We start from the raw sequence: 115,343 nt of genomic DNA, 5'->3' as shown, positions 1-115,343 counted from the left end.
CCACCATGTTTTGAAATTGGATAAACTCTGGGTCTTGTTTCCAACGGTAAATGGTTCTTGGTGAGACTCCAACTTCTTCTGCTATCTGGGCAATTGTTTTCTTCTCAATGTCGTTTGTTGCGAGTATTTGAGCGACACGTCTCTGAGTTTCCGTCAGCGAAGTTTTGACAAACCATTGTGACACAACAAATTCCTCCTTTCCGATTTTCTTCTATAATATAGGGAAAATTCAATGTGACACGACAAGGACAAAAGCCGGTCAAAAAACTAGGAGAAAAAGGTCAACTTTCCATGAACTTTTTCCTAACTTTTCGGAGCCTACACAGGAGTTTAAATTTGTAATGAAACATTATTGGCTCATAGCGAAAATACAAATATTTCACGACTGGCCTCACAAAAAAGTGAACCACAAAACAAAAGACCGTCGGAATGATCAGACCGAGGAGCAAAAGACTCATTTACTCACTCTCCTAGCAAGTTTACGAAGTTCGTAACGAGTAACGTCGTCAATGTCCGAATAAATATCAATTCCAGTCCAACCTTCAACAAGTTTTCCGTCAATGTAGAGGCTCTCGTTTCTTCCGTCAAGCGACACAAAAATAAGAGCTGGAACTTCGTCAAACTCCAAAATAAATTTATTTTTCATTATCGTCTCACCACTAAACAATTCACTTTGTCGTCGAGCTGCGAGAACTCAAATTTCACTGGTGCTTTCATTTGTTTTAAAACGGTAACAGCAAAGTCGACTTCAGCGTCTTCCGTGGTAAAGAACGGAACTACAATTTTAGGCTCAAATGAACCAAAAGCAGCCTCAAAGACATTCATTTGTCGGAACGTTGCTTTCCGTCCAAGTTTAGCCTCAAACACTAAACGACGAGACTCCTTCAAAGTGTCTTGCTTTTTCTTCTCAAGTCCAAGCTCAATTCTAATCTCCTTGACAACCTCTTTGATTTCCTCGTTGACGTAATGTCCAGAACCTTGAACTTGACTCAATACATTCAAGTAGTCTAAAAGTTCTTTCACTCGTTCATTCATCATTATTACTCGTCCTCCTCAATTTCTTTAATTGCGTTCTTCAAGTCGTTCTCATATTGGTGAACCTTTGCCGTTAAAAAAGCATTTTCCTTTATAAGAACTCCAATTCGTTCAATGAGATTGTCAATAATAACGTTAGCGTCCATTCGTTCTTCCTCCTCTTAATCTTTTAGAACAAGTCACACAAAGTGACTTATTCACTATATAGTTCGGTGTAAATATACTTGTCACAACCAATGTCAATATAAATAAAAAAGACCTTCAACGTTGAAATGTTGAAAGTCTGATCAATGACTATATATTTATATTTTCTTTAGTAACATATATTTCTTTAGTAAGTGTCAACTTGACACCATTGATTTGGTTTTATGGTATCAAATTGACACCATTGATATGACATTTAAAATTATTAGTGTCAAATCGACTCTACCATTTTAGTTATTGACGTAGGAAATCAAACGTAATTTGTCGAATAATAATAACAACAAAAGTTAATCATTTTAGGAGGATAAAATGGACGAACAACGATTTTTAAAAACAATGATAGAAACAGTAAAACATGACGATTATGACAATAAAGATAAGCTACTTGGTATTTTGAGAAATTCAATAATTACATTTAAGAAAACAAGTAATTTCACTCGCAAGTCATGGCAATCTTGGGAGTATATAGACTTAAGAGTACCAGTGCCTATGTTAAAAGTTGCAAGGGAGTTACAAAGTCAGTTTGAAAAGTTGGCAGCTGAAATATACATAGAAACAGACGAATATGACTTCGCGGGTTTAAATATAAAACCAAAACCAGTTGAGCTTGAAAATGAAGATAATGTCGAACATGACGTTGTTTTTGATGAAATTAAAGATACGATAATCCAAGGTATTCGTAATGCAAAATATACGATATGGATTGCTGTCGCTTGGTTTACAGATAAAGAAATATTTAATGAGTTAGTCTTAAGAAAAGAAGAGGGTGTGAATGTACGTATCATTACTTCTGATGAAGATTCCAATAGATATTTAATTGGAAATTTGAAAAGTAATTTTGACGTTGTTCAGGTGTCACGAATAGGTAAAAATATGTTTCATGATAAATTCTGTATAATTGACTTGGAATATGTAATGCATGGCTCATATAACTGGAGTGCAAATGCAAGAAGCAATGATGAAACCTGGGCAACTGCACTTGACCGAGATTTTGTAAAAAAATTTGCAGACGAATTTATGAGGTTATATGTAGAAAACAAAAGTTTTTTATAAATCAAAGTAATATACTAAGGAAAAGAACCTATTTCTAGGTTCTTTCTCTTTTTACTCTTCCATTCTCTCCTTGTATTTTTTCTTCCGTGAATAGGCTTTTTTATTTGGAACAACTTGGGTCATTGGCTTTCGTTCCCACGTTCCTCTTGAATTGGTCATGGAGCCAATAGTTTTCATTTTCTTCACGACCTTTCACCAACCACAAATGAGAAAAAGGCTCCAGCTAGGAAAAGAGAGCCAACAGCAATTTCTTTTCCAAGACTCATGTCCATGATTAAATAGGCTCCAATGTAACAAGCCAATGGAATGACAACTTTGTTCATGAATTTACTCATTTGGTTCCTCCTTCTCAATCTCCTTTAAACTCACTCTGATCATTCGTTGTCCGTGTTCCGTCCAAGGTTCGTCAAGCTCCACTTGAATTGGAGGGAACTCATGGTTATAAAGGTTTTGATTGTCAATGTAGAAAATAGTTCCCTCTAACTCAACTAGACCCCAGAAATTAAGTGACACAATGACTCGGTCTCCAACTTTGTAATTCATTAACATTCTCCTCCTCTCATTTCCTTCCAACGAGCCGGTTAGAGGATTGTGACCGACTTTCATTTTCAGCTTCTAAAACGAATTTTTTGCTCTGTGACCTTGTAAGCCTCCAAGCGAAAAAACTCTGCTAAGAATCTAAAATTTGCAGCCAGAGTGCTTAAATCTCCAAATGAGGACTAATACTCTAACTTTGATTACTAAATAGAAATATTTGGTGTTTTTGTTATACAATAGTGCTATGGTGAAATAAATTGGGTTTGGAGGTTGCGGAATGGTTGACTTGGACATAAATTTATTTATTAAAATATTTGAAAATGGTATTTTACGAGATGAGTCATTTAGTTGTAAGCAAACTAACGGTAATGAAGTTGACGTTACCGTTTATGTAATGGAATACGAAGATTATGAGTTAATGTATATAGACGGTTTTAGAGTTATCTTAATGGTAAACGGAGAGTCTGAATGCTTAATTTATGAACGTGGAAAGAAAGAAGACGAGCAAGGAAGGGCTATTTTAGAAATGTTCGAGAATAAAGCGTATGGAAATTAATCTCCAGCAAAAAAGCCCAACTCATAGAGAAGGGCTTTATTATTTTCCGTAAATTATTTAAATCGAATTTGTAGGTTAAGCTTTATCTTGTATTCGCCATTTTCCTCGTAAACAGTCCCAAATTTATGTTTACCTCTATCCCCTTGTTCTAATCTTGTGTTCTTCAAGAGGAATTCCTGGAACTGATCTCGATTATAAATATGGTAACAAACAAGTTCTCCGTCTGCTCTAACAATTATATAACCGCCATTTGCGTCATAAATGCCATTCCAAACCTCACTTGGCATTAATCCTAAAGACACGTCTATGAGGAAGTTTTTTATTTTGTACCTGTAAAATGGGTGATTTCCACTCAAATTGTAATTACAAGGATTATCAACCTCAAGTTTCTCAACAATTTTTTCCATACTTGACCCAGTAATTCCTTGATAATAGTATAACAGCATTTGAGAAATTACTTCTGGAAAACTGCTGTCAATCATTTGTAAGTTTAACTTAAATGTAGTGTTTTGTGGTTCTACATACTTTATTTCAAACCCATCGTCACTCATTGCCTTAATCCTATCTTTTATAGCACTATTTGAATTAACGAGGTCTATATCTGCTTGAGTGAGTGTTTTTGAACCCTCAAATTTATAGATAAAATGTGTAGCCCCTGAAGCATTTAACAAAGTTGCAGCTTTACCAATTTGAGACTTGATACTAAATCCCAATGTTGGTTTGAACCCAGTTATAATATCATGCACAACTATTGTAATATCCCTTTTCTTATCTGATCGTTCGCTTTTCTTTGTGATTTTTAATTTTGCAAGGAAATCTTCAATCTCCTGGCTCACTGGAAAAGTACGACCCTTACCTTTTACAATATCTTGAAATAATTTTAAAGTATTATCTTTAAAATCCTGGACAGGGATATTAATTATTGTATTACCTGTATCTCCGTCCACTATTCTTATGTTTGTACTACTTTCACAAAGATACTCATAATTAGTTGTAATGCTATTTAATAGCTCTGTCCTTAAAATTTTAATTAAAGGATAGTAGATATTATTTATTTTATTTAAGTCCGAATCTGCGGCATAGAGTTTTCCGTCTGCTAATAATTTCATTAGCGTGTACGCCTCACTCCATTCCCCCTTGTTAAGCTCTTTAGCCATAGTTACACCCCTACGAGAATCGAATTAATAACTCTATTAGCTGTTGCTCGCACAGCAGGAACTGCAACGGAGTTTCCAAATTGTTTATAAGCTTGAACGTCGGAAACTTCAATTCTAAACGTATCTGGAAATCCTTGAAGTCTTGCCCATTCTCTTGGTGTCATTTTTCGTATGCCTTCTCGATTAACCTCACCTTTAATATGTGTAACTGGTGTGAAGTCGGTTAATCTGTTATCAATCACAAGGTTTCTTTCACGACCCATTCCACCAACAACCAGTGCCCCAGCTATACCGTCGTCAGGGATAATATTATAGCCAAAACCGTTTCCTTTTGCTTCATGTCTTGCCTTATGGTCTCGTAATGTTTGAATATATACTGTAGAAAGATAATATTTAACGGACACTGGTTCTTCTTCACGAATATCTATGAACCTAATGTCGGTACCAGTTGGTTCTGGATAAGAAAACTCAGTAATTCCTGTATCAGGTCTAAAACCAACTATAAATACTCTTTCTCTATTTTGTGGTACACCAAAATCTACTGCATTCATAATTTGTGGGTCTGGAACAAAGTACCCTAAATCTTCTCGTAAAGTATTTAGGATTACTTGAAGTGTCCTTCCACGGTCATGATTAGCAAGTCCTTTTACATTTTCTAAGAAAAATGCTCTTGGTCTTTTTGCTCGAATTATTCTTGCTACGTCAAAAAATAAAGTTCCCCTTGTGTCCTCAAAACCGCCACGACGTCCAGCAATTGAAAAGGCTTGGCATGGAAAACCAGCAACTAAGACATCATGGTCAGGTATCATATTTTCATCAATTTGAGTTATATCCCCAAAAGGAACTTCTCCATAGTTTAGTTCATATGTTTTTTGTGCGTATTTGTCCCATTCAGAACTAAACAAACACTTTCCACCTAGACTCTGAAAAGCTAATCTTGTACCACCAATACCAGCAAATAAATCTATAAAAGTAAAGGCTGGGTTCTCTGGTGGAGGAAATGGAATATCCCAAGTAATGTTGTTTATATCAAATCCATCTATGTGGTTTACTGCAACATTTTCATAGCTGTTTGCAGCTTCATGCCCCAAATTTTGAAGATAATGTGTAATATAAGCAAGGGTTTCGTCATATTGTCCAAAGCCAGGAAGCCCAAGTCTTTCTCTTATTTCTGAATATCTCATTTCATCACCCTTATTTATGTTTCTATTACTATTCTACCAAAAATATTGTCGAATGGACTAAAAATATATTATAACAAACAATTGGGTAACATAATACCAAAGCTTTTTTTATTTTGCCTTACGTTTATAATAATAATCATGACATTAAACCGAGGTGTTTATCATGACTGATATATTTACCAAAGAACAACGCTCTAAAAATATGAAAGCAATTCGTTCTAAAGGCACCTCGTTAGAAAATCTAGTTACCAAGGAATTATGGAAAAGAGGTTTTAGGTTCAGAAAAAATGTTAAAAAACTTATGGGCAATCCTGATATAGCGATAAAAAAGCATAAAATAGTCATTTTTCTCGACTCATGCTATTGGCATTCATGTCCCATACACGGAACTAAACCTAGTTCTAATGTTGAATTTTGGGAAAAGAAACTTAACAGGAATGTCGAAAGGGATAAGGAAGTAACAGAGTATTATAAAAACAAAGGTTGGAATATATTAAGGGTTTGGGAACATGAACTTAAGAAGGATATGGAAGTCACCCTTGAAAAAATCGCTGATTTTATAATAAAAGCCAAAACTTGAAAAAAGAAAAAAAAAATAGACCCATTGTTTAAAGGTCTATTCATAAGTTAGTCTTTTTACTTTGTTTAGGCTTTTTCCAAAGTCGTAAGGTTGACTGTAATAAACTTTTCCGCACGAGAGACATTCAACGTCGCAAAGTCGGTCATAGTTGATTTTATCTTTTATGTTTTCTGGGTAGTCCTCAACTCGTATAACGGACAAAATTCCACCACATTCACATTTCATTATGTATCACCTAAATGGTTTTCTTAGTATGTAATTTATCTTAAACCTTTTTATCTTTATCTGTAAATACCACGAGGGTGAAAATAGCGCCACCAGTCATTTATCTTGTTAAATTTTTTATGGTCTGTTACAAAGGATTTTACTTCATTTCCAAATAAGTGTTTGTGATAGGCTTTAAATGCCTTACAACCACTTAATAATTCAAGAGCTGCCACTTTCCCCATATTTGGTGTAGTTGCTACAACAATAAAAGGAATATCGTCGTTATAATGAAGAAGCACTTGTCCACCAAAATAAATATCATAAAGATCAGGCAATTGCTCTCTCATAGCTACTTCCATTAATACCAAACGGCTCATTCACTCACCTCCTTTTCTTAAATTATGAACCTATTTATCGACATAAACTGACTTAATTGTGAAAAGAATTAGAATTTTTTCAAAAAAAAAAAAGAGTGACTTTTTTCAGCCACTCTTTTATCAGCTTATCCATTCAACAAAGCTCGGAATGCGGAGGAGACCTTTTTTGGTAAGGTTCCTATATTTCACCTTTGCTTTGAGTTTTGGATTGAGATATATAAATTTTTCGTTTTCCTCAACGATAAAGTCTCTGAATTGGTTATAGAACTCTTTTCGACCATGCGGAGCCATGAACTCCATGAGTCCAGCGTAATCTCCATTTTCAAAGTTGAGCAACAACCCAAATTCGTCTTTCCTTAACCCAGAAACATAAACATTCTCATACTTGTAATTAATCACTTTCAACCAGTCGTGTGAGCGTTTATTTATCTGATAAGTTGAATCAACTCGTTTCTGGACAATTCCTTCTAAGTCGTGTTGCTTTATTAGCTCAAAATATTGTTCAGCGTTCCCTTCAATCCACTTAACTTTGTTTAACAACGGAGTGTCTTCCTCAATTGCTTCCTCAAGAATTTCTTTCCGTTCCAACAATGGTAAACCCGTAATCTTTTCACCGTTGAAATAGAGAATGTCAAAAACCGAAAAAGAAATTTCATGACCAGACCTCTTTGACATGAACCGTTCCATGACGGCTTCAAAGTCTGGCCTTCCTTGTTGATCAGTCACAACAATTTCTCCGTCAAGGACGGTTCCATTTTCGACAGGAAGGTTGAGCAGCTCTGGAAACTTGGAAGTAATCTCGTTATTGTGTCGAGTGTAAATTCTAACTTTATTGTCAAATTTGGTCCAGATAGTTCTGAAACCGTCGAGCTTTAGCTCAGTTATATATGAATCGTCGTCAAAAGGACGTGCGGACTTGTGTAATAACATAGGAGATATGAACATAAAAACACCTCATGATAATTGTACCATGAGAGCCTTTTTGTTCTTTGTGGTAATTAAATGTAAAAAGGGAGCCGTTTAGCTCCCCAGTAAATTCTTCACTAACTCGGTTATGTCCTCACCATCACAAGTTATTTTCACAAGCTCCAATGTTCGAGGAGACTCCTTTTGTATTTGTCTCCAGAAACCGAGAGCAGCTTCTTCCCTTGTCTTTCCTTTATATAACTTAAACTCCCCTTGTTGTAAGACTTTGTTCTTATACTCAAGGGAAAGATAATGAATTGCAATAAAAACAGTTTTCAAATTATACTCTCCTAAAAAATATTCTTCAGTGGACTAAATACATTATGTTGTTTCCTCACGTCAATGTTGGTCATTTGGATATATCGTCGAGTCATGCTCATGTCAGTGTGACCGAGTATCTTTTGGAGTGAGAATGGGTCTCCTCCGTTCATGATATAAAACAAGGCTCCAGTGTGTCGGAACGTATGTGGAGAAACTCGTTTGTGTTTTATTCCTGCCAATTCCCCAACTTCTCTCAACCGAGTCCTCCATGTGTTTCCTTCAATTTGCCGTCCATCGTATGTAACGAACAAGAACTCGGAACCGAAGTCCTCGGACTCCTCCATGTATTCCTTCAAAACCTTGGTGGTCTTGTTTGAAATAGGAACCTCACGAGCTTTCCTTGTTTTCGTGTTCATTGCCTCTAATTTAATAATTCCAGCCTTCAAGTCGACCAAAGAGCGTTTCATGTTCAATAGTTCTCCAATTCGGCACATGGAGTCCAACAAGACCATGACCATGACTTTGTCACGGAACCCAACAAAAGTCTTTGTGTCGAACGAGTTTAAAATTGCTTTGACCTCCGTGGGAGTGAAACTTTCAATGGTGTCTTGCTCGGTCTTCATTGGCTTGAACTTCTCGTGAATTGGAATGTCAATGAGTTTCTCCATGTAGCACCAACGGAGGAAAGCTCTCATGGTTCTGATCCTAATATTGACCGTGTTCGGCTTGAGTCCTTGCTCCTCTCTCATGTAAAGAACCCATTCTTGAAAAGGCTCGTTTGTCATTTCGTTCTTCATGAGGTCTCCTCCGAGAAAACGGAGCAGCCAGTCAAAGTGTAGGTAATACTCCTCAATTGTCCTCGGAGCCAAACCTTCCGTCTTCTTTGCCCACATGAATTTCTCAAACATTTCGGTCATTGTGTAAGCCTCGACGGTTGTCTCTCGGACTTCCGACCGTGAAAATTTTCGTTTTCCTTTTCTTAACATAATAATAAAAACCTCCAAATTGTGTAAATTTGAAGGCTTTGGACACACACGGTCTCGTCATTCCGTCCCATAAAATACTCGTATTTTTGGGTAGGAGACCGTGGAGGTTTTTCTATTGTTAGACCGTGGAGGTCTTTCCTAAAAACGTTGAGTTGGCGGGACTGCGTGGGAATCGAACCCACCAGACCTGGCACGCAGGTCTCAAGCAGTTTTGAAGACTGTGGGGGACACCAGTACCCCATCCATCCCCGTAATATAAGTAATTCTATTTAATTACCTTGTTAGTAACACTATATTACATTGAAATATAGTATTAATCAATAAATTGAACCTCATTGTCATTTTTTCGACAACTTTTTTAATTGAAGGAACAATAACAAATACCTTATCAAATAGACTTTTCCATTTTCCGCGTTTTATGATAACTTGTCAATTCCCTTAAAAACCGACTATAATGAAAGTTGAATATAACGTTTATGTAGGTGAAATAACATGCTTCAACTTCAAGGTTGGTTTTTGTGGTTTATCCTTTTTTGGACTTTCTTTTTAATAGGATCATTTTCTATTGGTGGATATTTTATGTTTCGAAAGTTCTTAAAAAAGATGCCAAAAGAAGATGGCAAGTCTGATATGGATTGGGAGGAGCATTACGTTAATGAATCCCGCCATTTATGGGGACCTGATGAAAAAGCTTTGCTTGAGGATTTAGTCAGCCCTGTTCCGGAATTATTCCGTGATGTAGCACGGCACAAAATTGCGGGGAAAATTGGCGAAATTGCCCTTAATGAAAAGGCTCCAAGGATAACTGAAGAATTGGTCATCCGCGGCTATATACAAGCTACTCCTAAACGGGATCACAAGTTTTTACGGAAAAAGCTATTTGAGAATAAAATTGATGTTGCTCCATATGAGCATTTATTTTAGGCCGTTCTTAAGAACGGTTTTTTTGTTTATATGTAATCATTTCCGACCACATTTATCTTTTCGGACACGAAGAACCCTTCTACGTGACCTTTCCTTCGCCTCCTCACCCTTTTCAGGCACGCTAACCTCTATTAAAATAGAAAAACACTGGCCCTTAAAAGCCAGTGTTCCATAAATTACAACTATTTTATCCCATGCAACTCTGTATAAAGCTTCTTATAAGACCGATACATCGCAACACGCCAAGGCACTATCATGCTAAACGCTAGCAGGAAGAACATACCGCTGAGTTGGCCCACATCAATTGTGCTGCTTAGAATGGATTTTAATACAATACGAATTAAAAGGAGTCCAACTAATATAAATACAAACGCTTTTGACCTCTTCAAATAAATATCATTGTCACGAATCTCGAACTTCGATGTTTTAATGAGGAATATCGAGAAAAACATCCCCACCACCACTGCCTCGAGTATTTCAATTGGCGTTAATCTGAATTGCGGAACTACATACATTAATGCCCCGCTCGACATAAATACTGGCGGTAAGATAATTTTTTTCACATTGGTTGGCTTTGCGGCAGCTTTCATCCGCACAAAGAATGCAAAAAGGCCCATAAAAACAGCGCCGATAGTTGAAAGAACAACGTAATTCATTGGATTCATTCCTTACCCTATAATTTACTTTCCCATTATACTTCATATTTATGAAAATGGATAAAGATTTTTACTGTTATCCTCGTGGAAAGATTAAATGCACAAGGAAACCTATACAAAAAAAGGAAACCATTTTTAACGTAATCAAAAATGGTTTCATGAAGTCATTAGAATCCTGTAAACCCGCCGAAAAGCGGCGATACGATTTGAATAATTTTTGTCATCCAATCAAAGAAAAGCATAACCCCCATGACAATCATTAAGGAGCCGCCTATTTTCATAATTTTAGCACTGTGTTTCTTGATCCAATTCATCCGGCCGACAAAGAATGATAAAATGAAGAACGGAATCGCAAAGCCAAGCGAATAGGCCGTCATGTATAAAACGCCTGAACCTGGATTGGACGCGGCAAGCAGAATAACCGATGACAGAATCGGACCGGTACAAGGAGTCCATCCTGCTGCGAACGCCATCCCAATTAAAATCGAGCCAATATAACCGGATGGACGGTTTTTAAATTCAAACCGGCGATCCTTCATCAAAAATTCTGGATTTAAAATACCGACAATCACTAAACCGAAGAAAACGATAAATATGGCGCCTAGCTGCCTTATTAAATCCTTGTATTCCTGAAAGAAGCTGCCAACAAATGATGTCCCAAAACCTATGGCAATAAAAATAACGGAAAAACCAATCAGGAAAAATAATGTATGTAAAAGGCTCCGTTTCGACAACATCGCATTTTCGCTTTTTAATTCACCCACTGACATCCCCGTAATATATGACAAGAACGCAGGATAAAGCGGTAAGCAGCATGGAGAAATGAAGCTTAAAAAACCTGCCCCCAGCGCTAAAAATAAATTTACATCTGCCATATTAACACTCCCACTATAGTCGATACCCTTCCATTCTAACAAAACTTTAGGCTAAAAGATAATGATTATCATGAATATTTTGTGTCCATCATTGAGCTAAACAAATATCGAAATTATAGATGGATATTTATTTACAAATTATCTTTGAAATAATTTACAACTTAGGTTATACTAGTAAAATAGTTTCTATTTAATAGTTTAGAAGTCAGACCTTTAAGTAAAATTTTAGGATCTTTCCAGAAAGGATATCAGCCGTGGTTAAACAAGATATTGTTACTTTAATTGAAAAAAAGCGTGCTGAACTTTATAAAGTTGCGACCAAAAACGGCTTAACCTCTTCTATTGCCATTCGTTACAGTCAGGAGCTTGACCACTTAATAAATGAATATAATAGAGCATATATAGATAAAGTCCCATCCTCGTATGTTGCTCAATAAACATACAAATGAAGAAGCCTGGCAGCCCAGGCTTCTTTTATTTGTTAAACCTTCTAGTTGATGACATCCTCTATTTTTTCTACCATCCCGTTTTGCAACAGGAACATTTTATGATAGAGTCCCCTTAGCGCCAAAAGTTCCTGATGGTTCCCCCGCTCTACAATTTCGCCTTGATGCAGAACTAGGATTAAATCGGCATCCTGAATCGTTGATAGACGATGGGCAATTGCGATTGTAGTCCTGCCTTTACGCATTTTTGCCAAGGCCGTCTGGATCGCTTCTTCCGTCTCTGTATCAATATTGGCAGTGGCCTCGTCAAGAACCAAAATTTTCGGATTTGCCGCAATCGTTCTTGCAAATGCAATTAACTGCCGCTGACCACTTGAGAAAGTAGCACCTCGCTCAACCACCTTATGCTGATAGCCATCCTCAAGCTTTTCAATAAACGTATTAGCCTGAACAAACCTTGCAGCCTCTTCAATTTGCTCGTCAATCAAGTCAGTATTATGAAGACGAATATTATCCTTCACCGTTCCGTAAAACAAAAATGGGTCCTGAAGGACTAAGCCAAGCTTCTTGCGTATTTCAACCTTTGAATAGTTGCGGATAGATTCCCCATCGACTAAGATTTCACCACGTTCAAATTCATAAAATCGCATCATCAAATTAATGATGGAGCTTTTCCCGCTTCCCGTATGACCGACTAATGCAACCGTCTCCCCTGGATTAGCGGCAAAGGAAATATCTTTTAAGACATCCCGTTTTCCGTCATAGGAAAAACTCACATTCTTAAATTCTACTTTCCCTTTTTCAATCTGGCTGGCACTTTCCTCCTTTTGGGCTGGTGCCAAGGTGCCTTCATCGAGCAATTTAAATACCCGTGAGCCAGCCACTATCGCCTGCTGATATAATGATAGGCGCATCATCATCTGATTCACCGGTTCAAAGAAACGATCCAGATAATTGATAAATGCGTATATGACACCAATTTTCACACTAGTATCAAAGGAAGTAATCCCAAAGTAACTTAAAACGATAATTAAGGCAAAAATATAAATTAAATCAATAGCAGGCCTTAACAACAAGCCGTCTATTTTTATATTTTTCATCCCCGCCTTATAGTGCTGCTCATTGATTTCACCAAATTCACTGCGAAGGCGTTTTTCCTGGCGAAAGACCTGAATAATCGCCATCCCCTGCAGCGATTCGTTTAATTTCGCATTCAACTGGCTTAACCGCTCTCGCATCTCCAAATAAAAACGCGAACTCATCTTTCGATATAAGGCCATCACAAAAATAAGAATCGGAATGATGATGACACATAGCAAGGCTAGCTTCACATTTAAGATAAACATGGCTGTGAAAATACCAAAAAGCAAAAACCCGCTCTGAATAAAGGTTGCCAGCACCGTGACAAACATGTCTTTAATCGCTTCTGTATCATTGGTAACCCTTGAAACAATGCTCCCTGCCGGTGTTTTATCAAAATAGTTCAATCCCAATCCCTGCACTTTTGAAAAAACATCGATTCTGAGCTGCTGGATGATATATAGGGCAATCTCCTGAAATTTAACCAATTGAAAGAACAAGAGAATCGCTTTCACGATCTGGATTCCCATATACAAGGAGCCAAGCAGCAATAAGGGCTTAAACTCCAGATTCCCTGGTGTCAAATAATCGTCAAGGAAGATTTTGACGAGAATCGGCAGGACTATATCCCCCACTGTTGTTAACAACAGAAGAACGAAGGCAAGCGTAATCGTTTTTTTATGCGGTTTTGTATAGGAAAGGAGACGGAATAAGACGTTTCTTTGTTCGCGTTCTGATAATTGAACTTTTTCTTCCATATTAATGTCCCCCATGCTCAACCAGCTCTTCTAGCTGCTGGTGTAAATACATTTCCTTATACCAGCCGTTATGCTCCATCAATTCCTCATGTGTGCCTCGTTCAATGATTTCTCCGTCTTCTAAAACCAGGATGAGGTTGGCATGCGCAATGGCGCTTAATCGATGGGACGTAATGATGGTTGTCTTCCCTTCACGATTTTCCTTAAGCGCCGAAAGGATCGCTTCCTCCGTTTTAGCATCAACGGCTGATAAGGAATCATCCAGCACCAGCAGTTCTGGATTCATCAGAAGTGCCCGAGCAATCGAAATTCGCTGCTTTTGCCCGCCTGATAACGACACTCCCCGCTCACCGACGATTGTCCTATATCCGTCTGTAAACTGGAGAATGTCTTCATGGATATTCGCTAATTTCGCTGCATATTCGATTTCTTCACGGTCCGCTGACGGATTCGTGAAGGCAATGTTTTCGGCGACTGTAGCAGAGAATAAGAAATGATCCTGCGGTACATAACCTATGGCTTCTCTTAATTTTTCCAGTTTATACTCCTGTAGAGACGCGTCGCCAAACAGGATTATTCCTTGATAGCCTTCAAACTCGCGAATCAAGAGTTTTAATAGTGTTGTTTTTCCGGCGCCGGTTTTTCCAACGATCCCCAAAGTTTCCCCTTTGTTTAATCTAAACTGAATATCTTTAAGAATTGGCTGCAATTCGCCCGGATAGGTAAATTCATGAATTCGATACTCTACATCACCACATGGTACCATTTCTGCTGCTTGTTCTTGGTCGGCAATTTCAACCTTTTCGCCAAGGAGCTTTGCAACACGGTCATAGGAAGCCCGGCCGCGCTCCACAATATTAAAAAGCCATCCAAATGCCAGCATCGGCCAGATTAATAAACCTAAATAAGTAGTAAAAGATATTAATTGACCAATCGTTAACTCGCCATTCAACACATACTTTGCACCGAATACAATGGATAGGAAAAAGGAAATTCCGACGATGATGGAGATTGTTGGATCGTAGAGGGAATCGATTTTGGCGACGACGATATTTTTCTGAACGACATCATCTGATTGTTTTCTGAAATCTTCAATATCCTCTTGTTCCTGACCAAATGTCTTGATGACCTTTATTCCAGTTATACTTTCCTGCGTTTTATCATTTAAGGATGAAAAAGCTTCCTGTGCTTTATGAAAGCTTCTGTGCAGCATGGTCCCAAACCAGCTTGTCAGCACCGCCATAAATGGGAGCGGAATTAAACAAATGAGCGTTAATTTCCAGCTGATTGTAAAGGCCATGGTCAGAATAACAAAACCGCCGGTTGACAAGGAGTCTACTAAAGTCAAAACCCCCGCCCCTGCTGTCTGCTGAATGGCTTGAAGGTCATTGGTAGCATGTGCCATTAAATCTCCAATCCTGCTTTTTTGATAAAAGGCAGGGGACATTTTTGTAAAATGATGATATAAACGATTTCTTAAAATTTTGCTAAGCTTTACTGAGGACCCGAAAATCATGACCCGCCAATAGTATCTTAGGATGTATGTAGCAATGCCGACAGCAGCAAGCACAAAAACCCACTCCGTAAGCAGTCCATTCGTCATCGTCCCTTCATTAATATGGTCAGCAACTATTCCGATGACTTTGGGCGGAACCAGCTGTAGCAAAGCTACCAATAGTAAAATGGAAACCCCTGATATGTAAGCTTTTTTTTCTTGTTTAAAAAACCAGCCCAGCTCTAAAAAAACCTTCATATGACCTCCCCTAAACAGATCAAAATCATGAACCGTTCATTACTGGTAAAAATATTTAGTCTGACGAAGATTTATTTTATCAAATTTTTCTAAAATAAGGAAGATTAAGAAATTAACGCTTTAACGCAATAAAAATAACACTCATGAGTGCACTTATTAACAAATTTCCAAAAAAACTAGGTAATTTCAAGATTATATGATACACTTGGTTTACCATTTGATTTACTGTTTTCATGACCCTATTCATTCTGAGTAGGGTTCTTTTTTTATATATAAAAAAACAGACTCTTTACAGAGCCTGTTTTGCTTTTGGTTTAATTAAGCTTTACGAACGTTAGCTGCTTGAGGTCCGCGTTGTCCTTGCTCAACATCGAAAGTCACTGATTGACCTTCTTCTAAAGTTTTGAAACCTTCGCCTTGGATAGCTGAGAAATGAACGAATACATCGTCTCCACCTTCGCGCTCGATGAATCCGAAACCTTTTTCGCTGTTAAACCATTTTACTTTACCGTTTTCCATTTTTGTTGCCTCCTGGTGTGTCTAAACACACAATGTAATACTATCCTTGCTCTCAGTGATCATCAAGACGAAAAGTTTTCCTTATACTATCCTTTACACCGAACAAAAATAATTCTTTACTAGTGTAACACTCTTCGATAACAAATGCAAGCATCTTTTAAAAAAAAAATAAAAAGCCACCCTTCCAGCTTGTTTCACTATAAATGTAGCGTTAACTATTTTTGATTCTATACCACTGGATACTCGTGTTGTTCCCTGAACTAATCACTTTTAGGGTATCTAAATTAGGGTGGGGAAAGGAAGTTGTATCCTAAAAAGTAAAGGAAAAAGAACATGCCCCCACTCAATTAAGAGAAGGGGCTTTTGTTGTGGGATGGCAACGGGTATACAATGGTTAATTGTAGCGTGTCCTCGATTTAAGAAATTATTCATTCATTTTAGATTTACCATTTTTGGTTTACCCTTCAAAATTCACACACGGTATAATTATCCCATATTTAAATAGTCTTCTTTCAGCTTTATCGAATCTTTCGTACTATAAAGTTGAAAAATATAGGAGAGAAGGTTTTTATGTCAATTGATTGGAATTCTATTTTATCAGAATGTTTTCTAGATTCTATACCGCTACTTTCAAAAGTATTTACTACAGCTTATATTCTATGTATTGGTGCCTTTGGGGTAATTGGGGGGATATTTAAAAATAAAGAAGGGGGCTCCTTTTAGGTCATTTATCGGATTTTTCAATGCAAGTTCACTAGGTTTTTTGAACTAAAAATTAAACATTAATTTGGTTTAAATATAATAAATCAGTAAGAGGAGAATATCATGAGCGAATTTACGGTAAATGAGCAACAAACTTTTGCTGCACAAACAGAGGTAAAGTCATTTTTTGATGGTGGATTGTTGCAATACATTGGATGGTCAATCTTAGGTGGTTTAGTAACAATCATTACTCTTGGGATATGTTACCCTTGGGCAATTACAATGATTTTAGGATGGAAAACAAGACATACTGTCATCAATGGAAGAAGATTAAAATTTACTGGTTCCGCAATTGGTTTATTTGGGAATTGGATAAAATGGTGGGTATTGTGTATTATTACTCTAGGAATTTATAGCTTTTGGTTGTTTATAGCTATGGAGAAGTGGAAAGTAAAACATACCGTGTTTGAGGATGAAGAAGTAATTACCCCCTCTCGATAAGTTAGGGGATTTTTTGCCAAGAATCTAAAAACCGTCAAATGCTTCGGGAGGTTAGTTAATTTTCCCTAGATTTTCTACTAGTCCATTTCTCTAATCACTTTTAGAATATTAGTAATATTTACACTATCTAGTATTTCGGGTTTCGAATATAATTTAATACAACGGTGATCCCCATTACTGATAGTTACTACATGCATTAGACTCCCAAAACCCGGGAGTCTTTTGTATTTTTATAAGCTAATTCCTTATTAATAATGAACTTAATCCTCTCAGCCGTCTGTATTTCGTCATCTGGCGTACTATTTTCACACCTTAGAATTGAACGCTATCAATAAGCTGAAACTCTATCCAGTACCTTTTTATATTGATCTGGGCGTGTCATTTGACCCTTCCTTTTATACTAGTACAAAAAAACCACCCTCCATTGGTTAAGTTTCCAATAGAAAAGTGGTTTTGTGTTGAAATATTGAAGGATTAAGCAATTTTATAAGAATTTATGTTGAAGGATTAAGTAGTTTACTTATCCTATTCTTAAAAATTACTCTCAACCATCTGACAAACCTTGATATATCAACGTGTTACTTGCCAGTTTGCTTATTCATGGCTTGCATCATTTGGTTGATCTTCTTTTGTGAAGGCTTCATACCCATTTGCATCATCATGGTTTTTAGCATTTGCTCATTAATTGGCGGATTTTTCTTTAGATAGCTCATCATATAACGGCGAGCAATGAAAAATCCTAGTGCTACACCAGCGACAAGTGCCAGTATACCAACTAGAACGTACATCATATAATAATTTCCTCCTTCATGTTGTCTACCATACAACAGTGTACTAAATAAAACGAAATTAGACAATATTCGTTTTTAATTAGACATATTTTCTTTCTTTAATCGGCTTCAACCAACCAAACCGTTCATGTTCTAGGTCAATCGCCAAAAAGGAGGATTCACACTTTCTCAGCACTTCAAAAAACGCTGTCTCCGCTTCATAGCTTCCATGTGCCTCCAGAGAGATTAAATCCTGGTAGACTTCCAATTTTGCCCTGCTTATTTTTCCACTAAGATCGATCGTATATGCACCATGGTCCGCTTTATAGCCCTTTATTTTTCCAAGCTGTCTTTGAATCAACTGGTGGATTTTTAATACTTCTATTTTCTTTGATATATAGGCAATTTGTTTTTTTGTTATAAATTGAAGCTCGCCCTGTGCGTGCTGATGTTCTTGGAATAGTTGAAAAAACAACCGCTCTCGTCCGAAGTAATGGGTGGCAAATTCATCTTCTATTAAATAAAGCTGATATTTCCTCATTCCAACCTCTCCTCCGCTGACAATCCTTTTATCTATTATAAAAAATCGCTCAGGAAACATTTGTCTTATCACGGCAAAAACTTTCACTAATTTTGTCGATTTGCAATTTGAGTGCGATATCAGTTATTTATTTCAATAGATGCTGATGGATTTCCACCATAAAAAGAGAGAGCGAAATTTCCGCTCTCCCTCGAATTTGATTATTTTTGTAAAAGTGCTTTCACACGAGCAACAACGTTTGGCACACTAAATCCGAACTCTTCCATGATTTTTTCACCTGGTGCAGATGCCCCAAAATGATCGATGGCTAATACGTCACCTTCATCACCAGCATATTTGTGCCAGCCCAAGGATGCTCCAACTTCCAGAGCAAGACGCTTTTTCACGCTCTTTGGCAGGACAGAGTCTTTGTATTCTTGAGATTGCTGTTCAAAGCGATCCCATGATGGCATGCTGACTACTGAAACCTGGATTCCTTCACCAGCAAGTGCTTTCTGTGCTTCCACAGCAAGGCTTACTTCGGATCCAGATGCTAGCAATAGGGCATCTGGAGTATCTTTACCTGCTGGAGAAACAACATATGCTCCTTTAGAAACTCCATCATATGCGTTTTTATCTGTACCTTTTAGTGTTGGTAAGTCCTGACGAGTTAACACTAAAGCTGTCGGCTTGTTTGTTGATTCAACTGCAAGCTTCCATGCTGCTGCTGTTTCATTGGCATCAGCGGGACGGATTAGAGATAGACCTGGCATTGCGCGTAAGGCCGCAAGCTGTTCGATTGGTTCGTGTGTTGGTCCATCTTCCCCAACTGCGATACTGTCATGTGTAAATACATAAGTGACAGGCAGACCCATTAATGCAGCAAGGCGAATTGCCGGACGAAGATAATCAGAGAATACAAAGAATGTTCCTCCAAAAACTTTAACCCCGCCATGCAGAGCAATACCATTCATTGCAGCACCCATTGCAAATTCACGAACACCGAACCAGATGTTGCGGCCTTCATATGCGCCTGGCATAAAGTCTGTTGTCCCTTTAAGCATTGTTTTGTTAGAACCAGCAAGGTCAGCAGAACCACCAATTAAAATCTGCAGGTTCTTGGCAATGCCATTTAGCGCCTCACCTGAAGAAGCACGTGTTGCAAGCCCCTTACCTTCGCTGTATACAGGTACATCCTTATCCCAGCCTTCAGGAAGTTCATCATTCAATGCTTGTTCAAGCTGGCGTGCTAACTCAGGATATTCATTTTTATATTGAGCAAACATGTCGTTCCACTCTTTTTCTTTTTTCTCACCATTTTCAACGATTAGCTTTTGGAAGTTGTCGTAAACTTCTTGTGGAACATGGAAATCTTCCTCGAAAGTCCACTTATAAGCTTCTTTAGTAAGCTTAAGTTCATTAGCACCAAGTGGTGAGCCGTGAACACCTGATGTACCGGCACGGTTAGGTGAACCATAACCGATTACTGTTCTTACTTCAATCATGGTAGGTCTGTCTAAATCATTTCTTGCTTCTTCAAGTGCTTTAGCAATTTCTTCGAAGTTGTTACCGTCTTCGACACGAAGATACTGCCATCCGTAAGATTGGAAGCGCTCCTTCACACTTTCAGAGAAAGATTTATTCAAATCTCCATCTAAGGAAATATCATTTGAATCATACAATACGACCAAACGGCCTAACTTTAAGTGGCCGGCAAGTGAGGCAGCCTCAGCAGATACGCCTTCCATTAAGTCGCCGTCTCCACAAATGCTGTATGTAAAGTGATTCACAAGTTCATATTTGTCTCTGTTATAAACGCTAGCAACATGTCGTTCTGCCATAGCCATTCCCACGGCCATTGCAATACCTTGACCAAGCGGACCAGTTGTTGCTTCTACTCCCTCGGTATGGCCATATTCAGGATGTCCTGGAGTTTTGCTTCCCCATTGACGGAATTGCTTTAAATCATCCATGGATAGATTATAGCCGGATAAATGAAGCATGCTGTAAAGCAAAGCAGATCCATGTCCTGCAGACAATACGAAGCGGTCACGGTTAAACCAATGTGGATTTTTTGGGTTGTGGTTCATAAATCTTGTCCATAATGTATAGGTCATTGGAGCAGCACCCATCGGCATTCCAGGGTGTCCAGAGTTTGCTTTCTCGATAGCATCAATTGAAAGCGTACGAATCGTGGTGACAGATAAATCATCAATTGTGTTAAACATCTTTTACAACCTTCCTTCTTCGGAAAATACAAACAACTTTAATATTATAGTGCTGTGGATTTTTATTCAACAAATTACTACAGAATTTAAAGCAAAATTCACTTTTATATATATTTTGACACATGTAAGCGTTGTATATGTAAAAAGGAATACAAATAACTTGTATTCCCAGATGCATCAATGAAGATTATTTTTCTTTCTGCTTTTTATTTTTTCAGGTGTTACGTCATTTCCAAGTGGATCTATTATTTTTGTATTTGTCAGAGTATCCAGCATTTGCGAGCGAAAAGCAGCTAAATATTCACTTCTAAGTGATGACTGCTCTTTTGCTTCCTTTTCCGTTAAACCTGCCGCTTTCTTTTTCCTTGCCAATTCATTGATTCTGGCCATTTTTTCCTTGGATAGCATTCAAGACATTCCTTTCAAAAAAACTGCTAACATTAAGAAAAGATTGTACTAAAAAACAATCAACCTGGCAAGGATGAAGGTTTATCCCTCCTGTTCTTCAATGAATTCCTGGTATCTTCTATGTACAGTGGCTTTCGAAATATTATAGCCAAAGCCTCTTAATGTTGCTGCAATTTCCGAAAAAGTCAGACCATTTTTTCTCAGCCTTACAATTTCCTGAACAGGAACTTCAATTTTATCCCGGCCCGAATGTTCGCCAAGATTTTTTAAATTTTTTTCAGGCTTGTAGCCTTGTTCAACAGCCCGCTTCATGCCGCGTTTTATTTTTACATTATGGAGCTTGCGCTGGTACTCTTCCACCATGCTGACGATCTTTAACACCATTGAATCCGATTCGGAAAGCTGTAATTCGCCATTATGCGAAATGCTGTATAATTTAATTCCTTCTTTTAAAATGCAATGCAGAATGGCAATCTTGGCATTCCCCCTGCCCAGCCTTGTTTCATCCTGGATCAGAACTGCCTCAACTTGCTTATCTTTAATGAGCTCTAGAAGCTGCAGGATACCATCTCTCTCGAAATCATATCCACTCGCCTGCTCTTTTATAATTGAAACGATATGAAATTGGTATCGGTTTGCGAGCTGGACAAGCTCGTCTTCCTGGCGTCTTAATGATGTTTCCTGAGTTTCCTTTTCCGTGCTTACTCGACAGTAGATGATTGCGTTCATTTTAGCTCCTTCCTATTTCTCTAATGCACTTGCTAACTCCCTTTCTGCGGGAGCTTCCTTACTTACTGGAATTAAAATTTCTTCACCTGGAAAGATTTCTTCCCCAACATCCTGATTATGTTTTTTCACCCAGTTGACGAAATCCTTGTTTGATAACGAATGCTCGCCTGCATACTTTTGGGAAATTTCCCATAGTGTGTCACCGTCTGCTACAGTTACTTTTATATATTTATCCTGCTTTGCCGGGCTTTGTTGAAATGCTAATACAAATGCTAATGAACAGCTTAATAATAGAAGAATAATAGCGTATGAGTATTGGTTCCATATTTTTCTCATTATAAAACACCCCTTATTAGAATGTATGTTCGTTTTATTTGATTTGATTATAATCCGAACATTTGTTTGTTGTCAAGCTTTATTCGAACTTATGTTTGTATAAATTATGCGAACATGTTATAATAAAGACAACATTAACCAGGCGAGGTGTAATTTATCATGGTAAAAGTATCAAAGCGGCAGCAGGATATCCTGGATTTCATAAAAGGAGAAGTGAAAACAAAGGGTTATCCGCCATCTGTTCGGGAAATTGGCGAAGCAGTCGGACTGGCATCGAGTTCTACTGTACATGGGCATTTAGCCAGATTAGAAAGCAAAGGTTTAATTAGACGAGATCCAACAAAACCAAGGGCTATCGAAATCCTGGAAGCGGATGAAGCTGCTCATATCCCTCGAAACCATGTTGTAAATGTCCCAGTTGTCGGTAAAGTTACTGCCGGACTGCCGATTACGGCCATTGAAAATGTTGAGGAATATTTTCCTCTCCCTGAAAGGCTTGCTCCTTCCAGCGAGAATGTCTTTATGCTTGAAATCATGGGAGAAAGTATGATTGAAGCAGGGATTCTTGACGGAGATTACGTTATTGTAAAGCAGCAGCCATCTGCTAACAACGGAGATATCGTTGTTGCAATGACCGAAGAAGACGAGGCTACCTGTAAGAGATTCTTCAAGGAGAAAGACTACATCCGCCTGCAGCCGGAAAACTCTACGATGGATCCAATCATTTTAAACAATGTTACCATTTTGGGGAAAGTAATTGGGGTTTATCGACAGATTCATTAGTTGATAGATTTCTGGAGTCCAATCTTTAATTTGATTGGGCTTTTTTATTGAATTGGATTACTTTTCTAAAATCCTATATGGTTAATTTTTTTCATCTGCTCTAAAGTCGGTATCGGTGACTCAAGGGAAGGGGCATTTAACCGTGGTCCTTATCTTTTGAACGGATTGGATAAACTATATTGATTCTCGAACGAAAAAATAGCAAGAACCCCTAACGCGTAGCGTCAGGGGTTCTTCATCATTTTAATACATGCTCATATATTGTTCGCGTTCCCAAGGGTGTACGACGGTCCGGAACATATCCCATTCAATCTCTTTCGCTTCGACAAAGTGTTCGAAGATGTGCTCGCCTAAGCCGGAGACAATAACTTCGTCTGATTTCAACATCTCTAGTGCTGCTGCTAATGTTGCAGGAAGATCGATGATGCCTTCTTCGATTCTTTCTTCCTTCGTCATCACATAGATGTTACGGTCAACTGGTGCTGGAGGGGTTAGTTGATTTCTCACTCCATCAAGACCAGCTTTTAGGATAACAGCCATAGCAAGGTATGGGTTAGCTGCAGGGTCCACGCTGCGAACCTCAATACGTGTGCTCAAGCCGCGTGAAGCAGGAATACGGATAAGCGGTGAACGGTTTTGTGCAGACCATGCAACATAGCAAGGTGCCTCGTAACCAGGAACCAAACGCTTATAAGAGTTGACGGTTGGGTTAGTAACTGCTGTGAAATATGGTGCATGCTTTAAAACACCAGCAATAAATTGTCGGGCAGTGTCGCTCATTTGCAGATCACCAGTTGGCTCAAAGAATGCATTCTCGCCATTTTTGAATAAAGAAACGTTACAGTGCATACCAGAACCGTTCACACCAAACAATGGCTTTGGCATGAAGGTTGCGTGTAAGCCGTGCTTACGAGCGATTGTTTTTACAACCAACTTGAATGTTTGGATTTGGTCACAAGCTGTAAGAGCATCTGCATATTTAAAGTCGATTTCGTGCTGTCCTGGAGCCACTTCGTGGTGGGAAGCTTCGATTTCAAAGCCCATTTCTTCAAGCTCAAGTACGATATCACGGCGGCAGTTTTCGCCAAGGTCTGTTGGAGCTAAGTCAAAGTATCCGCCTTGGTCGTTCAATTCTAATGTTGGCTCGCCTTTTTGGTCTAATTTAAATAAGAAAAATTCAGGCTCAGGTCCAAGATTGAAATCAGTGAAGCCAAGCTCTTTCATTTCATTTAATACACGCTTTAAGTTGCTGCGCGGGTCACCAGAGAACGGTGTTCCATCTGAATTGTAAATATCACAGATCAGGCGAGCAACTTTTCCTTTTTCAGCAGTCCAAGGGAATACTACCCAAGTGTTTAAATCTGGATATAGGTACATATCAGATTCTTCAATACGAACGAATCCTTCAATAGAGGAGCCATCAAACATCATTTTGTTATCAAGCGCCTTTTCTAACTGGCTGATTGGAATTTCCACGTTTTTGATGGTTCCAAGAATGTCAGTAAACTGAAGGCGGATAAATTTAACGTTTTCTTCTTTAGCCAAGCGTTGAATATCTTCTCTTGTGTACTTCGGCATTAGTAATTCCTCCAATTTTATTAAAAATTAATGAAAAAAGCGTGAAAGATCTCCTTGTCTCAATGACGAACGATTCAATCTGTTTGAATGCATCAGTTCATTGCGAAGAAGTTTCCTCAGCTCATCATCGGTAACCTCGCGCTTCGCACTTTTCGCTTGCTGCTCAAGCAGCGACTCTTGCTGTTCTTTGACCAATAATAACTGCTTAATACCAGCCATATTTATTCCCTGGTCAATTAAGTCTTTTATTCCCAACAGCTTGTCAATGTCATTTAGGCTGTAAAGTCGCCTGTTTCCCTCCGTACGTGCCGGAGATATCAATTGGTGTTCTTCATAGTAGCGAATTTGCCTGGCGGTAAGTTCGGTCAGCTGCATCACTGTACCGATGGGAAACAATGGCATTGATCGGCGAATTTCTTTTCCACTCACCAATTTTCTCCTCCCTTTTGCTAATTTATAATTATATTATATTTGGTGTTAGGAAATATGTCAATGATATGTAAGATTATCTCACATGGTTTTTAATAGTTTCCTATAATCAGCTTTTTTACCAGTAAACCATGGGAAGAAGAATTATGATTCACTGATACCGGCCGAACCCAATCGGATTTCCCTAGTTTTTAAGCCTCCTAAGATACTGCTATCCTACCTAAACAGTGAGTTTTCAAACGTTTTTGGGCTCATATAAGTCCCATATGCTACCGGAACAACCATTCCTCCAATTGTTCGGGCTGATATAAGTCCTATATACATTTTTTCCCCTATTTCAAATCCAATAGCCCTTTCTCAACCAAATGGTCCAAAGCCAAACATACAGCCATTTTTACGTGTGCGTAGGTTAATCCTCCTTGCACATAAGCGACATATGGCGGGCGGATCGGGCCGTCTGCCGTCAGTTCAATGCTGGCACCTTGAATAAATGTACCTGCTGCCATTATGACATCATCCTCATAACCAGGCATGTAGCTTGGATGCGGAGTCACATAAGAATTAACCGGTGAGGCGAACTGGATAGCCTGGCAGAAGGCGACCATTTTATCCCTGTCATCAAACTGAACAGATTGAATTAAATCCGTCCGCTGCACATCCCAACGCGGAGAAGAATTCATCCCCAGTCTCTCCAGCATGGCAGCGGTAAAAACAGCACCTTTCAGAGCCTGCCCGACCACATGCGGAGCCAGGAAAAAGCCCTGATACATTTCCTGCAAACTATAAAGAGATGCCCCCGCCTCAGCACCGATTCCCGGGGATGTCATCCGATAAGAACAGGCTTCCACCCATTGTTTTTTCCCAACGATATAGCCTCCCGTTTTAGCAAGGCCGCCGCCCGGGTTCTTGATCAGCGACCCCGCCATTAAATCAGCACCGACATGTGCTGGCTCTACTTCCTCAACAAATTCCCCGTAGCAGTTATCTACAAACACGACGACATCCTGCTTAATTTCTTTAACAAAACTAATCATTTCGCCAATTTCAGCGATCGTAAACGATGGCCGGACCGCGTAGCCTTTAGAACGCTGAATACCAATCATTCTCGTATTAGGATTAATTTTTCGAGCAATTCCTTCCCAGTCAATCCCGCCTTCAGCGGTCAATGAAACACTGTCATAGGAAATCCCAAATTCCTTTAAGGAACCTACTCCATTCCCGCGAATCCCCACGATTTCCTCAAGGGTATCATAAGGTTTTCCGGTAATGTACAAGAGCTCATCACCGGGGCGAAGCACACCAAACAACGCAATCGAGATGGCATGCGTGCCCGATATAATCTGCGGACGAACAAGGCCAGCCTCACCGCCGAAAACATCTGCATACACTAATTCCAATGTATCGCGGCCGATATCGTCGTAACCATATCCAGTAGAAGGAATAAAGTGAGAATCACTTACCCGGTGCTTTTGAAAACTTTGCAAAACTCGGAACTGATTGGTTTCAATGCGCTCCTCTATAGCCTTATGAACTTCAGCAATTTGTTTTTCGACTTCTTTTACTATCGGCTGAAGCTTTTCCCCATTTTTTAAGTGTTGAAACATGCTGTTAACTCCCTTTATTCATTGAATTTCTGTAATTGGCCTGTTATTTGATGTTCCTTTAGGGAATACCCTTTGCAGCGGTATTCTTGAGTTTCATCATCAAAGGCAAGTTCCCTAAGAATCGTCCTATTTTTTAATTGCGACAAGAGCTTTCCTTCTGTTGAAGGCACCATTACTTCATATGGTTCCATCATGCCCATAACAAGCTGCTCGATTTTCACCTTTAACGCATGTCGGTCTTCCTCATTAAAAGCGCTGATGAAAACAGTCGGCGTGTCTGCGGTCGGTACGAAATCGGGATGCTGAAGATCCCGTTTATTATAAACGGTTAATTGCGGGATATCTTTGACATCCAAGTCTTCAAGAAGTTTATTCACCGTTTTTTCATGCTGAAAATAATCCGGGTTCGACATATCGACGACATGAAGCAGCAGGTCTGCTTCCTTTACCTCTTCAAGAGTTGAGCGGAAGGCAGCAATCAGCGCTGTCGGCAAGTCCTGAATGAACCCGACGGTGTCAGTAATTAATGACAAGAAGCCGCTTGGTAAAATAAGCTTCCGCGTCATTGGGTCCAGGGTGGCGAACAACTGGTTTTCTTCATATGAATCTGCCTCAGATAGCCGGTTAAAAAGTGTTGATTTCCCGGCATTCGTGTAACCGACAATGGCAACCTGAAAGGCTTTATTTTTCTTCCTGCGTTCACGGTAACGCTCGCGATGCTGAACGACCACCGAAAGTTGGCCTTTAATGTCGTCAATCCGGCGGCGGATGTGCCGGCGATCTGATTCTAGTTTTGTTTCCCCCGGGCCTCTTGTACCGATTCCGCCGCCAAGACGTGACAACGCTGTACCCTGTCCGGCCAAACGCGGCAGAATATATTGTAACTGAGCAAGCTCAACCTGAAGTTTACCTTCCTTTGAGCGGGCTCTTTGTGCAAAAATATCTAAAATCAGCTGAGTCCGGTCAATGATTCGCGCCTCAATTTCGGAAGCCAAATTTCGTTTCTGGCTTGGAGAAAGCTCATCATTGAAAATGACCAGGTCTGCCTCCAATTCCGCCACAAGTGCCGATAATTCTTCCACTTTTCCTTTACCTATGTACGTTGCTGGATGGAGCCGGTCTCTCTTTTGGACAAGCGAAGCCAGTACTTCTCCTTGCGCCGTTTCCGTTAAGGACCCTAACTCATCCATTGAATATTGAAACCTTAGATCGTCATCATCGACTTGGCAGCCGACCAGAATGGCTTTTTCCTTTGTTTCTCTTTGTTCCAAACGGCATCCTTCCCTTCCGTTAAAACTCTACTTTCCATCTTAACAAAAAACACTCGGATACTCTAATTTTCCCAATACTTTTTACAAATAAGCGTTGTATTTTAGCGGTATCGTGATAAAATTTTTATAGCTTAAAAAAGAAAAATATACATCGGGGAGAAGCTGAACGAAATGACATGGGAAGTATTAAGCATGATCGGCACCATTGCTTTTGCAGTCAGTGGAGCGATTGTAGCCATGGAAGAAAAATATGATATTTTAGGAGTTTATATTTTGGGAATTGTCACCGCTTTTGGCGGCGGGGCGATTCGCAATCTTTTAATAGGTGTGCCTGTTTCAGCTATTTGGGAACAGGGGTTATTTTTTCAAGTTGCTTTATTATCGATCACAGCTGTATTCTTATTTCCAACTAATCTTTTAAAACACTGGCAAAAGTGGGGCAATTTCTCCGATGCCATCGGGCTGTCAGCATTTGCTATCCAAGGTGCCATTTATGCGGCAAATATGAATCATCCGCTGAGTGCTGTAATTGTAGCGGCTGTTTTAACCGGAAGCGGCGGCGGAATCATCCGTGATTTATTGGCTGGCAGAAAGCCGATTGTACTGCGTTCCGAAATATACGCTGTTTGGGCGATTCTAGCCGGTGTCGTCATCGGACTGAAAATATCCACTCATGCATGGGAATTGTATACATTGTTTATTATTATTACTGCGCTTCGCGTTCTTTCCTACACATATAACTGGAAACTGCCAACACGAGGATTACAGCGAATGAACTAAGAAAAGCTGAAGCGCCTTGACCAGGGGCGACAGGCATAAGACGAGCCGGCGAGAAGGCTGCTTTTTAGCCTTCTTGACGGATTGGCTTATGACCCCGAGCCCCTAGGCGCTGCAGCTAGACATTAAAAAATCGACGAGGGACGATCCCCCGTCGATTTTTTATCCATCCTCTTCAAACACTAAGTCATTACTGCGAATCGTCATCAACTCATACCGGTCATAGCTATTTTGCATCAACAGCCTCATCGCCTGGGCCCGGATCGATTTTTCAATGATGTTCCGGACGTATCTCCCGTTGGAAAAATGATTGGGACTTAATACAGACTTTACCCATATTAAATGATCCTTTATTTTCTTTTCTGCCTCATGACTTAACGAATATTCCCTTTCCACCAGCATCTTCGCCCCGATTTGCATTAATTGTTCAATATTGTAATCAGGGAAATCGATCACTAATGGAAAACGGGAATGAAGTCCTGGATTTAAAGATAGAAAATAATCCATTTCTCTTGAGTAGCCGGCTAAAATCAGGACAAACTCATGCTGTTTGTCCTCCATATGCTTCACGAGAGTATCAATTGCTTCTTTGCCAAAATCCTTTTCGCCACCGCGTCCTAAGGAATAAGCTTCATCAATAAACAAAATTCCGCCATGAGCCTTCTTTACCAAGTCCCTCGTCTTTTGTGCTGTATGGCCGATATACTCCCCAACGAGGTCAGCACGCTCCGCTTCGATTAAATGTCCCTTCGTTAGCACATTCATTTTTTGAAAAAGCTTGCCAATCAGCCGTGCAACCGTGGTTTTCCCCGTTCCCGGATTACCTTTAAACATCATATGAAGGGCTTGCTTTTTTGCTTTGAGACCCATTTCTTCGCGCTTTTTATTGACATAAATCCATGCATAAATTTCCTTTATCGTTCGTTTCATTTCTTCCATGCCAACCAAAGCACCAAGTTCATCTTCGATTTCCTTTAAGGCGGAATGCTCAGGGGGAATAACTTTTGGAGCAACTTGAAAATCAGTTAACGTTTTCGTTACTGTTTTTCTTTTTTGGGAGTTGAGAGAAACAGTTATTTGGCCATTGCTTTTCATACGAATCGGTTGATCCAAAGCCTTCACCTCTCCTAAACGCAACCAGGATACGTAAATTAGCTTGCAGGAATGTATGCCTTTCTTGTCGTCTAGAGTTTCTTCAAGAAAATCATAATCCTTCATTCTATTTGTATTCACCTGCCGGGAAATTCATTAAAAAAGTTTTTCCTTTCGAAAAATAAAAAAAAGAGCCCAAATTGTATGGGCCCACGGTGAAGATTTATTGATTTTCCAAGTCCAACTGCACATTTCTTTGCGGTGCAAAGGTTGAAATGGCATGCTTATAAACCAATTGCTGTTTCCCCTCTGATTCAAACAAAACCGTAAAATTATCGAAGCCTTTGATACAGCCTCTTAACTGGAAGCCGTTTAAAAGGAATACCGTTACATTGGTATTGTCTTTCCTGCATTGGTTTAAAAATTGGTCCTGAATATTGATGGTTGTTTTCATTTTGTATATCCTCCTCTTTTATCTCTACTAATATGTATTCGATTTTACTTGAAGCTTTCCTTCAACATATTGTGAAATTTCCATGATTTTTTTTGCGAAGTTGTTCACATTTGTCACATCAAACCATTCAACCTCCATCTTGTTTCGAAACCATGTCAGCTGCCGTTTGGCATAGCGTCGGGAGTTTTGCTTTAGGTTCTCGACAGCTTGCTCCAAGGATATTTTACCATCAAGATAGTCATAAATCTCTTTGTAGCCTATGGCCTGAATGGATTGACAGCCGCGCAAGCCCATTTCATACAATCCCTTTACTTCTTCCAATAGTCCTTCCTGCATCATTATGTCGACGCGGACGTTGATTCGCTCATAAAGTTGATCACGGTCCATCGTTAATCCGACAAGGGCGGTTTGGTAAAGCAGGTCCGGCACTTGAAATTTTTGAAATTCCTGTCTGGTCTTTCCTGTAAGATGGAAGATTTCTAGAGCACGAATTACCCTTCTAAGATTATTAGGATGAATCTCAGCAGCACTTTCCGGGTCAACCTCAATGAGTTCCTTATAGAGAGCCTCATTCCCTTCTCTTTTTGCCCGTTCCTCGAGTTGCCTGCGGAACTCTTCATCTCCAGAAACATCGGAAAATTGATAATCATAGATGACAGATTGAACATAAAGCCCTGTCCCACCTACAATGATGGGCAGTTTCCCTTTTTTGGCAATTTCCTTTATTTTGGCTCGAACAAGGGTTTGAAATTCAGCAACGGAAAAATTTTCATCCGGCTCCTTTATATCAATTAAATGATGCGGAATCCCTTCCATTTCATCTTTCCTGATTTTCGCCGTTCCAATATCCATGCCGCGGTAAATTTGCATCGAATCCCCGCTGATAATTTCGCCATTGAAACATTTAGCCATTTCAATGCTCAGTTTTGTTTTTCCCACAGCGGTTGGTCCGATGATCACTAATAATTTCTGATTTAAATCCAAGCTTTTCACACTGCCTTATCACTTTTTAGCTAATAAGAAAGTATAAACTTTCTTAACGCATAAATTCAACTACGCCTGTTAGGGGCGTATCTCCTTTATCGTAACATAATTTTAAAAAGCAGTTGAACATCAAATAAGTATATACAATAATATCCTTTTCTATGCACTTTTTGAAGAGGAATTTATATTTCAAATGTAAGAATTACATTTCGTCTATTTACAAAAAGATGACGGTTTTTTTACAAAGCGCTTTCCACCCCCATATTCATGGTAGGGTAATACGTAGGATATTTTGTAAAAATTAATCACATTTTGTCATTAGATGGAGAAAAATTAGAAATTAGGTGAATAGAATGTTATCAACTTTTGATATTGGAATTGATTTAGGTACTGCAAATACATTGGTTTATAGCAAAAATAAGGGGATTGCCATAAACGAGCCATCGGTTGTGGCTATAGATACCGTTACGAAAAATATTGTCGCTGTCGGTACAGAAGCGAAAGAAATGATCGGGAAAACGCCTGAGAAAATCGTGGCAGTCCGCCCGTTAAAAGATGGTGTCATTGCTGACTTTGATGTCACAACAGAAATGCTTAAACAAATCATGAAAATGGCGTCTAAAAAGATTGGCTTTGCGATGCGAAAGCCAAATGTCGTAGTCTGCATTCCGTCCGGTTCGACAAGTGTAGAGCGAAGAGCAATTCAGGATGCAGTGAGGAACGCTGGAGCCAAGAAAATTACCTTAATTGAAGAGCCAGTAGCTGCCGCGATTGGAGCAGGCATGCCAATCGACGAGCCGGTTGCCAATGTGGTCGTGGATATCGGCGGCGGCAACACAGAGGTTGCGATTATTTCGTTCGGCGGCGTGGTTGCTTACCATTCCATTAAAATCGGCGGCGACCGTCTTGATGATGATATTATTCAGCATGTCCGTAAAGAATACAATGTGTTAATCGGTGAAAGAACGGCAGAAAATGTGAAAATCGAAATCGGTTTTGCGTTAATCGATCACGAGGAAAAATTCATGGATGTCCGCGGCCGCGACCTGCTGACTGGTCTGCCAAAGACTATTAAACTTTCATCCTACGAAATTCGTAGTGCGATGAAGGAATCTCTTCTTCATATTTTAGAGGTCATCCGTGCCACACTTGAGGACAGCCCGGCCGAGCTAAGTGGTGATATTGTCGATCGTGGTGTAATTATCACTGGCGGCGGTGCGCTAATGAATGGGATGGAGAAATGGCTCAGCAACGAAATTTTTGTACCTGTACAGCTCGCGCCAAGCCCGCTTGAGTCAGTCGCAATCGGAACTGGGAAGGCATTGCAGTATATGAGTAAGATTCAGGTTGCAGTGAAATAGATTTAAAATCGGCGGTTCTTACAACGTCGAAAATTCGGGATTCGTATATATATTCTGAGAAACGTAGATATATTGGAATAATTCGTAGATATAATCTGAGAATTGTTGATATATTGAAAAATTTCGTAGATATATTTGGAATCCCACAATTAAACACTAAAAATTACAAATTTTACCAAAGAAAAGCCGCATTCCTCGAAGGAGAATGCGGCTCTTTGATTTAGATATCGGTCTGTTTTTTTCGTAAACTATTAAAATAAAGAAAAATCGGCAATGGAATGATGATAAATCCAAGGCTTTTGATGATTTGATTCTTGGCTTGCTCTCGTGTTTGGTTCTTTTGGTCCTCGACTGCCTGTTCATAGTTTGCGCGGAGTTCTTTTTCTGTTAACTTCTCCCCATTTTCATTCGGAATCTTACCGCTTTCTTTCATCATTTTAAAATCTTCATAGCTTTGATAATAGCCTGGCGGACTAATCAAATCAGCGGCTGCCATAAAAATCGAGATCCCGCCTCCGATGACCATCATCAGGGTTGCAAATAACACCAAATACGTGTATAGATGGCGAATCACAGCCTCTCCCCCCTTATCTTTGTATTTTACAACAGAAACAACAATAAAAATAAGCAAAACAACTGGTAAAAATAGACCCAATAGACTAAAGGCAATCAAAGCATCACCCCCATTTTTTCAAATGGTCAATCCTTACAATATTATTATTTCACCAATGTTAAATCATTCCAATACATTTCAAGGTTATTTTGTTGCAATTTTCGCAATCCTTTTGGGGGAACTGTTTCAATTGGTAATCGGCAACCCTGTTTTCATCTAAGAGACAGCTCTTAGGCAAAATTGCCATTCCATTTTTACCACTTTGGTTCATAGATAACTATTACAGGCAAAAAAGGCCCAATTCATTCTCGAATTGGACCTGAGTTTTCTTTTGGCGGAAATTCTCAAACATACATATAATGAAAAAAATATAGATTAGTTGGTGATAGCATGATCCATATCATAACCGGACCAAACTGGGCAATTTACTCAGGTGTACCTGCACCGATCGTTGGTCCCTGGAACCAACCCATACACCACAACCATGAAACCATACACATTGGACATCACATTTATCATTTAATACCGACGCTTTACGGATATCCATCAGCATTTCCGTATCTAGGGCCATATGTCCCGTTTCGCAGCCTGTATTGAATCTACATCACTCGCTTAAACATCTTCTCCATCTCGTAAACCGAGTAATGCACGATAATCGGTCTGCCGTGCGGGCAGGTGAACGGGTCGGATGCCTTACGCAGATCGTCAAGCAGCGCTTGGATTTCATCATCCCGCAGATGTCGGTTCGCTTTGATGGAGGCTTTACAGCTCATCATGATAGCAGCTTCCTCGCGGAGTTTTTTTATATCCACTTTTTTCATTAATAACAGCTGTTCAATCATTTCCTCGACGATTTCCTTCTCCTGCCCCTTTGGCAGCCATTGAGGGTGGGAGCGGACTATAAAACTATTGATACCGAACTCTTCAAGGAAAACACCGACCTTCTCAAGTTCGTCCTTATGCTCGGTAATTTTAATATAATCATCTGTTGAATATTCAAAAGTCAACGGGACCAGCATCTCCTGCAGCTCTGGTGCGACCTGGCCGACCTTTTCTCGGAAGTACTCATATTTAAGCCGTTCCTGCGCCGCATGCTGGTCGATGATATATAAACCATTCTCATTTTGTGCAAATATATACGTTCCGTGCATTTGCCCAATCGGATACATCCTTGGAACCCGGCTCTCTGTCTCTCCAGCCGGCTCAACTTCAGGATATTCCTCAGGCTCGTATTGCGAAATTTCCTCATTTTCAAATGAATCAAATTCCCTTTCACTGGTTGGTTTAACCTTTTCGATTCCCCTAAAAAAAGGTAATACAACTTCAGTTCTCGGGACGAATTCCTCTTTCCTATTCGAAAAGTCAGTTTGCGGAACTGGTTCTTCTTTAATTTTTGTAAAAAATGATTCAGCAACCGCTTCAGGGCGCTGTTCCACGTATTCAGGGCGTGTCTTATCGGGTAAAGTCCCTTCATCCAGCACTAAAGCCGTCTGCTCCGTTTTAGGTTCCTCTTTTTTCGTATAGGCTGTTGGAATCAGTATCTTCGATTTAAATGCACCTTTAATAATAGAAGTTACCAGTTCGTTCATCTCTGCTTCTTTACTAAAGCGAACCTCCATTTTCGACGGATGAACGTTCACATCGACAAGCAGCGGATCCATCTCGATATTGAGAAGCACGATTGGATACCGGCCAATTGGCAGCAGCGTATGATACCCTTCGGTAATCGCCTTGGCCAAGGAGTAATTTTTAATAAAACGGCCGTTAATCATTGTCGAGATATAGTTCCTTGAAGCCCTTGTCACCTCAGGCATGGAAGCAAACCCACTAACCTTATAATCTAACGAGCTTCCCGAAATCGGCACCAGCTGTTTGGCGATGCTCATGCCGTAAATGGAGGCAAGAACCTGGCGGACATCGCCGTTTCCGTTCGTTTGCAGCAGCTTCCGCTCATTGTGAATCAAGCGGAACGCCACCTCTGGATGAGAAAGGGCCAAGCGGTTAACGACATCGGTGATATTCCCAAGCTCTGTGTGAATCGTCTTCATGTATTTCAAGCGTGCAGGCGTGTTGAAAAATAAATCAGTAATCGTTATGTCCGTTCCCCGTCTGCTGGAGGCTTTTTCAAAAATTTCAACCTTGCCGCCCTCAATCACAACTCGGTTCCCGGCACCTTCACCGGTTGAAGTTTTTAGCTCAAGTCTCGAAACAGAAGCGATACTCGGCAGAGCCTCACCGCGAAACCCCAGCGTCCGAATGCGGAACAGGTCATTTTCATTTTTTATTTTTGACGTAGCATGCCGCTGGAATGCGAGCAAAACGTCATCCTCTTCTATGCCATTGCCATTATCGGTAATGCGGATTTTCGCAAGTCCCGCTTCTTCGACCTCAATTTCAACCACCGTACTGCCGGCATCAATGGCGTTTTCCACTAATTCTTTGACAACAGAGGCGGGGCGTTCGACTACTTCTCCCGCCGCTATTTTATTAGACAGGGCATCATCTAGCTGGATAATCTTCCCCATACTTTTCCGCCTCCTTAAAAGACTACTTTAATTTCTTCTGCAATTCGAACAACACGGTAATCGCCTGGAGCGGCGTCACATCCAATAAATCCAGTTCCTTAATTTTATCAAGAACTTTCTTTTCTTTGGTAGAAAGCTCCGATTTCTTCGTTTCCTTCGGTTCATCAAAGAATGAGAGCTGGGTGAGATGTTCTGGAACCACTGGGGCAGCCGTGGCTGCATTTGATTCCTGAATTGCAGCAGGAGCTGCCTCGACCACTGGCTGCTCCTTCACTTCCACAGGGCCAGCCGGCTGCTGTTCAAAAGCAGTCAAAATCTCATTTGCCCGTGCGATTAATTCCGCCGGAAGCTCGGCCAACTGAGCCACATGAATTCCATAACTCTTATCAGCCGGACCCTCTTTAATTTTGTGTAAAAAGACAACCTTGCCATTGTGCTCAATCGCACTGACATGGATATTTTTCAATTTGGAAAGCTCTTCTTCCAACACCGTCAATTCATGATAGTGCGTAGAAAATAGAGTTTTCGCCCCTATACGTGTATGAATATACTCGATAATCGCCTGGGCTAACGCCATCCCATCATAAGTAGATGTCCCGCGGCCAATCTCATCAAATAAAATCAAGCTGTTCTGCGTCGCATTAGCGATGGCATTGTTCGCTTCAAGCATCTCCACCATAAAGGTACTTTGCCCGGAAATCAAATCATCCGCAGCACCGATGCGTGTAAAGACTTGGTCAAAAATTGGCAGCACTGCTTCAGATGCCGGGACATAACAGCCGATTTGAGCTAAAATCGCTGTCAACGCAATCTGGCGCATGTACGTGCTTTTACCGGACATATTTGGACCGGTAATCAACAGCACTTCACGGTCGCTGTCCATAAAACAGTCGTTCGGCACATATTCCTGTGTATTTAACACCTTTTCAACCACTGGATGGCGGCCGTCTTTCACGACAACCCGCCGTTCTGAAGAAAACTGCGGTTTCACATAGCGGCGATCCTCGCTCACTTGGGCAAAGCATTGAAGCACATCCAGCCCACTCACGGTTTTCGCCAAAGCCTGCAGACGTGGAATATATTCCTTCACCGTTTCACGGATTTCCGTAAACAACTCATATTCAAGCTCGCCAATTTTTTCTTCCGCTTGTAAAATTAGCGCTTCTTTTTCCTTTAATTCAGGTGTAATAAAACGTTCCGCATTTGTTAAGGTCTGCTTCCGCTCATACCGGCCTTCCTCAAGAAGATGCAAGTTCGCTCTCGTTACTTCTATATAATAGCCAAATACACGGTTGTAACCGACTTTCAAGGATTTGATACCGGTTTTCTCGCGCTCTTCCCGCTCCAGCTGGGCAATCCACGTTTTGCCGTTGCGGCTGGCATCTCGATACTGGTCAAGCTGGGCATTATAGCCATCTTGGATGATATTTCCTTCTTTTAACGAAAGCGGCGGGTTCTCGACAATCGCCTGCTCCAGTAAATCGGTAACTTCTTCACACGGATCCAATCTTTCAGCTATTTCATATACTCTGGAATCCTGCATGTTCAGAAGAATTTCTTTTAAAAATGGTACCTGCAACAGTGAATGCTTTAATTGCACTAAATCGCGGGCGTTAACATTACCAAAGGCAACTCGGCCCGCCAAACGTTCTAAATCATAAACTTCCTTTAATTTTTCACGCAGCTCCTGACGCTCAAAATAATGGTTCATGAGAACTTCCACCAATGTATGGCGATGTTCTATTTGTTCACGGTCAATCAACGGCCGGTCAATCCAATGCTTTAATGTCCTGCCGCCCATCGCTGTCATCGTTTCATCCAACAGCCATAATAAGGAACCTTTCTTCCCTTTCGAGCGAATCGTCTCTGTTAATTCCAAATTGCGCTTCGAATAGTAATCAATTTTCATAAATTGATGGATTTGATAGGTTGTGACAGGCTGAAGATGGTCAAGGCTTCTCTTTTGCGAGCGGTATAGATAGTGAAACAGTCTTGCTGCTGTCTTCTTCAATTTATCCTGATTCAAATCTTCAAGCAGGTTGGCAAAATTCATCTCTATCGAACTATTATCCTCAAAAGAAATGGCCACTACATCGCGTTCGCGCATCTTCTTCTGAAGTTCGCCGTCAAAATTACTTGCCACCACGACTTCCTTTGCACCTAAAACAGCCAGCTCGTTTTGGACCTCGTCAAAATTGGTCAGTAGAGTTACTCTGCTTTCACCTGTAGAAATATCGTTATATGCTAGTCCGTATGTGGTATCGTCGAAAGCGGTAACTGAGGCAATATAGTTGTTCTCTTTATCTGTTAACCCTTTGCCGTCCATAACCGTACCCGGGGTGATTAGCTGAACCACTTCCCGGCGCACGACCCCTTTGGCCTGCTTTGGGTCTTCTGTCTGTTCGCAAATCGCTACCTTGTAGCCCTTGGCGATTAATTGTTCAATATAGTTTGCCGCGGAATGATAAGGAACGCCGCACATCGGTATCCGTTCCTCTGTACCACCTTCGCGGCTGGTTAAGGTTATTTCTAATTCTTGGGATGCCTTAATCGCATCCTCGAAAAACATTTCATAAAAGTCGCCTAAGCGAAAAAATAAAAAGGCATCTTTGTAATCTGCCTTAACTGCTAAATATTGCTGTATCATCGGCGTGTATGCTGCCATAATTTCCTCCACCGTTTCAAACTTTCGATTATCTTCGACAAATAATTATACCATATTTGGGGGAAGATTTTGTTGGTAGAAAAAACTATCTTGGTTACAGGAACAGCGGATTACCCCCGGTTTCGGGCTCCTATACCCTTTATTGCCTACCGAACCAACGGATTTTTTTCGGCCCAGGGCTTCAATAACCTCTGTTGGCTACCGAACTGGTGGATTTTTCTTGGGTTCGGGCTCCTATACCCTTTATTGCCTACCGACCCAACGGATTTTTCTTGGGTTCGGGAACCAATACACTTTATTGACTACCAAACCAGCCAATTATTCTGGAGGTCGGGCTTCAATACCCTCTATTGCCTACCGAACCAACGAATTTTTCTTGGGTTCGGGCTCCTATACCCTTTATTGCCTACCGAACCAACGAATTTTTCTTGGGTTCGGGCTCCTATACCCTTTATTGCCTACCGAACCAACGGATTTTTCTTGAGTTCGGGAACCAATACACTTTATTGGCTACCAAACCAGCCAATTATTCTGGAGGTCGGGCTTCAATACCCTCTATTGCCTACCGAACCAACGAATTTTTCTTGGGTTCGGGCTCCTATACCCTTTATTGCCTACCGAACCAACGGATTTTTCTTGGGTTCGGGCTCCTATACCCTTTATTGCCTACCGAACCAACTGATTTTTCTTGGGTTCGGGCTCCTATACCCTTTATTGCCTACCGAACCAACTGATTTTTCTTGAGTTCGGGAACCAATACACTTTATTGGCTACCAAACCAGCCAATTATTCTGGAGGTCGGGCTTCAATACCCTCTATTGCCTACCGAACCAACGAATTTTTCTTGGGTTCGGGTTCCTATACCCTCTATTGGCTACCGAACCAACGAATTTTTCTTGAGTTCGGGAACCAATACACTTTATTGGCTACCAAACCAGCCAATTATTCTGGAGGTCGGGCTTCAATACCCTCTATTGGCTACCGAACCAACGAATTTTTCTTGGGTTCGGGCTCCTATACTCTTTATTAGTAACTTCACCTAATTTTTGTAGTCTACATTTTCATAATTTATTACTTAAATTTTATTAACTCGTTTTTTTAATTATTGATATTATGAAAAACGCAAGAAACCCGAGCCAAAAAAATTGCTCAGGTTTCCTTTTTTTCTATTATTTTGTACCTTCATTTGTACTATAGAAGAACTTAGCCGTAATCGACCCATCAGCATTTTCTTTAATATCCGTTACATGGATACCGGAATCAGCCGGTGTTGAGCCATTGCCCTTCCAGAAGTAATACGAACCTGTGTGAACGTTGGAGGAGTTCGGCGTAATCTTGGAACCAGTCTTAAAGAAATCTCCGGCATCACCACGATTTTTATTTTTCTCTAAGTCGTACTTTCCATCCGCCTGAAGCACGGATAAACCGTAGTGGGTTACGACCGTTCCGTCACTGGCCGTCTCAGATTGATTGTATTGGAAGCGCTTGTTCATCCAATTTTCTACGTTATTCGGGCGGAATCCGGCAGTCTGATAAAGACTGAGGACATTCTCGTCAACATGCCAAGCAACTAAACCATGCGAATCAGCACCTTGGCGGATTAACCCTTTGTTGAAGCCGTCCTGCTGGACATTTTCAAATAAGAAATACTCTGTTCCGTTCGAACCTGGTACTTCCATTTTCACAATGCCGTTATTAGCTGCAGCTTTATTAATTGCTGGCAGCGTAATTTCCTTCACACCATTTGCTGGCTTAACTTCAATCGGCTCAGCCCAGCCAAGGAAAATTTTTGAGAATGGATCGAAGTGGGTCGGAGAGTTGCCGGAATAGGCATCATTATCAGGATAACGCATCCAAGAGCCGCCGGCCATCATAGAGTAGTTTCCTACCCCTTCGGAAGTGTAGACAGTATCATAGAGATCCGGTAATCCTAATACATGGCCGAATTCATGGGCGTATACCCCGGCTGATGCAGGATATGGACCGGTTTTCGATGCTTCGTCATAACCGCCGGTAGCCAAGTCGAATCCAGCGACGTTTCCGCCGATGGCTGGCTGGATGTTATAGTTGTTTACGATCACTCCATCATAGGTCATATCATCTGCTACCGTCTTATTAATCCACGCACCCTGGCTCATCCCTGCATAGACATCTGCAGGTTTACCAGTTTCATAGTATTTCCCATAATACAACGCACTTAATAAATTCCATTTATGAGACCAGAATTGAGCAGGGTCTTGGCTCCACTCAGCGCCTGTTCCTTCATGGATGACGAAAACATTTGGCACTTCCCCATCAACAGCATACTTAGAAAAATCAATTTGGTCATCAGCAGCCTTTAACAGGTCGCGGACGAATTCACCTGTATGGGCATCGCCATTAACGTTACCTAAAACATATTTACCATTTTCAGCGTGCGTGCCTTCCTGGTCTAAATAATAGGAAGCTCCCTTAGGCAGTTCCACCCATATTAATTCAGCACCATCATGGACAAGATTGATTCTGCCATTACTAGATTCTTTATAAGCATTTTGCATAGTGCGATCTGTCGGAGCTTGAACACCGTTAAACGTACCATATTGTTTAAAATAATCTAATTCATAAGGGTTATACTCTGTTCCAAAAATCAAATCCTCATAGTAATGTGCAGGCACTTGTCCAGGCAGGTCCCCAATTGGCTCGTCCCCATCTTTATATTGAGCCAAAATGACCAGAACTGGCACGTCCCCTGTTGTTTTATTATTAACTACATGATTATCGCCAGCCTGTTGGAATTTTGACCCCTGATTTGCCAGCTTTTCTGCAGGATCCACCTTTGAAAGATCCTTCCCCAGCTTCTTAGCTTTTTCAGCTAGTTCCGGAGCCGCACCCACATAATGGGCCAAACTTAAATCATATGTACTAGAAGCTTGTTTTGCTTCCCCATCCGGCTGGAATCCTGCCATTGTGATACTTCCTGCCAACGCCAATGTTAGACCTGTTTTCGACAATACTTTTAACAAATGCACCCCTCCAAATAAAATCCCACTATTCAAACATATCAAAATTTTCCAATAGCAAAAAGGTCCTTATTCCCCGATACTTTGGTAATACTTTCAAAAAAAGTGAGAAGTATGACCTAAGATTCACGTTTAGAAATATCTTTGTAGATTTATGTAATAATTTGCAAACCGATAGATTCTTACATGCAGAATATAAAACGGTCATAATATATTTAGAAGTATTTTATAAACGAATGGGCAAAGGAGATGATACAATGGATTGGTTTGGGGGCAGCTATATAGACTATGATTTTGAAATGTTCTCAATCAGTCATTGGGTGATCATTGCCATCCTACTTGTAGGATCCACTGCAATATTTGCAAATCGGAAAAAATTTTTCGACAAAAACAAATGGAGAAAAGTAGAAATTGGGGCAGCATTCTCGTTAATATTAATTGAACTGACCTATCACTTCTGGATGTATATAAACGGAGACTGGGACGTTAGTCACGCTATTCCATTAGAACTCTGCAGTATCAGCTTAATTTTAACTGTACTTTTGTTATTAACTAGGAAGAAAATCATATATGAAATTTTGTTGTTCACAGCCCTATTGGGAGCGTCACAGGCCATTTTCACCCCAGCCTTAAACTTCGACTTCCCGCATTTTCGGTTCTTTCATTTCTTTTACACACATTTAATGGATATTTGGGTGGCGCTTTACTTTACATGGGCTAGAGGCTACCGGCCAACTATTTGGTCTGTCGTAAAGCTTTTTGTTTTCTTAAATGTGTTGATGCCAATTATCATGTGGATCAATAAACTTGTCGGCGGAAATTATATGTATTTAAGCCATAAACCAAAAACAGCGAGTTTATTAGACGTTTTAGGGCCATATCCATACTATATTTTATCGCTTGAAGGGCTGTTAATCTTACTTAGTCTTATTGTCTGGTTAATCTTCCGGGAAAAAGGAAACGGAAACACAAAAAAAATTAAGGAACTGCCAATTCGCTAAACTTCATTATTGACCTTTTTCGATGTTCGAATTATAATAATAAACGTTCCACAAATTTATATGTCCCGATAGCTCAGCACGTTCGAATCCGCTGCTTTGAATATGCTTCAGCGTACTGACCATACTGCTGCCTGATTTAGCTTATTGAGGTCAGGACGGGATTTAACCACTCTTCTTGCGTGTGATGGAACTAAATATTCAGTTGTAAATATGTCCCGATAGCTCAGCAGGATAGAGCAACAGTTTCCTAAACTGTAGGTCGGAGGTTCGAATCCTCTTCGGGACGTCTTCATTAAACTCGCAAAGTGTTGAAACTCAACGTTTGCGTTTTTTTTATTTTAATTCCGTGCAAAATTCGAGCCCCTTAAATATGGCTGGGCATTTTTCAAGGAAGCCTTGCGTCCCCACATTTTTACCGCCGGATCGAAAATCCTTCATTTTAAATGAAGCAGTAAGGAATTGCCAGGTATGCTAGTCCTCTTTGTTTCTTTAAACAGAGAGGACTAAAATATTTTCTTACCTGTGGTCTCCTAATCTTGAAAAAACAAGTCTGGATTTTATAAATATTCTTGTTTTAACTGAGCAGCAATAATATTTTTTTGAATTTCAGATGTTCCTTCATAAATCTTGGTGATTCTTGCATCACGATAATAACGCTCAACAGGGAATTCCGCAATATAACCGATCCCTCCGTGAATCTGTACAGCCTTATCTGCGATACGATTATACACTTCGGACCCCAGCAGTTTCACCATTGCCGCTTCTTTAATGACCTTCATTCCCTGGTCTACCATCCACGCCACGCGGTATGTCATGCTCCTTAATGTTTCAATATCCAAGGCCATTTCAGCCAAGTAATGTTGAATAACTTGTTGCTCAAAGATTGGTTTGTTAAACTGAATTCTCTCATTGGCATGATGAATAGACATTTCCAGCAATTTTTCACAGGAACCTAGGTTTCTGGCGGCAAGACCTGCCCGGCCATTTGCTAGAATTTTTAAAGCATTGACATACCCTTGGCCTTCTTGTCCGAGTACATTTTCTACAGGGACCTCGCAATCTTCAAAGAAAATCTCTGCCGAATGTGATCCGTGCAGACCCATTTTCTTTTCCCTTTTCCCAACTGTGAATCCAGGAAAGTCTTTCTCTACAATAAAGGAGGTAATTCCTTTCGCTCCTTTCGCTGGATCGGTTACGGCCATTACGGTAAAAACATCGGCGATCGGCGCATTTGTAATGTAATGTTTGCTCCCATTTACTATATATTTGTCCCCTTTTCGTACCGCGGTTGTTTTCAAGTTCGTAGCATGAGAGCCGGCACTTGGTTCTGTCAAAGCAAACGCACCGATCATTTCGCCTGCGGCCATCGGCGGTAAATACTTCTGCTTCTGTACTTCATTACCCATTTCGACAATTCCAACTGAACCAATTCCAGTATGGGCACCAATAACCGTCGTATAGCCATTGTGTGTTCTGCCTATCTCTTCATAAATCGCACACTTGCCAACCATTCCGATTCCTGTTCCGCCGTATTCTTCTGGTATGCTTAGACCAAACAAGCCCATTTCTTTGGACATGTTCATGATCTTTTCAGGAATTTCATCCTTCTCTTCGATTTCCATCGCAAGGGGATCCACTTCATTATCAATAAAATCCCGAATACTCCTTTTTAAAAACTTGATATCCTCTGATAATTGAAAATCCATTAAATCCACTTTCCTTTCTAACTATTGGTGTAATCGTAAAATCCGCGGCCTGATTTTCTTCCTAAACGTCCTGATTTTACATATTTTACAAGTATCGGAGATGGACGGTATTTTTCTCCTAAATGGTGATACAAATATTCCATATTTCGCAAACGGCTGTCCAATCCTACCAGATCCGCCAACTCAAGCGGCCCCATCGGATGATTCAAACCGAGCTTGAGGGCTTTGTCAATGTCTTCGACACAAGCCACACCTTCCATTAACATGTTCATCGCTTCATTTCCAATTAGACAATTCATTCGGCTTGTGACAAAGCCGGGAAACTCATTGACTTCGACCGTTTCTTTTCCCATCTTTTCCGCTACTTGTTTAACTGCTTCTACCGTCGCATCCGATGTATCCAATCCTCGAATGACTTCGATTAATTTCATCCGATGTACCGGATTAAAGAAGTGCATGGCTATGCATTGATCCGGTCTTTTTGTTGATGCCGCTATTTCCGACGGACTCATCGTTGATGTGTTGGTAGCCAAAATGGCATGAGCAGGTGCAAACTCATCTAATTGCTTGAAGATATTAATTTTTAGTTCCATCACTTCTAACGCCGCTTCGATTACCAGATCGGTTTTACGAACAGCTTCCTGCAGCTGTGTGGTATAACTCAAATTCTTCCTTGCCGCTTCCGCTTGGACGGCATCGACATATCCTTTAGCCACATTTTTTGTTAACAGGTTATCGATAAATTCTTTTGCATTTCCGATTGCTTCTTCAGAAATGTCCTGTAAAGCTACCTCAAACCCTGCTAAAGCAGCTGTATAGGCAATTCCCCGTCCCATCGTACCGCCGCCAATCACGGCAATCTTGTTGATCATGCTTAAATAATCCCCTTTTCCTTAAAACTTGTAATAGCTTCACTACTATAGCCAAGCTTGGCTAACACTTCATTTGTATCCTCACCTAATAATGGTGGTGCCTTTCGAACAGATCCTGGCGTATCCGATAATTTAAGCGGTATACCCAGCATTTTCAGCATCCCTATGGTCGGATGTTCTACTTCTTGAATCATTTCTCGTTGTTGAACCTGAGGATGGGACAGAAGTTCGGCCATGTTGTTGATCGGACCACTTGGTACACCCGCCCGTTTTAACCTCTTAATAATTTCCGAAGATTCCTTGCTCTTCGTATACTCAGTAATAATCCCTACGAGTTCTTCTCTGTTTGCCACGCGGTTCACGTTTACGGCAAATTTCGGATGATCTTTCAAATTATGAAGATCAAGGGCAACACACATTTTTCTCCAAAGCCAATCATTTGGCACTGCAATGATGATATAACCATCTTTCGCCTCGAACGCCTGATAGGGAACAAGGTTTGGATGGGCAGACCCTAATCGTCCAGGAACTTTTCCTGTTGCTAATACACCTTGCCCCAAGTAATTGGAGAGCGACACGATCGTATCCAATAAGGAAGACTCCACAAATTGGCCTTTTCCCGTCTTTGCTCTGGCCATTAGTGCAAGGACAATCCCAAGCGATGCATAAAGGCCGGTTGCCAAATCGACGATTGAAAACCCAACCTTAACTGGGGCCCTGCCTTCCTCACCGGTAACACTCATCAATCCTCCGAACCCCTGCAACAGCAAATCATAAGCCGGTTCATCCTTCATCGGACCGGTACGGCCAAACCCGCTGACCGCACAATAGACCAGCCGAGGGTTGATTTCTTTAAGCACTTCATACCCTAAGTCAAACTTCTCCATTGTTCCGTTACGGAAATTTTCGATTAATACATCAGAATCCTTTACCAGCTGTTTGACGATCCGTTGTCCTTCTTCCGTTTTGAGATTCAACGTAATGCCTTTTTTATTTTTATTGAGACTCATAAAATAAGTAGATTCCCCATTAATTTCTGGTGGAATATAGCTGCGGGTTTCATCGCCAACCCCTGGCTGTTCAACCTTAATCACTTCCGCTCCCATATCTGCTAATTGCATGCTGCAAAAAGGACCAGCTAGTGTTCTTGAAAGTTCTAATACTTTTATTCCTTCTAATGGACCAGCCATCCTAATGCCTCCTACATCTTTTTTAGATTAAAATTCAACTAATTACTCATTGCTAGCTTGGGCCAGCTCCTCAACGATTGTTTGTTCACCTTTTAGTTTAAGGAGGTATAGCGACGTAATCGAGATGACACAACAAATGATGATATACATCGTGATGGCATTGGCACTTTTAAATTTCTCCAGCAATGTTAAGGATATGGTAGGTGCCAATCCTCCTGCAATGATCGCAGCAAATTGATAGGCAAGCGATGATCCGCTAAATCTTAAATGGACAGGGAAGATTTCAGCAAGCAGTGTTGCTTGTGGACCATAGATGACAGCCGGGCCGATACTTAAAAGTACAATAGCGATTGCAATTGGTACGATCTCTTTTGTATTTACTAAATAAAAATACGGCAAAGCTCCTAAAAGTGTCATGATCATTCCGGAGAACATAATTTTCTTTCGTCCAAATCTATCAGATAAATGTGCTGCAAAAGGTACAATGAATAGGAAGGTGATCGCCACGAGCAATACAGCATTCGTGATCATTTGTTTATCCATGTTAAGTTGAGTTGTAGCGTAATAAATAGTAAATGTTGTACAAATATAAAAAGGAACATTATCCGCAAGACGTGTAAAAGCAGCTAATAAAATCTCTTTCGGATATCCTTTAATAGATTCCCAGACTGGCTGCTTTGCTGTGCTCTTCTCTTCTTTCAACTTTTTGAATTCTGGAGACTCTTCAATCCCCAATCGGATATATAAGCCAATAAACACGAGGGCAAAACTCAGAAGAAATGGAAGTCTCCATCCCCAAGCTTCAAAGGAATCTCCGGTAAGGAACATACATAGTGATACAATTAAAGTAGAGAAGATCATTCCAATTGGAACACCCAATTGCGTCATACTTCCCATTAAACCTTTTGATTTTTTTGAGCTCCATTCAACAGAAAGAGTGACCGAACCACCCCATTCTCCACCGACACCAATCCCTTGAATAAATCTTAATAAAACAAGAAAGACTGGTGCGAAAATACCAATGCTATGAAAAGTTGGCAATAATCCCATCAGGGTAGTACTAATCCCCATTAACAATAAGGAAGTCACCAACGCAGCCTTTCTCCCAATTTTGTCACCATAACTGCTAAAGATTATTGCCCCAATCGGACGAGCCAAGAACCCTACAAATAGGGTAATAAAAGATTGTAAAACTCCCATGAAAGAACTAGATTCCGGGAAGAACAATTGGGGAAAAACGAGCGCAGCCATTGTTCCATAAAGGAAAAAATCATACCACTCGATAGAAGTTCCTACAACACTGGCTAGGGCAACCTTCCTCATCTGTTTTTTTCTAACTTTTTCATCGATTTTCATCTTGAACCCCCTATTTTTGCAGCTAGATCATAATAATGTGCAGTTTCAGGAAATTTATATCGTTATTGCCCCGATTTTTCTAAAGTGCAACTTTATCAACCAGCTGTTCTTTTAATAGCCTTCTTAAAATTTTCCCCGTTCCACTTTTTGGCAGTTCATCGATGATTTCAATGGCCGAAGGAAGTTTATATTTTGCCAGATGTTCCTTGCAGTAGGCATGCAGCTGTTCCGCTGATAAATAAGGGTCTTTGATGACTACATAAGCTACAATGGCCTCACCGCGATCTGGATCAGGTACCCCAAAGACTGCTGCCTCCACTATGTCAGGGTGATGATAGAAGACCTCTTCTACTTCCCTCGGATAAACGTTATATCCTCCTACAATTATCAAATCCTTTTTCCGGTCAACAATATAAAAATAGCCATCTTCATCCATTCTTGCCAGATCCCCTGTGTAAAGCCAGCCATCTTTCATTACCCTATTTGTCTCTTCAGGCATTTTATAGTAGCCCTTCATGACGTTCGGGCCGCGGACAATCAGCTCTCCTACTTCCCCAACAGGAACTTCTTCGCCAAACTCATTGACCACTTTGTTTTCCACATGGCTGATGGATGTTCCAATTGATCCTGGCTTACGTTCACGGTTAAGAGGGTTAAAGGTAGTGGTTGGTGATGCTTCTGATAATCCATATCCTTCTAAAATCACCACATTAAATTTTTCCTCAAAATTTCTTAACAGGGAAACAGGAAGGGATGATCCCCCTGAGAAACAGAGCCTCAGCGATGCTAGATCCTTCGGGTTTCCTTCAGAAAATTGATAGAGGAAGTTAAACATCGTTGGTACGCCAAAAAATATCGTCGGTTGATATTTTCTACCTAAACGGAATATTTCCCTAGGGCTGAATCTAGGTACAATCAGCATAGCTGCCCTGCAAATAATGGCTGAATTCAAGCAATCAGTTAAACAAAAAACATGAAACATTGGCAGTACTGTAATAATGATGTCATCACTTGTAATTTTTAAGTCATGGCTTACGTCCATGGCATTGCTATACAAATTCTTATGGGTCAGCATCGCACCTTTGGGTTTTCCAGTTGTTCCGGATGTATAAAGAATAACAGCCACATCATCCTCATCTATTTGCGGTTCTTGAAAGTCCAAATTCCCGGAAGCCAGCAGACTAGTAAAGGATTTCAATTTAGGGTAAATGGAATGGCCTTGCAAATCCTCTGTCTTTTCATCCGTATCCACATACACATAGTGCTCTACTTTTGGCAGCAATGTTTGCATTTTCTCTAGTAATGGGATGAGCGATTTCAAGCAAACAACAGCCTTCACATCACCATTATCAAGGATATACCCGATTTCGTCGGCTGTATAAATAGGATTAATTGGAATGACAGTCGCGCCCAATCGGAACGCCCCATGTAAACTAATTACAAACTGAGGAGAGTTATCCAACAATAAGGCAATATGGTCCCCTTTCTTGACCCCTAATTGTTCCAGCCCAGAGGCAAATTGTGTAATCGCTTGATTCAATTCAGCATATGTACTTGATTCGTCCTTAAAGTAATAAGCTATCTTGCTGCCATCGTATTTTGCCGTTTCATGAAGCTTTGTTGAAAAATTCACCTGGTTTCTCCCCTTTGCCAATCTTTCATTTTAAAAATATTCTATATATCTAGGGAAACATTCTGTTCAAGAGACAGAACACTTCCCTGATTTTTTACCGGCTTTCACTGCGGATGGCTACAGAAACTAATTTCGTTTCAAGATAGTCTTCCAAACCATAGCGGCCGCCTTCTCTTCCTAACCCGCTTTGTTTTACTCCCCCAAATGGTGCTTGAACAGCAAATGGGGCCGGGTCGTTTACTCCTACCATTCCATAGTCAAGCTTTTCCGAAACCCGGTGTGCTCTCGAAAGGTCATTCGTATAGAAATAAGAGGCCAGCCCATACTCGGTATGATTTGCTTTTTCGATCACCTCTTCTTCCGTACTAAAACGAATTAATGGTGCAACTGGACCAAACGTTTCTTCATAAGTAATTTTCATGTCTTCGTTCACATCTGCTAGTACCGTCGGTAAATAAAAATAGCCATTTTCATATTCATTCTCAGTTGGCACTTTACCACCGCAAAGAATTCTAGCTCCTTTCCCTGCCGCATCGGTAACATGATCATGAGCTTTATCAACAGCCTCTTGGTTCACCATTGGACCCACTTGAGTACCTTCATTTAATCCATCGCCGACCACCATGGAGGCCACTTTATCTGCAAAACGCTTGGCAAATGTGTCATAAATGGAGTCGTGCACGTAAATACGATTCGCACAAACGCATTGTTGACCCGTTGAGGCAAACTTACTGGCAATGGTGCCTCGAATCGCAAGATCAATGTCTGCATCTTCAAAAACAATAAACGGGGCGTGTCCGCCAAGTTCCATGGATACACGTTTTACGGTGTCAGCCGATTGACGAATGAGCTTCTTTCCAACCTCTGTTGAGCCTGTAAAGGAAATTTTTCGAACCGTGTCACTAGCCATTAGTTCTCCCACAATATCAGAAGAATTCCCAACCACAAGGTTGACTACCCCTTTTGGAAGTCCGGCTTCATCAAACACTTTGAATAGCTCAAGTGATGATAAAGGTGCCTCACGGGATGGCCGGAATACAACCGTGCAGCCAACCGCCAAGGCAGGACCTAGTTTTCTCGCTCCCATTGATAGCGGAAAATTCCATGGCGTGATCGCTCCAACAACCCCAATTGGCTGCTTGATGACAGAAATTCTTTTATTTGGGGCAGATGCAGGAACGACATCCCCATAGACCCGGCGGGCTTCTTCTGCATACCATTTAAAAAAAGCAATCGTGCTCCCCACTTCATAGCGGGCATTATGAATGGATTTGCCCATCTCCTTCGTAATGGTTTGAGCAAAGTGCTCTTTTTTTGCCTCCAATAGTTCCACGACTTTATGCAAATAAGCCCCCCGCTGTTCACCGGTCAAACCAGACCATAAGGGGAACGCAGTTTTTGCTGCTTCTATCGCTCGTTTCGTTTCTTCTTTTCCTACTAAAAAAACTCGATCAACCACTTGACCATTAGCAGGGTTTTTTACTTCTAATATTTGTTCAGTTTCTAACCACTTTCCATTAATGTACATTACTCTGCAGAACCCCCTTCATGATGAAATGGCAGCACTTGAGCATAAATTTTCTTCACATCTTCTATAACAACTTTTCGCGGATTATTTGGAATAGTCCCCTTATCATCCATTGCATCATGGGCTAAACGATCGACCATTTCTGTTGTAAATTCAATTCCTAAATAGCTAAAATCTTTTGGTATATTTAATGACTGGTTAAAATCATTTAGTAAGTCTACTAATACTTCAGCAGCAACTTTATCATTCTCAAAAGTTAAGGAAGGTTCAAAGATTCTAGCAATCTCGGCATATTTCTTATAGTTTGAAATTAGATTATGTTTCATCACATAAGGTAATATAACCGCATTCGCCAGACCATGGGGTACATGGTAGATAGCTGACATCGGATGTGAACAGGAGTGAACCAGCCCAACACCGCCAAGACCAAAAGCCATACCAGCAATGGTGCTTGCTAGATGCACTTGTGATCTTGCTTCAAGGTTATTAGGATGTGCATAACTAGCTGGCAAATGATCTTTAAGCATTTTTATCGCTTGTATTGCTAAGCCATCCGTTATGGGAGTTGAACGTACAGATGTAAATGCTTCTATCGCATGGACCATAGCATCCATTCCTGTAGATGCGACTACATGGCGTGGAAGAGAAGTGGTTAACAATGGATCAACAAATGCAATCTTAGGTGCCAACTTTGGTGAAGCAACAACATATTTTCTGCCTGCCTCATGATCAGTGACCACTGAAACAGTCGTTACTTCAGAGCCGGTACCGACAGTCGTAGGTATTGCAAATAATGTAGGAATATCGTTAACTACTAGGTTTACACCACGGCGATAATCAAGGATATGGCCGGGATGACTAACCACTACGCCAACTGCTTTTGCGAAGTCCATCGCACTTCCTCCGCCAACGGCGAGAATCATGTCACATGATTTATCTCTATAAACCTCCGCCCCCTTCATGACCGTTACGGCATGAGGATTTGGCTCAATCTCCGAAAATACGACTGAATCAATCCCGTTTTCTTTTAAAAGGGATTGTATTTTATTTGGAATTCCAGCTTGAACAAGTCCTGGATCAGTGGCTATAAAAACGTTCGATTTATTGAACTCCTTAATTTTTACCGCTAAGCTTTCCTCAACACTGTTTACTCCAAAAAATACATTGGTAGGTAAAACAGATTGAAAATTTTTCTGACTTAGATTCATAATAACCTCCCTTATTCCTCACTTTTTATTGTTTGATAGTAAAACAGGGATCGGGAACATCGTGGTTCATTTTTATTCCCATAATTTCAAGCGCCATTTAGGATTAATACTTTTATAAACCGGTACGGGGTTTGGTATAATAGAGCCGGGTCTGAATATCCCGGCTCCATTGGCATCATCAATTTTATTACACGTTAGCCGTCGAACGGTTGAATACAAAGCCCTTATACCCCGCCTCTTCCAGAGCTGTTCTATAGCTTCCCAAGCCGGCCATGTAGAAATAGACCGCATTTTTCTTACCAGGGATGTTCGCTCCGAAAATCCACGAATCAGCCTTTGGAAACAGAGTCATATTGGCAATTGTACGGCAGGTTTCAACCCAATTATTCTCGGCCTCCTCGGTTGGTTCAATCGTGCTGATGCCTTCTTCGACCATGTACTTCACGGTATCGGAAATCCATTCTACTTGCGTTTCAATGCTTGGTGGCAGGTTGGTGAATGGGCCGTTTGGTCCAAGAATCATGAACAAATTAGGGAAATCGGTATTCGTCATGCCGAGATACCCTGTTGGTCCATCCGCCCATTTATCGCGCATCGTGACACCCCCGCGTCCGCGAATGTCAATCTTGGTATAATTTCCATCCACCGCATCAAATCCGGTTGCGTAGATCAGTACGTCCAATTCATATTCACCATCTGTGGTGCGCACACCTTTTGGCGTTATTTCTACGATTGGGTTCTCCTTGACATCGACGAGTGAGACATTGTCTCGGTTAAATGTATTGAAATAGCCATTGTCACAAAGCGGACGTTTGGCATAATAACCGGTTGGCGTCAACTTACGTGCCGTTTCAGGATCCTTTACAATCTCTTGGATTTTCTTGCGAATAAAATTGCAGGCAGCCTCATTAGCCTCCGGGTTGGTAGCAATGTCGTTGAAGGTACCGAACATGAAGCGGAATCCTCCTCCTTTATTCCATGCCTCCTCAAACACACGCTCTTGTTCTTCTTTCGAAACCTCAACCGCTGATACCGTGCTTTCCTCAAATCCGAAGGCGACGGCGGAGGATTTCACCTGTTTCCAGATCTCGCCGTAATTTTCCTTTATTTCTACTTTCTCAGCATCAGATTGTTGCTTTAATCCGATTGGTACACTGTATTGCGGAGTCCGCTGGAACACAGTCAGATGCCCGGCCTCAGGGGCAACCGCAATAATGACTTGAACCCCAGTTGAACCAGTACCAATGACGCCTACTCGTTTGCCTTTAAGGTCAACACCTGATTTTGGCCATCTAGCAGTGTGATATTGTTCTCCCTTGAAGGTCTCTCTGCCTTTAAAATTAGGGATATTGGTTGCTGATAGCAGACCAAGTCCGGTCACAAGATACTTTGCCGTGACGGTTTCACCCTTATCCGTGGAGACTTCCCAAACGTTTGCTTCCTCGTTGAAATAGGCTTTCATGACTTTGGTGTTAAACTGGAAGCTCCGACGCAGGTCGAAACGATCGGCGACGTCGCTCAGATAGGACAGGATTTCCGGCTGAGTTAGATAATTGTGCTTCCACTTTCCTTCCTGAAGCAGCTCTTTGTCAAAAGAGTAGCGGTAAACAAAGCTTTCGGTATCCGAAAGCGCTCCCGGATAGCGGTTCCAATACCAAGTACCACCAACATCAGAGCCATTATCATAGGCACGTACTGTTAGTCCTAGTTCATTGCGGAGTTTATGAACAGCGTAAAGGCCGCCAAACCCAGCCCCAACAACAACTGCATCAAAATCGACTTTGATTGACTTATTCTGATTCATCATGGTTCCCCCTCATTATCTTTATGTGCTTGTGGCTTTTGTTTGATGGCCATCAAATCTATTAGACTGTCATTTTCATAGGCCCTTTTCTAAAAGATTGTTGCTTTCCAAATGGAAGACGGCTCCTAGTAAAAAGAATTGACTTATTGACTGGGTGTAAGCGACCGAACGCTTATCAAAATAACTTTTCCCGTCGCATATAGTCTTTCTATGAGCCCCTACTCTTCAAAAAGTCGGTGGTTCGGCCGCATATGACCCTTCTATGAGCCCCTACTCTTCAAAAAGTCGGTGGTTCGGGCGCATATAGCCCTTCTATGAGCCCCTACTCTTCAAAAAATCGGTGGTTCGGGCTCATATAGCCCTTTTATGAACCCCTATGCTTGAAAAAATCCGCGGTTCGGGCGCATATACCCCTTCTATGAACCCCTATGCTTGAAAAAATCCGCGGTTCGGGCGCATATGGCTCTTCTATGAGCCCCTATGCCTGAAAAAATCTGCGGTCTGGGCTCATATAGCCCTTCTATGAACCCCTATGCTTGAAAAAATCCGCGGTTCGGGCGCATATACCCCTTCTATGAACCCCTATGCTTGAAAAAATCCGCGGTTCGGGCGCATATAACCCTTCTATGAGACCCTACTCTTCAAAAAATCGGTGGTTCGGGCTCATATAGCCCTTCTATGAGCCCCACTCTTCAAAAAATCTGCAAACCGGTCGTATATAGCCTTCTTATGCGCCCCTACGATTGAAAAAATCGGTAGTCCGGCCGCATACTCGCAAAAACAATATATTTACGAAACTAGCATTTTCTTATTTTTTTAGCGCCTGATACCAAGCTGCGATTCTACGGATTTCCTCATCCGCTTCAGGTGCGCGGCCGGCTAGGAATGGGAAAACATGCTGCATACCATCAACAACTGACAATGTAGCTTGTACACCAGCATCAGTGGCGCGGGCATGCAGCCGGCAAGCATCATCCTGCAGCATTTCAGCTCCACCCGCGTTGATATAGAGCGGAGGATAACCATTGAAATCAGCGTGCAGCGGATTGGCTAATGGATTACGAACCTTCGAACCGTCTTCACCAATAAACATCCCAATCATCCCTTGTAACAATGGAACGGTGATGAGCGCATCTGTAGCGGCGTTGCTCTCCAGTGTGCTGCCGGTTAGTTCCATATCAAGCCAAGGCGAGAAAGCAATGACGAAGCCGGGAAGTTCAAGTCCCAATTCACGGAATTTCAATACCGATGATACAGCAAGATTACCTCCAGCAGAGTCACCGATGGTGCCGATATCCTTTGCCTTAATGCCTGACGCAAGCAAGGCTTTGTAAACAGCAGCAGCATCCTCCAATTGTGCTGGGAAAGGATTCTCAGGGCTGCGGCGGTAATCCAATACAACAGAGGACACGCCCAAAGCCTTGGCCACATGGCCAGCCAGCTTGCGATGGCTCGAGGAAGACCCAACGGCAAATCCGCCGCCGTGAGTGTAGATTAATACTTTCGATTTGTCGCACCCAATTGGATACGCCCAGACCACATCAACTCCGCCGACATTGTCAGTCTTATACGTCACGTCTTCAGGCTCTAACGTAGGTTTTTCCCACTCGTCAAAAAGACTGCGCAAGTCTGCCAGCGTCATGTTAGGATTGGCCTCCATACGGTCGCTCCAATCCTGGTACAATGCCCTTAAATAATCTGCTTCCACTGATACAATTGTGGTTTTCTGCTCCATTGATTTCATCATTGTTTTCCTCCTTGTTTGTACGTTCCTTTGAATACGGTTTCAGAGCTGAGTGCTGCTCTTGGGTGATTCACTTAATTAATATGCAATTCCCGTGCCAAACTAAATTTTTAGTATTTTCAGCCTTTTCTTTATGTGTGATGTTAATGTGTGTAGCATTTTTGATACAAATAATTTTAAGAAAAGGGAAATAGCCCCTTACGTTTTCAACGATTCTTAATTTTGCAACACTTAATTCCCACTTTTGCTACAATGGAAATGGTAGAAACAAATGACTCAGAATCATTTAGAAAAAAGTAGATAGTTGACACTCACTGCCAATGGTATGTAAATTAATAATATTCGGAATAATTAAGAGGTGAGTACTATATGTCCCTTGTTCCTTTTTCAGACCCGATATCAAAAAATGAAATTATTCTACTCAAAAAAAAGTATCATGAAAAATGGGAAAGTTTCTTCTTTAATACCTTCCAAATCGGGCATCCTACTACGGAATTTACTGAAGTAAGAGATGTCATTTTAGAATCGTGGAATCGGAGTAAGCAGTATGAGGATCTGAATCCGATGATTCAAGGGTCAGTTAAAAATATCCCAGGTGAAGATCTAAATGAATTAAAGGAAAAAAATGAAGTTTTTCACTTAGCGCAGCCAGTACTTCAACAGGCGGGACAAGAACTTTCTAATGATAATCATGTGCTCCTGTTTTGTGACAGTAATGGTATCATTTTAGAGAGTTATGGGAATTCACGTTTAACTCATCAAATAGGAGACTCAGTGAATGCAAATAACGGAGCCCAGTGGTCAGAGCGTTGGGCAGGTACAAATGCAATAGGTACCTCCATCATTTTGAAACAGCCTGTTCAAATTTTCTCTTCCGAACATTTTTCTCAAAGCTGTCATGATTGGGTGTGCTCATCAGCCCCTATTTTGGACCCGCTTACTAGTGAATTATTAGGGATTGTTAACCTCTCCACCACCAGTGATAGTTACCATACTCTTAGCATGGTAAAAACCGTCGGAATCGTGAATCAAATAGAAAGAATTCTCTTTCACAATTACTACCAGGCACGTGAAATGATCCAAAACATTTACATTGAAGCGATAAGCAAATGGAAAAACCAGATTGTTATCTTATGTGACTCAAAGGGGAAAATAGTGAGGTTAAACAATCATGATCATGTCGATGAGAAGCAAGTGTTAATGTCACGCACAGTGGAAAAAAATGAATTTACCACGAAAAGAGAATGGGAAGAAGAAGTAACGCTCCATGGCTCTGAATATCGGGCACAATACAAAAAAATATTTTGGTATGATAGATTCATAGGTTATATTTCTATTTTAGAGAAAAAAAATAGAATGAGTCCTTCAGCTGCTAACCATACCCACTTTGCAAAATACACTTTTCAAAGCTTAGTTGGTGAATCGGAGGCATTTAAGCGGACGATTCATTTAGCTCGAGTTGCTGCTTCAAGTGATTCTAACGTTCTGATTACGGGAGATAGCGGCACAGGAAAAGAGTTAGTGGCCAATGCCATTCATCAAGCCAGCCATCGAGCGGATCATCCTTTTATCGCTATAAATTGTGCTGCGATACCAAAGGATTTACTTCCTAGCGAGCTTTTTGGATATGTGGCTGGTGCCTTTACGGGCGCTAATCCGAAAGGCAGCATCGGAAAGTTTGAGTTGGCGAATAAGGGAACCCTTTTCCTGGATGAGTTAGGGGATATGCCTCTGGAGTTACAAGTCCAGTTGCTTCGGGTCATTCAGGAACAAGAAATTGTCCGTATCGGGGATAGAACCCGAATCCCTATCGATGTACGTGTCATTGCAGCAACCAATAAAGATCTTCCTGTTGAAATACGAGCGGGGAAATTTCGAAAGGATCTTTTTTACCGCCTCAATGTCATTCATATTGAGTTACCTTCTTTACGTGAGCGTTCGAAAGATATCCTTTTACTGGCTGAAAATTTCGTTCAAAAGCTGACAGTAAAAAAACACCACGGCCCACATCATATAACTCCGGAAGCTATGGAGATTCTAAAAAATTATTCTTGGCCTGGAAATATTCGCGAGTTGGAGAATGCAATGGAATATGCAGTCAATTTTTCCACCAACGGTATCATTACCCCTGAAAGTCTACCAAAACATATCTATAAGCAACAGACCTTACCTATTAATACGATGAAAACAAATCCAGTCAAGCAGGCCGAATTAGACTGGATTATCCAGGCATTAAAACGTTCACAAATGAATGTCACAGATGCAGCGAAAGAATTAAACATGAGCCGCAGCACTCTTTATCGGAAATTAAAGAAATTGGGTTATGACATCAAAAGTCTAAATTAACCATTAGTACACCACAAAAAGGAGGTTTTCCATTTAAAGCCTCCTTTTTGTAATAGATTTAGTATAACTCATAAAGATAAAATTGTTTTTTCATGATTTATTTAATCGGTAATTGAGCTGAAATATATTGGATAAATTCACGAACTGCAGGTGAAGCATGTTTCCTTTTTTTTGATATCAATCCCAAATTCCAAGGAAAGCTTGGATTATCAATGGGGATCACTTTGATTAAATCTTGGTCGACTTTTTTTGAGATGGGTTTCGGACAAATCGAAATCCCTAAGTTTTCGCCAATCATTCCACTAATAAACCCCCACTCAGAAATTTCATAAGTAATTTTCGGACTAAAACCAGCTTTTAGGCATTCTTGAATAATGAGGTCATGAATGTATTCTTGCTTAAATAAAATAAAGTTTTCATTTATTAGTTCTTTCATTTTAACTTTTTCCTTCTGTGCTAATGGATGGGTATTATGGACGAAGAGCGACAGTTCTTCATAAACAAAGGGAATAACATCAAACTCCTTTTCATCCACCGGCAGCATAACCACACCAAGATCTATTACTCCGTCTCTGACTTCCTGTTTAACCTTATTTGAATCATCTTCAAAGATATTTATTTTGATATCGGGATACAGATTATTGAACCCTTTAATGATTTTTGGGAAAAACAAGAAACCAATAATTGGCGGTATGCCAATTTTTATTTTTCCTTTTTTTAAGTTTAATAAATCATATAAGTGAAAAGATAAATCATTTAGCGATTCCATAATCGTTTGCCCTTCGGTTAAAACAATTTCGCCTGCGTCCGTTAATTTGATTTTCTTTGCGGAACGGTCAATTAGTTCTACATTTAATTCATCTTCCAAACTTTTGACTACCTTACTTAGTGTAGACTGTGACAAGTGGAGTGATTGAGAGGCTTTGGTAAAACTTTTATATTTAGCTACTTCTATAAAGTAAGTGAGGTGACGTACGTCCATGACCGACATCTCCAATCTATGAAAAATATACATAATATCTATTCTAATTATTCATTTTACCCATAATTAATTAAGATGTATACTAAATGGGCACAAAGAATTAAATTATAGTGAAGTAATATTAGGAGAGGTGACACAAATTGTCTACTAATGAAAAGTTAAGTTCAAAAGTTGAAATTGATTTTCCTGATTTCACAAAATTGCCTGAGCAAGTGAAGCAAAGATATGAAAGCTTACCAACCATAGTGAATTTTTTCCGAATGATGGGATATAGCCCTGGTACCTTTGTGGAAGTGATGGATCTGACCGACGCCATTTTCAAAAAGCTCACCCTATCCGATTACCATAAAGAGCTTCTCATTCTGCAAGTTGCAGTATATGGAGGCTGCGAATATGAATGGGAACAACATGTTTCCATTTCCCAAGCAGCAGGTGTGCGTCACGATCAATTCATCGCCATCGCTGAACGACGATTTGATGAAAGTAAAGCATTCTCAGAACGTGAACAGTCCCTGTTGCGATTTGGGAAGTTTATGCTTGAACAAGGGAAAGTACCGGGTGTTGTATTCAAACACACGCTTGAGCAATTCTCCATTGAAGAATTGGCAGATGCCATGATTGTCATTGGGTATTACAATATGTTATCAGGCTTCATTCAAACCTTTAACATTCCGATTGATGCGCAGGAGAACGGAAATTGGATTAAAGGATAAGAGAAAAAAAGAAAAGTAAATAAGTAGGGAATAGTTTTGTTATCAATCTGATAAGGATTTGCGGGTGCAGAGCGCTTACCAAAAAAGTGTGAAACACTAAAGGCCTCTACCACCTCACCTTAAAACACTTTTTATTTGATATAACTAATATAAAAAACAAGAATAATGCGGAATAGGAGGAATTCATCATGAGTAAAAAAATTGGATTTGTAGGCTTAGGAACTATGGGCTTCCCAATGGCCGTGAATTTAAAGAAATCTGGTTTTGAGGTAATCGGTTATGATGCCTTTAAAGGTGTTTATGAGAAAGCAAGTGCTGCTGGAATAACCATGGTAGAAACTTTGAAAGAAGTGGCGGAACAAGCTGACGAAGCGGTTATCTCTATGGTTCGTGACTATGCTCAAAATGTTGACGTTATTTTTGGTGAAAACGGTCTATTATCTGCACAGCCTAAAGATAAAACAATCATTGTCATGAGTACTCTTGACCCTGATACCATGAATCAATTGGGAAAAAAAGTCGAAGCAGAAAGTGATTTGAAGTTAATTAGTGCTGCTGTAAGCGGCGGCGCTTCAGGTGCTCAAGCAGGAACACTATCAATTATGACATCAGGTTCAGAGACCATCGTTAAATCATTCCAACCATACTTTGATGCGATTGGGTCCAATATATTCTACTATGGCGAGGAGCCGGGCAACAGCCAAGTAGCAAAATTAGTAAATAATATGATTTTAGGTATTAATATGAACGCATTAGCTGAAGGACTGAAATTAGGGAAACACTACAACTTACCTCAAGAAGAGATATTAAACCTATTAAAAGTTAGTACGGGTGATAGCTGGGTAGTTAGAAATTGGAGCGATGTTTCTGAGTGGACAGCAGACACTGCCTTAGCTGTTTTACTTAAAGATCTAAAAGCGGCATATAACGAAGGGCTTAAACACAATGTAACTTTACCATTAAATGCCTTATCCTCAACACAATTGTTCAACTCTATGGGGAAATAGATATCAGAGGCTTAATAATGGAATAACCATGTTTATGTCCCCACCCGCATTACCTGTTATCCAAGCTTGGTGTCACTGAACCCCCTCTTGCAGCTGCTAGGGGGTTTTTTGATTTCTCTCTTAGTTATCCACAATCACTCAGTTAGTGTGTTCAACATATAAGGATTGAAACTCCTTTCAAGGCATAAATATAATTATCGACAAGCTTCAATTGCCCGGTTCAGGTCAGGAGGTATACTATGATAGAAGCATTTTATGAACTTATCAAAATTGAAATAATTATTTGGGTGTTCCCTGTCATGTTTATGTTCCATGCCTTAGAAGAGATCATAACTATTGAGAGTTTTATAACTAAATACAAAAAAAAAATTGCAAATAATTTCTTCACCAAGCTTACACTAACCATAAAAAATAGGTTGGGTGACAAATCTGCCAAACTTGCTATTAGTATGGCATGGATTTTGTTATTTATCTCATTTATCACAATTATGACCGCCAGCCTACTGCCATTAAGGCCAAACTTTCTCCTATTTATGGCTATATTTAATGTTTTTTTTCTCCAAGCATTTTCCCATGTTGGTCAAACAATCGTTTTCCGTGATTATACGCCTGGTGTTATAACAGCGTTTTTTATCGTAATACCCTATTCTCTTCTAACCTATTACTCCTTGATCGAACTTGGGTTCATTGACAAACAGTTAATATTCAAAAGTATTCCTCTCACTATTTTGATGGCAGCCATTTTTCTAATTGGGAATCTTCTAGGACAAAAATTAATTCGTTATTCTGACTAATCATAAATGAAGGCAGCCGTTTTTTAATCCTACAAAATTGAATGTAATCAACAAGCCAACTGCTGCAAACCTTATTTCACTCCTTCTTTTTTACTAAGCCGGAAAAAAAATTAACGGGTTTACTTGTGAGGTGCAAAACAGCAAATCGCAGTCCAGAACAAATAACAACTCAAGATATTTCACAGTCAAAAAGCTTAGAGATGCAAATATCTCTAAGCCTATTTTGACTTATTCTTTACTAACTAAGCATCGTAAGTTGTACCTAGTTTATTAGACGGGAAAGTGAAGTTGATTAATAAGCGGAGAAATTTCCCTTAATTAAGAATTAGCATTGAAAATAGCCTAAATAAACGGAAAAATTCCGCCTATTTACTCAAAAAACAAGAAAATAGGTAATTTTGCTTTGCTTAGGCGGAAAACCTCCGCTTATTTACCCCGAAATGAGCTCTTTTTTCAGAATAACCGGAAAATCTCCGTTTTTTTAGATATCACTGGTTACACAATCAACGAAATAACAAATAATTTACACATCCTTGTGATTTTTTATGTGAATGAAGTCAAAATAAGCAAATAAATTTTACCAAAACGTTGATAAATCAATAAAAAACGCACTGTGAATTATACCGTGAATTCTAGTGCGTTTTCATATGTGTTTTACAATGTTTGCACCTCTAAAGTAAACCCTTTAGGGAAAAAAATCCGGCTTGTTTGAAATAATTTTCCCTTTAGGTTATCTGAGGCAAAAGAATAATAAATTCTGTTCCAATCCCTTTTTCACTTTTCACTTGGATCTTGCCTTTAAAAGAGCGGATAATTTGATAGCTTACCATCATTCCGAGTCCTGTCCCGCTTTCCTTTAAGGAATAATACGGTGAGCCAAGGCGTGCAATTTGCTCTTGGCTCATCCCAATTCCTTGATCCTTAATACTAATTTTAATATAGCCATCTTCATTTGAATTACACGAAATCCACACTATTCCACCGTTTGGCATCGACTCAATTGCGTTTTTCAAAATATTAATCAACGACTGGTTTAATTTTTGGGGATTGGCAAAAACCCAACCGTTTTCAAAAATATCCGTTTTTATCAAAACATTATGGCCAAGGGCGTAACTGTGAATAAGATTAACCACTCGATTTAATTGATTCCCTACATCCACTCTTACTTTGTTATGGTTGGATGGTTTTCCAAAAGATAAGAAATCACTAATAATTTCATTGGCTCGATCTAATTCTTCAATGGATAGCTGGATGTATTCCTTCTTCTTTTGAGCCAAATTGGGCTCGTCAAGAAGCTGCAGAAAACCGCGGGTCACCTGCATTGGATTTCTAATTTCATGAGCGAAAACACTTGTTAGCTCACTGATTACTCGCAATTTCTCTGAGTCATGCATCTCTAGCCGCAACTGGTGGATTTCCCTGATTTTTTCAATTAACAAAGTGAAGGACCAGGTAGATACCACTACAAAAATCAAATGAATCATCTGTATTTTAAGATCTTCAAACGTAAAACCTCTTAGTATCCCAAAAACAGTAAGGCCAATTAAACAGTAGTAAACAGAGAGGCCCGCTGCAATTATAACCCTTTTATCTTTTTTCGTATTTTTGAAAGACTTTTGAAATAACAAAATAATAGGAAGTGATAACAATAAGACAAGAACGGTATTATAAAATCCGACGCTGATTCCGAAATAAAGTCGATACAGTATGATAAGGCCTGAAAGGAAAATACTCGACCAAAATCCTCCATATAGGCTTCCTAACAAAAGAGGGATAATTCTTAACTCCAACCTGGCATTTTGACCAAAGCTCACGGGAAAGGACATGCAAAGTAATATTGACATTCCCCACAGAATGGTCATGAAAACGTGTCTATTTTTCTCACTCTTCACCTTCTCCATAACAAAGGTGGAGTAAATAAATATGGGAATAACCGTAAGTGTTAGCTGCAGCAAAAAATCCTTAATTATGCTCATCTTCGTTACCTTTCATAAACCGGCCAAAAATTCTATAAGTAATATTCATATTATACTTTATTTTTATCATAATTTGTCGACTGGTTTTTGAAAAAAATGTAATTTTCTAATATTAAAGAGCGGATGTAATGGAATAGCTGTAGCAGGTCCAATGCATCAATGTTTTGACCTTTAAAAAGGGAAGTTTTTTAAAATCTGATATCTAGACATGTAAAATTCCTTTTTATCCGCCTTCCAGGAGGGGATTTTTTACTTTCCATCGAATACATGGATATAAAAAATTAAGAAAAAGAAGGTGATCATCTATTGAAGAAAACTATCCCTTACTACGGAGGCCTTAAGTTGTGTTTTGCCAAAGAATAGAAAGGTGCTGTTTCTCTGTGTCGGCACTAATAGAAATACCGTGATAGTTTAGGTCCTTTAGTTGGTTCAATACTGAAAATAAGGGATATTATGTTCTAGGGTACAATAGATGATCCAGTTGTTCATGGGATGAACCTAAAAGAGAATATTAAACTTGCTAGAGAAAAATATAAGGATTATTTATTTGTTGCAATAGATGCTTGCTTAGGTCGTGCGAAGGAGGAGATCGGAAAGAATTACTTATATTGGGGCCCTTTATATCCCGGTACTGCAGTTGGGAATAATTGGCTACCTCCTGCCAGCGATTTATCGATAATAGGCTGGTAAATGTTGATGCATATCCACAATTGAACTTAACGATCACGCACTTCAGCATACACCATTATCTTTTGTTTTAAAAATGACTGACGAAATTGTTAATATTTGTACCAACGCATATCCATTACATGTGGTAAATGGAACCAGGTATAAATAGGCAGAATAAAAAAATGGCGGCAAGCAGCGAAATGGTATTTTCCATTCACTATGCAATCCGCCATTTCAAATTTTAACCAGTCACTGCTGGTAAAGAAAGGATGACCTCTGTACCTTTACCAGGTGAACTATGAATCCTAATCTTACCATTCATACTTTCAATGATTCTGTAAACCACCATCATCCCCAGCCCAGTTCCGTTTCCTGTCATGGTAAAATAGGGCTCACCTAGCCTTTCAAGCACTTCCCTGCTCATTCCGATTCCCTTATCCAGTATGTGGATATGACATTCCCTATCCTTGAGATCAGTTTTAATGGTGATACTTCCACCATTCGGTAAGGCTTCAATACTATTTTTCAAGATGTTCCCCAAGGCCTGTACCATTTTTGCTGGTTCTCCAAGTACATAACATTGGCAGCTAGATTGCTGATTGGAAATCTGGACATTATACTGATTGGCATATGGTTCCATAATCGAAACCGCTTCCTTTATGGTAACTTCGATATCCATTTTTTCCATTTGGTTAGGGTAAGGTCTGGCAAATGTTAAATAGTCTGTAACAACCCGGTCGACGCGGTCAATTTCATCAAGAGCTAATTGAAATAACGACTCTCTTTTTTCCTGAGACATGGTTTGGTCAGATTTCAGTAATTGCACCATCCCGCGGGCAGTGGTTAACGGGTTTTTGACCTCATGGTTAACTGCAGCTGCTAAATGGCTCACCGTCTCGAGCCTGGCCGTTTGAAATATCTCCATCCGCTTTCGATAATTCTTCTGTATCGCTTCCTCAGACAAACTTACTAGAATGATCCCTAAAAGGTTCACAATGAGATAGTTAATCGAAAAATTAATGGTGTTTGTTTGAATAAGGCGGTCAGCTCCATAAAAAAGAACAATAATCGAAAAAAGCATATTTATGCCGGCAGCTAAAAACACTTTACTAAAAGTTTTCAATCGAGAATAAATAGGTCGAATAAAATGACCAATGAAAAACAGTAAAACTGTACTAATGATAGAACAGAATATTCCCTGACCACCTTGAAAGATTCTAATGAAGATAGTTTCGATTGCGAGTAAAAATCCGATGAAAGGGCCGCCATACAAGGTACCCAGCCAAAGTGGGATTCTCCGCAAATCAAAATTCAAACCGTTATCTTTATAGAAGGAAAATACCATACAAAACAATATGGCAATTCCATAGGTGACGAGAATTCCATACTTTTTTACAAAGGAACTTTCAGGCTTGCTTTCATTCCAGAATTGATGAACAATCATTGCGATGATAATAACCAATAAGTTAAAAAGCATATTACTGCTTTCATTAATCATTAAAAATTCCCCTTCATCTGCATTTCCTTCTATCTAATGTTGTATCACGATTTGGTTCTTGGAATTGAAAACGCTTAACCTAAAAAGATATTATCATAGACGAAATAGAATTCCCATATTAGTTTAATCAAAATTGAAAGAATATTTAATCAAGAGGAAATCCGAACATATCTTATTTTATTGTTTAGGAAATTATGGTGAGTTTTTGTAAACTTTTCATATTTATTTTTGCTGTAGAAAATAACTTCATTTATTTTGGAGAAAAATAATCAAGGATTTGCATGGATATCTTAATAAACAACATTTAGGAAAGGAAGGATGAAGCCATGTCGATTCAATCCTTTCAACCAGGACAAATAGTATATGTAATCATTCGTAATCCTCATGCACAGGATGTGGCCAATGTCCAGGAAGCAGCGGTTGTCCAAAATCCTGAGTCACCAGGTGACTTGGCGCTGTTTGTGTATGAAACCTATTATCCATTAAATGATGAAGTAGCGGTTTTCAGCTCTTCGTCCGAGGCAGAAAATGCCTTTCAGGAAGCATTCGGTTACACAGAAATCGAGGGTTATTATGGTTAAACCCTTTGTCCCTCAACTCGTCTATGTAGAACCCGATGCGCTAACCTATCCACTTGGAAAAGAGCTTGTGGCCAAATTTGAAAATATGGGGATTGAGATAAGGCAAACTACCTCTCATAATCAAATTCGAAATTTGCCCGGGGAAAATGACTTTCAAAGGTATCGAGTCGCCAAATCAACACTCGTGGTCGGAGTAAGAAAAACGCTGAAATTTGATACATCCAAACCTTCAGCAGAATATGCTATTCCCTTTGTAACAGGGTGTATGGGACATTGCCATTATTGTTATTTGCAAACGACGATGGGCAGTAAGCCATATATACGCACCTATGTCAACATTGACGATATTTTTGAAGCAGCCGAAAACTATATGAAAGAGCGTGCCCCAGAACCAACAAGATTTGAAGCATCCTGTACTTCGGATATTGTTGGTGTCGATCATTTGACCCATACCTTAAAAAAAGCGATTGAGTTTTTCGGTGATTCTGAATATGGGAAGCTTCGGTTTGTCACAAAGTTTGCCCATGTCGACCATTTACTCGATGCGAAACATAACGGAAAAACCCGCTTTCGGTTTAGCATGAACGATGATTATATCATCAAAACTTTTGAGCCAGGCACCTCCCGCCAGCACGAAAGAATTGAGGCGGCTGGAAAAGTCGCAAATGCAGGATTTCCTTTAGGTTTTATTATCGCTCCTATCTATTTACATGACGGCTGGAAGGAAGGCTATAAGGAAATGTTTGAAAAATTAGAGGCCGAGCTTCCAGATACAGCGAAAAAGGATTTAACTTTTGAGTTGATTCAACATCGCTTCACCAAACCGGCTAAAAAGGTCATCGAAAAAAACTATCCAATGACAAAATTGGAATTGGATGAATCCAAGCGAAAGTGGAAATGGGGACGCTACGGGATTGGGAAGTACGTATATACCGACCAGGAACAGGAGGATATCAAAGATACCTTGGGTTCATATATCCATAAATATTTCCCTGAAGCGAAAATTGAGTATTTCACTTAAAGGAGTAGATTTCATGACAAATTCAGATCTAAAAGATAAAGTCCAGAAGGTTATCTCAGACCACAATACGGGCATACTTTCAACAGTTGAAAATAATAAACCGCATTCCCGATATATGACTTTTTATAATGACGAATTAACCTTATATACACCAACAAAAAGGGATACTGAAAAAATCGGGGAAATTGAGAAAAATCCGAATGTATCTGTTTTATTAGGCTATGAGAAAAAAGGACAAACAGATTCCTATGTTGAAATAACCGGAACTACTGCTGTTAATGATTCAGCCCAACTGAAACAACAATATTGGGAAGAGTCATTTAATCAATGGTTCAACGGTCCAGACGATCCGAACTATATTTTTCTTGAAATAAAACCAGAAACCGTTCGTATTATGAATCTTAATGGTGAGCCGCCACAAGAAATAAATTTGTAGACATAACAAAAAATTTACTTTTTCGCAAATAATTAGGAAGCACTTGACCCACTAAACTGACATTAAATAGGCACTTTACCGGTTTTTAGGATTCAGTCATGTAACTGAATCCTTTTTGGTGTCTTCTTTATATACCACATATTTGTGACAAGTTTAAAATATTTTTTGACAATTTTGTGAACAAAGTTTTGACAATTTTGTGAACTCGGTGAATAATAATAGTATAAGGATTTGCAAAACTAAATCATCCCCATCCCAAGGAGGTTGTAATGATGAAATCACGATTGAAAATATTACATGCAACAAAATGGGCCGGCAGTATTACCTTACTAACAGGTATCATGGTTTTTTTGTACGGAATTGTAAGCGGTTTAATGCCGATCACAGGGATTGGGATTGGTACCATTGTGGGGGCAGTAATGTTCTTTTTGATGGGAATGTTTTTTATAGCGACTGAGGAAATGGTAGAAAAGACAGATAAGGGATTAGAAATCCCACAAATGCCAATAAAACCAAGATTATATTTAGTAAAAAGATAACTGAAAATCCGCCGATTGGCGAGTCCGATAGGACGAAGCCAGAGATGCAGTTGAATTAACTAAAGAAAGAGAGCGTCTGTAAAAGACGCTCCCTTCTTCAATTTATTTACATATCCCAAAGGAAAATGAGTAATGTTCCAAAAACGGTAATCAGGGCCATGGCAATCATAAAATATACCTTGCCATAAATAACCCACTTATCTTCTGATTCGCCAGCGTGCATAAACACTACAAGCTGCAGAAGAGCCTGAACAAATGCTGTGACAACTAGGACAACCATTCCTTGTGCAAAGGACAGTTTCAAGAAATAGACTGCAAGAGCAGCAGCTGTTAGAACTAAGGAAAAGACAAAACCTATTATTTGTTTTCGCGGGAATAATTCGCTCATCTTACATCATTCCTTTCAAATAGATGAAGCTGAAGATGAAGATCCAGACGACATCCAAGAAATGCCAATAAAGTGAAAAGATAAAGGATTTATTCGCAGTTTCAGGCTTTAAGCCCCGCTTTTTCACTTGCAAAAGGATAGCTGTTCCCCAGAATAATCCGAAGGTAACGTGCAGTCCGTGTGTTCCTAATGTAGTCATGAGCATGGCTGTAAACGCACTAGTTTGCAATGTTGCACCATCATGGATATAGGTGATAAATTCATCAATTTCAAAGCCTAAGAACCCTAGACCAAGAAGGAGTGTAATCACAAAGAAGGTCATCATTGCTTTTTTGCGTCCAAGACGCATGGCGTGAACGCCAAGTCCAATTGTAAAACTACTTGTTAATAACAAAAGTGTTTCTATAATAACAGGAGCTATTTCAAAAATCTCAGTGCCACTAGGACCGCTCCCGGTTCTATGCTCTAACGTAAAGTAAGAGGTAAACAGTGTCGCAAACAGCATAATTTCAGCAGCAAGGAAAACCCAAAAGCCAAAAATATTCAATCCATTTTGTTTTGTACCATATTCTAATGGCAGCGAGTGATCGACGTTCATTATTTAGCACCTCGCAGTTTTGTTTCAGTTTCTTCTATTTCTTTAACAGAAATATAACGTCCATGGTCCTGTTCAAACGAGCGAAGAGCCATACAAGCCAAAATCCCAATTAGTGAAAGAATTGCCGGAATCCATAAGGAGAAGACCAGTGAAAATCCAAGCACAAAGAAGATCGCGCCCATAATAAATGGAACTCCGCTGTTATTTGGCATATGAATTTTTTCCACTTTTCCTGGGAACAGCTCGTGACCTTTTTTCTTGGAATCCCAGAATCCTTCACTAGAAGCAACCTGAGGCTCGACGGCAAAGTTGTATTCCGGTACAGGAGTATGTGTTGCCCATTCAAGAGAACGTGCATCCCATGGATCTGCACCAATATTTCTTGGTGAATAACGAACACTGTAATAAACATTATAGACAATTAACGCAAAGCTGATCGCCATAACACCTGCACCAACGAATGAAACCATATTTAATGGTCCATAGCCTGTTGCTTCGGAATAAGTGTACATCCGGCGTGCCTGACCGTCTAAACCAGTAATGTACATTGGGAAGAACGCTAAGCAGAATCCGATCGTAAGCGTCCAGAAAGACCATTTACCGATTCGTTCATTCAACATGAAACCAAACATTTTTGGCCAATAATAGGTTAGACCAGCAAGCATAGCAAATACTACACCTGGGATAATCGTGTTATGGAAGTGAGCCACTAAGAACATTGTGTTATGGTACTGATAGTCAGCAGCTGACATCGCAAGCATAACCCCTGTCATCCCGCCGATTACAAATAACGGAATAAACCCTAGAGAATATAACATTGGAACGGTAAATCGAATTTTCCCTTTCCATAACGTAAATAACCAGTTGAAAATCTTAACACCTGTTGGTACTGCGATCATCATTGTTGTAATAGAGAAGAAGCTGTTTGCAACTGCCCCCTGCCCCATCGTAAAGAAATGGTGCGCCCAAACCATACAGGATAATGCTGAGATAATAACCATTGATGCAACCATTGATTTATAGCCATAAAGGTTACGGCCGGCAAAGGTTGAGATAACCTCACTGTAAATACCAAATGCAGGTAATATAAGGATATAAACTTCAGGATGTCCCCAAACCCAGAATAGGTTGGCCCAGAGCATATCCATACCGCCATTTGTGGTTGCAAAGAAGTGAGTTCCAAACAATCTGTCCATGGTTCCCATCGCAAGCGCAACTGTAATGACAGGGAAAACCGTTACGATAATAAGGTTTGTTACTAAAACAGACCATGTAAACATCGGCATTTTCATTAAGGTCATGCCAGGTGCTCTCATTTTCATGATCGTTGTAATCATGTTAATACCTGTCATCAGCGACCCGATACCGGATATCTGTATCGCAATCATATAATAGTTCGTACCGACATGTGGACTGAAATCATTCCCTGCAAGCGGGAAATAAGAAGTCCATCCTGCATCAGGAGATCCGCCGATAACAAAAGAGATATTAAACAACATTGCACCAAAGAAGAACAGCCAGAAGCTTAATGCGTTCAATCTTGGGAAGGCCACGTCACGGGCGCCAATTTGTAATGGAACAACATAGTTCATGAAAGCAAAGATGAATGGCATTGCCATAAACATGACCATGATTACCCCGTGTGTTGAGAATACTTCATTATAGTGCTGTGAATCTAGCAATTTATTATCAGGTACTGCCAGCTGGGCACGAAGCATAATCGCGTCCACCCCGCCGCGGAACAACATAATTAAGGCAGAGAGTAAATACATAATTCCAATCCGTTTATGGTCAACTGTTGTTAACCATTCACGCCATAAATATCCCCATTTCTTGAAATAGGTTAGGCCTGCAATTATGGCAACTACTGTTAGGCCAATCGCTACCATAGATGCATAGATTGCCAGACTTGGATTTGGTATGGCAAAACGTTCAAAGAACTCCATCCTCTATTAACTCCTTTCGAGAGATTAATTTTTTCAATAATTCGGTTCATTAACTCTTTAACAATTACTCATGATTTTGGTGGTCTGACATATCCATATCCATATCCATTTTTGAGTGATCAGTTTGACCTTCTTCTGGTTTTGCAGATGGACTATGTTCGTGTTCTGGTGCTGGACTAAATTTTAAATGCGTCCCTGTGAATGTCATTTGTCCAAGATGGCCTGGTTTTAATAACTCATCAAACTTTTTCTCTGATAAAGGTTTTGCCGTTTTCTTTACGTCTTTTACCCATTTATCGAAATCTTTTTCAGACATTGCTGTAACATTAAATGTATTTTCAGCCGTTCCTTTACCACTAAAGTTGGCGTTACGGCCCATCATTTCACCCGGTTCATCTGCAGCTAAGTGCAGTGTCGTCACCATATCGGACATGGCGTATTTTTGACCGCCAAGTTGTGGAATCCAGAAGCTGGTGATTGGTCCGTAGGAATAAAGCTTAAATTCAATCGGCCGGTCTGTGGGAATATACAAATAGTTAACCGTTTCAATATTTTGTTCCGGATAACTAAAATGCCATTTCCAGTCAGATGAGGATGCATAAATGACTAAAGGATCTTTATCCTGATATTTTATTGGTTTTGCTTCGACAATATTGTTACTTTGAACAGAAACGATTGAAAAATAAGTGACAATGATGACAGGAATACCGACGCAAATTAGCTCAACCCATTTATTTCCTTCAATGTGCGGCGGTTCATAATCTGGGCTTGCCTTTGAGGCACGATACTTAATTAGCACATAAATCAAAATAGCGAAAACTACAATTACAATAAATGACATGATCCCAATGGATAATAAAATATCATGGGCTTGCCTTTCGGCTTGCGGACCTTTAGGATCAAGAACCATAAGCGGTTCACATCCTGTAAGCACTGTGACAATAGTGAGAACAAGCAGTAACAAAGCCGATTTTACTTTCATGCTAGTACCCCTTTCTTTTATTTAAAAAATGTCTTTTTTAAAAAAATTTTTGTTTGTGATTTACATCACATCATTAGTAACTATCTTAATACCAAACATTATTAAAAGACACCCATTCGGAAGATTTGTCACTAAATGTTCAAAAAGAGTTCGACACTTTGTAAAAATAGGATCTATACATTTGCTTTTTTAATATATCTTTATTAATGGTTAGCAGTTAATTTGAGGATTATGGAAAAGTACCCTTAAATTCCCTTCACATTTATGTTACGGTTAAATAGGAAATAAACTGAAAACCTGCAGGTTCTTGCCGCGCTCATCGCTAACGAGCAATTGTCCGGACTGCCCACATTGGCCCAAGCGGTGAAGATAGGAAAAACTGAGTACGTCAAACAATGGAAACCGACTAACAAAAGGATGCAGCTATCCTTTGAATATATGAAACAATTATTGAATGATATTGATGTTGCAATCAATAAAGACGGAAATGGCATACATACGGAGTGACACACCAATTGGATGGAGACAAGGTTGAGGAAATGGAATCTTTTATTTTCTATTATGACGGCGAATAATTTCGAGGTATCTATGTTTAATTCTTTGCCCCTTATTAGTTAAGAGAGTCCTCTTTTCTATCTCTTAATCCGCCTCCTATTTCCTAGTATTAGATAATTAATCAATCAACCTCCATATATACCCAAATTCGTCCAATTGTTTGGATAACCCATGCAGGACAAACACTTTCCCAATAAAATAAATTACAAAACTTTTTAATGCTCCATATTTTAGGGAGTGGTCGTATGGGAGCAATTAACGGAAATGAATATATCGAACGGATGAATCGGTTGAAGAAGGAAATTTGGCTGGATGGAGAACGATTGGAAGGGGATATCTCTGGACACCCTGCATTTAGAGGTCTGATTCAGAGTAAAGCATCATTATATGATTTGCAGTTTGATTTAAACCTGAAAGAAAAGCTAACGTTCTTATCCCCGGAAACGGAAGAGCGGATTGGGCTATCTTATTTACAGCCGCGGACGAAAGAGGATTTAAAAAGAAGGCGAAGTATGTTCGAAATTTGGGCCAGGCATACCAATGGGCTGATGGGTAGAAGTCCGGATTATATGAATTCAGTCATCATGGCCTTTTCCTCCTCTGCCTCTTTTTTGGAAGGGAAAGAGAATTGCTTTCCGGAAAATATTAAGTGCCTTTATGAAAGAGCAAAAAATCAAGATCTTTCATTTACCCACACATTTATAACTCCTCAGGTAAATCGGTCGCAAATCGCCCTGCAAAAATCAAAAGAACCGATTGCCGCCAAGATTGTCGAAAAAAACAAAAACGGGATTGTTATCAGGGGCGCCCGCCTGTTAGCGACTCAAGGCGGCTTAACAGATGAGGTTCTAGTTTATTCAGCAGGAGGTGTAACGAATGATGCAGATGCCTACGCCTTTTCCATTCCTTCCGATACCGCAGGCTTAAGATTTATTTGCCGAGAATCATTCGTCGGCGGCGAGTCATCTTTTGATTATCCGCTCAGCTCGCGCTATGAAGAAATGGATACGATCCTAGTATTTGATAACGTACTGGTCCCTTGGGAGAGAGTCTTTTTTTTCGAGAATGTGGAGGCAGCAAACGAATTTATGGTCCAAAGCTCATTCCATCATCATGCCTACCATCAGGCCATCACCAGACAGGTTGTGAAAAATGAATTTCTATTGGGGCTAGCCGAAACCTTAACGGATACAATAAATGTTAGCGGATATCAGCATATCCAGGAAAAACTTTCTGAAATTATCATTGGGCTGGAAACGATGAAGGCCCTTTTATTAAAGTCTGAAGAAGAGGCAGAACTGGATGATTGGGGTTATATAAGGCCCAACCTCATTCCTCTTAAAGTCGCTAGTAATGTTTTTCCAAGAATCTATCCGAGATTCAGTGAAATTATACAATTAATTGGTGCAAGCGGGATGGTTACCCTGCCTACCGAAAAGGACTTTAATTCCCCTATTAAGACGGATATGGAACTTTATCTGCAAGGCTCTAGAAAAAATGCCGAGGACCGTGTAAAGCTTTTTCGCTTGGCATGGGACCTGACGATGAGCTCATTTGGCACAAGGCAAACCCAGTATGAACGGTACTTCTTCGGAGACCCTGTCCGCTTGTCGAGCGGCTTATATCATACCTACCCAAAGGAAGAATATTGCAAACGAATTAAAAATATGCTTGATTTAAAAGAATAGGATATCCCATTACACGGGATATCCTATTCTTTAACTATTTTGAGGTGTTACCTGCAGCTTCGACAACAATGGCCTTTCATTTTCCCAAGTAACCCGAACCGGCAGATTGAAAAATTGGGTTAGGCTCTCGCTTGATAGCATTTCACCGGTGTCTCCGGATGCAAAAACCTGCCCCTTTTTCAGCAACAAGGTTTTATTGAATACAGGCAGAATTTCTTCAACATGGTGCGTAACATAAATAATGGCTGGTGCATTTGGATTTCTGCCAATTGTCTCGATTGATTCTAATAGTTTCTCACGGGCAATAAAATCCAGTCCGTTCGTAGGCTCATCAAGAATCAGCAAGGACGGGTCAGCCATTAGCGCGCGGGCAATTAACACCCGCTGCTTCTCACCCTGCGATAATGTTTCATAGTTTCGGTTGGCATAATCGATGCAGCCAAGCTCCTCAAGTAACGAAATTGCCTTTCTTCGTATTTCATCTGTCGGGGTTTCATAGAGACCAATGGAAGCGAATGCTCCACTTAGCACCACTTCAAAGGCATTATCCCCCGGGTGAAATTTTTCCTGAAGCGAAGAGGAAACAAAGCCAATTTGCTTGCGCAATTTTTCTGCAAGATAGGTTTTCCCAAACTCCATACCTAAAACATTAATTCTCCCTTTCGTCGGGAAATTGTAGGCGTTCAGCAAATTGAGAATTGCTGTCTTACCAGAACCATTTAAACCGAATAAAACCCAATGCTCCCCTTTTTCTATTTGCCAATTTACATTTTTTAAAATAGACTTCCCGCTCCGTGTGAGCGAAACCTCCTCTAGCTGTAGAATCATTATTTTACTCCCTTTCCGTGAATTCCCTTTATATAATATAGTATCAAAATTTTTGGAAAAATAGAAATATTGCGTGATATCCTCTCTAAAAACAGCAATTATGAACATTCATTGAAACTATTCTATTTATAAGGGTTTCCCCAACTTTACGCCGCATGATTCTGCAAATTTCTTGGTTTCCAATTGCTATATTTGATAACAGATTGAAACAATAATAAAAATTCGCAGATATATTTTCTTAAGCAGAATCCGAGTAATAGAAATTTACCTTTTCTATAAAAAATTTCAAATTTCTCATTGATTTAAAATTATGTTTCCAGTCTTTTCCCCAATATAAGCCCTGCTTGATTAAAGAAAACCACTAAGATGACGCCAACCGGGATGCTAATCCAAATCATTGGCCAATCAATGGCCTCAATTTTTAAGGCAAATTGGTAGAAATATAGACAAAACGGAATTAATAAAATAACGGCAGTGACTACACCAGGTGTATATCTTCTTAGAATGATAGCCTGGCCAATGTGGGTAAATGAATGGATAAACAAAACGGAAACAACTGAAAGAATTCCCATTAAGGTCCAATGCTTTGCTTCCCCGCTCATTGCCAGAATAATAGTCAGCAAAATACCTATATACTCAACTAATACTGCCAAAGCAAAACCGGCTGTGTGCCTTGGAAAAACCCGGATGAAGTAGTTATGGAACCTTTGCGGAAGAACCTTTAGGATATCTATCTCATTTCGCTTCAGCCAGCCTTCCATGACGATGATTTCTTCAAAATCATGGATGATGAAGGCACTTGCGACCGCCCATATAAGAATGGTTAATGTCATCTTCCTCCTCCTCTCACATGAATAACTTAATATTCTAAATCTATGATATCAAAATTCTATATACTTTTGGATAAATTATCCAAAAAATAAAAAACCAACCAATCAAACAGATTTGATTTAAGCTGGCTTAATCCATTTTTTTATTCTTATATTCTACTCTGCTAAAGATCTATATTTCCCGCTAAAGTAAATAAGCGGTTCGGCGTTTGATTCTTCAACGGAAATTTCAATTACCCTGCCTATAAATAGTGTATGGTCCCCTTCTACATGTGCAGCTGTTACTTCACATGCAACCTGCGCCAGTGCCCCGGCTATAACAGGCACGCCTGCAAGCCGTTCAAATGTCACTTCCCGATGCTCCTTCAGCTGTCCGGCGAAAATCATCGACAGCTCCTGCTGTTCAGCTGATAGGATATTGACTGAAAATGTGTTGCTTTTTTTTATTTTTTCAAGCATTTGTGCCTTTTCTGCAACTGAGATGACAACAAGTTTGGGGTTGAGCGATACAGACATAAACGCATTCGCCGTCATCCCGTGAGCCTTGCCATCCAACTCTGTTGCCACCACTGTTACCCCTGTTGCAAACTTCCCCATTGTATTTCGAAATAAACGATCATCCATTTTTGTACCTCCTAAAACATCTTAATTAAAACTATTGTAAGACAGCCATTATTAATGAATAGCTATTATTAGCTTACCAGAACTTCACTGAAAATTATCACATTTTTTAAAATTTTCCAAACGTAATTATATTCCTTTCTTTTTTACAACACTCAATATAAACTGATAGATGAACAAGTTTTATCCGAGGTGAATCTGTGAACTTTCCAATCCTTGAAACCAAAAGATTACAATTAATAAAACTCACCCATCGCCATGTCGACAGTTTGTTTGAAATATTTTCGCGAGATGAAGTAACGAGGTTCTATGGAACCGAACGGTTTACCCTCCCTGCCGAGGCCATGAAATTAATTGATTTGTTTCAAAAGAATTATCAAGAAAAACGGGGAATCCGCTGGGGAATTAAGCTGAAGGAAAATCAGAGGATTATTGGAACCATCGGTCTTAATAGCCTGCAATTGAAAAACAAACGGGCCGAAATTGGCTATGAGCTTCATCCTGCCTATTGGAGAAAAGGGTATGCGACTGAAGCCATTAAAGAGGTATTACAGTTTAGTTTCACGCAAATGGATTTGTATCGGATCGGGGCCATCGTCTATCCGGAAAATGCAGCGTCAATTAACCTGCTGCAGAAAATGAACTTTACTAAAGAGGGCATTTTGCGGGGCTACATGCATCAAAATAATCATATTCATGATACATATGTATTATCGATATTGAAACCGGAATGGGAAAAAAGCCAGGAAAATAGGTAACCTGGCTCTTTTTATTCTTCAAAGTAATCTTTAAATTCTTTCGGATCCTTAGCATCGTCATTATGATAGTAAGGATTATTTTCGGTAACGTTCTTTGGGTCCAGGTTTGTATTAATCACTAACATTGGTCCAGACGGACTTTCCGCAATGATTCGGTCATTTAACTTATCAAAATCAGGCATATTGCCATTTCCCGGTTGTTTCGGTTCCAAGTGATTTCCACCTCCTAGAAATTAGCATGCTGATTTTAACTGGTAAACATGCATTCAAATAACTCTCGAAAAAAAGAAAAACTAGGAAGCAAAAACCTCCTAGTTAAAGTTATTCTTCTTCGCCACCTACTAAGAAATCCGGACTTAATTCTTCGAATTCCTCGTCATCAACATCCATACCCCATTCATCATCATTGTCTCTGCATCCTTCAGGATTTACGCGGACACAAACCTTGGTTTCGCCAATAACTTCAACCAAGAACTCCCTTTCGACATGAACGATGATTTTGTTGCCATTTGGGGAGATGACGGCTTCACAGGTGTTTGGCTGCTGCAGTACTTTTGCTACAATTTCGCTGTCGTCCATGCAGTCATGGTCACGGTATTTTAGCTTGATGACATCGGTGTATTGAACCCGTTCTGTAACCACTTCTGTTCTGGTGTTATCGTTAAAGGAGTACCATACATTGATGTCATAAGTGCCGTGTATCTCAACTGTTTTACCAACTTTTTTCGCGTTATATTTATGGTTGATAACCCAACAGCCAAGAACGCTGGATGGATTGTGTGCCGGGCTAATCGTATGATTGGACTTTGTAAACTTCCGTCCTTTCGCTACTACGGCCTTCGCAAATATCTCTCTATATTCTCCCATTTTGCGCGAACCCTCCTCATTCAGTTTCATTTCATCCTATGCGAATGTCTATACTAGTGTGATATCTAAATCTGCGAATACTGGATAAAAGTTTAGTCATGATTCATCTTATGCGGGATGTCTAGGTGTGTGCCTTAAGGGGGTAGTCTTTTGCGGGAGGAATCCATATTTGAAAAAAAAATAAGCCAGACTTCAGAAAGTCTGGCTTACATTTTTTAATGCTCATGATCGCAATCATCATGTCCTGCACAAGCTCCGCCGCCATTTTTCATACTGGCACCGGTTTCCCCAAGCAGCACATCACCGCCTGTTGAAATAATGATTTCATCTGTGACGGTATTTGAAATTGTTGTCGCAATTAACTGAAGCAATTCATTTACTTCAATTTGTGATTCCTTAAAATCTTGAACAACCGGAATGTCGTCCAGCTCTTGTTCGATTGTAGCGATTTTGGCTTCAACCTTTTTCAATGCTTCCGGTTTGCCATAATGCTGCAGATTTACAGCTTGCTTTTGCAATCCCTTTATATCAGCAATTAATGTTTTTACCTTTTGATTATCATGAATTTGCGCTTCTGCCCGTTTAAAGAAGTCCACTTCCTGGGTATCTGCAATCATGCGAGCCAATTCTTTTGCACGAGCGACGATATCGTCTTTTGTATACTTCGCCACTTTAGTTCACCTCTGCTGGTTCTAGTTCTTCCACCATTTCTCCGTTTAATGACCATGTTTTTGCTTCATTAATTTTTACTTTTACAATTTTGCCAATCGCCGACTTAGGGCCAATAAAGTTGACTAATTTATTCTTACTTGTATAACCGGCAAGGACATCCGGATTGTTTTTACTTTCGCCATCCACAAGTACCTCGACAATTTGGCCCTGATATTTTTTCATAGCTTCTGCAGAAAGCTCGTTTACAAGGTTGTTTAAACGCTGCAAACGTTCCTTCTTTACTTCCATTGGGACGTTATCCTCCATCTTAGCTGCTGGAGTGCCTTCACGTGGAGAGTAAATAAATGTATAAGCAATTTCAAAACCTACTTCTCGGTAAAGTGACATTGTTTCTTCAAATTGTTCGTCGGTCTCGTTTGGATATCCGACAATAATATCTGTTGACAATGCAACATCCGGAATAGCGGCTTTGATTTTTCTAACTAGCTCTAAATATTGTTCTCTTGTATACTTACGAGCCATAATTTTCAATACATCAGTTGAGCCTGATTGTACTGGCAAGTGAATATGATTCATCAAATTGCCGCCCTTTGCTAGTACTTCAATCAAATGATCATCAAAGTCGCGCGGGTGGCTTGTTGTGAAACGAACTCTTGGAATATCAATTTTACGGATTTCATCCATCAAGTCCCCAAGTCCATATTTCATATCCTCAAAGTCTTTTCCGTAAGCATTTACGTTTTGCCCAAGTAAGGTGATTTCCTTATAGCCCTGTGCTGCTAACTGGCGCACTTCCTGGATAATTTCGTCTGGACGACGGCTGCGTTCTTTACCACGTGTAAACGGAACGATACAATACGTACAGAACTTGTCACAGCCGTACATAATGTTCACCCATGCCTTGATATTGCCGCGGCGTTCCTTAGGAAGGTTTTCAATTACGTCGCCTTCCTTGGACCATACTTCCACAACCATTTCCTTAGACATATACGCTTCATGAAGGATATTAGGCAGTCTGTGAATATTATGGGTACCAAAAATCATATCAACATGCTGATATGTTTTTAGAATTTTATTAACCACTGACTCTTCCTGTGACATACAGCCGCAGACACCCAATAGCAGGTCCGGTTTTTCCATTTTTAAAGCTTTAAGGTGACCAAGCTCTCCGAATACTTTATTCTCCGCATTTTCGCGAATTGCACAAGTATTTAATAGAATGACATTGGCATCCTCAGTACGGTCAGTTGGCTCATAACCTAAAGCTAAAAAGATCCCTGACATTACTTCTGTATCGTGTTCGTTCATTTGGCATCCGTAAGTTCGAATATAAAACTTACGGCCCTTACCCATTCCGCGAAATTCTTCTGGAATAGTAAAATCATTTTGGTACTTTACTTCTTCTTTACCACGTTTTTTTGCGTCTTTTAAAGAAGGTCCGGTAATGACTTTTTCGAAGTATTTGCTGTAATCCTTGGCGGATTTTTTGTCCGAAGAATTAGCAGCGTTTACTTGCTGACCTTCTAATCGTTGCTTTTCGTTCATGTGGTTTAAACCCCTTTCTTTAAAAAAATTACTTCTATTATTATTAAGAATGCTAATTTTTTACTGTGCATAGAATTAACCGTTAATCTGCACATTATAATAGTATAAAGGTTTACGAACCTGAAAACAATAGAAAATCTAGGCTTGCTCTCGACAATCACACTCTAAAAAAAAAATCCCGAGGGAGTGCCTCGGGATTTTCATCACCATTACATGAATTCAGCAACTAATTTATCAAAATAATTTTGATCAAGCTCAAGGTCTGCTTGAGTTAACGGAGTTTCTTTATAGCCATGAACTAATTCTTGGTAAGATTTTTGCTCCGCATTTTGATAAATTAGACCAGTTACTAAGCCTTTATGCTGCATTAATGTTTGCATCGCAGCTTCGCGGTTATGTGGATCATAACCCTCGATATCGCTTAGCTTAGTAAGATTTTCTTTGAACCAGTCATAAGTGTTTACTTTATTATAAGTTACACATGGGCTGAATACGTTGATTAAAGAGAAGCCCTTGTGATTAATACCAGCTTCAATTAACGCAGTCAAATCTTTCAAATCTGTTGAGAAGCTTTGAGCAACAAATGTTGCGCCCACAGTTAGTGCCATTTCCATTGGGGAAATCGCTTGTTCGATGGAACCTGCTGGTGTTGACTTTGTTTTAAAGCCAGCAGCTGAGCGCGGAGAAGTTTGACCTTTTGTTAAACCGTAAATTTGGTTGTCCATAACGATATACGTAACGTCAATGTTACGACGGATTGCATGAATAGTATGACCCATACCGATCGCAAAGCCGTCACCGTCACCGCCTGAAGCAATAACCGTTAAATCGCGGTTAGCCATCTTAACGCCTTGTGCAATTGGCAGTGAACGGCCATGGATTCCATGGAATCCGTATGAATTGATATAACCTGAAATACGACCAGAACAGCCGATACCGGAAATAACCGCTAGATTTTCAGGTTCTAAACCAACGTTTGCAGCAGCACGTTGAATTGCCGCTTGTACAGAGAAGTCGCCACAGCCAGGGCACCAGTTCGGTTTTACATCATTTCTAAAGTCTTTAAAAGTGGCCATTTAGAACAACTCCTTTGCTTTTGTGTAAACTTCGTGAGGCAAGAATGGATTACCATCATATTTAACATGCTTTACAATCTTGTCTGCATGTCCAACGTTCATTTTTATAATATTAGCCAATTGGCCAGTTGCGTTATTTTCTAATACGACAACCTTCTTCGCTGATTGGATAAGCGGAAGAACCTCATCAGTTGGGAATGGGTGAATTAAGCGAATATGAGCATGGTTCACTTTTAAACCATCATTTTCAAGACGACCCATTGCTTCTTCAATAACACCGCGAGTGGAGTTAAAACCAACGAATAATACATCAGCTTCTTCATGCTTCACATTTTTATAAACTGGTGTATTAAAGCGAATATTTTCTAATTTACGCATACGCTTATCCATTTGTGCCAAGCGGTTTGCTGCTGATTCAGATGGTTTACCAGTTTCAGCGTGTTCAACACCTGTTACATGGTGAATACCATTTTTCATACCAGGGATGACACGAGGTGAAACTCCATCTTCCGTTACTTCATAACGTTTGAAGTAGCCTTTTGCACCAATCTCCGGAAGATCGCCTGATAACAACTTACCACGACGAATTTCAACTTTTTCAACGTTTAATGGTTCTACAGTTTGCTTACCTAAAGATAATTGCAGGTCAGATAATATAATTACCGGAACTTGATATTCTTCAGCAAGGTTGAAAGCTTCTGCTGTATCATAGAAAGCTTCTTCTACTGTACTTGGAGCCATAACGATTTTTGGAATCTCTCCATGGGTTCCGTAAATCATTGCCATAAGGTCTGATTGTTCTTGTTTTGTTGGCAATCCTGTTGAAGGACCCCCGCGCTGTGTATCAACGATAACTAACGGTACTTCGGTCATACCTGCAAGACCGATTGCTTCCATTTTCAAAGAAAGGCCCGGTCCTGCAGAGGCAGTAATCGTACGAACACCAGCATAGTTAGCACCAATAGCCATTGTAGCTGCAGCAATTTCGTCTTCTGTTTGAATAACTGTTCCACCAAGTGCAGGAAGCTTCTTAATTAAGTATTCCATAATCTCAGAAGCAGGTGTAATAGGGTATGCAGCCATAAAACGACAACCGCCTGCAATAGCACCAAGAGCAATGGCATCGTTACCAATCATAAACATGCGCTTTTTGCCGTCAGCTTTTTCAAGATGCATAGGCTCGATGTCTTGTCCAAGCTTATCTTTCATATTGTCATAGCCAGCTTTAATGGCATCCATATTCTTTGCAACTACTTGGTCGCCTTTTTTGCCAAAAATTTCACGTACAACTTCCTCAAAGACTTGGATATCCAAATCTAAAACGGCCGCTGTAGCACCAATTGCTACCATGTTCTTCATTAATGAAGTACCAAGCTCTGTTGCAATTTCCGTAAATGGAACTACAAATAAAGAAGCTTCTGTATCTTCAGGTTTAGTTGGACCGAATTTAGCATCAGCAAGGATTAGTCCTTTGCTGTGAAGTTCTTTGTAGTTTACATCAATTGTTTCTTGGTCAAAAGCGACTAGGATATCAAGATCATCAGAAATCGAACGAACTTCTGTCGTGCTTACTCTGATTTTATTATTCGTATGGCCGCCCTTAATACGTGATGAAAAGTGACGATAACCATACAGGTAATAACCTAAGCGATTCAGTGCGATTGCAAAGATTTCACCGGTACTCTCAATACCTTCACCTTGTTGTCCGCCAACTTTCCATGAAAGTTGCTTAATCATGACTTACACCCCTTTGGATATGTAAAAGATAATTAAATAAAATCATGTAGATTATAGCACATTTCCGAGTAAACCACTAGAAATTATTATTTTTAGTACTTTAAAGCCCAAAAACTAGAGTCACGGAGATATACTAAACGCTTACAATTCTAGACCTATAAAGTAAAAAATGCAACCCTTTGGCTCGAAATAATGTCGAAAAGATGAATATTTTTTTATTATTTTAAATTACTTGATTTACCTTAAAAAATACTGAGAATATAAGGGCAATTACAGTATCTTTAAACAGGTTTGCTCATTTTTCTGCATTTAGGGTTATGCTCCATTATTCCATTTCCACAACATTCTCTCATATATCAGAATAGTATTCTTAAATTATGGTAAGCAAACAAATGATTTCCCTAAACGAGAACACAAAAATACCTGCTTGTATAAAACAACCAGGCAGATAAAACCTTAAATTTTTTATACCCGCGGCTTTTTTCTACCGCGGTTCTACAATTAACTTTATAGCTGTGCGTTCTTCCCCATCGATTAAAATATCGGTAAACGCAGGGACACAAATCAAGTCAACTCCGCTAGGCGCTACAAATCCTCTTGCAATGGCTACTGCCTTAACGGCTTGATTTAATGCACCCGCACCTATTGCCTGTATTTCTGCTGCACCTCTTTCACGCAGAACTCCGGCAAGTGCACCAGCTACAGAATTAGGATTAGATTTTGCTGAAACCTTTAATATTTCCATTCCTAGCTCCCCCTTGTAATAATCCCGATCCCGCATGAGCAGTTTCATGAATCAATCAGGTATAAAACATTCCACTGCTACTATATTCACGAATCAAATAACATATTCCAGCTTGGACAAAATTAATCGAAAAGCGAAGCCTTGACCAGGCGCTCCTCCTAAAAGCTATCGCTTTCAGTCGTGCGCTTATGCTGACGAAGCCTTCCTTGTGGAGCTAGACAGTATTCAAAATACAAAAAGAGCAAACGAGAGTGTTTGCTCCTAGGAATACCACGGATGGTCATCATTAATTAAGATTGGTTCAATTTTTTTGGCAAGACCTGTTTTTTGGTCCAGGTCAATATGGACTGCACTTAATTGATTTCTCCCGCCATTTGGGACTTCGAATCGAACTGGCAGGCTTGTTAGAAACCGCTTCAGGACCGCTTCCTTTTCTACGCCCAGAATGCCGTCATACGGGCCCGTCATGCCTACATCAGTTAAATAGGCCGTTCCCCCTGAAAGAATGCGGTTATCGGCTGTTTGAACATGTGTGTGGGTCCCTATAACAGCTGATACCCTTCCGTCCAAATACCAGCCCATTGCCTGCTTTTCACTTGTCACTTCAGCGTGAAAGTCAACAAAAATGAATGGCGTTCGTGTCCGTGCCAGTTCAACGAGCTCATCTGCCTTTTGAAATGGGCAATCAATTGGATTCATAAATGTCCTTCCTTGTAAATTAATGACTGCCACTTCAAAGCTGTTTATTTTTAAAAAAATAATCCCTTTGCCAGGCGTGTTCTTCGGAAAATTTGCGGGGCGGACTAAATATTTGGCTTGATCGATAAATTCAAATATTTCACGATTATCCCATGCATGATTTCCTAATGTCACCGCCTGTGCACCCTGCTCTAAAAATTGCCGGTAAATTTTTTCCGTAATTCCCTTACCGCCTGCCGCATTTTCGCCATTAATAATCGTTATTTGCGGACGATATTTTTCTTTTAATCTTGGCAGATATTCTTTTACCATATCCCTGCCTGGAGAACCGACGACATCGCCGATAAAAAGTATGTTCATGCTCTTGCCCTTTCGTAAATAAAATGTGTTAATTAGAAGTTTAGCATATTTTTTAATGCAAAAAAATAAAGCGATGCAAAAGCACCGCTTTATTTTGCGTATTCAACAGCCCGTGTTTCACGGATAACTGTTACTTTAATATGACCTGGATAGTCAAGCTCTTCCTCAATCCGCTTCCGGATATCCCGTGCCAGGCGGTGTGCAGCCAAATCATCGATTGCATCCGGTCTGACGATAATCCGAACCTCGCGGCCTGCTTGGATAGCGAAGGATTTCTCAACACCTTCATAAGACTCGGAAATCTCCTCAAGCTTTTCAAGTCGGCGGATGTAGTTTTCGAGAGTTTCACTTCGTGCACCTGGTCTAGCGGCTGACAAGGCATCAGCTGCTGCAACTAGGACCGCAATAGTCGATGTTGGTGCGGTATCGCCGTGGTGTGATGCAATACTGTTGATGACTACTGGATGTTCTTTGTACTTAGTTGCAAGCTCTACACCAATTTCGACATGGCTTCCTTCCACTTCATGGTCAATTGCTTTCCCAATATCGTGGAGAAGTCCAGCACGTCTTGCCAGTGTTTCATCCTGTCCAAGTTCTGCGGCTAATAGTCCCGAAAGCTGAGCAACTTCCATTGAGTGTTTTAACACGTTTTGACCGTAGCTTGTACGGAACTTTAGACGGCCAAGAATCTTGATCAGGTCAGGATGAAGCCCATGAACACCGACTTCAAAGGTGGTCTGTTCGCCAACTTCGCGGATATACTCATCCACCTCGCGGCGTGATTTCTCAACCATTTCCTCAATCCGGGCTGGATGGATGCGTCCGTCTTGAACAAGCTTTTCAAGCGCCAAGCGAGCGGTTTCCCGACGAATAGGATCAAAGCCTGATAGAATGACAGCTTCAGGTGTATCATCAATGATTAAATCAATACCTGTTAACGTTTCAAGGGTACGAATATTGCGTCCTTCACGTCCAATGATACGGCCCTTCATTTCGTCGTTTGGAAGGTTTACGACTGAGACAGTTGTTTCCGCTACATGGTCAGCTGCGCAACGTTGGATAGCCAAGGAAAGTATTTCTTTTGCTTTCTTGTCAGCTTCCTCTTTTGCACGATTTTCGCTTTCCTTAATCATCATCGCGGTTTCATAAGCGAGTTCCTTCTCAGTCCGATCTATAATGATCGACTTCGCTTCCTCACGAGTTAAGCCAGAAATTCGTTCGAGTTCTAATTGCTGCGTACGTACCAACTCGTCCACTTTGCTTTCCATCTCTTCAATATGCTGTTGTCTTTGATTTAGAGAATCATCCTTCTTTTCTAGAAGAACTTCACGCTTGTTTAACGTTTCATCCTTCCTGTCTAAATTCTCTTCTCTTTGCAGTAAACGGTTTTCTTGTTTTTGCAGTTCATTTCTTCGTTCACGAACCTCACGTTCTGCTTCAGTACGAAGCTTGTGAATTTCATCCTTTGCCTCTAACAGGGCTTCTTTCTTTAAAGATTCAGCATCACGTTTTGCATCCTCTAAGATTTGCTCTGCAGCATTTTTAGCTCCTGCTATTTTTGCCTCAGCAATGGATCTACGAATAAAATAGCCAACAACGGCACCGACGATAAGGCCAAGCAAAATGGAGATGATAGTAATTAAATCCAATCGTTACACCTCCTCTTGCTATGAACTTTTCTTACATTTTTTAAGTGTCGGCATGTACATTGTTTAGACTCAACATACAGCAAGCACTAAGGCTTTTTCTCAATGTAATATTTCCAAAAATGTAAAATATACATGTTAATTGTAAATGTGGTGCCAATCATTGTCAAGGTTTAGTCCAATTGGCATTTTGAAATATTTCGAATTTAATATGACAGGACTGGGAAATGGGCTATTTTCACAGAAGTATTTTTATGTATATCTCTGTATAAAAATACATTTCGTTTTAAAAAGAGCAAAACCTTAGGTAAAAGGCTTTGCTCTTTAAAATTAATCTAGCAGCTCAATTTGATCATCGTCATCCGCTTCAGTGACAGTTTTTTCACCATCCAACCCGTAGTGTTCACGGATTTTGGTTTGGATATCAAGGCGAATATCAGGATTTTCCTTTAGGAACATTTTTGCATTTTCCCGTCCCTGTCCGATTCTTTGATCGCTATAGGAATACCAGGAACCACTTTTTTGGACAATTTCTAGTTCCGAACCCATATCGACGATTTCGCCTTCTTTTGAGATGCCTTCTCCATACATAATATCGACTTCAGCTGTACGGAATGGTGGCGCAACTTTGTTCTTAACAACCTTAATTTTTGTCTTGTTACCGACCATTTCATTGCCTTGCTTTAATGTCTCGGCGCGGCGGACTTCAAGACGAATTGTCGAGTAGAACTTTAGCGCGCGTCCGCCTGGTGTCGTCTCGGGGTTCCCAAACATGACACCCACCTTTTCACGAATTTGGTTTATGAAGACAGCGATCGTTTTAGATTTATTGATTGCACCTGATAGTTTACGAAGTGCTTGAGACATCAAACGAGCTTGTAAACCTACGTGCGAGTCTCCCATTTCGCCTTCGATTTCAGCTTTTGGAACAAGGGCTGCTACCGAGTCGACTACGATGATATCAACTGCACCGCTTCGTACCAATGCTTCTGCGATTTCAAGTGCTTGTTCACCAGTATCTGGCTGGGATAATAATAGTTCATCAATGTTTACACCTAGTTTTTGGGCATAAGTTGGGTCCAGGGCATGCTCAGCATCGATAAACGCTGCTTGTCCGCCTTTTGCCTGCACTTCTGCGATTGCGTGTAGGGCTACGGTTGTTTTACCAGATGATTCGGGCAGTATTGTTATACACAAGGCTTTTTATCCTTGCTTCTGGAGGTCACCCTCATCATTACACGCTCTGGTTGACGTATAACTACAGCTGGTCAATTCCAGCTCAGCTCAGCGTACATATTCTCCCTCAGCTAATTCTGTTAGGGAAGGGACACTCTTGGGCATTATCAATTTATGATAATGTTGAGAATGATTGCATCCTCAAGGTATTATATTCTTACAAGGGAATATCTTTTAATTGCTCTCTGGATGGTTTTCTCACTTACATTAAAAAGTTTGGCTATTTCTTTTCTAGTATTTCTTTTATGAACATATAAATCTTCTAGTAACTCCTTCGAAATTTTAGATGTTCTATCGGGTAAAGAACAACTTCTTTTTCTCCTTATTAAGGAATTTAACTTCATATGATTTAAGACCGTGGTATTATTTACACCTAATTCAGCAGCAATTTCCCTAGCAGACATTTTTTGTTTATAGTACATCACTACTAATTGTTCAATATTAATGTCTACAGGCATCTTTCTCCAGCTTTGACCACCTGGGTTCATATTGTATCCGGACTCATATGAATTAAATTGTTTTATATAATGTTCTTCTTTTTGATTTAATTGTTCTTCCTCCACAAAATCTTCTAAAATTTCAATAATGAAATTGTTTATACCATATTTTCGCATCGCCTTGTGAAGACATTGGTTACTACTTGAATTAGCCAATTTAATGTGTTGTTTAAACCTGACGGAGGTTCCTTGAATGGTCTGGCCGACATAAACCTTGTTATTTACTTTGTTTCGTATTATATAAATACAGCCAGTCAAAATAACCACCTAATTTACAAATATATTCAAGAAATTTCCCCTATAAGTTTCAACCCCTACGCGTTACGGTGCTGAATGCTTTTTAAGTCATCCAGTTACCTCGGAATTTTCTCCATTATTGAGATGTTTTCCGATTTTGCCCCTTTCGTCTTAGTGGTTTCCCAATAAGCGGGCGATCTTCGCTATGAGTTTCATTGTTATGCGAATCTTTCACCATAAATTTCAATTATTCTTCCCCGTGGATACCCACCTACACCCAATGCTACGTCAAGTGCTAAGGAGCCGCTTGGTACTGTGGAAATTTTAGTTTCCTGCTGCTCTCCCATTTTCATGATGGAACCTTTACCGAATTGTTTCTCTATTTGCTTTAGCGCCATTTCTAAGGCGGCTTTTCGGTCACTCACAAATAGTTCCTCCTTTTTATTTAAAAATTAAAATTATTACTGGAATCTATTAATCGAAACCTATTAATAATATAACCTCTTTTGGGCAATTTGTCGAGGAAAAACACGAACATTCATTCGACCTTTTTCTAAGTAATTTATGTAAGGAAAAATACAACTTTACTTTGGAAAGTAAATGTTTCGTGAGGGTTTCAGAATAAAAAAAGGAATATCACAAGTTGTCAGAAAACTGAATATGACTAGAAATCACCGCCTATCCTTAGGGGGTACTTTCAACCCGCTTACTAGGTAATTTAACAGTACTATTTTTATTATTTTCTCCTAAATATCACTCTCACGGGAATAATTGGACTTCTTCTTTTACCGTCCCTCCTTACCTGCACGCCTTACGGGTAAAATAACCATCCTATTTTTCCCATCATCTCCCTTACAAGCACCTCTTAGGGCATATCCCATTAATTTATCCTAACCACCATAACAGCAAGCAACAAAGTTCTCCACAAAAAACCACAGAACACCTAAACAGCATCCTGTGATTCTTTCAAATTTTTCAATAGAAAATAACATCCAAATTTAACAGCCCTCACTCTGTTGGCAGCCCTTCCCCCAGCAAGAGACAATTTTTCCACCACCGTTGGCTTACCAGACACAGCGATCCCTATATAAACCGTCCCAACCGGTTTCCCTTCCAGTTCATCCGGTCCTGCCACACCGGTAAAACTGATTCCGATATCAGTTCCAAAAATCCGGGCTGAATTTTCTGCTAGTTCGCGGGCACACTCTTCACTTACAGCCCCATGCTGATCAAGCGTGTCCTGCTTAACCCCGACAACATCCCGCTTAATTTCATTGGCATAACATACAACGCCGCCTTTGAATACAGAGCTAGCCCCGGAAATCGAGGTAATCTCCTGCTGAAACAACCCGCCTGTTAAACTCTCTGCTGCTGTAATTGTTAATTGCCGAGCCTTTAACACCTTAGTCAGTTCCGCTAACAACGAGGCGTCGCCGTATCCATAAATATACTGCCCAACACGCCCGCGGATCTTCGCCTCAACCTCATCCAGCAAAGCCTCAGCTGCCGCAGCATCCACATGTTTTGCAGTCAGACGCAATGTCACTTCGCCATCACCAGCAAGCGGAGCAATCGTCGGGTTGCTTTGAGCATCAATCAAATCGATAATTTCCGTTTCAAGGGCCGCCTCACCTATTCCAAAAAAGCGCAGCACCCTAGAAACAATTTGCTCATTCGAGCCGGTAGCTGAAGCAAGCGCCTGTCTGCCATAGCGGGAAAACATCGGCTCCATTTCCTTTGGCGGTCCCGGCAGGAGCATGTAAATATGACCGCCCACTTTTATTACCATACCAGGTGCCATGCCAAAGTCATTCGGCAAAACTTCAGAACCCTTCAAAACTAAAGCCTGTTTCCTGTTATTCTCTGTCATTACACGATTGGTCCGCTTGAAATAATCTTCAATCGATTCTAATGCCGTTTCATCATGCGCAAGTTCTGTACCAATATGGCGGGCAATTGCTTCCTTCGTTAAATCATCCTTGGTCGGTCCCAGTCCACCTGTAAAAATAATGATTTCCGAACGCTTTTCAGCGATGTCAATCGCTGCCTTCAGCCTATCGGGGTTATCGCCAACCACCGTATGAAAATATACATCCACCCCAAGCCCAGCTAATTGCTGAGATAGAAAGCGTGCATTTGTATTTACAATCTGTCCTAGTAAAAGCTCTGAGCCAACCGCAATAATCTCAGCGTTCACATCTACCGCCCCTTGAAATTATATTTTATTTAGAATTCTTCAGCACATGGTTATTTTTCGCAAAATAATCCCATCCTGACCAAATCGTGAAAAACATCGCGACCCACAATGCCAAAATATCAAAGCGGAAAGGAATCAGCGCAAAAATAATGTTATGTAATAGTAACGCGGAAATTGCAATAATTTGTGTCCAGGTTTTAATTTTACCAAGCATATTGGCTGCGACAACCTCTCCTTCGCCTGCAAGCAGAAGGCGAAGGCCGGTGACAGCAAATTCCCGGCTGATGATGATAATAACAATCCATGACGGGGCATACCCAAGTTCCACAAGAACAATCAAAGCGGCTGAAACAAGCAGCTTATCGGCAAGCGGATCAAGGAATTTGCCCATGTTGGTTACAAGGTTATACTTACGGGCATAATGGCCGTCCACCCAGTCAGTCGTAGAGGCTAATATAAAAATCAACGCCCCGACAAAATGTGTAACAGGCATGTCAGCTCCAAGCAAGGACATTTGTCCCCACTCAAAAGGGACCAACATAATAATCATAAATACCGGTATTAAAAATATTCTTGAAACGGTTATTCTATTTGGTATATTCATCAAAATTTCCTCCTAAAAAACCAGCGCGCTTTCATGAGCACTATAAAATACACGCCAAAAATAGCCATCGAAAGGATGACTATCATTGGGTCTTCGGAACATATTGGATCGTAATGTCCTGACGAACCTTTTCAGTTGGTGCGACTGCATACTCCAGCTTTTGATCATTGACAAAAATGTCTGCATCAACCGTTTTCCCAACGATAATGACCGCTTCTGTTTCTGCTGATAAATCGATTGTCTGGGTGTCAACACCGCCAGCTTGCAGAGTTCCGGAATAGAAAGTTTTCCCTTTGCCATTCTTCACACTGATCCAGGACACACCCCTAGAAACAATCTTGACGACGAATTTATCCGCATTACTCACTGAATAAGTCGAATTTCTGCCGCTGGTTTGTACCACTGACAATACCTGTTTTGGTGCTTCCTCAACAGGTGTCGTGGTTTCTTCCTTTTTTGGCTCTTCCTTAGCTGTTTCTTTTTTCTTTTTATCTTCCTTTGCCTTTTCCTCGGCTTGAGCTTTTTCAAGCTGCTCGTTCTTGACTAATTTAACCTGCTCATTATCCTTGTTCGTCGTTTGATTTGAATCTGAACCAGCATTCGTTGCGAAAAAATAATATAAAAGACTAGCAATACCAATCACAAAAACACCAATTAACACCTTTGGCAGCACATCAAAAATTTTCGAATTTCCTTGTGATATTTTCTTGTGCGTCGTTACTCTTGATAATTGCTGAGGTAATTCATCACTATAGGAAGCAGGGATTTCACTTTTATACGTTTCAAACAGCTCTTCGGGATTTAGATTTAATGCTTCTGCATACTGCTTAATAAATGCCCGCACATAGAAATTTCCGGGCATGGCTGCATAGTTGCCTTCCTCAATCCCAACTAAATAACGCTTTTGGATTTTTGTCATTGACTGCAAATCATCAAGACTCAAACCTTTGGCTAAACGGGCTTCTTTTAATCGATTCCCTAATTCAGTCACCGTTAACACCTTCCAATTTTTTAAAAATCAAAATCTCCAAAATCCGATCCAGAGAACATATTGTGCTGATCGACTACCTCATATGTAATTTCTTCGTCCGCGTGATTCCTTAACTCGATAATATAATCAAAATCATCTAGCGTATATTCAGAGTTTTGGACGAAAATATCCGGATGCTCAACCACCTTTACTGAAGGAAGACGCATAATTTCGCGGACTAGCTGCCAATGCCGCTCATTTGCCCTTCGGGTCGAAACAATACCATCGAGGATAAACAGATTGTCAGCATTGTACTCGTCTTCAATAAGCTGGTTGCGGATCGTTTGCTTAAGCAAGGTTGAAGAGACAAACAGCCAGCGCTTATTGGCACATACACTTGCAGCAACAAGTGATTCCGTTTTTCCAACACGAGGCATGCCGCGAATGCCAATCAATTTATGGCCCTCTTTCTTAAATAATTCTGCCATAAAATCAACTAAAACTCCAAGCTCGCTTCTGACGAACCGGAATGTTTTTTTATCATCCGCATCCCGCTGAATATAGCGGCCATGTCTGACAGCAAGTCGGTCACGCAGTTTTGGTTCTCTTAATTTTATTAGTTTTATTGTATCCATTGTATTTAAAATTGACTCAAGACGTTTAATTTGATCATCGTCTTTTGCCAGTATTAGCAAGCCGCGTCTTCCTTCATCTACGCCATTAATAGTTACAATATTAATAGCAAGCATTCCTAAGAGGGATGAAATATCACCTAACAAACCCGGACGGTTTTTTGTAATTTCATATTCTAAATACCATTCTTTCTTCATGCTTTAACCCCCATTTAGGATATCAATCATTTTCTGTTTCAAAACGCCCTAAACCTTATCATATATGATTTTGATAGAAGATGAAAGAAAAAACATGTCCAACGAGTAATTAATATCTATCAAAAAAGAGAGGAGATTTCTCCTCTCTTTACACATTATTGTTTTACAAGCTTAACCATTACATTGGCAATGGCTTGCTGCTCCTGGGGATCGGCTACGGACCACATATCGGCAAGAACTCTCTCTTGCTCATTTTTTGGATCTACGTTCTTCGCCAGATAATCGCCAATTTGGTAAGCAATGCTGTTGACTGCTCCTTCACTCATTCCTTGGGATTGTGCGTGGTCTAGACGATCTCCAAGGAAGTCCTGCCATTGTTTCCAGTTATCTAAAACAGACATAATTTTGCCTCCTTTTAAGATGGTACAAGTATATTTTGCAGAGAGAAGGCAGTTTCTATACATCCTGAAAATATGAATTTTTAGGTATACCAGCCGCCATTGATGGCAAGTACCTGTCCGGTAATATAACTGGAGTCATCAGATAAGAGGAACGCTGTGCCCTTAGCAATTTCTTCAGACTTCCCCAGCCTCCCCATCGGAATTTCAAAGGCAATTCTTTCAGTTTCTTCCTCCGTAAATCCAGCCATCATCGGCGTATTTATCGCCCCTGGAGCGATGGCATTCACACGAATTCCATTTAATGCAACTTCCTTGCTTAAGGCCTTCACAAATGAGATCTGCGCCCCTTTTGCGGCAGAATAGGCCACTTCACAGGCGGCACCAGTCTGACCCCAAATTGATGTGATTACCACAATATTTCCTGATTTTTTACTGATTAGTTTTGGCAAAAGTTCTTTTGTCAACATTAAGGGACTTAATACATGGACATTCATGAGTGCCATCGCTTCGTCAAGCTTTAAATCCATTAACAATCCATATTGCCCCATTCCACCGCAATGTACAATCGCATCCAGCGAAAAGATCTGTGAGCTAACCTTTAAATAACCTTCAGGTTCAGCCAAATCGGCATGAATTGGTATGTACTCCCCCTTAAAGGCGGAAAGCTTGTTTAGCAACTCTTTAATCGATTCTTCATTTTGATTGTAATGCAAGTATAGATGATAGCCCTTTTCTGCCAAATGGTAAGCAACCGCCTGGCCGATTCCTCCGCTCGCTCCCGTTATAAGAACATATTTATGCATATTGTTCACTCTCTCTTAAATAAGGAGGCCTGATCCCTAGGGGGCAGGCCTCTGGATTTCTATTGTTTATTTTTGGGCACGACCTGGCAGACTGAAATCCGCTCGTCGGCAATTACTTCCGAAGCCAGTGACTGAACGTCTGCCAGAGTGATTTTTTCAAGTGTTGGCACGACATCAAATAGGTTCATGTCGTTAAAGGCGTAACGGGTAAATTGGTTGGCGATATATTCAGGAGAATTGACCGCCCTCAAGAATGCACCTATTTTCTTTTTCTTAGCCCTTTCCAGCTGCTCTTCGGTAAATGTTTGAGCACCCTTTGCATCCAAGAGGATTTTTTGGATTCTGTCCGCTAATTGGTCCGGATTATTCGTGTCGCCGCCAATCATCGCAAAGCCAAAACCCTGCTCCTGCGTATAATCGAAGGAAAAGGATTCATCTACCAATCCGTCATTATATAGCTCATAATAGTTTTCTGAGCTCTTCCCAAATAGTAAATCAAGGAGCACATTCATGGTCAGCTCGTTTTTTAACATTTCCGGGCCCTGCTGATCCACATGCAACGCCTTTATGCCGACCAAGCATTTTGAGGTTTGCACATTCATTTGCAAAACCTTTTTTTTCTCAGCAGCCTTCTGAGGCTCTTCTTCGAACTTCCTCTTAATTTCAGGCATTTCCTTATAGTCTTTCTTGGCCTGATTGTCTTTTACCTGTTTCATGATTTTGTCAGGGTCAACCGCTCCGACAATAAACAAAAGCATATTGCTTGGGTGATAAAAGGTATTATAGCACTCATACAGCCATTCTTTTGTGATTTCAGAAATGGACTCAATTGTTCCCGCAATGTCAATTTTGACTGGATGGGTTTGGAAAAGATTTTCGATGATCCCGAAATATAAGCGCCAATCTGGGTTATCGTCATACATCGTGATTTCTTGCCCAATGATGCCTTTCTCTTTTTCCACTGTCTTGTCAGAGAAATATGGGTCCTGAACAAAATCCACCAATGTTTCTAAGTTTTTTTCAACATCTGAAGTGCTCGAGAACAAATAGGCAGTCCGTGTAAATGATGTAAAGGCGTTGGCCGATGCTCCCTGCTTGCTGAATTGCTGAAAGACATCACCATCTTCTTTTTCAAACAGCTTATGCTCCAAAAAATGGGCAATCCCATCAGGAACCTTGACAAAATCATCTTTTCCAAGAGGCACAAACGTATTATCAACTGAACCGTACTTAGTTGTAAAGGTTGCATAGGTTTTATTAAAGCCCTTTTTCGGTAAGATATAGACTTGTAAGCCGTTGGACATTTTCTCGTGATAAAGGTCTTCTTGAAGCTGGTCAAAGCTTATTTTCTCCATTACTTGCCCGCCTCCGTTCCTGTTAAGAAATAAATGGTATCAAGGTTTATCTTATTAGCAACTGCGATGATTTCTTCTTTGGTTATTTTCTGCATATCTGTAATCCATGATTCGAGCTTAATATCTTGGTGTGCAACGACGTTATGATATAGAAGCTCGAGCAATCCCCGTGGTGTGTCCATGGTTTCAAGAATTTGGTTCCGGATGACGGCTTTTGTTTGAACAAGCTCATCGTCCGTGAAGTCACCCTTTTGCATAGCTTCCATTTGCTCGCGAATGATTTTTACAGCCTGATCATAATTTTTATTATCGATTCCCGACATGACCATCATTAAACCCTTATGGCTTTCAAGTCGGCTGGCTGCATAATAGGCGAGACTTGCCTTTTCCCGGACGTTGATAAACAGTTTCGAATGGGCAAAACCGCCAAAAATGCCGTTAAAAACCTGCAATGCAAAGTAATCGGGATTGCCGAAGACGATATTGGTCCGGTAACCCATATTTAATTTTCCCTGTTTGACATCTTGAACTTCCTTAACCTCATTTACTTCTGTTCTGTTTTGAATCTCACCGGCAGCAGTCTTTTTAGGAGTGCGGTCCTCAAATTGAAGAAGCTCCCCTGCCACAGTTTTCACTTCTTCCTCCCTTACATCTCCAATCACATAAAGGTCCATTTCATCCTCTTGAAAGGCCCTCTGAAAGTACTCAAATAAGTTTTCGGAAGTAATTGCATCCACTGCTTCAGCCTCGCCATTAACCTCTAGTGAATACAGCTCTTCTTTGCACATTTCCTGGATGAGGCGGGCATTCGAATAGCGCATTTTATCGTCATAAACTGATTGAATTCTTTGCTTTTGTGTGCGTTTTTCTTTTTCAATCGTTTCCTTGTCAAACGCCTGTCCTTTGGCATTGGGCTCTGTTAATATTTCGGCCAATAATTCAAACCCTTTTTTTAATAAAGGGGTAGGATCAGTCAAAAATTTTTCATTCGCAATTTCAATCAGAAAGCTGACAATATGATATTCACCTTTTTTGGCCAAATCAACAAATAGAGTGGCCCCGTAAAGGTCATCCAAATAGGAACGCAGCTTTGTCGTTGTTGGATATTTGGCCGAACTGGACTGCAGGACATAAGGAAGAAGCGCTCTTTTCGTAACATCCTCTTTTGATAAAGGCGCTTTCATTCTCCAGACCAGGGTATTCGTTTTATATTTATCTGTTTCAACAACATGGAGTTTATAGCCTTGCATTTGCGTTATTTTTTCAACGACTGATTCCATTTATCTTCCTCCTGTCTGTTATAGGGTCTTAACATATAATATGAAAACATTTTTCTTTATATTTTTTCCTTTCATATAAAACCTATACTATAGAACCTGTACAATTCAAGCATAAAAAAAGAACCCCCAGCAAATCTGAGGGTCCAATGAATTTTATCTGCTTCCTTTTATATAGTGGGTACCCACTGCCTTTGGGGCATCGGCACGGCCGATGAAGCCAGTTAAGGCTAGAATGGTTAACACATATGGAGCAATTAACAAATACACGTTTGGTATTTCTTTTAAGAATGGCAAGCTTGAACCAATGATACTAATACTCTGTGCGAATCCAAAGAAAATACCTGCTCCAAGTGCTCCAAGTGGATGCCATTTTCCGAAAATCATAGCCGCCAGGGCCATGAAGCCCTGTCCGCTGATGGTAGCGTGACTGAAATTAGAAGTAATGGACTGTGCATAGACAGCACCGCCGACTCCGCCAAGTGCTCCAGAAATCATTACACCTAAATAACGCATTTTAGTTACATTAATCCCCATTGTATCTGCCGCCATTGGATGTTCACCAACGGAGCGAAGACGAAGGCCGAACGGTGTTTTATAAACAACGTACCAGGCGATAATGGCAACGATAATTGCTACAAAGGATGTCCAATACGTATTTTGGAAAAAGATCTTCCCGATTACTGGGATATCTTTTAAAACAGGAACGTCAATTTTACTAAAGCCTTTGCTGATGATCCCTGTTTCCCCTTTTCCATAAATTTGTTTAACAAGGAACATAGTTAAACCAACTGCAAGTAAGTTAATGGCTACACCGGAAACGGTGTGGTCAGCACGAAAAGTGATCGATGCTAAAGCATGTAAAATCGAGAAAATCGCACCAGCAGCCATCGCCACTAAAATGGCGATCCAAGGAGTTGCATTTCCGAATGTATCAAAAAATGTTAAGTTAAACACGATGGAAGTGAATGCTCCAATAACCATTAATCCTTCGAGACCGATGTTAACGACACCGGAACGCTCAGAAAATATGCCGCCTAACGCAGTGAAGATAAGTGGAGCAGCCCATAATAGCGTGGAAGGAACAACGATCGTTAAAATATCCATTAAGCTCACTTACTTCACCTCCTTCTTACCAATTCGATCAAGAACAACTCTTATGATATAGCTTGATGCAACAAAGAATACAATGAGTGCGATTATGATATCAACAAGTTCATTTGGTACACCCGCTTCAAGCGGCATGTTTAACGCCCCAACTTTTAAAGCACCGAATAATATCGCTGAGAAGAAAACCCCTAAAGCCGTGTTTGAACCGAGCAAGGCAATCGCGATACCATCAAAACCTACACCAGTAAATCCTCCTTTAACGGCCGCATATCCGAAGGTTCCAAGTCCCTCCATCGCACCGGCCAATCCAGCAAAAGCACCGGAAATCACCATTGAAAGGATGATATTTTTATTTACATTCATGCCTGCATAATGTGCAGCATGCTGGTTAAAACCAACTGCCCGCAATTCGTAGCCTCTTGTCGTTTTTTCTAATAAGAACCACATGATAAAACAACAGGCAATAGCAAGGATTATCCCCCAGTGAAGACGTGAATAATCTGTCAGACTTTGCAGCCATTCGGAACGAAGGCTTGCTGATTCATGAATCATCTCCGTTTTGTCACCGCTTTTTGACGCCAAAACATTTCTGATAATATAGTTGGTTACATGCAGTGCAATATAGTTCATCATGATTGTCACAATAACTTCATGGACCCGGAAACGTGCTTTTAGAAAGCCCGGGATAAATGCCCAAAGGGCGCCTGCAGCTATTGCAGCCACAATGGCGAGCGGCAGATGGATAACTTTTGGTAAATCAAAGGCAACCCCAACCCATACAGCGGCCAGCCAGCCCACAATAAATTGTCCCTCGACACCGATATTAAATAGGCCGACTCGAAAGGCAAATGCTACTGCCAAACCGGATAAAATATATGGTGTAAACTGGCGAATAACTTCCCCAACATAATAAATTTCACCAAAAGCCCCGTTCCAAAGTGCTGTATAAGCGGCAACCGGGTCATATCCGCTAATTAACATAATTATGGTTCCCACGATAATCCCTAATAACACCGAAATAATCGGTGTTAAGATACCTGTTAAGCGTTTAGACATTTGCACCCGCTTCCTTTCTATTCGATCCTGCCATTAACAATCCAAGTTCTTGTTCGTCTGTATCTTTTGGATTGACAACAGCAACGATCTTCCCCTCATAAATAACAGCAATCCGGTCGCTGACATTCATAATCTCATCTAATTCAAAAGATACAAGCAAAACAGCCTTGCCATGATCGCGCTGTTCAATTAGCCGTTTGTGGATAAATTCAATCGCACCCACATCCAAGCCGCGAGTCGGTTGTGCGGCAATCAATAAATCAGGATTCCGGTCCACTTCACGGCCGATAATTGCTTTTTGCTGGTTACCTCCTGAAAGAGCGCGTGCCAATGTATATTCACTTGGTGTACGGACATCGAATTCGCTGATTAAGTTCCTTGCCTTATTATAAATTTCTTTAAAATTTAGGATTCCGCTTTTAGAAAAAGGCTTTTGATAATAGGTTTGTAAAACCATATTTTCAGCAATTGGATAATTTAATACAAGTCCATGTTTATGACGGTCCTGCGGAATGTGGCCTACCCCAGATTCCGTAATTTTTCTAGGGGTATGGTTAATTAATTCTTTGCCATTTAGTTGAATGCTGCCGCTATCAGATTTACGCAGCCCTGTAAGCGCTTCAATTAACTCAGACTGTCCATTACCGTCAACCCCTGCAATCCCGACTATTTCACCAGCGCGAACTGTTAAATCCAATCCATTAACAACCGTGACACCACGGGAATCCTTCACCATTAAATCTTTAACTACCAATACGTCTTGCTTTGGTTCAGCAGGCTTCTTTTCTGTCTTAAAGACAACTTCACGTCCAACCATCAGGCTTGCAAGTTCATTTGGATTGGTTTCACTGACAGTAACTGTATCAATCCCTTTTCCTTTGCGAATGACGGTACAGCGGTCGGCAACCTCCATAATTTCTTTTAACTTGTGGGTAATAAGAATGATAGATTTACCCTCTTTGATAAGAGTTTTCATAATTTGAATTAACTCTTTAATTTCTTGCGGTGTCAGCACAGCAGTCGGTTCGTCAAAAATTAAAATCTCAGCTCCGCGGTATAATGTTTTTAAAATTTCAACCCTTTGCTGCATTCCTACAGAGATATCGGAAATTTTCGCTTGCGGGTCAACTGATAATCCGTAACGTTCGGAAATTTGTCGAACTTCCTGTTCTGCCTTTTTAATGTCAATCCGGCCTGCAGATGTAATTTCTCTGCCAAGGATAATGTTCTCAGTTACCGTGAAGGTATCCACAAGCATAAAGTGCTGATGGACCATCCCGATTCCAAGGTCATTGGCAACGTTAGGATCGGTAATTTTTACAGGCTTTCCTTTTACTCTTATTTCTCCTGCTTCAGGTTGATACAAACCAAAAAGCACGTTCATTAAAGTTGATTTACCTGCTCCGTTTTCGCCAAGCAAGGCATGAATTTCTCCCTTTTTCAATTGGAGAGTAATGTTATCATTTGCAACAAAGCTGCCGAATTCTTTACGAATGTTTAGCATCTCGATTACATAATCCATTTTTTCTCACTCCCTGTAATGAAGGTGATGGAAATTCCGACCAACAAAAGTAAGAGGTCAGACCTTTCCAAGATTTAAAAAACAGGGATATCTCCCCATTAAAACCTTAATTGAAAGGTAGAAAATCATTTCTGCACTTCAATTAAGGTTTCATTAAGAAGGAATAAGCGGATTATCTTGAGAATATCCGCTTATTCCCTGTTAGTAGTTTTATTTTGCACTAAAGTTTTTCAATTCATCACGAGTTTGTGGAACTTTTAAGTCACCGGATTTGATTTTTTCGATATATTCTTTAACAGCTTTATCAATAGCATCTTTGCTTGGAGCTTTTGCATTAATAGGTGCTAAACCTACACCGTCTTCATGCAGGCCATATAATACCACTTCGCCGCCAGGGAAGTTTCCATCCATTGCCTTTTTGGACAAGTCTTCAACTGCAACGTCAACACGCTTTAATGCAGATGTTAAGACTACGTCCGGACCCATATCAGCTTGGTCACGGTCAACCCCGATTGCCCAGAAATCTTTGCCTGGTTCTTTCGCTTTACGGTCAGTAGCTTCCTTGAAAAGACCGTTACCAGTAGCACCAGCTGCGTGGAAGACAACGTCTGCACCAGAAGAGTACATTTTAGAGGCAATGGATTGCCCTAACTCCGCTTTGTCAAATGCACCAGAATATTGAACATCAACTTGTACTTCTGGTTTTGCAGCTTTTACACCTGCAAGGAAGCCAGACTCAAAACGCTCGATAACTGGAATTTCCATACCACCGATAAAACCGATATGATTTGTTTTTGTTGTTAAAGCAGCCGCTACACCCGCAAGGAATGCTGCTTCCTGCTCTTTAAAAAGGATACTTGCTACGTTTGGCTGTTTTACTTCAGCGTCCACGATTGCAAAATTATGATCTTTTTGTTGTTTTGCAATTTCTTCAACGGCTGCCTGCATTAAGAAGCCGATACCATATACTAAGTCAAAATCTTGTCGGGCAAGCGTATTTAAGTTTGTTGCATAGTCAGCATCTGATTTGGACTGAAGGTATGAATAACCGCCTTTTCCTTCTTTCATGCCGTTATCTTTACCGTACTTTTGAAGACCTTCCCACGCTGATTGGTTAAAGGATTTGTCATCTACACCGCCGACGTCAGTAACCATTGCTACAGAGAATGATTTTCCTTTTTCTCCGCCTTTTGATGTTTCAGTTCCTTTGTTGTCATCACTTTTTCCACAAGCACCTAATAGTGTTCCAGCAGCAAGAACAAGTGATAACGCCATTCCAACTTTACGCTTTTTCAAGGTATTTTCCCCCTAAGAATGTTTGTTTGTTTGTTAGTAGTAATGTTAAAGCATGGACTGTTTGCGTTTTCATTGCCAATAAAAAAAAATTAAATACGTTTCCTGAGCACATGAAAACTAAATTTGTCCGCTTTAAAATAGTTTACTGAAAAAAGGACAGGTTCATCCATTTCATCGAAATGCATTTGTTTTAAAACCAATAATGCAGTTTCGGGGTCACATTCCAATATTGGGGAAATTTTCTCATGATAGCCAATTGGCTCGATTTGTGCAACCGCATATGTAATCTTTCTGTTAGCTTCTTCTACCAAAATGTTGAAGATTGATTCTTCACCATGTAAAAAGGTTTCCGGCAGTATATGTGATGGAACCTTGTCAATGCAATAAACGACCGGTTCTCCATTTGCGGTTCTTACTCTCTCGATCACGACTATTTCCTCATCAGCGGAACATGAGAATCGACGAATATCCTCTTCCGTTGGGCTTTGAGTTGACGATCTTAAGAAAATGGTCCCTGGTTTCATGCCAGCCTGCTTAATCATGTCAGTAACACTGCTAAGCTGTTCAATCCCTGATGTAAACAATGGCTTTGCGTTTACAAACGTACCAACCCCATGGCGCCTGATAATCACATTTTCCTCTTCAAGAATCCTAAGAGCTTCTCGAAGTGTAGCCCTGCTGACACCAAGCTGCTTGGCAAGATCGAATTCTGATGGCAGTTTTTCCTTTTCTTTGTATATGCCATCATCAATATCCTGCTTAAGCCGATCGATTACTTGTAAATATAAATGCCGTGTATCTGACTTGATGGACATGCTGCTTTCCTCCAGCCTTTTTCCTAAGACATCAGACCTCTGATATCATTCCTACTAATCGGAATAATCTTATCATGTTTTCTGTGAGAAATAAATAGAAATTCATAATTTTGTCGAAAAAAGACGAAATCATAAAAATCATTATTCCCCACTATTACTATCTTATCAATTCCTGTTAAAAATAGAATAAAAAAAGAGTCAGAAGACCCTTTTTTTATGAGCTTTTTTCTTCGTTTGGCTTAGTAATTAAGACCGCACGAGGTTTGCTTCCTTCGTATGGCCCCACCACGCCACGGAGCTCCATTTCGTCAATCAGTCTTGCTGCTCTTGTATAGCCAATCCGGAAGCGGCGCTGCAGCATTGATACAGATGCTGTTTGCATCTCAACAATCAATTCAACTGCCTCTTCATATAATTCGTCATCAACCTCTCCAGCTGCCTCTGGAATATCATCAGGGATCATTTCCTCCTGATACTGTGCCTTTTGCTGGGAGATAACAAATTCAACCGTGTCCTCTACTTCTTGATCGGATAGGAAGGCACCCTGTACGCGGACCGGTTTTGTCGCACCGACCGGCATAAAGAGCATGTCCCCTCTGCCGAGAAGCTTTTCCGCCCCGCCCATGTCGAGGATTGTTCGCGAGTCTGTTCCACTTGATACGGCGAAAGCGATGCGGGAAGGAATATTGGCCTTGATGACCCCGGTGATGACATCGACGGATGGCCGCTGGGTCGCAATAATAAGATGAATCCCGGCCGCACGGGCCATCTGCGCTAGACGAGTAATGGAATCCTCTACATCTGAAGAGGCAACCATCATTAAATCTGCAAGCTCGTCCACTATAACGACAATATATGGCAATAACGGCTGCTTATCATTTTCTTCAAGATTATGTTTTCTAACATGATCGTTATATCCTTCAATATTCCTTGTTCCGGTATGGGAGAATAATTCATATCGTCTCTCCATCTCACTGACAACCTTTTTCAACGCCTGTGAGGCCTTTTTGGGTTCTGTCACTACCGGCGCGAGCAGATGTGGAATTCCATTATAAACATTTAACTCGACCATCTTCGGGTCAATCATCATTAATTTAACTTCATGGGGCTTTGCCCGCATTAAAATGCTCGTGATTATCCCGTTGATACATACACTTTTTCCGCTTCCTGTTGCTCCGGCGACAAGCAGGTGGGGCATTTTATTTAATTCTGCCAGCACGGCCTCGCCTGTAATATCCCTGCCAAGAGCAATCATTAGTTTGGCATCCGGCTTATCATTTTGCGTTGCTTCTAATACCTCTCTTAATGAAACCATCGCGATTTCAGAATTAGGAACCTCTATACCAATCGCTGATTTTCCTGGAATCGGGGCTTCAATTCGAATATCTTTCGCTGCCAGGGCCAATGCCAAGTCGTCACTTAGACTGACGATTTTGCTGACTTTAACACCGATATCAGGATGAACTTCGTATTTAGTCACAGCAGGCCCTAGGTGTACCTGTGTGACGCGGGCTTTGACCCCGAAGCTTTGAAAGGTTCTTTCAAGTTTGGCTGCATTCTTGTTAATTAGCTCATACTCACCACTTTGGTCAGTTTTCTTAGGAAGTTTTAGAAGCCTGAGCGGCGGCAATTCATAGGCTGCATTTTCCACTTCAGCGAATGAAATAGGCGGAGAATTGTCTTCCTCGGGTTCATCCTGCTTGCTCCTTCTGCTCTTTGCCGGTTCTCGCTGCGGTCTTTCCCTTGGAAGCTCCTCCTGATATGCTCGATCCGCAAAATTGGAGATTAATGGTTCAGGGATGACCGCCTCGTCCACACCAGCCACAGTCTGCGGCTCAGGAACATTTACGGCAGTCTCCGGAGTCCGAGTCCGCCTGTTTTCTTGGGCCTGCCTTCTTTGATTGCTCCGTTCGGTCCGCCTTTCCTGCTGTTTCAGTTTCCATTCTGTTACATCCGTTTTAAAGGCTTGCCACTGGGTTTTTGAAAAGCCAAAAACCCCCATCAAGATTTTTGCTACGAAATCACCAAATGATTTGCCTGTTAATAAAATAATCCCTACTAAAATAAAAATAAAGGCAATGATTTTTGTACCGGTTTCTGCAAATAAATAATGAAACAGAGCAAACAATATGGCCCCAAGGATTCCTCCTCCCAGATCATGTGTACTAGTTTCACCCCGGACCTCCATCATGAATAACTCCCATGTATTGTTAATGACACTGGGGTTTTTAAATTTCCCATTATTGCTCAGCAGATCAAACAACGTAACGTGACTCAAAAGAAGAATAGCTGAAACAATAAAATAACTGCCTACAAGTTTAATATGAAAGAAAAATGGAATCTCCCTTTTCCACATTAAATAAATACTCAGTATTACTAGCCCCAATAAACTAAGCATATACCATTCACCCATCCAAAAACGGAAGAACAGGACGGTCGCTCTCCCGACGGCCCCAAGCTTTGCAATTGAAATAATCGCCAATGCTAGGATTGCCAGTGCCGATAATTCATATTGGACCGTTCGTTTTAGCTGGTTATCTCGTCTTTTCGGTTGTCGTTTCTTTTTCTTGGCCATGCAATCACCTTATATTTTTGATTTTATTCTTATGATGCCTCGACTTTTTTATGATAAAGGCAGAAAAGCAGCCTTATTTTGGCTGCTCTTGTCTCTTTACCCTTATTATACCATAATGCATTAATAGATTTCCGTCATCCTTATTGAATTGAAAAAGAAATTTTTGCACCAGGGCAAATCTGATCATTTAAAAAATGCTGAGGATCACTGCTTAAAACTTTGACGACTTGAAAACTTAGCTGATCTGTTTGTTCTACTAATAAAGGGATGCCCTGATAGGTAATCATTTGCTGATTTTTGAAGCTTTCCGGATCATCTGGAAAAATTAGCTCCTTCGGCATCATAGTATACAAAATCATTGAATTATCCCCTCATTGTTATTCTTTTTCAACTCAATTAATTCGTTTAACTTCTTCATGGCATGGCCAAGGCCGCCTACTTCGTCTATCAATCCATATTTCACTGCTTCTTCGCCAATTACGTTTGTTCCAATATCCCTCGTTAAATTTCCTTTTGCAAACATTAATTCTTTAAAAGTTTCTTCCGATATGCTTGAGTGCTTGGTTACAAAATTAACAACCCGCTCCTGCATTTTGTCCAAGTATTCAAAGGTTTGCGGGACTCCGATAACCAGCCCAGTCAAGCGGATTGGATGAATCGTCATCGTTGCGGTTTCAACAATGAAAGAATGAGTGCAGGAAACAGCTATCGGCACACCAATCGAATGGCCTCCTCCCAAGACAATTGAAACAGTAGGTTTTGATAAGGTAGCCAGCATTTCCGAAATGGCCAGTCCTGCCTCAACATCACCGCCTACCGTATTTAAGATAATCAATACTCCTTCAATATTAGGGTTTTGTTCTATTGCTACAAGCTGGGGAATAATATGTTCATATTTTGTCGTTTTGTTTTGCGGTGGAAGCGCCATATGCCCCTCAATTTGTCCCACAATAGTCAAACAGTGAATTTTTGAATCGGCAGATAATTGCGGGACATTCGTTTGACCTAGTTGCTGTATTTTTTCTATTAAAGGAGAAGCAGACTTTTCCTCTTTTTGCGGTTCAGCGCCCCCTGGATTCTCCGCATCATTTCTAATAAAATTGTTATTCATCCCAATACTCCCTTCACGCATGATATCTTTTAGTATTTGCCTATGGAGTAAATTCATGCTTGAAAAATAAATATCAAAAAGGCCTGTCCCCCGCTGCATTGAGATAAAGCAGCGGGAGCAGGCCCCTAATATTTATACTTCCATTATGATTGGCAGAATCATCGGCCGTCTTTTTGTTTTTTCAAATAGGTAACGATTTAAATCATCTCTAATTTCCTGCTTTAAGCTTGACCATTCAAAGCTTTCCTTGGCAATATTTCTTTCAACGATATCGCGGACTAATTTATTTGAGTCATCCATTAACTTTTCAGACTCTCGGACATAAACAAATCCCCTTGAGATAATTTCCGGTCCGGCGGCAATTTTCTTTTCCTGCTTTGTCAGGGTGACCACAACTATTAATATGCCATCCTGAGACAATAATTTACGATCCCGCAGCACAATGTTCCCTACATCGCCTACGCCAATTCCATCAATCAGGACATTTCCGGATGGCACTTTACCTGTAATAGCAATCTTTCCATCCTTCCATTCCACTACGTCACCGCGATCTGGAATGGCAATTTGCTCATCGCGAAGACCACATTCCATTGCAATTTTCCGATGGGCTTTCAACATCCTGTATTCGCCGTGAACAGGAATAAAGAATTTAGGCTTCATCAGGTTAATCATAAATTTTAATTCTTCTTGGCTGCCATGGCTTGAAACATGGATGGTTCTTTTTCCGGAAACAACAATAGCGCCAGCTCTAAACAACATATCAATTGTTTTAAATAAAAATACTTCGTTGCCCTTTAGCGGCGAGGCGGCTATCAAGACAGTATCACCCGGCTGAATATTGATCAGCTTATGTGTCTGCTTGGCCATTTTTTGCAGCGCTTCTATCGGTTCACCCTGGCTTCCAGTCATCAACACAGCAATTTCCTTGTCTTGGTAGTTCTTAATCTCATCAATAGAGATGATTAAATCATCCGCAACCTCTAAATACCCTAAATCCATAGCGATATGGTAAATTCGCTCAAGGCTTTTTCCTACTACTGCGACTTTACGCTTGTTCTCCTTGGCTGCATCAAAAATATGCTGAATTCTATTAATATCTGATGCAAAGCAGGCAGCAATAATCCGCCCCGGAGCATTGTAAAAAGCGTTCGACAATTCGCGCTCAACAATCGCTTCAGACGTTGTATATCCCGGCTTTTCAGCTTCAGTACTGTCTGACAGCAAGCATAATACACCTTGTTCACCGATGGCTGCCATTTTTCCAATCTCCGGCTTATAAAGCCTGGTGGCAGCCTGATCAAATTTAAAGTCGCCCGTGTAAACAATGATTCCTTCGGAAGTGTGGATACAAACCCCAACTGAATCTGGAATACTATGGTTTGTCCTAAAAAAGCTTACTTGGACAGTATCTAAATCGAGAACCATATTAGAATCTATTTCAATAAAGTTAGCTTTTCTATTAAAGTCCTGCTCCTTTAATTTGGCTCCTGCCAGTGCAAGTGTCAGTTTCATTCCATAGACTGGTACATCGATCTGCCGAAGTATGTATGAAAGAGCCCCGATATGGTCTTCATGTCCATGCGTTAAAAATATTGCTTTAACACGGTCCTTATTCTCCTTCAAGTAAGTGATATCAGGTATTACCATATCAATGCCCAACATCTCTTCCTCGGGGAACATTAGCCCGGCATCAATGACGAATATGTCCTTGTCCACTTCCACCAAATACATATTCTTTCCGATTTCCCCTAATCCACCAAGTCCAATTATCTTGATAGATTGATTTTTTTTCTTTATCAAATCCTTTTCCTCCTAAACCTAAGTTGCTCCGATCGAAATCAGTTAGGTTTATTATACTTGAAATCAGAAAACCTTTACAATGGTAAAAAAGGAAAAAACCAACCGAGCATTTGTCGGTTGGTTTACTCCCATTTATTTCTGATTTAAAATTTCAATCAAATCAGCCCGTTCCAGCTCTGTCAATCCCACTAGCGGCAATCGAACGGATCCAACATCCAAGCCTTTGATCTGCAGTGCTGTTTTCACAGGTGCTGGACTTGGAGCAACAAATAATCCCTGCATTATCGGGAGCAGACGTTGATGCAATTTGGCTGCCCGTAGATTTTCTCCGTCAAAAAACGCCTTTACCATCTCTTGTAATTCATTGCCAATGACATGCGAGGCAACTGAAACAACCCCTGCTCCCCCGATGGACAGCACAGGCAGCGTGACCGCATCATCGCCGCTGTATAATGCAAAGTTATCATCGGTATTAGCAATTATATGCGTCATGGCATTTAAATCCCCACTCGCTTCTTTCACAGCCACAATATTGGGTATTTTTGACAAGCGGATAATCGTATCCGGGTGAATTGTCACGACCGACCTGCTCGGGATATTGTAGACCATTACCGGAAGGGTAGTTGATTCGGCGATTGCTTTAAAATGCTGGTATAGACCCTCTTGATTCGGTTTATTGTAATACGGTGCAACCAGCATAAAAGCATCAACACCGACCTGCTCCGCTTTTTTTGTCATCTCAATTGATGCGTACGTATTATTGCTTCCTGTTCCAGCAATTACAGGGATTCGTTTGTTTACGGCTTTCACAACATGGCTGAATAATGCCAGTTTTTCTTCTTTTGATAAGGTTGGTGATTCACCTGTTGTACCTGCCACAACAAGTGAATCTGTACCATTATCTATTAAATAATTGATTAGCTTCGTGGTTTTGCCAAAGTCAATATGCCCTTTGCTATCAAAAGGCGTTACCATTGCAGTGGATACTCGCCCGAAATGAACCATTTTATTACTCCTTTCGAAACTTTCGCTCCCTAAATCTGGTGCTCCTAACATCCTATTCAAAAGGTTCTCTTAAAAATCCAAGGTATTTAATTCTAGTGATTCATCTTCAAGGTGAAAGGCACTATGCAAGGCGTTTACTGATTTTACTAAATCCTCCTGCTTAACAAGGACCCAAATCGTCGTATGGCTGTCTGCTGATTGTAGAATTCGGATTCCTTGATTTGAAAGAGCAGTTACTATCTTTGAAGTAACTCCCGGAACTCCTGCGATCCCGGCACCTACTACGGAAACCTTGGCACATTGACGTTCAACCTCAGGCTCGTGTCCCAATTCATTTAGTACGCGGATTGCTTTATCTGTCATTTCTTCTGTAACCGTATATACAACTCCGCTTGGAGAAATGTTGATAAAATCCACACTAATCTTCTCATTTGCCATCGCTTTAAATACTTCTGCCTGCAGGTAGTACTGTTCCTTTTTGGCAAAAACCTTTATTTGCGAAACGTTTGAAACATGGGCAATTCCCGTTACCAGCCGTTCCTTGATGTCACTGCCTCGATTATTTTTATTGAAAGAAGTCACCAATGTTCCCTCGGATTCTGAATAAGTGGAACGAATCCGAATCGGCACCTTTGCTTGCATTGCAATTTCAACTGCCCTAGGGTGAATGACCTTTGCTCCCTGATAGGCCATATTACAAACCTCTGTATAGGTAACAACTGATAACGGCCGGGCATTTTCGGCAATACGCGGGTCAGCAGTCATAATTCCTTCTACATCGGTAAAAATATCAATCCACTCAGCATTAAGTGCGGCTCCCAAGGCAGCAGCGGATGTATCGCTGCCGCCGCGGCCAATCGTCGTCACATCGCCATTTTTGGCTGCTCCCTGGAATCCGGCAACCACGACGACATCATGGCTTTCCAGTTCCCTAAGCAAGCGGTCGCACTTCATCTCGACAATTTTGGCATTGGTATGGTCGTTATTGGTTCTAAATCCTGCTTGCGCACCAGTTAATCCCGTTGCATTAATACCGCTCTCAAGCAGCATATTGGTAAAGACAATGCTAGAGATTACTTCTCCACAGGATAGCAATAAATCATGCTCACGTTTAGAAATGTTACTTGTATTGCCGCCTATCAGGGACAGTAACGTGTCGGTTGCATAAGGATCGCCCTTTCTTCCCATCGCGGATACGACAACGACTACTTTATAGCCTTCAGCCAGTGCTTTTTCGATATGTCCCTGCGCATATTTCCTGCTAGTTTCATCTTTGACGGAGGTTCCGCCAAATTTTTGAACAATGATTTTCATGGTAAACACCAAAACCTGCCTTTATTTTTTTACAAGTCCTAACTCCACTAATCTTTGTGCGATTTGAACGGAATTCCAGGCTGCTCCTTTAAGAAGATTGTCTGAAACTACCCACATGTGAAATCCCTTGCTATTATCGATGTCATTTCTGATTCTTCCGACAAAGACCTCATTCTTACCGACACAGTCAGCTGGCATCGGGTATACCTGGTTTTCTGGATCGTCTTGCAGAATCACTCCAGGTGCATCTTTAAGAAGGGCTTTGATTTCTGCGGCGCTCACATTATCCTCTTCAATTTCAAAATAAACAGATTCGGAATGTCCTACAGCTACAGGCAGTCGAACACAAGTCGCGGAAACTTGAAGCTCCGGAAGATGCATGATCTTTTTCGTTTCATTAATCATTTTCATTTCTTCATAGGTATAGCCATTTTCTTGGAATTTATCAATTTGCGGAATCGCATTAAAAGCAATCTGATAGTGTTTTTTATCAGATTTCACAGGTAAAATTTGTGGTTCATACGATTCTTCATTTAAAATTGCCTTTGTCTGTTGAAGAAGTTCTTCTACCGCTGCAGCACCTGAACCAGAAACAGCTTGGTAGGTGGAAACAATAATTTTTTTCAAGCCAAACTTTTGACGGATTGGTTCTAATGCAACCACCATCTGGATGGTGGAACAATTTGGATTAGCAATGATTCCATTATGTTCAAATAAGTCTTTTTCATTAACTTCTGGAACAACTAAAGGAATATCTGTGTCCATACGGAATGCACTGGTGTTGTCAACGCAAACTGCACCGCGTTTTGCTGCCTCAGGAGCTAATTCCTTGGAGACGCTACCGCCCGCACTGAACAATGCGATATCTACACCTTCAAAGCTCTCTGGCTTTGCTTCTTGCACTGTATATTCACGGCCATTTATATCGACCTTTTTTCCTGCCGAACGAGCGGAGGAAAGCAGGGTTAACTCTCTAATTGGAAAGTTTTCTTTCAATAAAGTTTGGATCATTTGTTGGCCAACAGCGCCTGTTGCTCCGACAACTGCAACGTGAAATCCATTTTGATGACTCATTCTAGTTCCCCTTCCTATTCACTGGCCGGTTATTCCTTTGTTTAAGATTTCGTGATGCCAGTATAGTAATATTTTATGAATTGTTTCCATCAGCGGATTAACATATTAACCCACTGATGAAAGATTAATTTATTTTATCATATTATTTGAAAGAAATAACCTTTTTTAATGAAGGGAAAGGAATTTAGGCCTCATCTTTGTATCTTTCAACCAATACTGGCTGAATCTGTCTACCTTCCATTGCTGCTTCCACTGTTTCCGGAAGCATTGTCATTCTCGCCACCATCGAATTTGGTTTATTAACAGGGTCATCCTGTCCGTAAGGAATAAAGAAAATGTTTTTAGTGGCCATCAGTCTCATCAAGTTTACACCATTTAACCCTAAAGCGTCATTCGTGGAAATACCTAAGACAACCGGCTTTAAATTTCGAAGCGTTGCTTTTGCCGCCATTAAAACAGGGCTGTCATTCATGGCATTGGCAAACTTGCTCATCGATACTCCTGTTAAAGGAGCAATTACCATACAATCGAGAGGCATTTTCGGTCCTAACGGTTCTGCCTTTACAATGGAATCAATTAGGTTATTGCCAGTTAAATCGACAATTCGCTGGACCCAATCTTCGCCTTTGCCAAAGCGGGTATCGGTATTTTTAACCGTAAAGGTTACAATCGGAACCACCTCGGCGCCGGCCTGCACCAGTTTTTCAATTTCCGGAAAAACAGCGTCATACGTACAATGTGAACCTGTTAATCCAAAACCAATTCTTTTACCTTTTAAACTCATTTTCCATTCCCCTTTCGATCTGGTTGTGTCTCGGAAAGCAGCTGGGATAGGACATCTGCTAAAATTTGCCCCGCTGTTTTGGGAGCGACAATTCCAGGCAGGCTGGGTGCAAGAAGGGCTTTGATTCCTCTCTTTTCTGCGTAACGAAAATCGGTTCCTCCCGGTTTTGAGGCAATGTCGATTATAATGGTATGTGCGGGCAGTTTGGCAATTACTGCTGCATTAACAATTGGCTGCGGGATTGTATTGATTAAAATGTCTGTACCTGACACTTCCTTTTCGATATTACTTAATTGAAACGGTGTCAGTGCCATTTCCGTAATTCTAGCAAGATGCTCGCTTTTTCTTGCCCCGACTTTTACTTTTGCTCCCAATGCGTGAAACGCTCTGGCAATACTCATACCGCACCGTCCCAACCCGAGGACCGTTACATTAGAACCATGAATAGTAAAGTCAGTATGCTGGATGGCCATCATAAGTGTTCCTTCAACAGTCGGAATCGAATTATAAATGGCTACATCGTCTCTTGAAAACAACTGAACTAGATTTTTACTTGTTTGCTTTACAATCCCGGTTAAATAGGAATTGCTTATTCCTGAATAAATAGTACAATGCTCAGGAGTTTTCGAAAGAATATCCTCTGTTAAGACCACTTTCTCGTTTGAGAAAATCGTCTCTACTTGACCTTCTAAATTTGTGCCAGCAACTGGCAGAATAATGGCATCAATATTCGAAAAGTCAACCTCGGAGATTTTCTCCTTGACTGCACCGGTAAAGGCATGGTCAAGCTGTTCAAATCCAATCAGCGCTAGTTTAGCATCTAATTCAGTTAACTTCCGGATAATTTCCAGCTGCCTGGCATCACCACCAATAACGGCTATCTGCATCCCTGTCAGCATGAAAACATTCACCTTCTTTTTTAAAGAATCCATTCAATTTTTCTTTTGTTCTTTATCACTTCCCCATCTTATGTAAGAAAGTTTCAATCGGTGAGTTTTCCATGCGGGAATATACAAAAAAGCCCAAGCAAATTAAATTGCTTGGGCTTTTTACTGTCTTTTTACTACTTATTTTATTTTAATTATTCAACACATTAACTTCTAATAATGTTATTAAGGTTAAGGCTGTGAAAAGGTCTGTTGATTTGCGCTCCATGTGCTTCGCTTTCCGCGGGCGTGCCGGGGAGCCTCCTCGGCGCTAAAGCGCCGAGGAGGCTTCAGGACCTCCCCGCGGAAAGCGAGTTCCCGGAGCGGAAATCAACAGGCCCATTTGCAGGGACCATCAATATTAATCTTCTTCCGGAACATCTATGATGATCATATCTGATCCAATCTTTTTAATGTGCTGCCAGGGTACTCTTATTTCATCCCCTTGCTTTCTCAATCCAAACCATTTGACAGAAGGGATTAAGAGTGCCTGGATTTGACCTGTGCTTTCATTTATTTCTAGATCTGTTTGGCCCAAGACACCCAGGCGCTCTGCTTTTTTTACATCGACAATTTCTTTACCGCTTAATTCACTCAACCTCATATAAGCCGCCCCCTATTTCTCACTTTACTATATATTTATAGAGGGAAGTCCTTATTTAGAATAAAGAAAAAACAGTTCACTGAAGCAAACTGTTTTTTCGTTGATTATGCTAAATTGGTTGGAAATTCTCCGTCTGGGCTGATTAACGACACGGAATACTTATCATTAAATACATCCCTTGCCATTTTGTCTACGCCTTCTTTTGTCACTGCATCAATTTGTTCAATGATTTCATCAAGAGAGCGATGGCGTTTTAAAAGAAGTTCATTTTTTCCGTTCCGGCTCATCCGGCTGTTCGTACTTTCCAGACTTAACATAAGACTGCCCTTCAGCTGTTCCTTGCTGTTCGTTAATTCCTTTTCCGTTATGCCTGTTTGTTTTAATTTATCAAGCGTTTCCTGAACAGTATCAAACAAGACATTTAATTGCTTTGCACCGGTACCGCCGTAAATGGTCACAATGCCGCTGTCTTGATAAGCAGAATGGTATGAAAAAACGGAATAAGCTAATCCCCGTTGCTCACGTACCTCTTGAAATAATCGGGAGCTCATGCTTCCACCCAAAATATTATTCAAGGTAATCAAGCTATAGATATCTTCATGACCAACCTTTAATCCTTTAAACCCAATACAAAGGTGGGCCTGTTCAGTTTCCTTTTTCCGTGAGATTCGGTTGGCATGGAAAACAGGAACATTTTCTTGTACTGCTGAATTACCGCCTTGGTAGGAGCCAAAGTAGGCTTCCACTTCTTGAATGAAGCTTTCTGGAACATTACCTGCAATCGAAATCACAACATTTTCAGGTGTGTATCGTTCATGGATATATTCCTTTAACGAATTGCCAGTAAACGAGTTTAAAGTTTCTTCTGTTCCTAGAATTGAATAGCCAAGCGGATGGTCTTCATAAACAGCCCTGCTCAGCAAATCATGGACAATATCATCAGGTGTATCTTCATACATCTTTATTTCTTCTAAAACCACATTTTTTTCTTTCTTTAATTCCTCTTCCACAAAGGTAGAATTAAAAAACATATCTGCCAATACATCCAAAGCAAACTTTGAATGGGTATCAAGTACCTTAGCGTAATAGCATGTGTATTCCTTTGAGGTAAACGCATTTACCTGACCGCCAATGCTGTCAAAGGATTCTGCAATTTCTTTGGCAGTTTTGGTAGTGGTTCCTTTAAAAAACATATGTTCGAGGAAATGGGAAATCCCGTTTGTCTCGGGATTTTCATCTCTTGATCCCGTACCAATCCAGATACCAATGGCAACGGACCTTACGGTAGGGATTTGTTCTAAAACAATTCTTGCTCCATTTTGGCATGTGTATTTGTTAATCATCGACTTCCTCCTG

111 protein-coding genes, 2 tRNA genes and 1 pseudogene (1 of these 114 only partly in view) are annotated in these 115,343 nt (G+C 40.4%); 24 read left to right on the top strand and 90 right to left on the bottom strand.

The genetic code is table 11. The features are described from left to right. The 4 genes from ACZ5AE_RS10425 to ACZ5AE_RS10410 form a co-directional block, all read right to left on the bottom strand. Positions 1–184: the 5' portion of a phBC6A51 family helix-turn-helix protein gene (locus ACZ5AE_RS10425; protein WP_464571977.1), read on the bottom strand. Its footprint begins 230 nt before the window's first position; only the first 184 of its 414 coding nucleotides appear in the window; the start codon lies at positions 182–184; its stop codon lies off the left edge, out of view. 270 nt (positions 185–454) lie between these two features. Further along, positions 455–646: a hypothetical protein gene (locus ACZ5AE_RS10420; protein WP_464571975.1), complete on the bottom strand. Its 192-nt coding sequence runs from the start codon at positions 644–646 to the stop codon at positions 455–457. Continuing rightward, positions 646–1,038, bottom strand: coding sequence for a hypothetical protein (locus ACZ5AE_RS10415; RefSeq protein ID WP_464571973.1), 393 nt, complete (start codon positions 1,036–1,038; stop codon positions 646–648). Before ACZ5AE_RS10415 ends, ACZ5AE_RS10420 begins: the two co-directional genes overlap by 1 nt. Positions 1,039–1,040: 2 nt before the next feature. Beyond that, a complete protein-coding gene (locus tag ACZ5AE_RS10410) occupies positions 1,041–1,181 on the bottom strand; it encodes a hypothetical protein (protein WP_464571971.1) in 141 nt (46 codons plus the stop codon). 367 nt (positions 1,182–1,548) lie between these two features. Between ACZ5AE_RS10410 and ACZ5AE_RS10405 the strand changes: the two genes are divergently transcribed. Continuing rightward, complete coding sequence (locus tag ACZ5AE_RS10405) at positions 1,549–2,292, top strand: phospholipase D-like domain-containing protein (protein ID WP_464571969.1); 744 nt, start codon at positions 1,549–1,551, stop codon at positions 2,290–2,292. Positions 2,293–2,474: 182 nt separating this feature from the next. Here ACZ5AE_RS10405 and ACZ5AE_RS10400 read toward each other — a convergent pair whose 3' ends face one another. After that, complete coding sequence (locus ACZ5AE_RS10400) at positions 2,475–2,627, bottom strand: hypothetical protein (protein WP_464571967.1); 153 nt, start codon at positions 2,625–2,627, stop codon at positions 2,475–2,477. Further along, entirely contained in the window at positions 2,620–2,835 is a 216-nt protein-coding gene (locus tag ACZ5AE_RS10395; protein WP_464571965.1) for a hypothetical protein, read from the bottom strand. Before ACZ5AE_RS10395 ends, ACZ5AE_RS10400 begins: the two co-directional genes overlap by 8 nt. A gap of 271 nt (positions 2,836–3,106) precedes the next feature. Here ACZ5AE_RS10395 and ACZ5AE_RS10390 point away from each other — a divergent pair, with 271 nt between their 5' ends. After that, positions 3,107–3,385: a hypothetical protein gene (locus ACZ5AE_RS10390; RefSeq protein WP_464571963.1), complete on the top strand. Its 279-nt coding sequence runs from the start codon at positions 3,107–3,109 to the stop codon at positions 3,383–3,385. Between the two features lie 53 nt (positions 3,386–3,438). Here ACZ5AE_RS10390 and ACZ5AE_RS10385 read toward each other — a convergent pair whose 3' ends face one another. Continuing rightward, on the bottom strand, positions 3,439–4,542 hold the full coding sequence (locus tag ACZ5AE_RS10385) for an HpaII family restriction endonuclease (RefSeq protein ID WP_464571961.1): 1,104 nt from the start codon (positions 4,540–4,542) through the stop codon (positions 3,439–3,441). 2 nt (positions 4,543–4,544) lie between these two features. After that, a complete protein-coding gene (locus ACZ5AE_RS10380) occupies positions 4,545–5,726 on the bottom strand; it encodes a DNA cytosine methyltransferase (RefSeq protein ID WP_464571959.1) in 1,182 nt (393 codons plus the stop codon). A 163-nt stretch (positions 5,727–5,889) separates the two neighbouring features. Here ACZ5AE_RS10380 and ACZ5AE_RS10375 point away from each other — a divergent pair, with 163 nt between their 5' ends. Further along, the gene (locus ACZ5AE_RS10375) at positions 5,890–6,306 is read left to right on the top strand and encodes a very short patch repair endonuclease (RefSeq protein ID WP_464571957.1); all 417 of its coding nucleotides are present in this window, start codon (positions 5,890–5,892) and stop codon (positions 6,304–6,306) included. 281 nt (positions 6,307–6,587) lie between these two features. On the opposite strand, the gene ACZ5AE_RS10370 is transcribed toward ACZ5AE_RS10375, so the two are convergent. The 5 genes from ACZ5AE_RS10370 to ACZ5AE_RS10350 form a co-directional block, all read right to left on the bottom strand. Then, positions 6,588–6,890 carry a hypothetical protein gene (locus ACZ5AE_RS10370; protein ID WP_464571955.1) on the bottom strand — a complete coding sequence of 101 codons (303 nt, stop codon included), beginning with the start codon at positions 6,888–6,890 and terminating at the stop codon, positions 6,588–6,590. A 120-nt stretch (positions 6,891–7,010) separates the two neighbouring features. Next, complete coding sequence (locus ACZ5AE_RS10365; protein WP_464571953.1) at positions 7,011–7,835, bottom strand: ATP-dependent DNA ligase; 825 nt, start codon at positions 7,833–7,835, stop codon at positions 7,011–7,013. 75 nt (positions 7,836–7,910) lie between these two features. After that, positions 7,911–8,135 (bottom strand): hypothetical protein, encoded by a 225-nt coding sequence (locus ACZ5AE_RS10360; RefSeq protein ID WP_464571951.1) that lies wholly within the window; start codon positions 8,133–8,135, stop codon positions 7,911–7,913. 11 nt (positions 8,136–8,146) lie between these two features. After that, positions 8,147–9,103: a tyrosine-type recombinase/integrase gene (locus tag ACZ5AE_RS10355; protein ID WP_464571949.1), complete on the bottom strand. Its 957-nt coding sequence runs from the start codon at positions 9,101–9,103 to the stop codon at positions 8,147–8,149. Between the two features lie 153 nt (positions 9,104–9,256). Beyond that, positions 9,257–9,352, bottom strand: a tRNA-Sec gene (locus ACZ5AE_RS10350). Positions 9,353–9,595: 243 nt separating this feature from the next. Between ACZ5AE_RS10350 and ACZ5AE_RS10345 the strand changes: the two genes are divergently transcribed. Next, on the top strand, positions 9,596–10,027 hold the full coding sequence (locus ACZ5AE_RS10345) for a DUF2621 domain-containing protein (RefSeq protein WP_464571947.1): 432 nt from the start codon (positions 9,596–9,598) through the stop codon (positions 10,025–10,027). A 182-nt stretch (positions 10,028–10,209) separates the two neighbouring features. On the opposite strand, the gene ACZ5AE_RS10340 is transcribed toward ACZ5AE_RS10345, so the two are convergent. Both ACZ5AE_RS10340 and ACZ5AE_RS10335 read right to left on the bottom strand, forming a co-directional pair. After that, a complete protein-coding gene (locus ACZ5AE_RS10340) occupies positions 10,210–10,683 on the bottom strand; it encodes a CcdC family protein (protein ID WP_464571945.1) in 474 nt (157 codons plus the stop codon). A 167-nt stretch (positions 10,684–10,850) separates the two neighbouring features. Next, a complete protein-coding gene (locus ACZ5AE_RS10335; protein ID WP_464571943.1) occupies positions 10,851–11,558 on the bottom strand; it encodes a cytochrome c biogenesis CcdA family protein in 708 nt (235 codons plus the stop codon). Positions 11,559–11,812: 254 nt separating this feature from the next. Between ACZ5AE_RS10335 and ACZ5AE_RS10330 the strand changes: the two genes are divergently transcribed. Next, complete coding sequence (locus tag ACZ5AE_RS10330; protein WP_464571941.1) at positions 11,813–11,995, top strand: Spo0E family sporulation regulatory protein-aspartic acid phosphatase; 183 nt, start codon at positions 11,813–11,815, stop codon at positions 11,993–11,995. A gap of 53 nt (positions 11,996–12,048) precedes the next feature. On the opposite strand, the gene ACZ5AE_RS10325 is transcribed toward ACZ5AE_RS10330, so the two are convergent. The 3 genes from ACZ5AE_RS10325 to ACZ5AE_RS10315 all read right to left on the bottom strand — a co-directional run bounded on the left by ACZ5AE_RS10325 (position 12,049) and on the right by ACZ5AE_RS10315 (position 16,114). After that, positions 12,049–13,842, bottom strand: a complete 1,794-nt coding sequence (locus ACZ5AE_RS10325) for an ABC transporter ATP-binding protein (protein WP_464571939.1) — start codon at positions 13,840–13,842, stop codon at positions 12,049–12,051. Position 13,843: 1 nt separating this feature from the next. Beyond that, positions 13,844–15,595, bottom strand: a complete 1,752-nt coding sequence (locus ACZ5AE_RS10320) for an ABC transporter transmembrane domain-containing protein (RefSeq protein WP_464571937.1) — start codon at positions 15,593–15,595, stop codon at positions 13,844–13,846. A gap of 318 nt (positions 15,596–15,913) precedes the next feature. Further along, positions 15,914–16,114, bottom strand: a complete 201-nt coding sequence (locus ACZ5AE_RS10315) for a cold-shock protein (protein WP_464571935.1) — start codon at positions 16,112–16,114, stop codon at positions 15,914–15,916. A gap of 570 nt (positions 16,115–16,684) precedes the next feature. Here ACZ5AE_RS10315 and ACZ5AE_RS10310 point away from each other — a divergent pair. After that, on the top strand, positions 16,685–16,837 hold the full coding sequence (locus ACZ5AE_RS10310; protein ID WP_464571933.1) for a hypothetical protein: 153 nt from the start codon (positions 16,685–16,687) through the stop codon (positions 16,835–16,837). Between the two features lie 102 nt (positions 16,838–16,939). Continuing rightward, positions 16,940–17,317 (top strand): DUF898 family protein, encoded by a 378-nt coding sequence (locus ACZ5AE_RS10305; RefSeq protein WP_464571931.1) that lies wholly within the window; start codon positions 16,940–16,942, stop codon positions 17,315–17,317. 578 nt (positions 17,318–17,895) lie between these two features. Here the strand turns inward: ACZ5AE_RS10305 and ACZ5AE_RS10300 are convergent. The 6 genes from ACZ5AE_RS10300 to yneA all read right to left on the bottom strand — a co-directional run bounded on the left by ACZ5AE_RS10300 (position 17,896) and on the right by yneA (position 22,308). Further along, a complete protein-coding gene (locus ACZ5AE_RS10300) occupies positions 17,896–18,108 on the bottom strand; it encodes a YneF family protein (RefSeq protein WP_213116217.1) in 213 nt (70 codons plus the stop codon). 79 nt (positions 18,109–18,187) lie between these two features. Then, the gene (gene sirA / locus ACZ5AE_RS10295) at positions 18,188–18,628 is read right to left on the bottom strand and encodes a sporulation inhibitor of replication protein SirA (RefSeq protein WP_464571929.1); all 441 of its coding nucleotides are present in this window, start codon (positions 18,626–18,628) and stop codon (positions 18,188–18,190) included. A gap of 200 nt (positions 18,629–18,828) precedes the next feature. After that, on the bottom strand, positions 18,829–20,835 hold the full coding sequence (gene tkt, locus ACZ5AE_RS10290; protein WP_464571927.1) for a transketolase: 2,007 nt from the start codon (positions 20,833–20,835) through the stop codon (positions 18,829–18,831). Between the two features lie 177 nt (positions 20,836–21,012). Then, a complete protein-coding gene (locus ACZ5AE_RS10285; protein WP_464571925.1) occupies positions 21,013–21,243 on the bottom strand; it encodes a DUF896 domain-containing protein in 231 nt (76 codons plus the stop codon). 81 nt (positions 21,244–21,324) lie between these two features. Beyond that, positions 21,325–21,972, bottom strand: a complete 648-nt coding sequence (locus tag ACZ5AE_RS10280) for a YneB family resolvase-like protein (protein ID WP_464571923.1) — start codon at positions 21,970–21,972, stop codon at positions 21,325–21,327. Between the two features lie 12 nt (positions 21,973–21,984). Beyond that, positions 21,985–22,308, bottom strand: coding sequence for a cell division suppressor protein YneA (yneA, locus tag ACZ5AE_RS10275; RefSeq protein WP_464571921.1), 324 nt, complete (start codon positions 22,306–22,308; stop codon positions 21,985–21,987). Between the two features lie 159 nt (positions 22,309–22,467). Between yneA and lexA the strand changes: the two genes are divergently transcribed. Continuing rightward, positions 22,468–23,091, top strand: coding sequence for a transcriptional repressor LexA (gene lexA / locus ACZ5AE_RS10270; RefSeq protein ID WP_213140668.1), 624 nt, complete (start codon positions 22,468–22,470; stop codon positions 23,089–23,091). 243 nt (positions 23,092–23,334) lie between these two features. On the opposite strand, the gene glnA is transcribed toward lexA, so the two are convergent. The 4 genes from glnA to hflX all read right to left on the bottom strand — a co-directional run bounded on the left by glnA (position 23,335) and on the right by hflX (position 27,973). Further along, the gene (gene glnA, locus ACZ5AE_RS10265) at positions 23,335–24,669 is read right to left on the bottom strand and encodes a type I glutamate--ammonia ligase (protein ID WP_464571918.1); all 1,335 of its coding nucleotides are present in this window, start codon (positions 24,667–24,669) and stop codon (positions 23,335–23,337) included. Between the two features lie 27 nt (positions 24,670–24,696). Further along, positions 24,697–25,071: a MerR family transcriptional regulator gene (locus ACZ5AE_RS10260; protein ID WP_464573592.1), complete on the bottom strand. Its 375-nt coding sequence runs from the start codon at positions 25,069–25,071 to the stop codon at positions 24,697–24,699. A gap of 359 nt (positions 25,072–25,430) precedes the next feature. Further along, entirely contained in the window at positions 25,431–26,702 is a 1,272-nt protein-coding gene (locus tag ACZ5AE_RS10255; protein WP_464571916.1) for a methionine gamma-lyase family protein, read from the bottom strand. A gap of 14 nt (positions 26,703–26,716) precedes the next feature. After that, entirely contained in the window at positions 26,717–27,973 is a 1,257-nt protein-coding gene (hflX, locus tag ACZ5AE_RS10250) for a GTPase HflX (RefSeq protein WP_464571914.1), read from the bottom strand. Between the two features lie 171 nt (positions 27,974–28,144). Here hflX and ACZ5AE_RS10245 point away from each other — a divergent pair, with 171 nt between their 5' ends. Next, positions 28,145–28,753 (top strand): trimeric intracellular cation channel family protein, encoded by a 609-nt coding sequence (locus ACZ5AE_RS10245; protein ID WP_464571912.1) that lies wholly within the window; start codon positions 28,145–28,147, stop codon positions 28,751–28,753. Positions 28,754–28,912: 159 nt separating this feature from the next. Here the strand turns inward: ACZ5AE_RS10245 and spoVK are convergent, their stop codons facing one another. The 3 genes from spoVK to miaA form a co-directional block, all read right to left on the bottom strand. After that, positions 28,913–29,863: a stage V sporulation protein K gene (spoVK, locus tag ACZ5AE_RS10240; RefSeq protein ID WP_464573591.1), complete on the bottom strand. Its 951-nt coding sequence runs from the start codon at positions 29,861–29,863 to the stop codon at positions 28,913–28,915. 202 nt (positions 29,864–30,065) lie between these two features. Then, positions 30,066–30,296, bottom strand: a complete 231-nt coding sequence (gene hfq / locus ACZ5AE_RS10235; RefSeq protein ID WP_213140673.1) for an RNA chaperone Hfq — start codon at positions 30,294–30,296, stop codon at positions 30,066–30,068. A 27-nt stretch (positions 30,297–30,323) separates the two neighbouring features. Then, the gene (gene miaA, locus ACZ5AE_RS10230) at positions 30,324–31,280 is read right to left on the bottom strand and encodes a tRNA (adenosine(37)-N6)-dimethylallyltransferase MiaA (RefSeq protein ID WP_464571909.1); all 957 of its coding nucleotides are present in this window, start codon (positions 31,278–31,280) and stop codon (positions 30,324–30,326) included. Between the two features lie 353 nt (positions 31,281–31,633). On the opposite strand from miaA, the gene mreBH reads away from it, so the two are divergent. Continuing rightward, positions 31,634–32,641, top strand: coding sequence for a rod-share determining protein MreBH (mreBH, locus tag ACZ5AE_RS10225; RefSeq protein ID WP_464571907.1), 1,008 nt, complete (start codon positions 31,634–31,636; stop codon positions 32,639–32,641). A 220-nt stretch (positions 32,642–32,861) separates the two neighbouring features. Here the strand turns inward: mreBH and ACZ5AE_RS10220 are convergent, their stop codons facing one another. From ACZ5AE_RS10220 to ACZ5AE_RS10205, 4 genes are all read right to left on the bottom strand, one after another. Next, positions 32,862–33,314: a hypothetical protein gene (locus ACZ5AE_RS10220; RefSeq protein WP_464571905.1), complete on the bottom strand. Its 453-nt coding sequence runs from the start codon at positions 33,312–33,314 to the stop codon at positions 32,862–32,864. A 539-nt stretch (positions 33,315–33,853) separates the two neighbouring features. Beyond that, on the bottom strand, positions 33,854–35,779 hold the full coding sequence (gene mutL, locus ACZ5AE_RS10215) for a DNA mismatch repair endonuclease MutL (protein WP_464571903.1): 1,926 nt from the start codon (positions 35,777–35,779) through the stop codon (positions 33,854–33,856). A 22-nt stretch (positions 35,780–35,801) separates the two neighbouring features. Then, positions 35,802–38,444 carry a DNA mismatch repair protein MutS gene (mutS, locus tag ACZ5AE_RS10210; RefSeq protein WP_464571901.1) on the bottom strand — a complete coding sequence of 881 codons (2,643 nt, stop codon included), beginning with the start codon at positions 38,442–38,444 and terminating at the stop codon, positions 35,802–35,804. A gap of 1,169 nt (positions 38,445–39,613) precedes the next feature. Continuing rightward, positions 39,614–41,452 (bottom strand): M6 family metalloprotease domain-containing protein, encoded by a 1,839-nt coding sequence (locus tag ACZ5AE_RS10205; RefSeq protein ID WP_464571899.1) that lies wholly within the window; start codon positions 41,450–41,452, stop codon positions 39,614–39,616. A 248-nt stretch (positions 41,453–41,700) separates the two neighbouring features. Between ACZ5AE_RS10205 and ACZ5AE_RS10200 the strand changes: the two genes are divergently transcribed. Then, positions 41,701–42,444: a YwaF family protein gene (locus ACZ5AE_RS10200; protein WP_464571897.1), complete on the top strand. Its 744-nt coding sequence runs from the start codon at positions 41,701–41,703 to the stop codon at positions 42,442–42,444. A 212-nt stretch (positions 42,445–42,656) separates the two neighbouring features. Further along, positions 42,657–42,730 (top strand) — tRNA-Arg (locus ACZ5AE_RS10195). Between the two features lie 271 nt (positions 42,731–43,001). On the opposite strand, the gene ACZ5AE_RS10190 is transcribed toward ACZ5AE_RS10195, so the two are convergent. From ACZ5AE_RS10190 to ACZ5AE_RS10150, 9 genes are all read right to left on the bottom strand, one after another. Beyond that, the gene (locus ACZ5AE_RS10190) at positions 43,002–44,150 is read right to left on the bottom strand and encodes an acyl-CoA dehydrogenase family protein (RefSeq protein ID WP_464571895.1); all 1,149 of its coding nucleotides are present in this window, start codon (positions 44,148–44,150) and stop codon (positions 43,002–43,004) included. Positions 44,151–44,167: 17 nt separating this feature from the next. After that, positions 44,168–45,019 (bottom strand): 3-hydroxyacyl-CoA dehydrogenase, encoded by an 852-nt coding sequence (locus ACZ5AE_RS10185; RefSeq protein WP_464573590.1) that lies wholly within the window; start codon positions 45,017–45,019, stop codon positions 44,168–44,170. A gap of 5 nt (positions 45,020–45,024) precedes the next feature. Continuing rightward, positions 45,025–46,212 (bottom strand): CaiB/BaiF CoA transferase family protein, encoded by a 1,188-nt coding sequence (locus tag ACZ5AE_RS10180; RefSeq protein ID WP_464571893.1) that lies wholly within the window; start codon positions 46,210–46,212, stop codon positions 45,025–45,027. Between the two features lie 42 nt (positions 46,213–46,254). Beyond that, positions 46,255–47,568 carry an MFS transporter gene (locus tag ACZ5AE_RS10175; protein WP_464571891.1) on the bottom strand — a complete coding sequence of 438 codons (1,314 nt, stop codon included), beginning with the start codon at positions 47,566–47,568 and terminating at the stop codon, positions 46,255–46,257. A gap of 79 nt (positions 47,569–47,647) precedes the next feature. Continuing rightward, positions 47,648–49,201 carry a fatty acid--CoA ligase family protein gene (locus tag ACZ5AE_RS10170; protein WP_464571889.1) on the bottom strand — a complete coding sequence of 518 codons (1,554 nt, stop codon included), beginning with the start codon at positions 49,199–49,201 and terminating at the stop codon, positions 47,648–47,650. 94 nt (positions 49,202–49,295) lie between these two features. After that, positions 49,296–50,729, bottom strand: a complete 1,434-nt coding sequence (locus ACZ5AE_RS10165) for an NAD-dependent succinate-semialdehyde dehydrogenase (protein ID WP_464571887.1) — start codon at positions 50,727–50,729, stop codon at positions 49,296–49,298. Continuing rightward, the gene (locus ACZ5AE_RS10160; RefSeq protein ID WP_464571885.1) at positions 50,729–51,937 is read right to left on the bottom strand and encodes an iron-containing alcohol dehydrogenase family protein; all 1,209 of its coding nucleotides are present in this window, start codon (positions 51,935–51,937) and stop codon (positions 50,729–50,731) included. Before ACZ5AE_RS10160 ends, ACZ5AE_RS10165 begins: the two co-directional genes overlap by 1 nt. Positions 51,938–52,124: 187 nt before the next feature. After that, positions 52,125–53,744 carry a flavin-containing monooxygenase gene (locus ACZ5AE_RS10155; RefSeq protein WP_464571883.1) on the bottom strand — a complete coding sequence of 540 codons (1,620 nt, stop codon included), beginning with the start codon at positions 53,742–53,744 and terminating at the stop codon, positions 52,125–52,127. 805 nt (positions 53,745–54,549) lie between these two features. Next, entirely contained in the window at positions 54,550–55,488 is a 939-nt protein-coding gene (locus tag ACZ5AE_RS10150; RefSeq protein WP_464571881.1) for an alpha/beta hydrolase, read from the bottom strand. 366 nt (positions 55,489–55,854) lie between these two features. Here ACZ5AE_RS10150 and ACZ5AE_RS10145 point away from each other — a divergent pair, with 366 nt between their 5' ends. Next, a complete protein-coding gene (locus ACZ5AE_RS10145) occupies positions 55,855–57,831 on the top strand; it encodes a sigma-54-dependent Fis family transcriptional regulator (protein ID WP_464571879.1) in 1,977 nt (658 codons plus the stop codon). A gap of 97 nt (positions 57,832–57,928) precedes the next feature. Here the strand turns inward: ACZ5AE_RS10145 and ACZ5AE_RS10140 are convergent, their stop codons facing one another. Further along, positions 57,929–58,813 (bottom strand): LysR family transcriptional regulator, encoded by an 885-nt coding sequence (locus tag ACZ5AE_RS10140; RefSeq protein ID WP_464571877.1) that lies wholly within the window; start codon positions 58,811–58,813, stop codon positions 57,929–57,931. A gap of 140 nt (positions 58,814–58,953) precedes the next feature. Between ACZ5AE_RS10140 and ACZ5AE_RS10135 the strand changes: the two genes are divergently transcribed. From ACZ5AE_RS10135 to ACZ5AE_RS10125, 3 genes are all read left to right on the top strand, one after another. Continuing rightward, positions 58,954–59,526, top strand: coding sequence for a carboxymuconolactone decarboxylase family protein (locus ACZ5AE_RS10135; RefSeq protein ID WP_464571875.1), 573 nt, complete (start codon positions 58,954–58,956; stop codon positions 59,524–59,526). A 188-nt stretch (positions 59,527–59,714) separates the two neighbouring features. Continuing rightward, entirely contained in the window at positions 59,715–60,533 is an 819-nt protein-coding gene (locus ACZ5AE_RS10130) for an NAD(P)-dependent oxidoreductase (RefSeq protein ID WP_464571873.1), read from the top strand. Between the two features lie 239 nt (positions 60,534–60,772). Beyond that, positions 60,773–61,327, top strand: coding sequence for an HXXEE domain-containing protein (locus ACZ5AE_RS10125; RefSeq protein WP_464571871.1), 555 nt, complete (start codon positions 60,773–60,775; stop codon positions 61,325–61,327). Between the two features lie 725 nt (positions 61,328–62,052). Here the strand turns inward: ACZ5AE_RS10125 and ACZ5AE_RS10120 are convergent. After that, complete coding sequence (locus ACZ5AE_RS10120) at positions 62,053–63,303, bottom strand: ATP-binding protein (protein ID WP_464571869.1); 1,251 nt, start codon at positions 63,301–63,303, stop codon at positions 62,053–62,055. A 468-nt stretch (positions 63,304–63,771) separates the two neighbouring features. On the opposite strand from ACZ5AE_RS10120, the gene ACZ5AE_RS10115 reads away from it, so the two are divergent. Further along, positions 63,772–63,993, top strand: coding sequence for a DUF1256 domain-containing protein (locus ACZ5AE_RS10115; protein ID WP_464573589.1), 222 nt, complete (start codon positions 63,772–63,774; stop codon positions 63,991–63,993). Between the two features lie 220 nt (positions 63,994–64,213). Here the strand turns inward: ACZ5AE_RS10115 and ACZ5AE_RS10110 are convergent, their stop codons facing one another. Continuing rightward, positions 64,214–65,470, bottom strand: coding sequence for an ATP-binding protein (locus ACZ5AE_RS10110; protein ID WP_464571867.1), 1,257 nt, complete (start codon positions 65,468–65,470; stop codon positions 64,214–64,216). Between the two features lie 326 nt (positions 65,471–65,796). On the opposite strand from ACZ5AE_RS10110, the gene ACZ5AE_RS10105 reads away from it, so the two are divergent. From ACZ5AE_RS10105 to ACZ5AE_RS10090, 4 genes are all read left to right on the top strand, one after another. Next, the gene (locus tag ACZ5AE_RS10105) at positions 65,797–66,051 is read left to right on the top strand and encodes a transcriptional regulator SplA domain-containing protein (protein ID WP_213116252.1); all 255 of its coding nucleotides are present in this window, start codon (positions 65,797–65,799) and stop codon (positions 66,049–66,051) included. Further along, entirely contained in the window at positions 66,044–67,072 is a 1,029-nt protein-coding gene (gene splB / locus ACZ5AE_RS10100) for a spore photoproduct lyase (RefSeq protein WP_464571865.1), read from the top strand. Before ACZ5AE_RS10105 ends, splB begins: the two co-directional genes overlap by 8 nt. Before the next feature lie 13 nt (positions 67,073–67,085). Continuing rightward, on the top strand, positions 67,086–67,508 hold the full coding sequence (locus ACZ5AE_RS10095) for a pyridoxamine 5'-phosphate oxidase family protein (RefSeq protein ID WP_464571863.1): 423 nt from the start codon (positions 67,086–67,088) through the stop codon (positions 67,506–67,508). Between the two features lie 269 nt (positions 67,509–67,777). After that, positions 67,778–68,047: a hypothetical protein gene (locus ACZ5AE_RS10090; RefSeq protein ID WP_464571861.1), complete on the top strand. Its 270-nt coding sequence runs from the start codon at positions 67,778–67,780 to the stop codon at positions 68,045–68,047. Between the two features lie 106 nt (positions 68,048–68,153). Here the strand turns inward: ACZ5AE_RS10090 and qoxD are convergent, their stop codons facing one another. The 4 genes from qoxD to qoxA all read right to left on the bottom strand — a co-directional run bounded on the left by qoxD (position 68,154) and on the right by qoxA (position 71,961). Then, positions 68,154–68,435, bottom strand: a complete 282-nt coding sequence (gene qoxD / locus ACZ5AE_RS10085; protein WP_464571859.1) for a cytochrome aa3 quinol oxidase subunit IV — start codon at positions 68,433–68,435, stop codon at positions 68,154–68,156. Between the two features lies 1 nt (position 68,436). Beyond that, the gene (gene qoxC, locus ACZ5AE_RS10080) at positions 68,437–69,033 is read right to left on the bottom strand and encodes a cytochrome aa3 quinol oxidase subunit III (RefSeq protein WP_464571857.1); all 597 of its coding nucleotides are present in this window, start codon (positions 69,031–69,033) and stop codon (positions 68,437–68,439) included. Beyond that, positions 69,033–70,979, bottom strand: a complete 1,947-nt coding sequence (qoxB, locus tag ACZ5AE_RS10075) for a cytochrome aa3 quinol oxidase subunit I (RefSeq protein WP_464571855.1) — start codon at positions 70,977–70,979, stop codon at positions 69,033–69,035. The genes qoxC and qoxB overlap by 1 nt, the downstream gene beginning before the upstream one ends. Before the next feature lie 64 nt (positions 70,980–71,043). After that, positions 71,044–71,961, bottom strand: a complete 918-nt coding sequence (qoxA, locus tag ACZ5AE_RS10070) for a cytochrome aa3 quinol oxidase subunit II (RefSeq protein ID WP_464571853.1) — start codon at positions 71,959–71,961, stop codon at positions 71,044–71,046. Positions 71,962–72,324: 363 nt separating this feature from the next. Between qoxA and ACZ5AE_RS10065 the strand changes: the two genes are divergently transcribed. Further along, entirely contained in the window at positions 72,325–72,468 is a 144-nt protein-coding gene (locus ACZ5AE_RS10065) for a hypothetical protein (RefSeq protein WP_464571851.1), read from the top strand. Positions 72,469–72,761: 293 nt separating this feature from the next. Then, entirely contained in the window at positions 72,762–74,204 is a 1,443-nt protein-coding gene (gene hpaB / locus ACZ5AE_RS10060) for a 4-hydroxyphenylacetate 3-monooxygenase, oxygenase component (protein ID WP_464571849.1), read from the top strand. 30 nt (positions 74,205–74,234) lie between these two features. Here hpaB and ACZ5AE_RS10055 read toward each other — a convergent pair whose 3' ends face one another. The 3 genes from ACZ5AE_RS10055 to ACZ5AE_RS10045 all read right to left on the bottom strand — a co-directional run bounded on the left by ACZ5AE_RS10055 (position 74,235) and on the right by ACZ5AE_RS10045 (position 76,486). Beyond that, positions 74,235–75,032: an ABC transporter ATP-binding protein gene (locus ACZ5AE_RS10055; RefSeq protein WP_464571847.1), complete on the bottom strand. Its 798-nt coding sequence runs from the start codon at positions 75,030–75,032 to the stop codon at positions 74,235–74,237. A gap of 308 nt (positions 75,033–75,340) precedes the next feature. Then, positions 75,341–75,865 (bottom strand): HXXEE domain-containing protein, encoded by a 525-nt coding sequence (locus ACZ5AE_RS10050; RefSeq protein ID WP_464571845.1) that lies wholly within the window; start codon positions 75,863–75,865, stop codon positions 75,341–75,343. A gap of 153 nt (positions 75,866–76,018) precedes the next feature. Continuing rightward, the gene (locus ACZ5AE_RS10045) at positions 76,019–76,486 is read right to left on the bottom strand and encodes a flavin reductase family protein (protein ID WP_464571843.1); all 468 of its coding nucleotides are present in this window, start codon (positions 76,484–76,486) and stop codon (positions 76,019–76,021) included. A gap of 197 nt (positions 76,487–76,683) precedes the next feature. Here ACZ5AE_RS10045 and ACZ5AE_RS10040 point away from each other — a divergent pair, with 197 nt between their 5' ends. Continuing rightward, complete coding sequence (locus ACZ5AE_RS10040; RefSeq protein WP_464571841.1) at positions 76,684–77,241, top strand: GNAT family N-acetyltransferase; 558 nt, start codon at positions 76,684–76,686, stop codon at positions 77,239–77,241. An 11-nt stretch (positions 77,242–77,252) separates the two neighbouring features. Here the strand turns inward: ACZ5AE_RS10040 and ACZ5AE_RS10035 are convergent, their stop codons facing one another. The 36 genes and pseudogenes from ACZ5AE_RS10035 to ACZ5AE_RS09860 all read right to left on the bottom strand — a co-directional run bounded on the left by ACZ5AE_RS10035 (position 77,253) and on the right by ACZ5AE_RS09860 (position 115,330). Then, a complete protein-coding gene (locus tag ACZ5AE_RS10035) occupies positions 77,253–77,453 on the bottom strand; it encodes a hypothetical protein (protein WP_464571839.1) in 201 nt (66 codons plus the stop codon). A 109-nt stretch (positions 77,454–77,562) separates the two neighbouring features. Then, the gene (locus ACZ5AE_RS10030; RefSeq protein ID WP_464571837.1) at positions 77,563–78,108 is read right to left on the bottom strand and encodes an outer spore coat protein CotE; all 546 of its coding nucleotides are present in this window, start codon (positions 78,106–78,108) and stop codon (positions 77,563–77,565) included. Positions 78,109–78,323: 215 nt separating this feature from the next. After that, positions 78,324–78,779 carry a YlbF/YmcA family competence regulator gene (locus tag ACZ5AE_RS10025; protein ID WP_464571835.1) on the bottom strand — a complete coding sequence of 152 codons (456 nt, stop codon included), beginning with the start codon at positions 78,777–78,779 and terminating at the stop codon, positions 78,324–78,326. A gap of 1 nt (position 78,780) precedes the next feature. After that, on the bottom strand, positions 78,781–80,325 hold the full coding sequence (miaB, locus tag ACZ5AE_RS10020; protein WP_464571833.1) for a tRNA (N6-isopentenyl adenosine(37)-C2)-methylthiotransferase MiaB: 1,545 nt from the start codon (positions 80,323–80,325) through the stop codon (positions 78,781–78,783). A 209-nt stretch (positions 80,326–80,534) separates the two neighbouring features. Continuing rightward, on the bottom strand, positions 80,535–81,401 hold the full coding sequence (locus ACZ5AE_RS10015) for a 2-oxoacid:ferredoxin oxidoreductase subunit beta (RefSeq protein ID WP_464571831.1): 867 nt from the start codon (positions 81,399–81,401) through the stop codon (positions 80,535–80,537). Beyond that, positions 81,402–83,138, bottom strand: coding sequence for a 2-oxoacid:acceptor oxidoreductase subunit alpha (locus tag ACZ5AE_RS10010; RefSeq protein ID WP_464571829.1), 1,737 nt, complete (start codon positions 83,136–83,138; stop codon positions 81,402–81,404). A gap of 484 nt (positions 83,139–83,622) precedes the next feature. Next, positions 83,623–83,883, bottom strand: coding sequence for a stage V sporulation protein SpoVS (gene spoVS / locus ACZ5AE_RS10005; RefSeq protein WP_038541258.1), 261 nt, complete (start codon positions 83,881–83,883; stop codon positions 83,623–83,625). Between the two features lie 261 nt (positions 83,884–84,144). Next, on the bottom strand, positions 84,145–84,942 hold the full coding sequence (locus tag ACZ5AE_RS10000; RefSeq protein ID WP_464571827.1) for a TIGR00282 family metallophosphoesterase: 798 nt from the start codon (positions 84,940–84,942) through the stop codon (positions 84,145–84,147). An 89-nt stretch (positions 84,943–85,031) separates the two neighbouring features. After that, on the bottom strand, positions 85,032–86,591 hold the full coding sequence (gene rny, locus ACZ5AE_RS09995; RefSeq protein ID WP_464571825.1) for a ribonuclease Y: 1,560 nt from the start codon (positions 86,589–86,591) through the stop codon (positions 85,032–85,034). Between the two features lie 327 nt (positions 86,592–86,918). Beyond that, a complete protein-coding gene (gene recA, locus ACZ5AE_RS09990) occupies positions 86,919–87,785 on the bottom strand; it encodes a recombinase RecA (protein WP_464571823.1) in 867 nt (288 codons plus the stop codon). A 188-nt stretch (positions 87,786–87,973) separates the two neighbouring features. Continuing rightward, positions 87,974–88,588 (bottom strand): GIY-YIG nuclease family protein, encoded by a 615-nt coding sequence (locus ACZ5AE_RS09985; protein ID WP_464571821.1) that lies wholly within the window; start codon positions 88,586–88,588, stop codon positions 87,974–87,976. 203 nt (positions 88,589–88,791) lie between these two features. Next, positions 88,792–88,983, bottom strand: a pseudogene (locus ACZ5AE_RS09980) (recombinase RecA); the annotation flags it as partial. A 518-nt stretch (positions 88,984–89,501) separates the two neighbouring features. Continuing rightward, positions 89,502–90,755, bottom strand: a complete 1,254-nt coding sequence (locus ACZ5AE_RS09975; RefSeq protein ID WP_464571819.1) for a competence/damage-inducible protein A — start codon at positions 90,753–90,755, stop codon at positions 89,502–89,504. 25 nt (positions 90,756–90,780) lie between these two features. After that, positions 90,781–91,359, bottom strand: a complete 579-nt coding sequence (pgsA, locus tag ACZ5AE_RS09970) for a CDP-diacylglycerol--glycerol-3-phosphate 3-phosphatidyltransferase (protein WP_464571817.1) — start codon at positions 91,357–91,359, stop codon at positions 90,781–90,783. Positions 91,360–91,441: 82 nt separating this feature from the next. Then, entirely contained in the window at positions 91,442–92,350 is a 909-nt protein-coding gene (locus ACZ5AE_RS09965; RefSeq protein WP_464571815.1) for a RodZ domain-containing protein, read from the bottom strand. 20 nt (positions 92,351–92,370) lie between these two features. After that, positions 92,371–93,159, bottom strand: a complete 789-nt coding sequence (locus ACZ5AE_RS09960) for a DUF3388 domain-containing protein (protein ID WP_464571813.1) — start codon at positions 93,157–93,159, stop codon at positions 92,371–92,373. A 155-nt stretch (positions 93,160–93,314) separates the two neighbouring features. Continuing rightward, the gene (locus ACZ5AE_RS09955) at positions 93,315–93,560 is read right to left on the bottom strand and encodes a DUF3243 family protein (RefSeq protein WP_464571811.1); all 246 of its coding nucleotides are present in this window, start codon (positions 93,558–93,560) and stop codon (positions 93,315–93,317) included. A gap of 80 nt (positions 93,561–93,640) precedes the next feature. Next, the gene (gene ymfI / locus ACZ5AE_RS09950; protein WP_464571809.1) at positions 93,641–94,363 is read right to left on the bottom strand and encodes an elongation factor P 5-aminopentanone reductase; all 723 of its coding nucleotides are present in this window, start codon (positions 94,361–94,363) and stop codon (positions 93,641–93,643) included. Between the two features lie 59 nt (positions 94,364–94,422). After that, positions 94,423–95,718 (bottom strand): EF-P 5-aminopentanol modification-associated protein YfmH, encoded by a 1,296-nt coding sequence (yfmH, locus tag ACZ5AE_RS09945; protein ID WP_464571807.1) that lies wholly within the window; start codon positions 95,716–95,718, stop codon positions 94,423–94,425. Beyond that, positions 95,718–96,998, bottom strand: a complete 1,281-nt coding sequence (yfmF, locus tag ACZ5AE_RS09940; RefSeq protein WP_464571805.1) for an EF-P 5-aminopentanol modification-associated protein YfmF — start codon at positions 96,996–96,998, stop codon at positions 95,718–95,720. The genes yfmH and yfmF overlap by 1 nt, the downstream gene beginning before the upstream one ends. 153 nt (positions 96,999–97,151) lie before the next feature. Next, the gene (locus ACZ5AE_RS09935; RefSeq protein WP_464571803.1) at positions 97,152–98,111 is read right to left on the bottom strand and encodes an ABC transporter permease; all 960 of its coding nucleotides are present in this window, start codon (positions 98,109–98,111) and stop codon (positions 97,152–97,154) included. Continuing rightward, complete coding sequence (locus ACZ5AE_RS09930; RefSeq protein WP_464571801.1) at positions 98,112–99,161, bottom strand: ABC transporter permease; 1,050 nt, start codon at positions 99,159–99,161, stop codon at positions 98,112–98,114. It abuts the gene before it with no gap. Continuing rightward, positions 99,154–100,683: an ABC transporter ATP-binding protein gene (locus tag ACZ5AE_RS09925; protein ID WP_464571799.1), complete on the bottom strand. Its 1,530-nt coding sequence runs from the start codon at positions 100,681–100,683 to the stop codon at positions 99,154–99,156. Before ACZ5AE_RS09925 ends, ACZ5AE_RS09930 begins: the two co-directional genes overlap by 8 nt. A 210-nt stretch (positions 100,684–100,893) precedes the next feature. Then, complete coding sequence (locus ACZ5AE_RS09920) at positions 100,894–101,979, bottom strand: BMP family lipoprotein (RefSeq protein ID WP_464571797.1); 1,086 nt, start codon at positions 101,977–101,979, stop codon at positions 100,894–100,896. A gap of 89 nt (positions 101,980–102,068) precedes the next feature. Continuing rightward, positions 102,069–102,794 (bottom strand): GntR family transcriptional regulator, encoded by a 726-nt coding sequence (locus ACZ5AE_RS09915; RefSeq protein ID WP_464571795.1) that lies wholly within the window; start codon positions 102,792–102,794, stop codon positions 102,069–102,071. Positions 102,795–103,008: 214 nt separating this feature from the next. After that, complete coding sequence (locus tag ACZ5AE_RS09910; protein ID WP_464571793.1) at positions 103,009–105,369, bottom strand: DNA translocase FtsK; 2,361 nt, start codon at positions 105,367–105,369, stop codon at positions 103,009–103,011. A 140-nt stretch (positions 105,370–105,509) separates the two neighbouring features. Continuing rightward, positions 105,510–105,728, bottom strand: a complete 219-nt coding sequence (locus ACZ5AE_RS09905; protein WP_464571791.1) for a YlzJ-like family protein — start codon at positions 105,726–105,728, stop codon at positions 105,510–105,512. Next, positions 105,725–106,480, bottom strand: coding sequence for a ClpP family protease (locus tag ACZ5AE_RS09900; RefSeq protein WP_464571789.1), 756 nt, complete (start codon positions 106,478–106,480; stop codon positions 105,725–105,727). Before ACZ5AE_RS09900 ends, ACZ5AE_RS09905 begins: the two co-directional genes overlap by 4 nt. 132 nt (positions 106,481–106,612) lie before the next feature. Beyond that, entirely contained in the window at positions 106,613–108,280 is a 1,668-nt protein-coding gene (locus ACZ5AE_RS09895; protein ID WP_464571787.1) for a ribonuclease J, read from the bottom strand. A gap of 132 nt (positions 108,281–108,412) precedes the next feature. Next, positions 108,413–109,285, bottom strand: a complete 873-nt coding sequence (dapA, locus tag ACZ5AE_RS09890) for a 4-hydroxy-tetrahydrodipicolinate synthase (RefSeq protein WP_464571785.1) — start codon at positions 109,283–109,285, stop codon at positions 108,413–108,415. A gap of 69 nt (positions 109,286–109,354) precedes the next feature. Continuing rightward, positions 109,355–110,599 (bottom strand): aspartate kinase, encoded by a 1,245-nt coding sequence (gene dapG / locus ACZ5AE_RS09885; RefSeq protein ID WP_464573588.1) that lies wholly within the window; start codon positions 110,597–110,599, stop codon positions 109,355–109,357. 21 nt (positions 110,600–110,620) lie between these two features. Next, on the bottom strand, positions 110,621–111,673 hold the full coding sequence (asd, locus tag ACZ5AE_RS09880) for an aspartate-semialdehyde dehydrogenase (RefSeq protein WP_464571783.1): 1,053 nt from the start codon (positions 111,671–111,673) through the stop codon (positions 110,621–110,623). A gap of 184 nt (positions 111,674–111,857) precedes the next feature. After that, on the bottom strand, positions 111,858–112,457 hold the full coding sequence (gene dpaB / locus ACZ5AE_RS09875; RefSeq protein ID WP_464571781.1) for a dipicolinate synthase subunit B: 600 nt from the start codon (positions 112,455–112,457) through the stop codon (positions 111,858–111,860). After that, on the bottom strand, positions 112,454–113,356 hold the full coding sequence (dpaA, locus tag ACZ5AE_RS09870) for a dipicolinic acid synthetase subunit A (protein WP_464573587.1): 903 nt from the start codon (positions 113,354–113,356) through the stop codon (positions 112,454–112,456). The genes dpaB and dpaA overlap by 4 nt, the downstream gene beginning before the upstream one ends. A 388-nt stretch (positions 113,357–113,744) precedes the next feature. Then, entirely contained in the window at positions 113,745–113,987 is a 243-nt protein-coding gene (locus ACZ5AE_RS09865) for a YlmC/YmxH family sporulation protein (protein WP_423801705.1), read from the bottom strand. Between the two features lie 104 nt (positions 113,988–114,091). After that, on the bottom strand, positions 114,092–115,330 hold the full coding sequence (locus tag ACZ5AE_RS09860; RefSeq protein WP_464571778.1) for a M16 family metallopeptidase: 1,239 nt from the start codon (positions 115,328–115,330) through the stop codon (positions 114,092–114,094). Between the last annotated feature and the right edge of the window lie 13 nt (positions 115,331–115,343).

This window comes from Neobacillus sp. S1227 (assembly GCF_055385255.1).
This window is presented reverse-complemented; position numbering and strand designations above follow the sequence as displayed.

Coding starts and splice junctions, on each gene's coding strand:
- ACZ5AE_RS09865 (WP_423801705.1), bottom strand. CDS start 113,987: ATGAGGTTGAGTGAATTAAGCGGTAAAGAAATTGTCGATGTAAAAAAA.
- ACZ5AE_RS10400 (WP_464571967.1), bottom strand. CDS start 2,627: ATGAGTAAATTCATGAACAAAGTTGTCATTCCATTGGCTTGTTACATT.
- ACZ5AE_RS10030 (WP_464571837.1), bottom strand. CDS start 78,108: ATGGGAGAATATAGAGAGATATTTGCGAAGGCCGTAGTAGCGAAAGGA.
- ACZ5AE_RS09925 (WP_464571799.1), bottom strand. CDS start 100,683: ATGGATTATGTAATCGAGATGCTAAACATTCGTAAAGAATTCGGCAGC.
- ACZ5AE_RS10180 (WP_464571893.1), bottom strand. CDS start 46,212: ATGGCTGGTCCATTAGAAGGAATAAAAGTATTAGAACTTTCAAGAACA.
- ACZ5AE_RS10300 (WP_213116217.1), bottom strand. CDS start 18,108: ATGATGTACGTTCTAGTTGGTATACTGGCACTTGTCGCTGGTGTAGCA.
- ymfI (WP_464571809.1), bottom strand. CDS start 94,363: ATGCATAAATATGTTCTTATAACGGGAGCGAGCGGAGGAATCGGCCAG.
- yfmF (WP_464571805.1), bottom strand. CDS start 96,998: ATGGAATCAGTCGTTGAAAAAATAACGCAAATGCAAGGCTATAAACTC.
- hpaB (WP_464571849.1), top strand. CDS start 72,762: ATGGGAGCAATTAACGGAAATGAATATATCGAACGGATGAATCGGTTG.
- qoxB (WP_464571855.1), bottom strand. CDS start 70,979: ATGGAGTTCTTTGAACGTTTTGCCATACCAAATCCAAGTCTGGCAATC.
- dpaA (WP_464573587.1), bottom strand. CDS start 113,356: ATGCTGACAGGGATGCAGATAGCCGTTATTGGTGGTGATGCCAGGCAG.
- ACZ5AE_RS09910 (WP_464571793.1), bottom strand. CDS start 105,369: ATGGCCAAGAAAAAGAAACGACAACCGAAAAGACGAGATAACCAGCTA.
- ACZ5AE_RS10305 (WP_464571931.1), top strand. CDS start 16,940: ATGAGCGAATTTACGGTAAATGAGCAACAAACTTTTGCTGCACAAACA.
- ACZ5AE_RS10245 (WP_464571912.1), top strand. CDS start 28,145: ATGACATGGGAAGTATTAAGCATGATCGGCACCATTGCTTTTGCAGTC.
- dapA (WP_464571785.1), bottom strand. CDS start 109,285: ATGGTTCATTTCGGGCGAGTATCCACTGCAATGGTAACGCCTTTTGAT.
- ACZ5AE_RS10375 (WP_464571957.1), top strand. CDS start 5,890: ATGACTGATATATTTACCAAAGAACAACGCTCTAAAAATATGAAAGCA.
- ACZ5AE_RS10325 (WP_464571939.1), bottom strand. CDS start 13,842: ATGGAAGAAAAAGTTCAATTATCAGAACGCGAACAAAGAAACGTCTTA.
- ACZ5AE_RS09930 (WP_464571801.1), bottom strand. CDS start 99,161: ATGTCTAAACGCTTAACAGGTATCTTAACACCGATTATTTCGGTGTTA.
- glnA (WP_464571918.1), bottom strand. CDS start 24,669: ATGCCGAAGTACACAAGAGAAGATATTCAACGCTTGGCTAAAGAAGAA.
- ACZ5AE_RS10390 (WP_464571963.1), top strand. CDS start 3,107: ATGGTTGACTTGGACATAAATTTATTTATTAAAATATTTGAAAATGGT.
- spoVS (WP_038541258.1), bottom strand. CDS start 83,883: ATGGAAATATTAAAGGTTTCAGCAAAATCTAATCCTAATTCTGTAGCT.
- mutS (WP_464571901.1), bottom strand. CDS start 38,444: ATGGCAGCATACACGCCGATGATACAGCAATATTTAGCAGTTAAGGCA.
- miaB (WP_464571833.1), bottom strand. CDS start 80,325: ATGAACGAAAAGCAACGATTAGAAGGTCAGCAAGTAAACGCTGCTAAT.
- ACZ5AE_RS10355 (WP_464571949.1), bottom strand. CDS start 9,103: ATGTTAAGAAAAGGAAAACGAAAATTTTCACGGTCGGAAGTCCGAGAG.
- dapG (WP_464573588.1), bottom strand. CDS start 110,599: ATGAAAATCATTGTTCAAAAATTTGGCGGAACCTCCGTCAAAGATGAA.
- ACZ5AE_RS10145 (WP_464571879.1), top strand. CDS start 55,855: ATGTCCCTTGTTCCTTTTTCAGACCCGATATCAAAAAATGAAATTATT.
- ACZ5AE_RS10055 (WP_464571847.1), bottom strand. CDS start 75,032: ATGATTCTACAGCTAGAGGAGGTTTCGCTCACACGGAGCGGGAAGTCT.
- yneA (WP_464571921.1), bottom strand. CDS start 22,308: ATGAGAAAAATATGGAACCAATACTCATACGCTATTATTCTTCTATTA.
- yfmH (WP_464571807.1), bottom strand. CDS start 95,718: ATGGAGAAAATAAGCTTTGACCAGCTTCAAGAAGACCTTTATCACGAG.
- ACZ5AE_RS10110 (WP_464571867.1), bottom strand. CDS start 65,470: ATGATTAATGAAAGCAGTAATATGCTTTTTAACTTATTGGTTATTATC.
- ACZ5AE_RS10095 (WP_464571863.1), top strand. CDS start 67,086: ATGACAAATTCAGATCTAAAAGATAAAGTCCAGAAGGTTATCTCAGAC.
- ACZ5AE_RS09900 (WP_464571789.1), bottom strand. CDS start 106,480: ATGAATAACAATTTTATTAGAAATGATGCGGAGAATCCAGGGGGCGCT.
- qoxC (WP_464571857.1), bottom strand. CDS start 69,033: ATGAACGTCGATCACTCGCTGCCATTAGAATATGGTACAAAACAAAAT.
- ACZ5AE_RS10165 (WP_464571887.1), bottom strand. CDS start 50,729: ATGTACATTAATGGAAAGTGGTTAGAAACTGAACAAATATTAGAAGTA.
- ACZ5AE_RS10255 (WP_464571916.1), bottom strand. CDS start 26,702: ATGTTTCAACACTTAAAAAATGGGGAAAAGCTTCAGCCGATAGTAAAA.
- ACZ5AE_RS10395 (WP_464571965.1), bottom strand. CDS start 2,835: ATGAATTACAAAGTTGGAGACCGAGTCATTGTGTCACTTAATTTCTGG.
- qoxA (WP_464571853.1), bottom strand. CDS start 71,961: ATGAAAGTAAAATCGGCTTTGTTACTGCTTGTTCTCACTATTGTCACA.
- ACZ5AE_RS10155 (WP_464571883.1), bottom strand. CDS start 53,744: ATGATGAATCAGAATAAGTCAATCAAAGTCGATTTTGATGCAGTTGTT.
- sirA (WP_464571929.1), bottom strand. CDS start 18,628: ATGAGGAAATATCAGCTTTATTTAATAGAAGATGAATTTGCCACCCAT.
- ACZ5AE_RS09960 (WP_464571813.1), bottom strand. CDS start 93,159: ATGAAGAAAGAATGGTATTTAGAATATGAAATTACAAAAAACCGTCCG.
- splB (WP_464571865.1), top strand. CDS start 66,044: ATGGTTAAACCCTTTGTCCCTCAACTCGTCTATGTAGAACCCGATGCG.
- asd (WP_464571783.1), bottom strand. CDS start 111,673: ATGAGTCATCAAAATGGATTTCACGTTGCAGTTGTCGGAGCAACAGGC.
- ACZ5AE_RS10125 (WP_464571871.1), top strand. CDS start 60,773: ATGATAGAAGCATTTTATGAACTTATCAAAATTGAAATAATTATTTGG.
- ACZ5AE_RS10415 (WP_464571973.1), bottom strand. CDS start 1,038: ATGATGAATGAACGAGTGAAAGAACTTTTAGACTACTTGAATGTATTG.
- mutL (WP_464571903.1), bottom strand. CDS start 35,779: ATGGGGAAGATTATCCAGCTAGATGATGCCCTGTCTAATAAAATAGCG.
- ACZ5AE_RS10120 (WP_464571869.1), bottom strand. CDS start 63,303: ATGAGCATAATTAAGGATTTTTTGCTGCAGCTAACACTTACGGTTATT.
- ACZ5AE_RS10410 (WP_464571971.1), bottom strand. CDS start 1,181: ATGGACGCTAACGTTATTATTGACAATCTCATTGAACGAATTGGAGTT.
- ACZ5AE_RS10160 (WP_464571885.1), bottom strand. CDS start 51,937: ATGAATCTAAGTCAGAAAAATTTTCAATCTGTTTTACCTACCAATGTA.
- ACZ5AE_RS09915 (WP_464571795.1), bottom strand. CDS start 102,794: ATGTCCATCAAGTCAGATACACGGCATTTATATTTACAAGTAATCGAT.
- ACZ5AE_RS10000 (WP_464571827.1), bottom strand. CDS start 84,942: ATGAACATACTTTTTATCGGCGATGTCGTCGGTTCTCCAGGCAGGGAT.
- ACZ5AE_RS09955 (WP_464571811.1), bottom strand. CDS start 93,560: ATGTCTGTTTTAGATAACTGGAAACAATGGCAGGACTTCCTTGGAGAT.
- ACZ5AE_RS10385 (WP_464571961.1), bottom strand. CDS start 4,542: ATGGCTAAAGAGCTTAACAAGGGGGAATGGAGTGAGGCGTACACGCTA.
- ACZ5AE_RS10150 (WP_464571881.1), bottom strand. CDS start 55,488: ATGATGAAATCAATGGAGCAGAAAACCACAATTGTATCAGTGGAAGCA.
- ACZ5AE_RS10420 (WP_464571975.1), bottom strand. CDS start 646: ATGAAAAATAAATTTATTTTGGAGTTTGACGAAGTTCCAGCTCTTATT.
- tkt (WP_464571927.1), bottom strand. CDS start 20,835: ATGTTTAACACAATTGATGATTTATCTGTCACCACGATTCGTACGCTT.
- ACZ5AE_RS10380 (WP_464571959.1), bottom strand. CDS start 5,726: ATGAGATATTCAGAAATAAGAGAAAGACTTGGGCTTCCTGGCTTTGGA.
- ACZ5AE_RS10345 (WP_464571947.1), top strand. CDS start 9,596: ATGCTTCAACTTCAAGGTTGGTTTTTGTGGTTTATCCTTTTTTGGACT.
- ACZ5AE_RS10285 (WP_464571925.1), bottom strand. CDS start 21,243: ATGCTATCCAAGGAAAAAATGGCCAGAATCAATGAATTGGCAAGGAAA.
- dpaB (WP_464571781.1), bottom strand. CDS start 112,457: ATGAGTTTAAAAGGTAAAAGAATTGGTTTTGGATTAACAGGTTCACAT.
- ACZ5AE_RS10370 (WP_464571955.1), bottom strand. CDS start 6,890: ATGAGCCGTTTGGTATTAATGGAAGTAGCTATGAGAGAGCAATTGCCT.
- ACZ5AE_RS09860 (WP_464571778.1), bottom strand. CDS start 115,330: ATGATTAACAAATACACATGCCAAAATGGAGCAAGAATTGTTTTAGAA.
- mreBH (WP_464571907.1), top strand. CDS start 31,634: ATGTTATCAACTTTTGATATTGGAATTGATTTAGGTACTGCAAATACA.
- ACZ5AE_RS10010 (WP_464571829.1), bottom strand. CDS start 83,138: ATGATTAAGCAACTTTCATGGAAAGTTGGCGGACAACAAGGTGAAGGT.
- ACZ5AE_RS10200 (WP_464571897.1), top strand. CDS start 41,701: ATGGATTGGTTTGGGGGCAGCTATATAGACTATGATTTTGAAATGTTC.
- ACZ5AE_RS10090 (WP_464571861.1), top strand. CDS start 67,778: ATGATGAAATCACGATTGAAAATATTACATGCAACAAAATGGGCCGGC.
- ACZ5AE_RS10105 (WP_213116252.1), top strand. CDS start 65,797: ATGTCGATTCAATCCTTTCAACCAGGACAAATAGTATATGTAATCATT.
- ACZ5AE_RS09905 (WP_464571791.1), bottom strand. CDS start 105,728: ATGATTTTGTATACTATGATGCCGAAGGAGCTAATTTTTCCAGATGAT.
- ACZ5AE_RS10175 (WP_464571891.1), bottom strand. CDS start 47,568: ATGAAAATCGATGAAAAAGTTAGAAAAAAACAGATGAGGAAGGTTGCC.
- ACZ5AE_RS10340 (WP_464571945.1), bottom strand. CDS start 10,683: ATGAATTACGTTGTTCTTTCAACTATCGGCGCTGTTTTTATGGGCCTT.
- ACZ5AE_RS10315 (WP_464571935.1), bottom strand. CDS start 16,114: ATGGAAAACGGTAAAGTAAAATGGTTTAACAGCGAAAAAGGTTTCGGA.
- ACZ5AE_RS10365 (WP_464571953.1), bottom strand. CDS start 7,835: ATGTTCATATCTCCTATGTTATTACACAAGTCCGCACGTCCTTTTGAC.
- ACZ5AE_RS10260 (WP_464573592.1), bottom strand. CDS start 25,071: ATGCCATTGTTTCCCATCGGTACAGTGATGCAGCTGACCGAACTTACC.
- ACZ5AE_RS10045 (WP_464571843.1), bottom strand. CDS start 76,486: ATGGATGATCGTTTATTTCGAAATACAATGGGGAAGTTTGCAACAGGG.
- pgsA (WP_464571817.1), bottom strand. CDS start 91,359: ATGAATATACCAAATAGAATAACCGTTTCAAGAATATTTTTAATACCG.
- ACZ5AE_RS10190 (WP_464571895.1), bottom strand. CDS start 44,150: ATGGATTTTCAATTATCAGAGGATATCAAGTTTTTAAAAAGGAGTATT.
- ACZ5AE_RS10280 (WP_464571923.1), bottom strand. CDS start 21,972: ATGAACGCAATCATCTACTGTCGAGTAAGCACGGAAAAGGAAACTCAG.
- ACZ5AE_RS10335 (WP_464571943.1), bottom strand. CDS start 11,558: ATGGCAGATGTAAATTTATTTTTAGCGCTGGGGGCAGGTTTTTTAAGC.
- ACZ5AE_RS10130 (WP_464571873.1), top strand. CDS start 59,715: ATGAGTAAAAAAATTGGATTTGTAGGCTTAGGAACTATGGGCTTCCCA.
- ACZ5AE_RS10405 (WP_464571969.1), top strand. CDS start 1,549: ATGGACGAACAACGATTTTTAAAAACAATGATAGAAACAGTAAAACAT.
- ACZ5AE_RS10015 (WP_464571831.1), bottom strand. CDS start 81,401: ATGGCCACTTTTAAAGACTTTAGAAATGATGTAAAACCGAACTGGTGC.
- lexA (WP_213140668.1), top strand. CDS start 22,468: ATGGTAAAAGTATCAAAGCGGCAGCAGGATATCCTGGATTTCATAAAA.
- ACZ5AE_RS10050 (WP_464571845.1), bottom strand. CDS start 75,865: ATGACATTAACCATTCTTATATGGGCGGTCGCAAGTGCCTTCATCATC.
- qoxD (WP_464571859.1), bottom strand. CDS start 68,435: ATGAGCGAATTATTCCCGCGAAAACAAATAATAGGTTTTGTCTTTTCC.
- ACZ5AE_RS10310 (WP_464571933.1), top strand. CDS start 16,685: ATGTCAATTGATTGGAATTCTATTTTATCAGAATGTTTTCTAGATTCT.
- ACZ5AE_RS10320 (WP_464571937.1), bottom strand. CDS start 15,595: ATGAAGGTTTTTTTAGAGCTGGGCTGGTTTTTTAAACAAGAAAAAAAA.
- ACZ5AE_RS10140 (WP_464571877.1), bottom strand. CDS start 58,813: ATGGACGTACGTCACCTCACTTACTTTATAGAAGTAGCTAAATATAAA.
- hfq (WP_213140673.1), bottom strand. CDS start 30,296: ATGAAAACAACCATCAATATTCAGGACCAATTTTTAAACCAATGCAGG.